Origin of the sequence: Acinetobacter puyangensis (assembly GCF_900096995.1) — a bacterium.
Taxonomy (GTDB): Bacteria; Pseudomonadota; Gammaproteobacteria; order Pseudomonadales; family Moraxellaceae; genus Acinetobacter; species Acinetobacter puyangensis.
Window position 1 is genome coordinate 1 of sequence record NZ_OANT01000005.1, and the last position, 115,343, is coordinate 115,343.

Annotated in this window: 103 protein-coding genes, 1 tRNA gene, 1 other RNA gene and 1 pseudogene (1 of these 106 running past the window's edge); 40 read left to right on the forward strand and 66 right to left on the reverse strand. The window is 40.3% G+C overall.

Annotated elements, in window-relative coordinates; translation table 11 throughout:
* Positions 1-1,237 precede the first annotated feature (1,237 nt).
* The 7 genes from CRO21_RS10315 to CRO21_RS10345 all read right to left on the reverse strand — a co-directional run bounded on the left by CRO21_RS10315 (position 1,238) and on the right by CRO21_RS10345 (position 7,240).
* The gene (locus CRO21_RS10315) at positions 1,238-2,866 is read right to left on the reverse strand and encodes a hypothetical protein (RefSeq protein ID WP_097079238.1); all 1,629 of its coding nucleotides are present in this window, start codon (positions 2,864-2,866) and stop codon (positions 1,238-1,240) included.
* A gap of 52 nt (positions 2,867-2,918) precedes the next feature.
* Positions 2,919-3,959, reverse strand: coding sequence for a PDDEXK nuclease domain-containing protein (locus CRO21_RS10320; RefSeq protein WP_097079239.1), 1,041 nt, complete (start codon positions 3,957-3,959; stop codon positions 2,919-2,921).
* Positions 3,960-4,072: 113 nt separating this feature from the next.
* Positions 4,073-5,464, reverse strand: a complete 1,392-nt coding sequence (radA, locus tag CRO21_RS10325; RefSeq protein WP_097079240.1) for a DNA repair protein RadA — start codon at positions 5,462-5,464, stop codon at positions 4,073-4,075.
* Positions 5,465-5,694: 230 nt separating this feature from the next.
* The gene (locus CRO21_RS10330; RefSeq protein WP_228150414.1) at positions 5,695-6,042 is read right to left on the reverse strand and encodes an immunity protein Imm33 domain-containing protein; all 348 of its coding nucleotides are present in this window, start codon (positions 6,040-6,042) and stop codon (positions 5,695-5,697) included.
* Positions 6,039-6,440, reverse strand: a complete 402-nt coding sequence (locus CRO21_RS10335; RefSeq protein WP_097079241.1) for a hypothetical protein — start codon at positions 6,438-6,440, stop codon at positions 6,039-6,041. Before CRO21_RS10335 ends, CRO21_RS10330 begins: the two co-directional genes overlap by 4 nt.
* A gap of 31 nt (positions 6,441-6,471) precedes the next feature.
* Positions 6,472-6,744: an RHS repeat domain-containing protein gene (locus CRO21_RS10340; RefSeq protein ID WP_322853235.1), complete on the reverse strand. Its 273-nt coding sequence runs from the start codon at positions 6,742-6,744 to the stop codon at positions 6,472-6,474.
* A gap of 4 nt (positions 6,745-6,748) precedes the next feature.
* Positions 6,749-7,240 carry an immunity 26/phosphotriesterase HocA family protein gene (locus tag CRO21_RS10345; RefSeq protein WP_097079242.1) on the reverse strand — a complete coding sequence of 164 codons (492 nt, stop codon included), beginning with the start codon at positions 7,238-7,240 and terminating at the stop codon, positions 6,749-6,751.
* Positions 7,241-7,304: 64 nt separating this feature from the next.
* On the opposite strand from CRO21_RS10345, the gene CRO21_RS17700 reads away from it, so the two are divergent.
* The 4 genes from CRO21_RS17700 (at position 7,305) to CRO21_RS10360 (ending at position 12,266) form a co-directional block, all read left to right on the forward strand.
* Positions 7,305-8,315: a hypothetical protein gene (locus CRO21_RS17700; protein WP_228150415.1), complete on the forward strand. Its 1,011-nt coding sequence runs from the start codon at positions 7,305-7,307 to the stop codon at positions 8,313-8,315.
* Between the two features lie 479 nt (positions 8,316-8,794).
* Positions 8,795-11,395 carry an RHS repeat-associated core domain-containing protein gene (locus CRO21_RS17705; protein ID WP_265734862.1) on the forward strand — a complete coding sequence of 867 codons (2,601 nt, stop codon included), beginning with the start codon at positions 8,795-8,797 and terminating at the stop codon, positions 11,393-11,395.
* Positions 11,396-11,586: 191 nt separating this feature from the next.
* Positions 11,587-11,895, forward strand: coding sequence for a hypothetical protein (locus CRO21_RS10355; protein ID WP_141398130.1), 309 nt, complete (start codon positions 11,587-11,589; stop codon positions 11,893-11,895).
* 158 nt (positions 11,896-12,053) lie between these two features.
* Entirely contained in the window at positions 12,054-12,266 is a 213-nt protein-coding gene (locus CRO21_RS10360; RefSeq protein ID WP_097079244.1) for a hypothetical protein, read from the forward strand.
* A 23-nt stretch (positions 12,267-12,289) separates the two neighbouring features.
* Here CRO21_RS10360 and CRO21_RS10365 read toward each other — a convergent pair.
* The 3 genes from CRO21_RS10365 to CRO21_RS10380 form a co-directional block, all read right to left on the reverse strand.
* Positions 12,290-13,395, reverse strand: a protein-coding gene (locus tag CRO21_RS10365; protein WP_097079245.1) for an IS3 family transposase whose coding sequence is annotated in 2 segments (ribosomal slippage) — positions 12,290-13,143 and positions 13,143-13,395 — 1,107 coding nt in all. Because the reading frame shifts where the segments join, the coding sequence is not laid out codon by codon here.
* Positions 13,396-13,961: 566 nt separating this feature from the next.
* Positions 13,962-14,051, reverse strand: a tRNA-Ser gene (locus tag CRO21_RS10375).
* Between the two features lie 148 nt (positions 14,052-14,199).
* Positions 14,200-16,230 carry an NADPH-dependent 2,4-dienoyl-CoA reductase gene (locus CRO21_RS10380; protein ID WP_097079246.1) on the reverse strand — a complete coding sequence of 677 codons (2,031 nt, stop codon included), beginning with the start codon at positions 16,228-16,230 and terminating at the stop codon, positions 14,200-14,202.
* Positions 16,231-16,780: 550 nt separating this feature from the next.
* Between CRO21_RS10380 and CRO21_RS10385 the strand changes: the two genes are divergently transcribed.
* The 3 genes from CRO21_RS10385 (at position 16,781) to gcvH (ending at position 20,334) form a co-directional block, all read left to right on the forward strand.
* Positions 16,781-18,604, forward strand: a complete 1,824-nt coding sequence (locus CRO21_RS10385; RefSeq protein ID WP_097079247.1) for an ABC transporter ATP-binding protein — start codon at positions 16,781-16,783, stop codon at positions 18,602-18,604.
* Between the two features lie 256 nt (positions 18,605-18,860).
* Positions 18,861-19,877, forward strand: coding sequence for a helix-turn-helix transcriptional regulator (locus CRO21_RS10390; protein ID WP_378234931.1), 1,017 nt, complete (start codon positions 18,861-18,863; stop codon positions 19,875-19,877).
* 82 nt (positions 19,878-19,959) lie between these two features.
* Positions 19,960-20,334: a glycine cleavage system protein GcvH gene (gcvH, locus tag CRO21_RS10395; protein WP_097079249.1), complete on the forward strand. Its 375-nt coding sequence runs from the start codon at positions 19,960-19,962 to the stop codon at positions 20,332-20,334.
* A gap of 76 nt (positions 20,335-20,410) precedes the next feature.
* Here the strand turns inward: gcvH and CRO21_RS10400 are convergent, their stop codons facing one another.
* The 9 genes from CRO21_RS10400 to CRO21_RS10440 all read right to left on the reverse strand — a co-directional run bounded on the left by CRO21_RS10400 (position 20,411) and on the right by CRO21_RS10440 (position 33,812).
* Positions 20,411-21,208: a copper resistance protein B gene (locus CRO21_RS10400; RefSeq protein WP_097079250.1), complete on the reverse strand. Its 798-nt coding sequence runs from the start codon at positions 21,206-21,208 to the stop codon at positions 20,411-20,413.
* A complete protein-coding gene (locus CRO21_RS10405; protein ID WP_097079251.1) occupies positions 21,195-23,093 on the reverse strand; it encodes a copper resistance system multicopper oxidase in 1,899 nt (632 codons plus the stop codon). Before CRO21_RS10405 ends, CRO21_RS10400 begins: the two co-directional genes overlap by 14 nt.
* A gap of 41 nt (positions 23,094-23,134) precedes the next feature.
* Positions 23,135-23,596, reverse strand: a complete 462-nt coding sequence (locus tag CRO21_RS10410) for a hypothetical protein (protein WP_141398131.1) — start codon at positions 23,594-23,596, stop codon at positions 23,135-23,137.
* Positions 23,597-23,701: 105 nt separating this feature from the next.
* Complete coding sequence (locus CRO21_RS10415; RefSeq protein WP_097079253.1) at positions 23,702-24,949, reverse strand: NADH:flavin oxidoreductase/NADH oxidase family protein; 1,248 nt, start codon at positions 24,947-24,949, stop codon at positions 23,702-23,704.
* Positions 24,950-25,105: 156 nt separating this feature from the next.
* Positions 25,106-26,734, reverse strand: a complete 1,629-nt coding sequence (locus CRO21_RS10420) for an ABC transporter ATP-binding protein (RefSeq protein WP_097079254.1) — start codon at positions 26,732-26,734, stop codon at positions 25,106-25,108.
* Entirely contained in the window at positions 26,709-27,722 is a 1,014-nt protein-coding gene (locus CRO21_RS10425; RefSeq protein WP_097079255.1) for an ABC transporter permease, read from the reverse strand. Before CRO21_RS10425 ends, CRO21_RS10420 begins: the two co-directional genes overlap by 26 nt.
* A complete protein-coding gene (locus CRO21_RS10430) occupies positions 27,722-28,789 on the reverse strand; it encodes a microcin C ABC transporter permease YejB (protein WP_097079256.1) in 1,068 nt (355 codons plus the stop codon). The genes CRO21_RS10425 and CRO21_RS10430 overlap by 1 nt, the downstream gene beginning before the upstream one ends.
* Positions 28,790-28,830: 41 nt before the next feature.
* Positions 28,831-30,675: an extracellular solute-binding protein gene (locus tag CRO21_RS10435; RefSeq protein WP_097079257.1), complete on the reverse strand. Its 1,845-nt coding sequence runs from the start codon at positions 30,673-30,675 to the stop codon at positions 28,831-28,833.
* Between the two features lie 17 nt (positions 30,676-30,692).
* On the reverse strand, positions 30,693-33,812 hold the full coding sequence (locus CRO21_RS10440) for a LysM peptidoglycan-binding domain-containing protein (protein ID WP_097079258.1): 3,120 nt from the start codon (positions 33,810-33,812) through the stop codon (positions 30,693-30,695).
* Positions 33,813-34,071: 259 nt separating this feature from the next.
* Between CRO21_RS10440 and dnaQ the strand changes: the two genes are divergently transcribed.
* From dnaQ to nudC, 3 genes are all read left to right on the forward strand, one after another.
* Positions 34,072-35,511, forward strand: a complete 1,440-nt coding sequence (gene dnaQ / locus CRO21_RS10445) for a DNA polymerase III subunit epsilon (protein WP_097079259.1) — start codon at positions 34,072-34,074, stop codon at positions 35,509-35,511.
* A gap of 178 nt (positions 35,512-35,689) precedes the next feature.
* The gene (locus CRO21_RS10450) at positions 35,690-37,345 is read left to right on the forward strand and encodes a chemotaxis protein (RefSeq protein WP_097079260.1); all 1,656 of its coding nucleotides are present in this window, start codon (positions 35,690-35,692) and stop codon (positions 37,343-37,345) included.
* A 3-nt stretch (positions 37,346-37,348) separates the two neighbouring features.
* Positions 37,349-38,116 carry an NAD(+) diphosphatase gene (nudC, locus tag CRO21_RS10455; RefSeq protein ID WP_097079261.1) on the forward strand — a complete coding sequence of 256 codons (768 nt, stop codon included), beginning with the start codon at positions 37,349-37,351 and terminating at the stop codon, positions 38,114-38,116.
* A gap of 1 nt (position 38,117) precedes the next feature.
* On the opposite strand, the gene CRO21_RS10460 is transcribed toward nudC, so the two are convergent.
* Genes CRO21_RS10460 through CRO21_RS10475 form a run of 4 tightly spaced genes read right to left on the reverse strand, consistent with a single transcriptional unit; the run spans position 38,118 to position 41,151 of the window.
* Positions 38,118-38,957 (reverse strand): alpha/beta hydrolase, encoded by an 840-nt coding sequence (locus tag CRO21_RS10460; protein ID WP_097079262.1) that lies wholly within the window; start codon positions 38,955-38,957, stop codon positions 38,118-38,120.
* Between the two features lie 6 nt (positions 38,958-38,963).
* The gene (locus tag CRO21_RS10465; protein ID WP_097079263.1) at positions 38,964-39,737 is read right to left on the reverse strand and encodes a BON domain-containing protein; all 774 of its coding nucleotides are present in this window, start codon (positions 39,735-39,737) and stop codon (positions 38,964-38,966) included.
* Positions 39,738-39,777: 40 nt separating this feature from the next.
* A complete protein-coding gene (locus tag CRO21_RS10470) occupies positions 39,778-40,194 on the reverse strand; it encodes a YraN family protein (RefSeq protein WP_097079264.1) in 417 nt (138 codons plus the stop codon).
* A 3-nt stretch (positions 40,195-40,197) separates the two neighbouring features.
* Positions 40,198-41,151 (reverse strand): penicillin-binding protein activator, encoded by a 954-nt coding sequence (locus CRO21_RS10475; protein ID WP_097079265.1) that lies wholly within the window; start codon positions 41,149-41,151, stop codon positions 40,198-40,200.
* A gap of 13 nt (positions 41,152-41,164) precedes the next feature.
* Between CRO21_RS10475 and rsmI the strand changes: the two genes are divergently transcribed.
* Positions 41,165-42,007, forward strand: coding sequence for a 16S rRNA (cytidine(1402)-2'-O)-methyltransferase (gene rsmI / locus CRO21_RS10480; RefSeq protein WP_097079266.1), 843 nt, complete (start codon positions 41,165-41,167; stop codon positions 42,005-42,007).
* Positions 42,008-42,195: 188 nt separating this feature from the next.
* Complete coding sequence (locus tag CRO21_RS10485; RefSeq protein ID WP_097079267.1) at positions 42,196-42,741, forward strand: YceI family protein; 546 nt, start codon at positions 42,196-42,198, stop codon at positions 42,739-42,741.
* Positions 42,742-42,831: 90 nt separating this feature from the next.
* Here the strand turns inward: CRO21_RS10485 and CRO21_RS10490 are convergent, their stop codons facing one another.
* From CRO21_RS10490 to CRO21_RS10520, 7 genes are all read right to left on the reverse strand, one after another.
* The gene (locus tag CRO21_RS10490) at positions 42,832-43,083 is read right to left on the reverse strand and encodes a hypothetical protein (RefSeq protein WP_097079268.1); all 252 of its coding nucleotides are present in this window, start codon (positions 43,081-43,083) and stop codon (positions 42,832-42,834) included.
* A 157-nt stretch (positions 43,084-43,240) separates the two neighbouring features.
* Positions 43,241-44,488, reverse strand: a complete 1,248-nt coding sequence (locus tag CRO21_RS10495; RefSeq protein WP_097079269.1) for an FAD-dependent monooxygenase — start codon at positions 44,486-44,488, stop codon at positions 43,241-43,243.
* Positions 44,485-45,693: a 2-octaprenyl-6-methoxyphenyl hydroxylase gene (gene ubiH, locus CRO21_RS10500; protein WP_097079270.1), complete on the reverse strand. Its 1,209-nt coding sequence runs from the start codon at positions 45,691-45,693 to the stop codon at positions 44,485-44,487. The genes CRO21_RS10495 and ubiH overlap by 4 nt, the downstream gene beginning before the upstream one ends.
* Before the next feature lie 14 nt (positions 45,694-45,707).
* Positions 45,708-46,427 (reverse strand): zeta toxin family protein, encoded by a 720-nt coding sequence (locus tag CRO21_RS10505; RefSeq protein ID WP_097079271.1) that lies wholly within the window; start codon positions 46,425-46,427, stop codon positions 45,708-45,710.
* 21 nt (positions 46,428-46,448) lie between these two features.
* On the reverse strand, positions 46,449-46,673 hold the full coding sequence (locus CRO21_RS10510) for a hypothetical protein (RefSeq protein WP_097079272.1): 225 nt from the start codon (positions 46,671-46,673) through the stop codon (positions 46,449-46,451).
* A 111-nt stretch (positions 46,674-46,784) separates the two neighbouring features.
* A complete protein-coding gene (gene pepP, locus CRO21_RS10515; protein ID WP_097079273.1) occupies positions 46,785-48,101 on the reverse strand; it encodes a Xaa-Pro aminopeptidase in 1,317 nt (438 codons plus the stop codon).
* 28 nt (positions 48,102-48,129) lie between these two features.
* The gene (locus CRO21_RS10520; protein ID WP_097079274.1) at positions 48,130-48,741 is read right to left on the reverse strand and encodes a UPF0149 family protein; all 612 of its coding nucleotides are present in this window, start codon (positions 48,739-48,741) and stop codon (positions 48,130-48,132) included.
* A gap of 65 nt (positions 48,742-48,806) precedes the next feature.
* On the opposite strand from CRO21_RS10520, the gene CRO21_RS10525 reads away from it, so the two are divergent.
* From CRO21_RS10525 to CRO21_RS10540, 4 genes are all read left to right on the forward strand, one after another.
* On the forward strand, positions 48,807-49,364 hold the full coding sequence (locus CRO21_RS10525) for a hypothetical protein (RefSeq protein ID WP_097079275.1): 558 nt from the start codon (positions 48,807-48,809) through the stop codon (positions 49,362-49,364).
* Positions 49,357-49,653 carry a cell division protein ZapA gene (locus CRO21_RS10530; protein WP_171294032.1) on the forward strand — a complete coding sequence of 99 codons (297 nt, stop codon included), beginning with the start codon at positions 49,357-49,359 and terminating at the stop codon, positions 49,651-49,653. The genes CRO21_RS10525 and CRO21_RS10530 overlap by 8 nt, the downstream gene beginning before the upstream one ends.
* 109 nt (positions 49,654-49,762) lie before the next feature.
* Positions 49,763-49,943, forward strand: a non-coding RNA gene (gene ssrS, locus CRO21_RS10535) — 6S RNA.
* Between the two features lie 59 nt (positions 49,944-50,002).
* A complete protein-coding gene (locus tag CRO21_RS10540) occupies positions 50,003-50,233 on the forward strand; it encodes a type II toxin-antitoxin system ParD family antitoxin (protein ID WP_171294033.1) in 231 nt (76 codons plus the stop codon).
* Between the two features lie 311 nt (positions 50,234-50,544).
* Here CRO21_RS10540 and CRO21_RS10545 read toward each other — a convergent pair whose 3' ends face one another.
* Entirely contained in the window at positions 50,545-52,968 is a 2,424-nt protein-coding gene (locus CRO21_RS10545) for a TonB-dependent siderophore receptor (RefSeq protein WP_171294034.1), read from the reverse strand.
* A gap of 252 nt (positions 52,969-53,220) precedes the next feature.
* Between CRO21_RS10545 and CRO21_RS10550 the strand changes: the two genes are divergently transcribed.
* Both CRO21_RS10550 and CRO21_RS17900 read left to right on the forward strand, forming a co-directional pair.
* The gene (locus CRO21_RS10550; protein ID WP_097079278.1) at positions 53,221-53,442 is read left to right on the forward strand and encodes a DUF2281 domain-containing protein; all 222 of its coding nucleotides are present in this window, start codon (positions 53,221-53,223) and stop codon (positions 53,440-53,442) included.
* A gap of 98 nt (positions 53,443-53,540) precedes the next feature.
* Positions 53,541-53,822 carry a type II toxin-antitoxin system VapC family toxin gene (locus CRO21_RS17900; RefSeq protein ID WP_378234935.1) on the forward strand — a complete coding sequence of 94 codons (282 nt, stop codon included), beginning with the start codon at positions 53,541-53,543 and terminating at the stop codon, positions 53,820-53,822.
* 192 nt (positions 53,823-54,014) lie between these two features.
* Here CRO21_RS17900 and CRO21_RS10560 read toward each other — a convergent pair whose 3' ends face one another.
* Positions 54,015-55,007, reverse strand: coding sequence for a FecR family protein (locus CRO21_RS10560; protein WP_097079280.1), 993 nt, complete (start codon positions 55,005-55,007; stop codon positions 54,015-54,017).
* Positions 55,000-55,518 (reverse strand): sigma-70 family RNA polymerase sigma factor, encoded by a 519-nt coding sequence (locus CRO21_RS10565; RefSeq protein WP_097079281.1) that lies wholly within the window; start codon positions 55,516-55,518, stop codon positions 55,000-55,002. The genes CRO21_RS10560 and CRO21_RS10565 overlap by 8 nt, the downstream gene beginning before the upstream one ends.
* 267 nt (positions 55,519-55,785) lie before the next feature.
* On the opposite strand from CRO21_RS10565, the gene CRO21_RS10570 reads away from it, so the two are divergent.
* The gene (locus tag CRO21_RS10570; RefSeq protein ID WP_097079282.1) at positions 55,786-56,481 is read left to right on the forward strand and encodes an SIR2 family NAD-dependent protein deacylase; all 696 of its coding nucleotides are present in this window, start codon (positions 55,786-55,788) and stop codon (positions 56,479-56,481) included.
* A 283-nt stretch (positions 56,482-56,764) separates the two neighbouring features.
* Here the strand turns inward: CRO21_RS10570 and CRO21_RS10575 are convergent, their stop codons facing one another.
* From CRO21_RS10575 to CRO21_RS10585, 3 genes are all read right to left on the reverse strand, one after another.
* Complete coding sequence (locus CRO21_RS10575) at positions 56,765-57,190, reverse strand: GNAT family N-acetyltransferase (RefSeq protein WP_097079283.1); 426 nt, start codon at positions 57,188-57,190, stop codon at positions 56,765-56,767.
* Positions 57,191-57,233: 43 nt separating this feature from the next.
* Entirely contained in the window at positions 57,234-57,692 is a 459-nt protein-coding gene (gene aceI, locus CRO21_RS10580) for a chlorhexidine efflux PACE transporter AceI (RefSeq protein WP_097079284.1), read from the reverse strand.
* A gap of 181 nt (positions 57,693-57,873) precedes the next feature.
* Entirely contained in the window at positions 57,874-58,074 is a 201-nt protein-coding gene (locus CRO21_RS10585) for a heavy-metal-associated domain-containing protein (protein WP_097079285.1), read from the reverse strand.
* 241 nt (positions 58,075-58,315) lie between these two features.
* Here CRO21_RS10585 and CRO21_RS10590 point away from each other — a divergent pair, with 241 nt between their 5' ends.
* The 3 genes from CRO21_RS10590 to CRO21_RS10600 all read left to right on the forward strand — a co-directional run bounded on the left by CRO21_RS10590 (position 58,316) and on the right by CRO21_RS10600 (position 62,568).
* The gene (locus tag CRO21_RS10590) at positions 58,316-60,793 is read left to right on the forward strand and encodes a heavy metal translocating P-type ATPase (RefSeq protein WP_097079286.1); all 2,478 of its coding nucleotides are present in this window, start codon (positions 58,316-58,318) and stop codon (positions 60,791-60,793) included.
* Positions 60,794-60,831: 38 nt separating this feature from the next.
* A complete protein-coding gene (gene cueR, locus CRO21_RS10595; protein ID WP_097079287.1) occupies positions 60,832-61,233 on the forward strand; it encodes a Cu(I)-responsive transcriptional regulator in 402 nt (133 codons plus the stop codon).
* A gap of 138 nt (positions 61,234-61,371) precedes the next feature.
* On the forward strand, positions 61,372-62,568 hold the full coding sequence (locus CRO21_RS10600; protein ID WP_097079288.1) for an MFS transporter: 1,197 nt from the start codon (positions 61,372-61,374) through the stop codon (positions 62,566-62,568).
* Positions 62,569-63,697: 1,129 nt separating this feature from the next.
* Here the strand turns inward: CRO21_RS10600 and CRO21_RS10605 are convergent.
* Positions 63,698-64,510 (reverse strand): hypothetical protein, encoded by an 813-nt coding sequence (locus tag CRO21_RS10605; protein WP_097079519.1) that lies wholly within the window; start codon positions 64,508-64,510, stop codon positions 63,698-63,700.
* A gap of 307 nt (positions 64,511-64,817) precedes the next feature.
* Between CRO21_RS10605 and CRO21_RS10610 the strand changes: the two genes are divergently transcribed.
* From CRO21_RS10610 to CRO21_RS10620, 3 genes are all read left to right on the forward strand, one after another.
* Positions 64,818-66,263 carry a cytochrome ubiquinol oxidase subunit I gene (locus CRO21_RS10610; protein ID WP_097079289.1) on the forward strand — a complete coding sequence of 482 codons (1,446 nt, stop codon included), beginning with the start codon at positions 64,818-64,820 and terminating at the stop codon, positions 66,261-66,263.
* Entirely contained in the window at positions 66,256-67,260 is a 1,005-nt protein-coding gene (gene cydB / locus CRO21_RS10615; protein WP_097079290.1) for a cytochrome d ubiquinol oxidase subunit II, read from the forward strand. The genes CRO21_RS10610 and cydB overlap by 8 nt, the downstream gene beginning before the upstream one ends.
* Positions 67,261-67,522: 262 nt before the next feature.
* A complete protein-coding gene (locus CRO21_RS10620; protein WP_097079291.1) occupies positions 67,523-68,935 on the forward strand; it encodes an aminotransferase-like domain-containing protein in 1,413 nt (470 codons plus the stop codon).
* A 125-nt stretch (positions 68,936-69,060) separates the two neighbouring features.
* On the opposite strand, the gene CRO21_RS10625 is transcribed toward CRO21_RS10620, so the two are convergent.
* From CRO21_RS10625 to CRO21_RS10730, 22 genes are all read right to left on the reverse strand, one after another.
* Complete coding sequence (locus CRO21_RS10625) at positions 69,061-69,477, reverse strand: 2-amino-4-hydroxy-6-hydroxymethyldihydropteridine diphosphokinase (RefSeq protein WP_228150417.1); 417 nt, start codon at positions 69,475-69,477, stop codon at positions 69,061-69,063.
* On the reverse strand, positions 69,446-69,829 hold the full coding sequence (gene folB, locus CRO21_RS10630) for a dihydroneopterin aldolase (protein WP_097079292.1): 384 nt from the start codon (positions 69,827-69,829) through the stop codon (positions 69,446-69,448). Before folB ends, CRO21_RS10625 begins: the two co-directional genes overlap by 32 nt.
* Before the next feature lie 3 nt (positions 69,830-69,832).
* Complete coding sequence (locus CRO21_RS10635; RefSeq protein WP_097079293.1) at positions 69,833-71,131, reverse strand: ABC1 kinase family protein; 1,299 nt, start codon at positions 71,129-71,131, stop codon at positions 69,833-69,835.
* Between the two features lie 72 nt (positions 71,132-71,203).
* On the reverse strand, positions 71,204-71,980 hold the full coding sequence (locus CRO21_RS10640; protein ID WP_378234932.1) for a HesA/MoeB/ThiF family protein: 777 nt from the start codon (positions 71,978-71,980) through the stop codon (positions 71,204-71,206).
* 62 nt (positions 71,981-72,042) lie between these two features.
* Positions 72,043-73,038, reverse strand: a complete 996-nt coding sequence (gspK, locus tag CRO21_RS10645; RefSeq protein WP_171294035.1) for a type II secretion system minor pseudopilin GspK — start codon at positions 73,036-73,038, stop codon at positions 72,043-72,045.
* Positions 73,022-73,774: a type II secretion system protein GspJ gene (locus CRO21_RS10650; RefSeq protein WP_097079296.1), complete on the reverse strand. Its 753-nt coding sequence runs from the start codon at positions 73,772-73,774 to the stop codon at positions 73,022-73,024. The genes gspK and CRO21_RS10650 overlap by 17 nt, the downstream gene beginning before the upstream one ends.
* A complete protein-coding gene (gene gspI / locus CRO21_RS10655; protein ID WP_097079297.1) occupies positions 73,771-74,196 on the reverse strand; it encodes a type II secretion system minor pseudopilin GspI in 426 nt (141 codons plus the stop codon). Before gspI ends, CRO21_RS10650 begins: the two co-directional genes overlap by 4 nt.
* Entirely contained in the window at positions 74,193-74,786 is a 594-nt protein-coding gene (locus CRO21_RS10660; RefSeq protein ID WP_097079298.1) for a pilus assembly FimT family protein, read from the reverse strand. Before CRO21_RS10660 ends, gspI begins: the two co-directional genes overlap by 4 nt.
* A gap of 7 nt (positions 74,787-74,793) precedes the next feature.
* Positions 74,794-75,435 (reverse strand): TetR/AcrR family transcriptional regulator, encoded by a 642-nt coding sequence (locus CRO21_RS10665; RefSeq protein WP_097079299.1) that lies wholly within the window; start codon positions 75,433-75,435, stop codon positions 74,794-74,796.
* Positions 75,436-75,464: 29 nt separating this feature from the next.
* Complete coding sequence (locus tag CRO21_RS10670; RefSeq protein ID WP_097079300.1) at positions 75,465-76,244, reverse strand: TatD family hydrolase; 780 nt, start codon at positions 76,242-76,244, stop codon at positions 75,465-75,467.
* Between the two features lie 66 nt (positions 76,245-76,310).
* Positions 76,311-76,655 (reverse strand): PilZ domain-containing protein, encoded by a 345-nt coding sequence (locus CRO21_RS10675; protein ID WP_097079301.1) that lies wholly within the window; start codon positions 76,653-76,655, stop codon positions 76,311-76,313.
* 18 nt (positions 76,656-76,673) lie between these two features.
* On the reverse strand, positions 76,674-77,714 hold the full coding sequence (locus tag CRO21_RS10680) for a DNA polymerase III subunit delta' (protein WP_097079302.1): 1,041 nt from the start codon (positions 77,712-77,714) through the stop codon (positions 76,674-76,676).
* A 60-nt stretch (positions 77,715-77,774) separates the two neighbouring features.
* Positions 77,775-78,551: a 3-deoxy-manno-octulosonate cytidylyltransferase gene (kdsB, locus tag CRO21_RS10685; RefSeq protein WP_097079303.1), complete on the reverse strand. Its 777-nt coding sequence runs from the start codon at positions 78,549-78,551 to the stop codon at positions 77,775-77,777.
* Between the two features lie 17 nt (positions 78,552-78,568).
* On the reverse strand, positions 78,569-79,567 hold the full coding sequence (lpxK, locus tag CRO21_RS10690) for a tetraacyldisaccharide 4'-kinase (protein WP_097079304.1): 999 nt from the start codon (positions 79,565-79,567) through the stop codon (positions 78,569-78,571).
* A gap of 8 nt (positions 79,568-79,575) precedes the next feature.
* Positions 79,576-81,309, reverse strand: a complete 1,734-nt coding sequence (gene msbA / locus CRO21_RS10695; protein WP_097079305.1) for a lipid A export permease/ATP-binding protein MsbA — start codon at positions 81,307-81,309, stop codon at positions 79,576-79,578.
* Positions 81,309-81,734 carry an ExbD/TolR family protein gene (locus tag CRO21_RS10700; RefSeq protein WP_097079306.1) on the reverse strand — a complete coding sequence of 142 codons (426 nt, stop codon included), beginning with the start codon at positions 81,732-81,734 and terminating at the stop codon, positions 81,309-81,311. The genes msbA and CRO21_RS10700 overlap by 1 nt, the downstream gene beginning before the upstream one ends.
* A complete protein-coding gene (locus CRO21_RS10705; RefSeq protein WP_097079307.1) occupies positions 81,724-82,377 on the reverse strand; it encodes a MotA/TolQ/ExbB proton channel family protein in 654 nt (217 codons plus the stop codon). Before CRO21_RS10705 ends, CRO21_RS10700 begins: the two co-directional genes overlap by 11 nt.
* 33 nt (positions 82,378-82,410) lie before the next feature.
* Positions 82,411-83,307, reverse strand: a complete 897-nt coding sequence (locus CRO21_RS10710; RefSeq protein WP_097079308.1) for a ParB/RepB/Spo0J family partition protein — start codon at positions 83,305-83,307, stop codon at positions 82,411-82,413.
* Complete coding sequence (locus tag CRO21_RS10715; protein ID WP_097079309.1) at positions 83,304-84,080, reverse strand: ParA family protein; 777 nt, start codon at positions 84,078-84,080, stop codon at positions 83,304-83,306. The genes CRO21_RS10710 and CRO21_RS10715 overlap by 4 nt, the downstream gene beginning before the upstream one ends.
* A 36-nt stretch (positions 84,081-84,116) precedes the next feature.
* Positions 84,117-84,746: a 16S rRNA (guanine(527)-N(7))-methyltransferase RsmG gene (rsmG, locus tag CRO21_RS10720; protein ID WP_097079310.1), complete on the reverse strand. Its 630-nt coding sequence runs from the start codon at positions 84,744-84,746 to the stop codon at positions 84,117-84,119.
* Positions 84,747-84,834: 88 nt separating this feature from the next.
* A complete protein-coding gene (murU, locus tag CRO21_RS10725; protein ID WP_097079311.1) occupies positions 84,835-85,521 on the reverse strand; it encodes an N-acetylmuramate alpha-1-phosphate uridylyltransferase MurU in 687 nt (228 codons plus the stop codon).
* Entirely contained in the window at positions 85,518-86,537 is a 1,020-nt protein-coding gene (locus tag CRO21_RS10730) for an aminoglycoside phosphotransferase family protein (protein ID WP_097079312.1), read from the reverse strand. The genes murU and CRO21_RS10730 overlap by 4 nt, the downstream gene beginning before the upstream one ends.
* A gap of 122 nt (positions 86,538-86,659) precedes the next feature.
* Between CRO21_RS10730 and CRO21_RS10735 the strand changes: the two genes are divergently transcribed.
* The 3 genes from CRO21_RS10735 to dnaE all read left to right on the forward strand — a co-directional run bounded on the left by CRO21_RS10735 (position 86,660) and on the right by dnaE (position 94,437).
* Positions 86,660-89,137, forward strand: coding sequence for an LPS-assembly protein LptD (locus tag CRO21_RS10735; RefSeq protein ID WP_097079313.1), 2,478 nt, complete (start codon positions 86,660-86,662; stop codon positions 89,135-89,137).
* Positions 89,138-90,454, forward strand: a complete 1,317-nt coding sequence (locus tag CRO21_RS10740; protein WP_097079314.1) for a peptidylprolyl isomerase — start codon at positions 89,138-89,140, stop codon at positions 90,452-90,454. It abuts the gene before it with no gap.
* 392 nt (positions 90,455-90,846) lie between these two features.
* On the forward strand, positions 90,847-94,437 hold the full coding sequence (gene dnaE / locus CRO21_RS10745; RefSeq protein ID WP_097079315.1) for a DNA polymerase III subunit alpha: 3,591 nt from the start codon (positions 90,847-90,849) through the stop codon (positions 94,435-94,437).
* A 72-nt stretch (positions 94,438-94,509) separates the two neighbouring features.
* Here the strand turns inward: dnaE and CRO21_RS10750 are convergent, their stop codons facing one another.
* On the reverse strand, positions 94,510-94,950 hold the full coding sequence (locus CRO21_RS10750) for an RcnB family protein (RefSeq protein WP_097079316.1): 441 nt from the start codon (positions 94,948-94,950) through the stop codon (positions 94,510-94,512).
* Between the two features lie 259 nt (positions 94,951-95,209).
* Here CRO21_RS10750 and CRO21_RS10755 point away from each other — a divergent pair, with 259 nt between their 5' ends.
* From CRO21_RS10755 to CRO21_RS10770, 4 genes are all read left to right on the forward strand, one after another.
* Entirely contained in the window at positions 95,210-96,046 is an 837-nt protein-coding gene (locus CRO21_RS10755) for an RNA methyltransferase (RefSeq protein ID WP_097079317.1), read from the forward strand.
* Positions 96,039-96,833, forward strand: a complete 795-nt coding sequence (gene cysE, locus CRO21_RS10760; protein WP_265734863.1) for a serine O-acetyltransferase — start codon at positions 96,039-96,041, stop codon at positions 96,831-96,833. Before CRO21_RS10755 ends, cysE begins: the two co-directional genes overlap by 8 nt.
* Before the next feature lie 81 nt (positions 96,834-96,914).
* Positions 96,915-97,835 carry an ABUW_2363 family tetratricopeptide repeat lipoprotein gene (locus CRO21_RS10765; protein ID WP_097079319.1) on the forward strand — a complete coding sequence of 307 codons (921 nt, stop codon included), beginning with the start codon at positions 96,915-96,917 and terminating at the stop codon, positions 97,833-97,835.
* Between the two features lie 176 nt (positions 97,836-98,011).
* Positions 98,012-100,039, forward strand: coding sequence for an esterase/lipase family protein (locus CRO21_RS10770; RefSeq protein ID WP_097079320.1), 2,028 nt, complete (start codon positions 98,012-98,014; stop codon positions 100,037-100,039).
* A 76-nt stretch (positions 100,040-100,115) separates the two neighbouring features.
* On the opposite strand, the gene CRO21_RS10775 is transcribed toward CRO21_RS10770, so the two are convergent.
* Positions 100,116-100,691: an FxsA family protein gene (locus CRO21_RS10775; RefSeq protein WP_097079321.1), complete on the reverse strand. Its 576-nt coding sequence runs from the start codon at positions 100,689-100,691 to the stop codon at positions 100,116-100,118.
* 131 nt (positions 100,692-100,822) lie between these two features.
* Here CRO21_RS10775 and ruvC point away from each other — a divergent pair, with 131 nt between their 5' ends.
* Positions 100,823-101,365 carry a crossover junction endodeoxyribonuclease RuvC gene (gene ruvC, locus CRO21_RS10780; protein WP_087620552.1) on the forward strand — a complete coding sequence of 181 codons (543 nt, stop codon included), beginning with the start codon at positions 100,823-100,825 and terminating at the stop codon, positions 101,363-101,365.
* Between the two features lie 119 nt (positions 101,366-101,484).
* Here the strand turns inward: ruvC and CRO21_RS10785 are convergent, their stop codons facing one another.
* Complete coding sequence (locus CRO21_RS10785) at positions 101,485-102,567, reverse strand: 3-deoxy-7-phosphoheptulonate synthase (protein ID WP_097079322.1); 1,083 nt, start codon at positions 102,565-102,567, stop codon at positions 101,485-101,487.
* A 628-nt stretch (positions 102,568-103,195) separates the two neighbouring features.
* Here CRO21_RS10785 and CRO21_RS10790 point away from each other — a divergent pair.
* Positions 103,196-104,766 (forward strand): annotated as a pseudogene (locus tag CRO21_RS10790) (ATP-binding cassette domain-containing protein).
* Between the two features lie 8 nt (positions 104,767-104,774).
* Here the strand turns inward: CRO21_RS10790 and CRO21_RS10795 are convergent.
* Complete coding sequence (locus CRO21_RS10795; protein ID WP_097079323.1) at positions 104,775-105,257, reverse strand: AAA family ATPase; 483 nt, start codon at positions 105,255-105,257, stop codon at positions 104,775-104,777.
* Positions 105,258-105,801: 544 nt separating this feature from the next.
* On the opposite strand from CRO21_RS10795, the gene CRO21_RS10800 reads away from it, so the two are divergent.
* Together CRO21_RS10800 and CRO21_RS10805 are read left to right on the forward strand one after the other, a co-directional pair.
* Positions 105,802-106,236 (forward strand): MarR family winged helix-turn-helix transcriptional regulator, encoded by a 435-nt coding sequence (locus tag CRO21_RS10800; protein WP_097079324.1) that lies wholly within the window; start codon positions 105,802-105,804, stop codon positions 106,234-106,236.
* Entirely contained in the window at positions 106,229-107,422 is a 1,194-nt protein-coding gene (locus tag CRO21_RS10805; RefSeq protein WP_097079325.1) for an MFS transporter, read from the forward strand. Before CRO21_RS10800 ends, CRO21_RS10805 begins: the two co-directional genes overlap by 8 nt.
* Positions 107,423-107,568: 146 nt before the next feature.
* Here CRO21_RS10805 and gdhA read toward each other — a convergent pair whose 3' ends face one another.
* A complete protein-coding gene (gdhA, locus tag CRO21_RS10810) occupies positions 107,569-108,951 on the reverse strand; it encodes an NADP-specific glutamate dehydrogenase (RefSeq protein ID WP_228150419.1) in 1,383 nt (460 codons plus the stop codon).
* Between the two features lie 365 nt (positions 108,952-109,316).
* Between gdhA and CRO21_RS10815 the strand changes: the two genes are divergently transcribed.
* From CRO21_RS10815 to CRO21_RS10825, 3 genes are all read left to right on the forward strand, one after another.
* The gene (locus CRO21_RS10815; protein WP_097079327.1) at positions 109,317-110,102 is read left to right on the forward strand and encodes an RnfABCDGE type electron transport complex subunit B; all 786 of its coding nucleotides are present in this window, start codon (positions 109,317-109,319) and stop codon (positions 110,100-110,102) included.
* A gap of 33 nt (positions 110,103-110,135) precedes the next feature.
* Complete coding sequence (nth, locus tag CRO21_RS10820) at positions 110,136-110,813, forward strand: endonuclease III (RefSeq protein ID WP_097079521.1); 678 nt, start codon at positions 110,136-110,138, stop codon at positions 110,811-110,813.
* Between the two features lie 137 nt (positions 110,814-110,950).
* A complete protein-coding gene (locus CRO21_RS10825) occupies positions 110,951-111,967 on the forward strand; it encodes a glycosyl transferase family protein (protein ID WP_097079328.1) in 1,017 nt (338 codons plus the stop codon).
* Here CRO21_RS10825 and CRO21_RS10830 read toward each other — a convergent pair.
* Together CRO21_RS10830 and CRO21_RS10835 are read right to left on the reverse strand one after the other, a co-directional pair.
* A complete protein-coding gene (locus CRO21_RS10830; RefSeq protein ID WP_097079329.1) occupies positions 111,960-112,232 on the reverse strand; it encodes a YeaC family protein in 273 nt (90 codons plus the stop codon). The genes CRO21_RS10825 and CRO21_RS10830 overlap by 8 nt on opposite strands.
* An 8-nt stretch (positions 112,233-112,240) precedes the next feature.
* Complete coding sequence (locus CRO21_RS10835; protein ID WP_097079330.1) at positions 112,241-113,152, reverse strand: NAD(+) kinase; 912 nt, start codon at positions 113,150-113,152, stop codon at positions 112,241-112,243.
* A gap of 250 nt (positions 113,153-113,402) precedes the next feature.
* Between CRO21_RS10835 and mrcB the strand changes: the two genes are divergently transcribed.
* A protein-coding gene (gene mrcB / locus CRO21_RS10840) for a penicillin-binding protein 1B (protein WP_097079331.1) crosses the window boundary here: on the forward strand, positions 113,403-115,343 show its 5' portion. The gene runs 504 nt beyond the window's last position; 1,941 of the gene's 2,445 nt are visible here — the first part of the coding sequence; the start codon lies at positions 113,403-113,405; its stop codon lies off the right edge, out of view.

Here is a 115,343-nt window from a genome sequence, read left to right on the forward strand (position 1 = left end):
TTACGGCTGGATACCTATCATTATTGGGTTGTCTTACCGTGCTCATGATAACAATGCAATATTTCTGTGATTCCTGCTTGTATATGTTCCATAGTTCTAAACTTTATCCGAAATAGTTCACTTATCCAATTCTAAAAAGAGTATGTTTTTATACTTTTTAGGTATATTAAATCATTTCATTAATTGCACCGAAAGATAGTAAAGATGCTCTCATTTTGTATTTAACCAACCATCCAACTAAACAAAACTTATTATTTTTCATATAATTAATATAGATACACAGCCCATTAGATCTTTTGATTTTTTAAGTGCGTTTTAACAGTCTAAATTTATATAAATATTATCAGTCCTATCATAAAAAGAATATTTAATTAGGTATGTTATCATTAAGCCAAATCACAGTAGCAGACAGATAAATAGTACTAAGAAAGTTTAAAGCCAATTTCTCGTATCGAATAACAATGGTCCAGTATTGCTTGAGTTTGACAAAAAAATTTTTAATTAAATTACCTAATTTGTATAGATGAGAGTCATATTCTCATTGCGGTAAGACATTCTTTTTTGCGGATATCGAAACTTTGCCATATAACAAACTCAATCACATCAATCACCTGATCTTTATTATTTATTACACACCGAATTTTGTGTTAATAAAAGATCGACAAAATAGCCATTTATAAAGTGTATTGATTCGTAATCCTTTCAGGTTCAACAAGTAATGGTATATCAATACTTTGTTAGAAACTGACATTGATGTCTGGAATCTTGATATACACTTTTTGACCAGTTATTTTGCAAGCTGTTTAAAGTTCAACCTAACAATCATAAACCTCTAATATAATTTTTGTTTCTAAGAAAACATATAGCCGAGCTTATATTAAATTCGATAATACACAAATTAGAATCTCTTGCTTATTATTTTTCTGCTTACTATTAGCTTACGTTCCCTATATTCCAAATACAAGAAAGCCCCAACATTATTGGGGCTAAATACTTGTTTTATTTGGCGGAAGCGGTTTTAGTCACATTAAAAATGTAATACACTGAAAAAAAATAATAAATAAAACATACGTTCAGTTTTTTACTACTATTTTTACTTCTTAAAAAATCCACCAAATCGTTTGCTCAATCCTTGTTCATTCTAAACTAAATTACTATGAATAACCTGATAATGCTGCACTCTGCGACAAATTTGAAGCACAGCTGAAAATTTGTCCGAGAGCAGCATATGTTAGGTTTATATTTCAACTCTAGCCTCCAACTCGCCAAAGTCCGCCCCTTTAATATCTTCATTAATGCACGCTATATTTGAACCATAATAAAGGTTGGGAAGTGGCCATCGAATCTGTTTTCCAATGGCATCAATGCAGCAACGAATAATTAATTGAGGAAGAAGATCCCGAAGGACGTCTCCATACATATCCACCATCGGCAAGTAGTCATACATACTTCGACATCGATCAAAGGTAAATGCATCCAAATGCATTTGTCTTACCTTAGCCTTATAAGTCCATCTCCGCTGATTATTTATATTAGAGTGGTAAGGTGCACCTAGTTGGTTCAAACTTAACTCCAGCCATAAGTGCGCCATGGGAATGTCACAGAACAAGCCACCACGAGCATCTGGAATCGCCAAATTAACTCGCCTAATTTCCTTTTTAATATTATCTGACAGTAACCCATCATAGCCTGAGAGAGTTTCTGCTAATGACTCCCTAAATTTAGCAGCATCAAGAACTGACGCTCCATCTTTGGGCTTAGAAAACTCATTAAACCAGTACTGCCCTAAAGCTCCTCCCATCGATTGCAGTGAGTCTATGAAGTTCCAGAACGGGAAGCTGTCTGGATTAAAAATGCGATCCCCACTGATTATATTGTCATCATTTGACTCTGAATCAGGTATAAACTCAGACAATAAGGATGAAACATCGCCCATTCGGTCAAACGCTTCTTTGTGGGTTGCTTGATCGGAGCTAAACAATTGCTTTCGCAGCGAGGAATTTCTTAAAAATCTTAGAGTGGGACTAATAAAATTTGAGTAGTAAAGTGGGTAACTTGTAGCGAATGCAGAGTAAACTCCACGCATGTTTTTGGAAACCATTTGTGATAATTGTTTTGGCTCATATCCATGCGCCGATGCTGGTTCGCTGAACCAAGAAACAAGCTTATTATCCTCTTGGTGTGGTAACTCTCCGTAAACAGAGCATTCAACCATTGGTTGAAAATAATAGTAGGCCGACAAAAAGTCACAATTATCTTGTGTAGCGTCAGGCTCGCATGAGTTTACTACCAATACGCTTAAATCTGAAAGTGCTTGCTCATCAAAAGTAGCATGGAGAACTGACAGTGTTCTGAGGTTCTTTGCAACCAGTGATCCTGTGAAATCAAGATAAATGATGTCAAACGTGAGATGATTTGTTTTAAAGAAATCCCCTAAAGAACCAGGAAATATCTTTAAATAAGGAAAATTTTCTCGTGCTTTCTCCAAAGCCTTGCTATAAGTATCTTTGTCTGCCTCAAAAGCCCAAACGTTTTCAATTCGAACTCCGAGAGAAAGGAGGATACGGAGATCATTTTCGGGCTCGGGTCCAGAAAAATACGCTACTCGGAGATCCTTGGGAGATTTCTGACCATAGCAAGATTCAGAATACTCTGCCCAATTGTCAAAATATTCTGCAATACGATGGCGTTCTTTTGATACATCAAGAACATGAGACAGCACATCATCCCATGCATAGTTCCAAAGTGTCTCTAAATATTCAGAATTGAGTACTCGAGAGGACTTTCTATCTACAGTCACTGCTGATATTGCGTGGTGCCACAATTCCTCGCGCGACTTCTCTTTACTATCTTGTGTATAAGACATCTTTTTAGGTTAACTCCATATGCTAGGTTTATTCGGTGAGCCTAACTATCCATTAAGCATCACTGTCACCTTGCTCATCATCAATCAACTCAAATTTTTTTAGTTCATTGGATACTAAAGTTTGTAACTTATCTTTAGGTAATAAGAGTTGATACTCAGCCACTCCAATAGGCTTACCTACATCCTGCAACGCAATTTCCACATCTAAATGATCTTTATCAGCACAAAGAATTATGCCAATAGACTGATTTTCATTTTCATCTTTTTCTAACCTATCAAGCAATGATAGATATAGGTTCATTTTACCAACGTATTCCGCCTTAAAACTTCCTATCTTTAATTCAATCGCAACGAGACTCCTCAAACCACGATGAAAAAACAGCATATCTACAAAATATTCTTTACCGTTATATTCCAGTCGGTACTGATTACCAATAAAGGTAAATCCCTTACCAAGTTCTAGTATGAAATATTTTATTTTTTCAATCAAACGTCTTTCTAGTTCCAGCTCTTTAATGGGTTCAGTAATTCCTAAAAATCCAAGATTATATTGGTCTTGGAATATCTCATTGGCATAGTCTGCATGAGTTGCAGGAAGTGTGGTTTTAAAATTGTTCGATTTTAATTGGGTCTGTGTTTGACTGTACATGTCCATTTTGATGGCATTCAACAATAAATCTCTTGACCAATTTTTTTCAACAGTTTGTTGCATATACCAATGGCGAATTTCTTTATCTTTGATTTTTTCCATCAATAAAATATTATGTCCCCACGGCAATTTCGCCACAGGCTGTGGCAAAATTTCATCTTCTTGATATTCTTTATAAAAAGCTAACATCCTACTCAGATTTCGTTCTGAAAAACCTTTTAGGCTCGTAAATTCATGTCGTAAATCTGCCGCTAGTCGTGGGATGACCTTTGCCGACCAACCTTCCTGTTGCTGGCGTTCAGCTATCATTTTTCCTGTTTGCCAATAAAGCAATATCATTTCAGCATTTACAGAAAGTACTGTTCGTAACCGTGTTTGTTGTATCGTATTTCTTATCTCATCTAACAATGACTGATATGTTTCAATTGCGATTTCATTACTCATAAAAGTACCTAAGCATCTATCTTTGTGAATTTGGCATAACAGCTTATTTCATTGCATTATCCATGATGACACAAAAGCATAGCACACGTTGAGCCAAAGGATTTTACTACCGCTTAATTTACAACCAAAGCATCATTTTCAAAAACAGCCTGCAAAACTTGATACAAATATTCCACTGCAATCACATTGATAGAATCAATAGATTGTTTTGGTTGATTGACTTTAGGTACAACTACAGTTTTAAATCCGTTTTTTTGTGCTTCTTTTATACGTTCCTGTGCATTGGGTACAGAATGAATCTCACCAGACAAGCCGACTTCACCAAACACAGCCATATCATGAGGCAAGGGTTGATTTTTCAGGCTTGATACACAAGCCAATAGAACTGCCAAATCTGACGCTGTTTCTGTAATCCTCAAACCTCCGACAATATTGACATAGACGTCATGTTTAAGAATATCTACTTTAGCTTGCTCTTTCATAATGGTTAGTAATAACGACAGGCGATTATGCTCTAGACCTAAAATAAGCTGTCTAGGTACATTTTGTGTTTTGCTCACCAAAGCCTGCACTTCAACTAAAAAGGGGCGTACACCATTTCTGCTAACCATGACAACAGATCCAGCAACTGCCTCACCATAGCGATCCAGAAAAATCATTGCTGGTTTTATGACTTCTTTTAACCCCTGATCTGTCATATCAAAAACACTTAATTCATTGAATACGCCAAAACGATTTTTGACTGCTCTTATCATTCGATACTGTGAATCACTTTGACCTTCAAAATACAATACACAATCCACCATATGCTCTAATACTTTTGGTCCAGCTAATGCACCTTCTTTAGTAACATGACAAACTACAATTAAAGAAATATCTGAATGCTTTGCTAATTTAGTCAGAATGGAGGCAGACTCCTTAATTTGAGTTACACTTCCAGAAGCAGAGTCAACAGATTCTGTATAAAGTGTTTGAATAGAATCTAGAATCACAACGGCAGATTTGTATTCCATAAGCGTTTCACAAATACGCTCTACATTCGTTTCTGCCATAACATCTAGCCTGTCCAATGGCAGCCCCAATCGTTTGGCTCGCATGGCAACTTGGGATAGTGACTCCTCGCCAGTGATATATAAAACCGATTGATTTTCTGCAATATGAGTCGCTGTTTGTAAAAGCAATGTTGATTTGCCAATGCCAGGATCGCCACCAATTAAAACTACTGATCCAGTGACCAAACCACCACCCAATACACGATCAAATTCTCCTATACCTGTTGAACACCGAATTTCCTGACTAAGCTGAACGGCATTTAATTTCGTAATATGATGTTGTTTTCCTGCATAGCCAGAATGACTTAAACCTGCCGTCGCCCGATGCTGAGTCTTTCTTTCAACTACTGTTTTGCTGTAAGAATTATAGGCTCCGCATTGAACACATAGTCCTATCCACTTATTCTCCTCCTTACCACATTCACAGCATACATAGACTATAGCTTTAGCCATTGTAAAAACTCTATTTTTTAAATTACCTAAATCACCTTATCAAGTTGAATTTTCAATCTCAAGTAAGGCCATGAAATAGAGGGTATTAACTGTAAATAGAGGGTAAAAAATTAAATTGACTTAATCACTTAAGAAGATAGATAGGTAAAAATAGCATTGAATTAGTTTACGATTCATTTCGATGATCAATTAAAAAATCAGACTTACACAAAATAATTTACAGACTCAAATTAATCATTTAATACCATTTCATCAAACCATACGTGCTCTTTATTTGAACCCAATAAAAATCGATAACCATAAGGTAATGCCATATAAATAGCTAAATCTGGTCTTTTTTCTATAATATGTGAAAAATGTATATTTTTAAGAGAATCAATATTTCCATTAAAACTATCATCTGTTAACCACCAACCACTCATATGTTCTGGTGATTTATACCTCACGCCTTTTACTGGCTTCGCACCTTCTAATACTCCATCAGAGACAACAACTAATTGTTCTAAAGTGATAGGAGAAAATTCTTCTTCATAATGTTTACAACATTCTTTCTGAACTTTCAAAATATCTTTCATCATTTTTTAAACTCCAATAATCTTCTTTGTTCTTGTGTAACTTGTCCAGCTTGTTTTCCACTGCAATTTTTACAATGAGGATATAAATTTTGACTACTGCCTTTTAAATTTAACCCATTAGCTGGTTGATGATCTGGAATGAAATTACCACTTTTAGTACCAGGCTCTTTAGTACCACATGTATGGCACCCCTTATCCCTTCCAATGGTGTTAATTTTTTCTCTCTCTTCTTTCGTAAAGTTTCTTTGCGCCCCTCTAGCTGGGATAGATTTATCAGCAAATCTCCCATGAGTAAGTGTATCTGTCTTTCTAGCCAGTTTTTTAGCTTCTGCCTCCATACCTTGTTTCACACCTTGACTTAAGGCTGTCTGCTTAAATCCAATCGCAACGACATCTGCCACTTTAGCTCCTTTCGCTTGAGGAGGCTCACCATCAGCTACAGAATCTAAGGTTAAAAACCAAACCCAATACATACAATATAGGAATATTCCCATCCGGATCGACATATTTATAGGGATTGTTATTGGCATAGGCATAGCGGTTAAAACCATGTAGATTATCCTCCTGATAATCTACAGGATCCACTCCCAGAAACCGACCTATCACAGGATCATAGTAACGTGCCTGCATATATGACAAGCCACTCTCATCATCAAACGGCTTACCATGAAAGCAGAAAACTATCTTTATTGATTTACAATAGATATACTCAGGAAACTATTGGTTTAGGTTTTAATTGCTCTACCCAGACATTAGGCACACCGTTGAAATGATCTCTTAAACGATCTTCTACGTGTTCTGGATCCCATACTGCTGCACGCTCTAATCCTTTTACATCATCATAAGTTGCTGGAATTTCTATACTTTCATTACCTTCTGAATAATATATAGAAATAGAATAATCAAACTGATCCTGTTTAAAGAAATAGACTCTTTTGTTCAATTCTTCACTTAATTCAATATTTCCAATAAAATGCCATTTCTCAGATTTAAATGCGTATTTCATTAACCAAACTTTAAATAAAATCTTATGCGATGTTATAAATTTTACATCTTGTTTTAAATCATTTACTTGCAAATCATAAAATCCTACTAAAGGTGAATCTAAAACGATGCAATAACAATATTTAGAATCACCTAAATCAATTCCAAATATATCACCAACCTTTACTCGTCTACGTTTGCGCTTATTATCTACCATTATTTCCTACCTTTTCATAAACTCTTGAATACGCTGTTGTTCATAATAGTCTTTTTTAGGGTTTTTGTCAGAAACTCCATTAATCGCATTTCCTGAGGTACCCCCTGTAGACAGCGATAATTCTTTAACGCCTATTACGACAGATACGGAATATAAAATTACCGATGTAGATAATACCACTGTAAAAATCGATATTAATGGTACTGAGATTACATTTAAATCCTTATCCGGTTCACGTGGTCTGATGCAGGAATTTCAGGCAACTCAGGTCAAATATCCCGGCGGTAAAATCATCAGTATGACGTATACACCGATTAGTCAAAATGGTGCGGTTGCAGGATATCGTGTTACTGGTATTTCAGATAATTTAGGCAATAAATTAACCATTAATCGACTGAATATGAATGGTAGTGATACCTCTACCCTCGGAAAACAATTACAGGGCGCAATATCAAGTGTCGAAACCAATGCGAATAATTTAAATAAACAAACTGCAACCTACACTTATGAGATCCAGAATGTCACATTACAAGGTTCAAGTAAGCCCTATGCAAAGCTGGTTAAAGCTGTAAGTACTGGAAATGGTACTGAGGACTATTTATATACTGATTATGTTCATAAGGGACTATTCAATAATAGCAGTAATTCTGTCTATGGTGTTACTCTGCCCTTATTATCTACCCTGAAAAAAGGTGGTGAGACCATACTAAACTGGCAAACCACCTCGGATCAAATCAAAACCTATAAAAATTTAGATTATGATTATGCATCCTTGATCTATAAAGAAAGTGTATCCGGCGGTACACTCACACTTAATGGACCTGCGGAAAAAGCCAAATCATTTACAGAAACTTTTGTGATCAATCATAGTGGTGAAAATATTCTTTACGACTCTTCTAGCACATTTTCCTGCTTAAAACAAAATGGGTTACCCTTAAAGAAAATTGTTTTTGCAAAAAAAATCCGTAGACTCACCAGTTTTACCGATAAAAATGGCTATTTAACCAACTTGGCTTATGATGTAAATAACCGCTTAATCACCAGAACACAGGCAGCTAGTACCTCCATAGAATAGAGAAGAAAGCAACACTTAACTATTCTTCTGCTTATAATATACCCAATACAATACAAATTGGTAATCTTACCCAGACCAATACCATTAACGCACTTGGGCAAGTAACCAAAACAGTTCTCACCTCGACTCAAACAGGCAGCATCAGTAAAACTACTGATTTTACCTATCAAAGCAATGGTCTGCTTAGTTCAATTGATGGGCCACGTTCTGGCACCATTGATAAAGTTAACTATACTTATGATAGCTACGGCAATTTAGCGACCGAAGCACAACTTGTAAACAATACAACGCGTACAACCCAATATGTAGGATACAATAGTTTTGGACAACCTGAGCGTATTGTCTATCCAAATAGCTTAGTCAACAAGTTTGTTTACAATGCAGATGGCACAGTTCAAAGCAAAGTTAGCGGTACAGGTGGTACCACAGGCACCATCTCCGGAAAAACGTATAGCTATACCTACGATGCTGTTAAACGTTTGATTTCTGAAATAAATCCTGATGGAGAAAAAACCTCCTATCGTTATTTTCCTGCTTTTCGATATTTTGTAGATATTACAATGCCCGATGGCAGTATTCTGGTTAAAACATTTTACCCGGACGGTACACCTGCCATGGAAAGATTAAAAGACAGTAGCGAAAATATTTTTTCTCAAACCTATAATACATTGGATAGCAATGGACGTATTTTACGTAAACAGAGTGGTACCGACAATGACTGGTATTGGACAGATCACAGTTACGATCTAAATGGCAACCTACTGCAAACCACCTCTCGTTTAGGGATTACCGAAAAATGGACATATGATGCACTCAATCGTGCGATTTCTCATACCGATGGATTGGGTAATATTGACACTAAAACTTATGATCTACAAGATAATACCCTGATTGCCAAGGATGCATTGAATGCAGGGACCAATCCTTATAGCTATCGCAATGGAAAAACTTTGACTCAAGAAGTAAACAGCGATTACGGCACAAAAGCATACAACTACAATGAAGCCGATTTGCTAACGCAATCCCTGTATGGTATACGTAAATGTGAAAATACCAGCATTGATGCACTTACTCGTATTGGAAAGATTGCCTGTACACATGCCTCAACTACAACTGGCGCCACAGAAGCCCATGATTTCATCTATACATATGACTCAAGCCGTTTTGGTCGTTTAGATACTGTTACAGCAAATACGGTTTATGGTGCAACCACCAATTATACTTATGATAACTATGACAGGATTATCAAAAAATCCCAAAACAACAAAGCCATTAGCACATGGAGCGGCACCAAACCAACGCTGGACGTATCCTATACTTATACCACTGGGGATAAACTCAGTAGTCTTACCCTCCCCTCAGGTCGAAAGTTAACTTATAGTTATAGTGGTACAAAACCAAACCAGTTGACCGATCTTAAACTGGATAATGTCGCTCTATTGCGCAGTATTGCCTATAATACAGCAGGTCAGATGACCGGCTGGAACTGGGGTACAGGAAATGCCAGTTATACTTGGACTTATGATGCCAGCAAAAATGGTAGTCTGAAAAAAATCAGTAATAAAAATAATAGTGCCGTTGAAAATTATAGTATTGACTATAGCTATGACCGTGATGGACGAATTACAAAACTCACCCGTAATAATGGTCTGGTGGATAACTTTACATATAGTAATGCCGATCGTCTACTCACCGAAACTCGGCTCAATGGCAGTACCAATGTCTATGGCATTAACTATACCTATGATAAAAATGGCAACCGCCTAAGTCTGGCAGCAACAGGTACACACCAACAACCCAACGCCAATGTGACCTATACCTATACAGGAAATAAACTGACTAAAGTTAATACTACTAATGTTAGTCATACAGCGAACTTTGAACTGATCTATGGTGGTTTTACACCAGCTTATGATTATGCCGGTAACCGTCGCTGGAGTGGTAAACAAAACGGGGCTTCCACCGGTTATGAATATTACATGGCATATAACCATAAGAACGAGCGAACTGTACGAGGCTATTCAAATACCAATTCCAACTGGAAAGATAATGCAGTCCAGTTTGTGTATGATGAAAACAGCCATTTGATTGGTGAATATAATGCAAGTGGTACGCCAATTGTTGAATATATCTGGCTGGGTGATCAACCAATTGCAGCAATCTATGGCAGTGGAACAACAGCAAAAACTTACTGGATTGTCACCGACGCTCAAAATACCCCAAGACGATTAATCGATAGCACTGATGGTAATACAACTGTATGGGCTTTTGACTCGACTGCCTTTGGTATAGGTATACCAAGTGTACAGACTGTGAAATTTAACCTGCGCTTTCCCGGTCAATATTACGATGAACTCACCAAACAACACTATAACCTGAACCGCTATTACAATCCTGAACTTGGGCGTTATATGGAGCCTGATCGTATTGGACTGGAAGGTGGACTTAATCCTTATATCTATGCTAATGGTAATCCTCTAAGTAATGTTGATCCAAGTGGGTTGGAATATTTAGCAAGCGGCTGGTATAATGTATCTAATCCTAGTATTTTTAGTAAAGATCAGACTTGGAAAGGTATTCAAAATCAATTTGAAGGTGGAACAGGAGTTTATTATGCTGATCTTCAGAAATTTGGTTTTGAACAGTTTATTGATATTGATCAGCAAATACAGAGTAGTATTCTTAACTCTAATGGTTATATGAATAAAGTAATTAGTAGTATTGGAGATAATCAATTTTTTAATTTCGACTGGTCAAAAAAAGCATTTGGTTCAGATTACATTCATAGCTTTATAAAAGGAAAAGCATGGCCGTTTGGAAGAATAGCTGGTGATGTTTCAGGTACCATTATTAAGAATAAAGATGGTACATACCTAGCTTCTGGAGTTATTAATTTTAGATCTGACACTTATAGCTGGAAGCCTGATTATGGTAGATTCTTAGAAGATACAGGAATAAGAGTATTTGGTGCAGTTTTGGGTTCTGAGCCCTCAAGTTATTATAAAAAAAATAATAATGGTGAGATGCCTATAGAATATCCAAGAAATTTTTGGTTTATTACCCCTGGTAAATGGAAATAGAATTTATGCCACTATAAAATATAATTTATTTTATGGTGGCTCAAATTAATTGGATGATTTAAAATGAGAAAATATTCTTTATTATTAGCTTTAATTATTTTTTCAATATTAATTGTATTTGATTTTTATGGTAAAATTAATTTATTATTTAAGTATGGATCTTTTTTAAAGCAGTATATCTTGGTGAAAATATGCGTAAAAGAGGTTTTATAATGGAGGGTTGTACATATGTTGACTCAACCAAAAATATAACCAATTATTTAGACCCCATTAATTACAATAAAATAAAAAAACATGCAGATTGTATTAATGATAGTAAATTAATATCTGTTAATAATTATTATGAAAAATATAATGTAGCGGTATTTCAATGTAGAAATAACAACCTGATTATAGAATATAGTTGGACAGATTTCGAAAATTCTTGTTCGATTATGGAAGTAAAAGAGGATTTAAAAATATCCCCTGGTTATACTGTAAAGCATTTAAACTCTCCTTAGAAAGGTAATTAAGTTGCTACTATACTAATAATATATCTATTCGAGACAACGTTACTGCTAACTTTGAACCCATCTATGATGGCTTTAGTCCAACTTATGATTATTCGGGTAATCAATGCTGGGGTGATAAACATAACGGTACGGGTGTAGGTTACTATATGGCATATAACCATAAGAACGAGCGGACTGTACGAGGCTATTCAAATACCAATTCCAACTGGAAAAATAATGCAATCCAGTTTGTGTATGATGAAAACAGCCATTTGATTGGTGAATATAATGCAAGTGGTACGCCAATTGTTGAATATATCTGGCTGGGTGATCAACCAATTGCAGCAATCTATGGCAGTGGAACGGTAATCCTCCCATAAATAACCGAAGTTAAAAGTAGAGGTTAAGCAGCCATTAGAGGTGGCCTTCCTTTATTGGCTTGATGTGGTCTTTCATGATTGTAATGCCTGAGTAGCACTGCTACGCAAGAGTTTGTTGCATAATATTGCACGTCTTCAAGTGTATCAAATAGATGTTTGCTGAGCCAACTATAACGTATAGTCCGATTATAACGTTCAATATACGCATTCTGCTGTGGTTTACCTGGTTGAATATATTCAATACGAATACCGTATTCAGTTGCCCAACGTACGAATTCATGACTGATAAACTCAGGTCCTGAGCAGCATTGCTGCGCAAGGCATCGGATCAATAACGGTTTTTCTCGATATTCCAGTAACTGATTGAGTGTTCGAATAACTCGTATTGTCGGTAATGAAAATCCTACTTCAATAGCTAAACCTTCTCGACGGTAATCATCAATCACATTTAATAATCGGAATTTGCGACCATCGGAAAGCTGATCGTGCATAAAATCCAGTGACCAGACCTGATTTTCTCGGATGGGTTCTTTCAATGGTTCAGGCGCATGTCGTTTTAGTCTTCTTCTCGGTTTAATACGCAGATTCAGTGCCAACTCACAGTAAATGCGATAAACCCGCTTGTGATTCCAGCAGTGACTCTCAACATGCCGTAAATATGAGAAGCATAGACCAAAGCCCCAATCGGAATTTTCCTCAGTGAGTTCAATGAGCTGTTCTGCAATTAAGGCATTATCATCACTAAGTTTGGTCTGATAGCGGAAGCAGGTTTCACTTATACTAAATGCAGTACAAGCCAAACGGATACTAACCGCATGCTGGGCAACTGCTTGTTGAGCCATCTGACGTCGACAAGATGGCTTCACCACTTTTTTGACATTGCTTCCTGAATAATCTCTGCCTTTAATCGCTCTTCAGCATACATTTTTTTTAGTCTGGTATTTTCTGTTTCCAACTCTTTCAGCCGTGCCATCAAAGATGTATCCATACCGCCATATTTAGCACGCCATTTATAGAAGGTCGCATTACTCATACCGTGTTCACCACAAAGGGCAGCAACAGGTGTGCCAGACTCCGCTTGCTTCAAGATGGACATGATCTGGCTGTCAGTAAATTTAGATGTTTTCATGCAGAATCTCCTGCTTGTATCTTAAGAGAAAATTCTACTTCTAGCTCCTATTATTTTTAGGGGGGATTACCTTATGATGTTTTAAAAGTAATTATTCTGAAATTCCACTGTGTATTAATGAAATTTCAAATCTTCTAAATGATGAAAAATTAGATTGGAAAGACTTTATTAATGAATCAAATATCTATTTCTCATCAAGAAGCGATTTTATTGAATTTATAGTTTGGTTAAGAAATGAATTAATTAAACTATAATCTAAATCAATTAATATGACCAAGCACACTAGTCTTGAACTTGGTCGCTATATGGAGCCCGATCCGAGCGAGTTTTAAAGCATTGCGTTAAAAACGAACTGCAAAACGTAGCGAAGTGGGACTGGAAGGTGGACTTAATCCTTATATCTATGCTAATGGTAATCCTCTTGCAACTTTAAGCAACTGTCCAAAGGCTACCAATTTCATCCAATTACAATTAATGTAATCAGAATTTTAATGTGGTTTGCAATGTGGGATAAAATCATAGATAAAAAATAAACCCTTGTTTTTACAAGGGCTTATTTAAATATTTGGCGGAAGCGGTGAGATTCGAACTCACGGAGGACTCGCGCCCTCGTCGGTTTTCAAGACCGGTGCATTAAACCGCTCTGCCACGCTTCCAGTGGCGCAAGAATACAAAGCTTTTGATCTTTATACAAGAAAAATTTTATTGCTTTATACTCAATTGCATATGGATTAAACAAATTTGGTCGCATTCATTATCATAATCTATGTAACCATGCCAATTCATAGATGAATAAGGTTGAAATCAAAGCTTTGCAGCCAGTTCCGCACCTTCTCGAATGGCTCTTTTTGCATCTAGTTCACCTGCTAGTTTTGCCCCACCGATGATATGGTATTTTGCCAGTGTATGTTCTGTTTCTTGCGGCAGAAGCTCTTTGACCGATTCCTGTCCGGCACATACCACGATCGTATCTACACGTAAGAGTTGTTCAATACCATCAACCTCAACCCACAAACCTTCCTGTGTAATGGCTTTATATTGCACACCACGCATCATGCGGACATGATGTTTCTTCAGTTGAGCACGATGTACCCAACCTGAAGTTTTACCCAAACCAATTCCCAGTGGTGTAGTTTTTCGCTGTAATAAGAAAATCTGCCGATAAGGTAAATCGACTTCCGCAAGTGCCAGACCACCTTCTGAAATATAATTGACATGAGGATCGATGCCCCATTCACGTTGCCAATCCGCCAAAGGTTGTGGTTGTGGCTGAGAAGGCGGCTTTAATAAAAACTCACTGACATCAAAGCCAATACCGCCTGCCCCAATCACTGCAACCCGATGCCCCACCTCTGCCCCTCGCAGTACTTCGGCGTAGGATAAAACCTGTGGTAAATCTGCACCTTCTATTTTCAACGGTCGTGGTACTACGCCTGTTGCAATCACGACATCATCAAAACCTTCACGCTCTAATTGTTCCCGATTAATACGGGTATTTAAACGGACTTCCACTGCATTTTTCTCAAGCTGAACCTTGAAATATCGAATGGTCTCGTGGAATTCCTCTTTACCCGGTACAACTTTGGCCAAATTAAATTGTCCGCCCACTTCATGACTTGCTTCAAACAAAGTCACCTGATGACCACGACCGGCTGCAATGGTTGCCGCAGACATCCCAGCGACACCGCCACCGACCACAGCAATACGTTTAGGTTTTTTAGTTTTTACATAGACCAGTTCGGTTTCATGACAAGCACGAGGATTAACCAGACAACTGGCACGCTGATTTTTAAAGGTATGATCCAGACATGCCTGATTACAGGCAATACAGGTATTAATTTCATTGACTCGCCCGGTTGCGGTTTTATTCACCCAATACGGATCGGCAAGAAAAGGCCGTGCCATCTGAACCATATCGGCTTTACCCGATGCGATGATCTCTTCGGCAGTATCCGGCATATTAATTCGGTTTGAGGCAATAACAGGCACATTGACATGCTGTTTCACATAAGCTGTCACATCGACAAAAGCTGCACGTGGTACAGAAGTCACAATTGTCGGAACGCGGGCTTCATGCCAGCCAATACCGGTATTGAGCAAGGTAATGCCGGCTTTTTCCAATGCCTGCGCGACAATCAACACTTCATCCATGGTATTGCCATCATGGACCAGATCCAACATGGACAAGCGAAAACAGATAATAAATTTTTCACCGACTTTGGCACGAATAGCTTTGACAATCTCAATTGCCAGACGCATACGCCCCTGAATATCACCACCCCAGCGATCCTGACGTTGATTGACATGGCGACTTAGAAACTGATTAAGCAAATAACCTTCTGAGCCCATAATTTCCACTCCATCATAGCCTGCTTTTTGGGCTAGATAAGCAGCTTTTGCATAATCGTCAATGGTCACTAAAATCTGTTTATCAGACAGTGCTCTGGGTTTAAATGGAGAAATCGGAGATTTAATTGGGCTAGCAGATACTGCAAAAGGTTGATAGCCATAACGACCGGAATGCAAAATCTGCATCAGAATTTTTGCACCATGCTTATGCACAGCATGGGTCACCAAACGATGATTTAACACATCCCCCCAACTATTCATGGTACCGCCCATTGGCAGCAGCCAGCCCTGACGGTTGGGGGAAATCCCACCGGTAATAATCAATCCAACACCGCCTTTGGCGCGTTCTGCAAAATAAGCAGCAAGTTTGGGATAATGATAAAAGCGATCTTCCAAACCACTGTGCATGGATCCCATCACCACACGGTTACGAATTGTGGTAAACCCTAAATGTAATGGTTTTAAAACATTGCTATAGCTGGTCATAGGATTTTTCCTTTATCTGGCTGCAAAGCACTTATGCAATTTGTTGCATAATAATTTAGAGAGATTTTTGCCAATTGTAAATGACTATATAAGCGCATATTTTGTGTATAATAAGTCAAGCTTAGCGAAACATTATTTGTACCCTGATATTAGGGTCTGTCAACATTTGATAAATAGGTTGCGTTGTAGGCTAAAATTTCTTCAACCGAGGCATGAAACGCAGGCAATGGTTATTCCCTTGTCAAGTTTCATAACGAAGTTTGGGGGAATTTTAGCCACAACCCTACGGGACAAGGAGATTTTTTGACGCTACTGCGTTATGAATAGTTCATTTAGAATCACTAAATCTCACTATTCATGCCTTGTATTGCCTAAAAAATGTCCATTGTCGCAACCATAGATTAAATGGCGACAGACCCTAGGTAAATTGAATTTTGTTCATGAAATAGCATAAACGACTCATTCGTATAATTTTCTAGTTTTACTCCTATTCAATTTGTATTTTTAAAATTTTGGTCAAAAAACTGACCAATGATGTCATAGGTTTGTTATGTTCAATTGGTTTGAGAAACTTGTCGACCCATACCCCAGTAAAAATTTAAACCAGCCTCTACCCAAAACATTTTTTGCGTTTGTCTGGCAAGCCACCGAAGGGATTCGTCCTTATCTACTGATTTTATTGTTATGTACTGCCGGTGCAGCAACATTTGAAGTCATGCTGTTTAGCTATATTGGTAAACTGGTAGACTGGATTAGCCAAAGTCAGCCGAGTACCTTTTTACAGCAACATCAACAAAATTTAATCATACTGGTGAGTATTTTACTGATCAGTATTTTCTTCTCCAGCCTGCAATCATTGATCAAACATCAGGTGATTTACAGTAATTTTCCGATGCGTTTACGCTGGAGATACCATAATCTGCTGCTTGGGCAAAGTTTGGATTTTTTCCATAACGATTTTGCTGGGCGCTTGTCGGCCAAAGTGATGCAGACTGCGCTAGCAGTACGTGAGTTCTGGATGATTCTGGCAGACATGCTGGCCTATGTACTGATTTATTTTATTACCATTAATGTGGTATTAGGTGCAATTTCACCACTGTTGATGTTGCCACTGATGATCTGGTTAGTGCTGTTTATTCTGATTGCCTCTTACTTTATTCCACGTCTGGGTAAGGTATCCAAAGCCCAAGCCGATGCACGTTCAATCATGACAGGTCGCATTACCGATGCTTATACCAATATACAGACCGTCAAACTGTTTGCACATGCCGGTCGTGAAAGTCGTTATGCCAAGGAATCCATGCAGGAGTTTATGGTCACAGTCTATAAACAAATGCGTTTGGGCGTGATGTATCAAATTTCCATCAATCTGTTAAGTGGTTATTTATATTTAAGTATGATCGGCACAGCGTTATGGTTGTGGATAGATGGCCAGATTGCAATCGGTGTGATCGCAGCAACAACAGCAATGGTATTGAAACTCGATAGCGTATCTGAATTTTTGATGTGGCACATTACCGCATTATTTGAAAATATCGGGACCATTCAGGATGGCATGCACACCATGGGTAAACCGATTGCCATTCAGGATAAACAAGATGCCAAGGAATTACAGGTTACTCAGGGCAGCATCCGGTTTCAGGATGTCTGCTTTGCCTATAACGATAAAAAAGTCATTAATCACTTTAATCTGGAGATTAAAGCCGGTGAAAAAATTGGCGTGGTCGGACGTTCCGGTGCGGGTAAATCAACACTGATTCAGTTACTTCTGTATTTTTATCAGATTCAACAAGGCAAGATTCTGATTGATGGGCAAAATATTGAAGATGTGACTCAGGATAGTCTGCGTAAAAATATTGCACTGGTGACGCAAGACACATCGCTATTACATCGTACTGTTGCAGAAAATATCCAGTATGGTCGTCCAACAGCTACAGACGAAGAAGTCGAACATGCGATTTTCAAAGCACAAGCCAGCGAATTTATTCCTCAATTGATTGATTTAAAAGGCAATCAAGGCTTGGCTGCCTATGTTGGTGAACGGGGTGTTAAACTCTCAGGTGGGCAACGTCAGCGTATTGCCATTGCCCGGGTATTCCTCAAGGATGCGCCTATTTTGGTGCTTGATGAGGCAACCAGTGCGCTAGATTCCGAAGTGGAAGCGGCCATTCAGCAAAGTCTGGAACAATTGATGCAACATAAAACTGTAATCGCCATCGCACATCGTCTCTCCACCATTGCCAAAATGGATCGCTTGATTGTCCTAGATCAAGGACAAATCATTGAACAGGGATCACATGAACAGTTGATTGCTCAAAATGGTTTATATGCCCAGTTATGGGCACGACAAAGCGGTGGTTTTCTGGAAAGTTAATTTCATCTGCTTGTACTAAGCAAAGCAGCTGATGTATCGGGACTTAGGCGGATTTCTTTTAAGAATATTCTCTAAGTCCTGCTTTTTTTATATTCAAATAAACCCGTCGATTGGTAAAATTCGATAAAATACTGTCAATGATTGATTGTTTTGTTTGACAATATGGTTGTCATTCATATTTTGCTCATGGCATTATGAATCCACGACAAGATGTTATCGTGATTGGTTCTGCAATTACATTGTATAGGATATTAAAATGGCGACATTGCACCCAGACCAAGGTATTCCAGGTGTATATGGCTTACTTTTGCTTGATGTGGTTTCTCGTTGGGGCTACAACGATGTTTCATTATTTGAACCTTCTGGCTTAACCAGTGAGCAACTGGCGCATCCTGATAGGCGTATTCCGGTGGATGTTGCCAATGCACTGGTAGAACGTGCACTACAACTGACCAGTGAATACAGTCTGGCTTATCATCTGGGTACACAGATGCGCATTTCTATTCACGGTTTTATCGGTTATGCCATCATGACCGCCACCAATACTACAGATGCACTGGCGCTAGCTTCCCGTTTTATTCAGTTACGCATGCCATTTTTACAGCTTTATTTTTCGACTTTTGGTGACAAAGCCACCATCGAACTAAAATGTAATATCGACCTGCAACCCTTACGCAATGAAATTATTATCGCCTTAACCATTGGTATCCATACCATGGCAAAAGCCTTAACAGGTGTGGAAATCAGCTCGGAAATTGATTTCGACTTTGATATGCCCAAAGGATTTGAACGCTATCTTGAACGTCTAAATTCCAAAGTACGTTTTAATCAGCCGCATTTAATTGCAAGTTTTGATAAAAAATATTTAGGTCTGGAGATGGTACATGCCGATCCAATTTCCAGTCAGATTGCCATTAATCAGTGTGAAGCCGAACTGTCAGCACTGGGTGAGCGTCGTCGTATTTCCATGCGGGTACGTGACATTCTCAGCCATCACGAGCAAGTCCATCTGGGAATTGAAGCAGTGGCAGAACAGCTTTGTATGTCAGACCGCACCTTAAAACGCCAGCTTGCCTCAGAAGGCACTTCCTTCTCAACCATTGTCGATGAAGTACGTTATCGCCGCGCGACCTCCCTGCTTTCACGTACCGATTATAGTCTGGAACAAATTGCCGACGAACTCGGTTATTCTGATGTAGCGAATTTCAGTCGTGCCTTTAAACGCTGGAGTGGTCGCAGCCCAAGCAATTGGCGTAAAGATCCATATTTATAGCAGATAAAATCATTTGCTTTTTTGGGATAACATTGTATAAAGCGTCATAAGATATCGCTAATAACCGCATTAAGGAAAATTTATGCAACATCCAGATAATTTACGTTATGCAAAAACACATGAATGGGTTCGTATCGAAGGCGATCTTATCGTGACCGGAATTAGTGATCATGCACAGGATGCGTTGGGTGATCTGGTATATGTTGAAGCGCCTGATGTTGGACAAGAACTGACTGCCGGTGAACAAGCCGGTGTCGTCGAATCGGTAAAAACCGCATCCGATATTCATGCCCCTGTATCGGGTGTGGTCGTTGAGATCAATACTGTACTTGAAGATGATCCGGAAAAAGTAAATGAAGACCCATATGGCGAAGGCTGGATTTATAAAATTAAACCGCACAATATTGCCGATATAGACAATTTATTATCCAACAAGGATTATGAAACCGGTTTATAACTGGATTTAAACGATATATCAATACCTTCCCGCAATGAGAAGGTATTGCATCATCTCGATATTAAAATATTCTGAATTAAAACTTAAACAGAATTCCTACGCCGTAAAGTCCCGTATCTTTATCACTTGGCTGTTCCGATTTCAATCCCTTGTCATAACGATATGAAAACTCGATATAGGGCATCACCTGCTTAGAAAGCTCATAGCGTGTTTGTAGTCCGACATTCAACTCTGTTAAGCCTGAACGTCTGGCATAGGGACTATTATCTTGAATGCTTACTGTGGCATCAATAAAAGGTTGTGTAATCAGTTTCTGGGTGAGCAGGATATCTCTTGAACTTTCCAGAATCAGACTAATCCGATCATTGGATGCAATTTCAACATAGGCATCCGTTTCAAAGAAATATGGTGCCAAACCATGCACACCAATAATTGCGGCATTTGTCGAACGATCTAGGTTTCGATCTTTGACATGTTTAATTCCGGTTTGAATATCCCAGAACTCAGATAACAAGCGACTATATAAAAGCGATACATCATAATCCGCTGATGCTGATTCTGCCCGATTAACATGAGATTTAAGATACAGCTTGTTCTCATCTGTCCCGATCCAATATTTTAGTGCAGATTTCAATTGACCTTGTCTATCATCATCGACAAGCCATTTATTATCCAACTCGATCAATTGATAGATTTCATTGCCATGTTGATGCATATTTTGTCCATCATTTGCAATTACATTGGAATGCTTATGCAATTGAATAGAACTCATATCTGTCTCAGATGCATAAATGAGTGAAGAAGATAAAATAGTCAACAAACCAATACTGATCAAATTGAGTCTAGCAGTCATGGCAAATTTAATGATGTGCATGATGATCTCCTTGATTCATATCAGAATGTGCAGCAGGCTCGATCTCTGTTGCTGCGACATTTGCAACAATCAGTTTATTCATCATTCCGGCAGTCATGTGATAGAGCAAATGACAATGAATCGCCCATTCACCCAACTCATCAGCTGTCAATAAAGCTGTCACGGTCTGATTTGGAGGAACAATCAAGGTATGTTTATTGGGTAAATCCTGTGCTGCCTGTCCATTTTCCAGTTGCACGAACATGCCATGTAAATGCATCGGATGTGCCATCATACTGTCATTAATAAATTTCAGACGAATACGTTCACCATATTTCACCTGAATCGGTTTGGCCTGATTAAATTTGTCGCCATTCATGGTCCAGATATAACGTTCCATAGAACCACTCAGATGAATCACGATTTCACGTTCTGGTGCTCGGGTATCAGTTTGCGGATGTAAGGCTTTTAAATCTGCATATTGCAAAGCCTTATGCCCCTGTGGTGTGGATGCATTTGCCCAGCCTTCAACTGTCAGTTGCTGTTGAACTGTTCCCATTTCTGCTTCAACAGCATGCGTATGGTTTGGCGTTTGTTGTATATTCTGATTAAGATCATGCGTATGGGGTGAAGAAGGTTCAGACATACTCGACATATGGTCATGCATCATGCCCATATTACTCATGTCATGCCTATGCTCGCTATTCTGAGGCATTTGTGCATGCATATGATTCATATTTTCCGAGCTTTCTACTGTCTGCTGATCTCCTGTTTGCTTTTCTACATCAGTAAAGTGCTGTGAATGATCCTCAGCATCATGCTGCATGTTCGGCATTGGCATATCTTGCATCGACAACAATGCGCGGGGACGATGCTGTGGCATCGCCAAGGTTTTGGCTGTACTATTGTTTTGCAGCAAATTTGCCAGTGCAAAACCGCTGCGATCAATGGATTCCGCCTGAATTTGATATTGGAGGTCCTGCGGTGCAACAATCACATCATAGGTTTCTGCTGTGCCAATACGGAACTCATCGACTGTTACAGGTTGTACTGCCTGCCCATCTGCACTGACCACCGTCATTTTTAAACCCGGAATCCGCACATCAAAAAATGACATTGCTGAAGCATTGATAAAGCGCAAACGGATTTTTTCACCAGCATTAAATTTGCTAGTCCAGTTCTGTGTAGGGGTTTTACCATTGACCAAAAAGGTATAGCCTGTGACATCAGATAAATCGGTTTTTAACATCCGCATCTGACTCCACATCTTGCGATCCTGCCATGTATTTGCCAAACCCTTTTGTTTGACCTGACGCAGCACATCAAATAGTGTTTCTCTTTGATTTTGATAATATTCTGCTGATTTTTTTAGATTATTCATGATGCTCTCACCACTTGATAAGTGAAAGTCAGACAACATGACGATCTGATCCTGTTCACTATGTTCATCATGGCTCAGGGGTATTTTGCCTTTAGGATAGACAATAAAAGCGCCATATAGCCCATCCTGCTCCTGTCCCTTACTGTGTGCATGATACCAATAGGTACCATTTTGCCGAATCTTAAAGCGATAAGTAAATTCGCCTTGTGGCTTAATTCCTTGGAACTGATTAAATCCCGGTACACCATCCATCAATCCCGGCAATAACAAACCATGCCAGTGAATTGAACTGTCCTGATTTTTAAGCTGATTATGCACCACAATCACTGCATCATCACCTTCTTCAAAGAATAAAGTGGGTGCCGGAAATTGCCCGTTGACGGTAATTTTATTTGTTGCTTGTCCTGTGATATGAATACTTTGTTCTGCAATCGTAAGATGATATTCCCGAACCGCAGACCATGACCACTGTGCCATGCAGAGGCAATATATCGCCAGCAACATGGATAAAAATTTAATTTGCATCACTTTTTACCTTAATCTGTTAATTTTTAAAATTGATTTGATTAAGATAAGATTTTTGGTGGGCGTAACAGTGGGATATTGGGCTGTTGAATATATTGCGAACGATAATGAGAGTTGAATATGCTATCCGGATTGATTTTAAGACTTAGATCCAATGCATGATGTAATGGATAAAAATAAAATGCATTCATCTGACAATGCCACTGCGCACAATCCTGACAAGCTACCTGATGGTGGTTGCTCTGTTGCTGGATTGCCTGTTCATTTGACACCTGATCTGCTTGTCCATGACAATCGGGCATGGCCCTATGATTATGCTGCTGATCTACTTGTTTACTGGCTGAATCATGGCAATGCACTTGCGCATGATGCATATGCCTTTGCTGCGTAAGCGGCTGATGCACAGCCTGCATACTGATGATATTGACTTGTGCATAGACCTGACTCATCAGCATAGCCAGCGCCATAAAAAACAACATATAAGACTGATGACACTTGTTCATCCGGAAAGTCATATCAGTATAAAATGCAAAAACATTACCCCAAGCATAACAGCCATTCTCCTGAAAATAAACCTGGAATGACTGAAAGATGGGCTATTTTACAGTTTATGCCGATGCCTTACGTGAGTTTAATTGTCCAGAAATCACTGTACCAATGTTGCGCCGGGCATAATGAAACAGTACTTTTAATGGTGATAACTGCGGATTTGGTTGTCGCCCACGGGCAATGGTCTTAAACTGTGCCGCATACCAGATAATTTCCATAATGGCCATTTTGTCGATTAATGCAATGCCGGTTTTAATCGGTTTGACTGCATATTTAACATCCTGACCATTGAGTAATTGATTTGCCAACTGTGGTTCAACTGCAAATGGACGAGCAATCCCTATGAAATCACATGCCCCGCTTGCCAATGCATCGTTCATGCCTTTGACGGTACGGAAACCACCAGTGACCATCAATGGACAACTCACCTGTCCACGGATTAATTCGGCAAATTCCAGAAAATAAGCTTCACGGGCGATGCTGCTCTGTTTGCGTTTTTCTGCCTTTGCCCCTGCCATTGCAGGTGCTTCGTAGGTTCCACCGGAAATTTCAATAAAATCAATTCCTGCTGCCGAAATGGCTTTGGTCACTTCAATCGCATCATGTTCACTAAAGCCTCCGCGTTGAAAATCTGCGGAATTGAGTTTTACTGCGATAATAAAATCATCACCTGTTTGTTTGCGCACTTCATGATAAATTTCCAGTAAGAAACGCATACGATTTTCAATACCACCGCCCCATTGATCTTGACGAACATTGGTCAATGGCGACAAGAACTGACTGATTAAATAGCCATGTGCACCATGCAATTGTATGCCTTCAAATCCGGCAAGTTTTGCCAGACGGGCTGATTCACCAAAGCGGCGGATAATGTCCAGAATTTCTGTTTCGGTTAATGCTCTGGGTGTGGCAAAGGTGGTGGATAAGGTTGAAGAAAATGCAACCGCAGAAGGCGCAACTGTTTCCCGATTCAAGCCTCGTGGACATTGACGACCAGGATGCGAAAGCTGTAACAACTGGATCATGCCATATCGTTTACCGACATCCGCCCATTGTTTTAACAGCGCCATATCCCGCTCATTTTCAAGCACGACCACACCGGGCTCATTTTTTGCTCTGGCATCAACCATGACATTGCCTGCGATGGCACAACCTAGGCCACCTTTTGCCCAGACTTCATATAATCCAATATGATCGGCATTGGGTTGACCCAAATCATTGGCCAAAGCCTCACTCATTGATGCCTTGATAATACGATTTTTAAAAGTATTAGCACGAATCTTCAGTTGATCTTGTAGTTTTACCATGTCGATTCCCTATAAATATTTGCTGTTAGTGCTTCCTAGAGCACTGGCGCTGATGGCTGTGTGTTCGGTGATGATGCTTCTCTATCCATCAAATTTACAATTTAGAGCAATTACTCTACAGAATATATAGTCATGATGCAACAAGTATTTGACAATTCACATTGTCAAAAGACTCGCTTCAATCAGTTTTTGTGTATAAGTATCTTGTGGTTGTGAAAATAATTGTGCCGTGTGCTGAAATTCCACCATTTTGCCATGATGAAGTACCAAAATGCGCTGGCATAATGCCCTCACCACCGCTAGGTCATGACTAATAAATAGATAACTAAACTGAAATTCTTGCTGTAATGTGCGCAGTAATTTTACCATTGCACGTTGTGTGGTTCGATCCAGTGCCGATGTAGCCTCATCCAGGATAATCAGTTTCGGACGTAAAATTAAGGCTCGCGCCAATGCTACCCGCTGCCGCTGCCCACCTGACAATTCATGGGGATAACGACCGGAAAAATGTGCAGGCAAATCGACCCGCTGCAACACTTCCTCTACTTTCACTGAGATTTCAGATTTCGCAACACCTTGAATTTCTAAGCCTTCCCCAACAATCTGCTCGACATTCATTCTGGGATTGAGGCTGCTAAACGGATCCTGAAAGACAATCTGGAATTGATGCCGATAAGGTCGCAAATATTTTTCTGACAATTGGTTAAGCCGCAGATTTTCAAGCTGAATTTTCCCGTCACTGTCGATCAAGCGGGCAATTGCCAGCGCCAAAGAGGTTTTTCCGGAACCACTTTCTCCCACAATCCCAATCGACTCACCCTGTTTTAAATCCAGTGTGATGGGTTCAACCGCCACCACATAATCCTTGATACGATTGAATAGACCTGTTTTAATCGGATAACGCACCTGTAGATCGGTTAATTGCAACACGGTATGCTGCGAATCCACCTGTAATGCCTCACCAAAATCATGATCCAATAAATTTTTAGTATAAGTATCTTGAGGATTGTTGAAAATAGCCTGAGTCAATCCCTGTTCTTTAACAAAACCTTTTTGCATCACGATCACCTGATCAGAAAAGCGTCCAACCAGTTTTAAATCATGGCTAATCAGGATCATGGCCATGTTACGTTGTTGCTGCAAGGATTTTAGCAGTTGCAACACCTGTTCCTGCAAGGTGACATCAAGCGCAGTGGTCGGTTCATCGGCAATCAGAATCTCCGGATCAAGTGCCAGTGCCATGGCAATCATGACTCGTTGCCGTTGACCACCAGACAGCTCATGCGGATAGCGCTTTAATTTTTGTTCTGGATCGGGAATACCCACATCAGACAATAATGCAATGACACGCTGCCTGACTTGTTGCGTGGATAAACCCTGTAAAAGCAGGGATTCACCAATCAATTTTTCCACCCGATGTAAAGGATTAAGTGCCGTCATCGGTTCCTGAAAAATCATGGCAATTTTCTGTCCACGAATATGCTGCCATTTTTGTTGATTAAATTGAGATAAATCTTGATGATCAAGTTTGATCTGTCCGGATACGGTCAGATTGGCAGGTAATAATCCCAAGATGGCAAGACTAGTGATGGATTTGCCCGAACCACTTTCCCCGACGATGGCAAGCGTTTGACCACGATGTAGCTCAAAACTCAAATCGTGCACCAGCGTATGCTGCTCATTCTGAATTTTTAACTGTTCAACATGTAATAACGCAGTTTCGGCTGAGATGTTGTCCTGCATTTGATTATTCTGAGCCTTAGCGTTGTCTTGGATCGAATGCATCTCGTGTGGCCTCACCGATATAGATTAATAATGATAAAACAATCGCCAGGGTAAAAAATCCCGACAATGCCAGCCATGGTGCATTTAAATTGGTTTTGCCCTGTTCCAGCAATTCGCCCAGTGAAGCAATATCTGGTGGCAAGCCATAGCCAAGAAAATCCAGTGCCGTTAAAGCTGTAATATTGGCAGTAAGTAAGAACGGCAATTGCGACAAGGTCGAACTCAGCGCATTGGGTAAAATATGACGAAAAATAATTTTTCGGTCGGATACGCCAAGTGCTCTTGCAGCGCGAATATAATCAAAATTTCTAGCGCGTAAAAACTCGGCACGCACCAGTCCCACCAAAGCTGTCCAGCCAAAAAACAGCATGATCACAAAAAGCCAATATACACTGGGCGTAAACATACTCACCAGAATAATCACCATAAACAGCTGTGGCAAACCACCCCATACTTCTAAAATACGCTGTCCGCCAAGATCAATCCAGCCGCCATAATAGCCTTGAATTGCACCAATCGATATGCCGATTAGCGCAGAAGCAGCGGTGAGGAAAATACCAAAAAGCAGCGAAATACGTAGTCCGTAAATCACCCGTGCCAATACATCACGCCCCTGATCATCCGTCCCAAGCCAGTTTTGTGCAGTAGGCTTGGAGGGTACCGGTACGCTTAATTGTAAATTGGGTGTGTCATAAGAAAACGGAATAATCGGATTGAGCATCCAGCCATCTGCTTGGATCAATTGTTGTACCACAGGATCCTTATAATCTGCCTCGGTTTCGAACACACCGCCAAACGTTGTTTCCGGATAAGTTTTTAACACCGGAACGTAGAGCTGATTTTTATAGGACACCACAATCGGTTTATCATTGGCAATCAATTCTGCACACATGGAAATGACAAAAATAATGGCAAAGATCGCTAGGCAGAACATACCCAGTTTATTTTGCTTAAAACGATGAAGCCGTTGCTGCATGACTGGTGACATTATTTTGCTCCCCGTGTTTCAAAATCAATGCGGGGATCAATGATCTGATACATCACATCACTGATCAGTCTTAATACCAAACCTAACAGGGTAAAAATAAATAGCGTCCCGAAAATCACCGGATAATCCCGCTGAGTAATGGCCTCAAAGCCCAACAAACCAATGCCGTCCAGATTAAAAATAATTTCCACGAATAAATTACCGACAAAGAAAATCCCGATCAATGCTTCGGGTAATCCGGCAATCACAATCAACATGGCATTACGAAAAACATGCCCATACAACACCCGATTTTCACTTAAACCTTTGGCACGTGCAGCAAGTACATATTGCTTGGATAACTCGTCCATAAATGAGTATTTGGTTAAATAAGTCAGTCCGGCAAAACCACCCAGCACCATGGTCAAAAGAGGTAAAGCCATATGCCAGAAATAATCTTTAACTTTTGCCAAAGGACTCAGTTGGGAAAAGTTTTCCGACACCAGACCTTGTAGTGGGAACCACTGAAAATAAGAGCCGCCGGCAAAAAAAACGATCAATAATACCCCAAATACAAATGTCGGTACGGCATAACCAATCGCCAATAATAAAGAGGTGCTTTTATCAAACAACAAGCCATGTGCTTTGGCCTTTTTGATACCAAGTGGAATCGACACCAGATAAATCAGCAAAGTACTCCACAATCCTAGCGAAATTGTGACAGGAAATTTTTCATAAATCAGTTGGGTTACGGGTTTATCTTTAAAAAAGCTGGTGCCAAAATCAAAACTTAAATAGCCTTTTAACATTTGCCAGAAACGTTCATGTGCAGGTTTGTCAAAACCGTATTGTTTTTTTATTTCCTCAACCATTTCCGGACTTAGACCACGGGCACCCTGATAATTACTTTCCACGGCAACAGTTTCGCCTCCCTTATTGCCGTTAATGCCCTGTAAAGATTCTGCTTGTTGAATGGCCTGTTCCACCGGACCACCCGGTGCAATTTGCACAATCACAAAATTAATCAATAAAATAATAAACAGGGTCGGAATAATCAGTAGCAAGCGTTTTAAAATATAGGTTCCCATGTGCTACTCCTTAACAAAATTCCCGGAAGAAAATCATGCCATTATTGTCGTTTTAGATATTGGTTAACTTTTTGTGCCTTGGCCGGATTCACCCACCAGTAGTTTAAACCGACACCCAATTTGGGCTGAACTGCCGGATAATCGTACATGTCCCAGAATGCATACCAGTCCTCCCCTTTGCCATAAGTCAAAATCTGATAATAGCCGGCACGCAGCAAGCGATCGAGTACCTTGGTGTTGGTCACCAGTTCTTCACGATGCTGGGAACGAATGATCCGGTTGATGATGGCATCGATCACCGGATCTTTGACCCCGGCATAATTATAATTACCCTGCTCATCAGCCGATTGGCTACTCCAGAAACGTGCCTGTTCATTTCCCGGGGTTAGCGATTGCGGCATCACATCGGTGGTAATGTCATAATCATAATTCTTTTTGCGCTCGATATATTGCGGTACATCCACTTTACGCACCGTGATGGTAATCCCAAGTTTTTTGAGATTACGTACAAAAGGCATCAGTGTCCGCTCCAGACCGTCCTGATGAATTAAAAATTCAAAACGAATAACCTTGCCTTGTTTATCCAGCAATTGTCCTTGCGGGTTATAGCGATAGCCTTTATTGAGCAACATTTGCCGTGCCACCATTAAATTATAACGATTAAATCCACTGGCATCAGATACCGGATACTTCCAGTCGATTAAAACGCCGCGTTTCACCACAGGTGCAAGTTGATTCAAATAGGGATTTAATACTTTTAATTCCGCCGCAGAGGGTTTGCCAGTTGCCGCAAGCTCACTATTGTCAAAAAAACTTTGCAGACGCTTATATTTTCCATAAAACAGCGCTTTATTTTGCCATTCAAAATCATAGGCATAACTTAGAGCTTGTCGAAAGAAAATATCATCCAGCGGCTTACGACGAGAATTTAAAATAAAACTTTGCGTCGGAATTGGATTATGATGCTGAAATTCTATTTTTTTAATCAATCCAGCATTTGCGGCATTAAAGGTATATTCGGTTGCCCAGCGACGTGACACATATTCAGTCTGAAAGGTATATTGCCCTGTCTTAAATCCTTCAAAAGCAATATCCAACGTGCGGTAATAGACATATTTAATCTGATTAAAATTATAAGCGCCTTTATTGACCATCACATCCTTGCCCCAATAATTTGGATTACGTTTGTAGGTGATAGAACGTCCAGCATCAATTTTGTCGACCAGATATGGGCCACTGCCCATCGGGGCTTGCATAGTGACTCGAGTAAAATCCTTATTTTTTAAATCTTTTTCAGAAAATATTGAAATATCAGATACAATCAGTGGCATTTCTTTATTGTCATCCGATTTAAAATCAAAGCGCACGTCATATTTTGATAAAGCTTTAATATCTTCAACTTCGGAAAAATAAATGCGTAGTCCCGGTGCACCCTCACTCAGTAATTTTTTAAAAGTATATACCACATCCTGAGCGGTCACAGGCGAACCGTCGCTAAATCTGGCTTTGGGATTTAAATGGAAAATCACATATTTGGGCTTATCAGGATCGTAAGTTGCACTGGTGGCAAGCATGGGATACATCACCCCGGGTTCATCCAGAGAAGACGACATCAGCTTGTCATACAGAAATTGCACCCCATCGGCAGGCGATCCCTTACCATTCATACTGTTGAAATTGTCAAATGTCCCTGTCGCAGGCAGAACAATACTACCACCGATGGGTGCTTTGGGATTGGCATAAGGCAAAACCGAAGCATTCGCATACAAAGGTTTTTCATCCAAACTAATGTAATTAAACGTTTGTACCGCAGCATAGGCTTGACTCATTATCATCATGCCTATGGTGACGGTTAACAGCTGTCCAAAGCGTATTTGCAATCCCATTATGTCCCCGAATGCTTTTATTTATTTGGTACGGTGATGGTTTGTCCTAATTGTAACTGACTATTCGGCTTAAGGTTATTCATGTCGGCCAATTCCTCTGTAGAAATGCCATAATTTCTGGCTAAACGAATCAGGCTGTCACCACTTTTCACCTTATAACTGGCTGTTAATTTCGGCACATTTAATTTCTGTCCGACACGTAAAGAGGCATTCGATTTCAGTTTATTTAAATCCGCAAGATCTCCAACTGACACACCATAACGATTGGCAATAGCAGTCAGACTTTCACCAGATTTTACACTATAACTTTCTGTTGCACCTTTAAACCCGCCAGTTGTATTGTTACTTGTATTGCTGACTTCAACTTGTGACGATTTACTCTCTCTACTGTTGTCTTGTGGTGTGGCAGGGTGTTTTTGACCTTGAAGTTTAAGCGTGGCACCACGGGCAACGCGTGTATTGCTGCTTAAACCATTAAGATCTGCCAACTCCTGTACAGTCAAATCAAACTTATTGGCAATACTGGTGAGTGTATCACCACTTTGTACCTTATAAGTAGATGGCTTTTCAGGTTCCTGTGCGGCCACTTTAAGTTTTTGACCGACAAAAATATTACTGTTTATGGTCAGATTATTAAGTGCCGCCAGTTCAGTCAGACTCATTTTATTTTTTTGTGCCACTGTACTTAAATAATCACCAGCAACCACGGTATAGGTCATGGTTCTAATATTGCTATTTACGCTGCTGTTACTATTGGTTCGTGGTTCCTGTCTGGCTGTATTGCGCTCTGTCTGAACAGTTTGTTTAGGGACATTAATTCTTTGACCAACCAATAAATTACTCGATGCGGTTAAATTAGGCGTTAACGCAGCAAGTTCGGCATTTGAAATATTGTAACGATCAGCAATCAGTTTTAAGTATTCGCCACGTTTTACCGTATAACTTTCGGTTTGGATCTCATCTACTTTGGTTTTATTCGCACTACTGGCTGGCGTATTTTTGCTGTCCGCAGCTTTAAAATTTTTCGGTTCGACCAGTGTTAAACTTTGTCCGCGGAGTAAATTACTGGTAACCGATAAATTATTCCACGCTGCCAGATCTTGAATACTGACATCAAACTGTTGTGAAACAGAAGTTAGGCTATCACCGGCTTTCACAACATATTTTTCAGTTCTATTTGCAGTTTTGGCTGTACTGATTTGCACCGGTTTAACATCATAGAGATATAATCTTGTCCCGACAAAAAGCGGACTTTCTGCATTAATCTGGTTCCATGTTGCAATATCGCGCCAGCTCACCCCATATTTGGCCGCAATGGTTGCCAAAGTATCACCAGATTGAACCGTATAGATATCTCGTTTGCCTTTGGGTGCAACCACTACCACTTCATCACGGGTTTCAAATGCTGGTTTCCCGGTATTTCGCGCAACCGCATCAGAATTGGTTTTACGCTCTGCATCTGCAACGGCTTTTGGATAAGCATAGGTAATTTTCACCTCCTCGCCTTTTTGTTCAGCGATAGACTGGCTACTTTGGATTGCTGTCAACCTGATCTTACCATCAAGTGGATCAACAATTTCTGTACCTTTTGGTGCAATTTTTTCAAGTTCCTGTACCACTTGTTGTCTTTCAACATCGCTTGGCGCTGGCTCTACAATCTTATCGACAATCTGGGTTTGTTTTGCACTAGACAAAGTAGCTGCTGATAGTGTGGTGTCATTGGCAATAATAGCTTTTTTCTCAGCATCGCTAATTGGGGGTTCAACTGCGATTTGTTTTACATTTGCCGCAGGCGTAATCGATACTGGCAAGCGTGGTGCACTTGGCACATCAGCATTTGCCGCAAATTGTGCCAGTGCCGAAGACCCTTTTGGAGTGGATTGTTTTAATACATTCGTGGCTTGAGTAATAACATTTGGACGAGTCGGCGCTGTTGTCGGTGCCGTAGTGGTCGTGCTAGATGGACTGCGGGTGGTCACTTGTGTGGTTACTGCACTACGTGTTGTCGTGCTTGCTGGTGGCAGTGTTGGCAACGGCGCACTACCGCCTGCCCATAAACCACCGGAACCAGAAACAGTTTTCATTTTTGCAATTTTATGATCGACTGTCGCATTCACATCATTGGGAATTAAAACCCGTCTAGGCGCCAATGGATCGGTATAATTGCCACGATGTGCAGGATTGAGTGCATATAATTCACCACGACTCACCCCCGTCAGTTGCGACAACTCATTTAAATCAATTGATCCCGGAATCTCCACTTCACGAAAATGGGGACGATTGGCAATTGGCGGTAAAGCCACGCCATACTGATGTGGTTTATTGATGATCTGTGCCACTGCAAGGAATCGTGGCACATAATTCATGGTTTCAGTAGGTAATTTTAACGACCAGTAATCTGTCGGTAACCCTGCTGCTTTATTACGGTTAATCGCCTGTTGAATCCGTCCGGGTCCGGCATTATAGGATGCCAGCGCCAACTCCCATGATCCAAATTGATTATAGAGACTGGTGAGATATTCATATGCCGCACGGGTGGATTCTACGACATCACGGCGGCCATCGTACAATTCACTTTGACGCAAGCCATAAATTTTCCCAGTACTTGGAATAAACTGCCATAAACCTGCCGCAGCCGCACTACTGGTTGCAGCCGGATCATAGGAACTTTCAATTACCGGTAACAACGCCAGCTCGGTTGGAATACCACGGCGTTCGGCTTCTTTTACTGTGTAATATAGATAACGGCTGGCACGGGCACTTAAACGGTCCAGATAAGGCTGTCGTGAAATAAACCAGCTACGTTGTGCATCGATACGCGGATTGTAAACATTCTGATTTAATTTAAAACCTACCGTCATGCGTTTCCAAACATCACCATGACGTAGAATTTGTAAGCGATCACTTTCAACAGCACGCATATCTGTTGCGTAAAGCAGATCTTCTAGGGCATCAAAACTGTCTGCATCAAGCAAATCGCCTTTGGAAACGGACTTGGTTTTGGAAACATGCCCATTTTGCGGTGTCGAAGTACAACCCGACAAAATCCCGATGGAAGCAATTGCAGCCGTTAAAAAAGAAAGTTTAAACGATTGATTTACTGCATTTTGCCATGCCAAAGCGGTTGGTTTAAGCATACGAAGTTCCAAAATAATTCTAAAGTCAAATAGGATAAAAACAGCATTGTAGATGACCCTGTCATCATTACAATGCAATTTTATGTATAGGTTTCGCCGCAAATGTTACAAGAAATTAAAAAAAATAAAACTGTAATGCGTAACTTTCAAGATTTATGTTTACAATATCCATTCAAATTTGAGAATACTTTAGCCTACAACGCAATCCTTTTATGGATGCTTAACAGCCCCTAGCCATTTTTAAGAAGATGATGTCGATATGGTAAATTTTGCGCAAGATTATACACTCTATGTTGATGGTGCCTGTCGAGGCAATCCCGGAATCGGTGGATGGGGTGTTTTAATCATTGATGCGCAAGCAAATAAACAGGAATTATTTGGTGGCGAAGCCGATACCACCAATAATCGCATGGAATTGACCGCGGCCATTGAAGGCATCAAAGCCAGTCCCAAGGATGCACACTTGGTGATCTATACCGATTCCTCTTATGTACAAAAAGGGATCACCGAATGGATCACAGGCTGGAAAGCAAAAAACTGGAAAAATGTTAAAAATCCGGATTTGTGGCAAAAACTTGATGCACTCTGTGAAAACCGTAACATTGACTGGCACTGGATTAAAGGACATGCTGGACATGAAGGTAATGAAGCCGCAGACCGTTTGGCAAATCTCGGTGCAGATAGTGCAACTAAAAAAAAACTGAGCAGTGACACAGGCAATAATATGAATAGCGAAAACACCAAGTCTGAAACAACACAGGACTGGCTTCTGGATGATCCATTTGGTCTTGATGAGACACCGGAAGAAGATTTGCTCGAATCTGAAATACTGTCCGAAACGGTGACTGATAACACTTTATCAACTGACGCTCAAGAGAAGCTTGAAGCCCCAATGATAGCAACTATACAGTCAAATCATTCGACTGTAATTGAGCCTGCACTTGCTGAGTTTATCAAGATTACTGATACCACTAATCCACAACACGGTGAACGCTTACTTATTCTTGATACCGAAACCACAGGTTTTTATTATCAGGATGGTGATCGAATTATCGAGGTTGGTGCGATTGAAATGATTAACCGGCGCTTAACTGGTAGTTCAATCCATATTTATATTAATCCACAGAAAAAAGTCGGAGAATCTGAAAATATTCACGGTTTAAGCGATGAGTTTCTGGCGGATAAACCAAAATTCAAACAAATCGCTACGGTGCTTTTCGACTACTTAAAAGGCGCTGAGATCGTTGCACATAATGCCACCTTTGATATGAACTTCCTGGATGCCGAATTCGACCGAGCCGGATTCGGAAAGTTGTCCAGTGTCTGTAGTGTGACCGATACCTTATTACTTGCCAAACGCAAGCATCCCGGCCAAAAAAATTCTCTTGATGCTTTAGTCCGTCGTTACGATATTCCGGCACGCGACCGTACCTTCCACGGCGCATTACTTGATGCGGAAATTCTCTCAGATGTCTATCTTGCCATGACTGGTGGTCAGGTCAGTCTGGATATTGATGAAAGTAATTATACGTCAGAAAGTTCCGAACAACAGGCGAAACGCCTATCTATTGAAATCGATATTCCATTGATCCTACCCCATCCAGAAGAACTGCAAGCACATGAGAACTGGATGCAAAAATTTGAAGAAAAAAATCAACAGCCTTGCCTGTTTGCACAAGCTATGAACAGTGAAAATTAAGGTGTAGATTAATCTCTAAACTCATCTCGAATAAACAATGACTCATAAGAGAAATTTGTAAAAAGCAGACTTTATCTTATTGAGATACAATGCTATTGTAACAACAGCGCTCGTCTATCCGTCATCGCAAGACTGGACGAGCAACAAAAATATATGAGCTAGAGAAAGGTGTAAGCCGATGTCATTCCAATCATCTTCACATTTTGATTCAACCACATTACTCATTGTTAAAACAGAAATAGACAACACCATAAAAAACGTTGAAGCCGGGGTAACAAGTTTAATCGAAGATGGTGCTTTACCTTTTGGCATTGATGATGCATTGGTCAATCTTGAGCAATGTTCACATGTGTTGAATTTAATTGACCAACGCTATATTGCACGACTGACCGAACTGGTGGCAAAAGTCATGCAAAAAGTCATTCAGGATTCGCAAAAATCACAGATTAAACAAACTGATGTTGAAGCCATGAGCGAAGCGACCAATATCATCAAACGCTATCTTGATTTTTTATGCATTCGGGAAACACGTGCACCTCAGTTTCTAATTCCGGTGATGAATAAACTGGAAATCGCATTAGATTTACCTTTAACCCGTGAAGGTATTTTCCTCAATACATTTCTAGAAACCCTGCAACCTAGTGTAAAATTCGATGCACCGGAAAATTTCCCTGCCAGCCAATATGTACTACGATTATATAAACTAAGTCTATTGCATATCCTACAGGATAAGGCAAGTGAGTTAGATTTCCGGGCGATGGCATTATGTGGCCACTATTTTGCGACTCAAGCGGTCGGCACACCATCTGCACAATACTGGCAATTTGTGTATCTGGCCCTTAAGCATCTTGATCACACCATTTTGACCGAACCGCGGCTACGTGTGCTGATCGCAATCGAGCGGCAAAGTACCACATTTGCCCAGTCTCCACGTTTCTTCTCTGCCACACAACACGATTTTGCCGATATTCTTGCCTTATGCTTAAGTCAGGATTCCGAAGTTTCGCAGGAAATTCGTGCACAGCTCGGTGTCTATGATGATGTTTTAAGTGATAGTCAACTTGAAGTATTAAGCCGCCAACTCTATGGACCAGATTTTGATACCATACAAACTGTTGTCGATTTACTTAGTCAAAAAATTACTGATGTGTCCAGCAAAATCGAAATGGGCTTGCATGTTGAAAGTGCCGAAGTCCGAGAAAACATTTATGATAATTTAAGCGAAGTGGCAAAAATTCTCGACGTCATCAATCTGAACGATGCAGCTCGACAATTACAACAACAAGCTGATCATATCCGTGATAATGCGGGTTTGACTGATCCGCAAAATGCAGATCGTTTGATGAATACCTTATTGTTTGCAACCAATTCCTTACAAATTTTAGAACGTAACTATACCCCTGTTCGCCTTAAGCTTAAATTTAATAATACCCAGATTACGCTGGCTAAAGTTGAAGAAGCACAAGACGCCTTATGTCATGAATCACGCTTAACACTGGCTAAAGTCTGTAATCAGGTCACGCAATACGCACAGGATCAAGACAATCATGGTTTGCAAACTTTAGCCGAGCAGTTACGTGAAGTCTCTGGGGCATTATTATTCCTTGAATCGAAACAAGGACATACTATTTTGCAAAAGGCAGCCAATCTCATTGAGCAAAACATTCTGCCAAACAACAAAATATTAACACTGGATCAATTAAGATTACTGGCCAATACCATTATTAGCGCAGACTTCTTTTTTGAACAAATGCAAAATAAACAGCCTTTGATTGAAAAAAGTTTGCAAGTAGGCGAACAAAGTATCATGACTTTAGAACAAGCGGTGGTATAACTCATGTCTGTATATCTGGCCTATTTGTTTAGCGAACAAAGTCTGGTGGTCAATCAAAATCTTGAATTGCCCCAGATTGAAGCCATTCAAAATGATCTTTTTGTCGAGCAGGTTAAAAATAAGGTCATTGTGCGGGATATAAACCCGAATACCCAGTTACCCGAAGGCTATCAACTGGTTCCGATTCGTGAGTTGATTATGCATTGGTCATCTCATCAATTTGAACAGGCATCCAAAGCCAAACAACTGCTCGAATGGCGCCGCAACCATAAGTTTTGTAGCCATTGTGGACACGAAACCGTCGAACATGATACGCAATTTGCAATGGTTTGCCCTACGTGTCATTACTACCAATATCCGCGGGTACAGCCCTGTATTATTACCATTATTACCCGTGGCAAAGAAATTCTTCTGGCCAAAGCCAATCGTAATCAAAATAATATGTATGGTTTGATTGCTGGTTTTGTAGAAGTGGGTGAAACACTGGAACAGGCAGTGCAACGTGAAGCCATGGAAGAAATCGGTCTTAAATTAAAAAATTTAAAATATTTATCAAGTCAACCTTGGCCATTCCCTTCCAATCTGATGATTGCCTTTCATGCCGAATATGACAGTGGCGAAATCGTATTACAGGAAGAAGAAATCGCCGATGCAAAATTTTTTGCATTTGACCAGCTTCCCAAGATTCCAATCCCGGGAAGTATCGCCTATAAAATGATTGATGATATGGTGCAGCACTTATCCCATATTGATCAATCCAAAACGGACTAATCTAAGGCTGATCAATAAACTCAAGCATCAGCCGTCGGGTTTTAAACAGCCTGTCGATACCTTGCGCCAGCGTAGCAATAATACTGACATGTGTCGTTGCCGGGATACGACAGACAGTGACTGCATTTTTGACATGCAGTAAAGCCTGTTGCATCTTCTCGGTATTGTAATCCCCGACCAGTTGATCATTACTCGCCAATAACAGCAAATGCCGAATCGAATTATGAAAAGTAAAAAAACTTGGCATAATCAACTCTGGCGCGACAGTCTGGTCAAACGCATATTTTGCAATTGGATCGCCACGATGTTCAAACGAATAAGGACCTGCGATCCCAATGATGGCCTGAATTGCATTTAAATTGTGAATGGAATACTGAAATTGCTCACCATGATACACTGCTGCCATCACATTTAAAGCACCGGCAGAATGACCCAATAAAATGATCTGATCGGCAGCATAGCCATATTGATTGGCTTGTTGTGACGCTGACAGCCAGTTAATGGCCTGAATCACATCTTCAACATAAGTCGGATAAAGATGTTCAGGCGCAAGCTGATAATTCATGCAGGCCACATAAAAACCATATTTCGCCAGATTCTGTGCCAAAAAAATATAGTCGGTCTTACTGCCATGTTGCCATGAGCCACCATGTACAAATAAAATTAAAGCTTTATTTGCACGTGGTTGGTTTGGAACATATAAATCCAGCTTTTGTCGATCCGATGCCGTGGCATAGCTTAGATCAGAGTGACACTCGGCATGCTTGCCCACGGTTAACTGATTTAAAACATAATTCGGAACATCATACCAGTGAAATTTTTCTAAAAATGGTATATGCATGGGCGATTATGGCTCAGCACTCACTGGTGCACTCTGGATATTGTCCTGTGCCGGTACTTCATTGACAGGCTGTTCCTGATTCGGATCAATCGCAACCGGTGTTGGATCAGCCAACGGTGTAGTGGTGACTGAGCCCAAGCCTACACCAGCGACATTGGAACTACTGGCAGCAGCCGGTGCAGCAGAAGCAGAAGCACTACTTTGATTCTGCTCAACGTTATCAATTAAAGTAACAATCTTACTGACGTTCCCCACATTTTGTAAAACATTATTTAAATCGGCAATTTCCGCATTATTCAAACGCCCCATGACATACAGTACCGCATCTTCGGTATGAATCAGGACTTTGCTTTCACGGATTAACGGTGCTCTTAACAATAAAGCCTTGGTATTTGCAGTCACACCAAGATCCTGCATGATAGTGGAATAACTCACCTGATTACCGACTGTAATAAAATTATGCACTGCTTTGACATCGGTCATGGATTTGACATTGTCTTCAGCCAATTGTTTTAAATGTTGATCAGGAACTTGTCCAGTCAGTAACACACTACTGTGAAAACTTTCGATATTGATACGTGACTGCTTAAAGCGAGCATCGAGTTTATACAGATTAATTTTTGCAGTCCGTTCAATCGACTTGTCAATCACGACTTGTCCCAGACTTCGTTCTCCAGACTCGGTACCCACAGCACTTGAGGTATTATTGGCAATAAAAGACGCACATCCTGTACTTAATGCGACAAATAACGATAGAGTTACAATTTTAAAAGTTTTCACAAGGACTCCAGCTAACGCACAATTTTAAAAAGCTCATGTGTTACATTGTATAAGCATTTTTGATCCACTGTAAATTTACCGTTTGTTGCTGCAATAAATCCATAAAATTTTTTGATAAATGCTCGACAATGCTATTTACTGAACAATAATCCAGTGCAACAACATCAAAACGACAATCAAAATGCTCATACTCGGGATATTTTTGTAGAAAATGCTGCGCAGCTAAAATTGTTTTTGCCTGTTTTTTCTCATCCACACTTTCCAGTGCTGTCGCAAAAGCACTGTATTTTCTGGCCCGAACCTCAGCAAAGACCAGACATTCTTGATCCAGCATAATCAGATCTACCTCACCATAACGGCAATGAAAATTACTGTATAAATGCTGTAGCCCCACATGCTGTAAATATGCCAAAACCCATTGTTCGGCATATCGTCCAATTTCAGTCTTTTTATACATTCATCACAAGGCTTTTACAGCGGTTTTTTGTGATTGAAAACACTGTGGCTCACGGGAAATAATATTATCCACAATTCGAATCTGTCCGGTACGTCCTTTAAATTCAACCACACTATTATTCTTACGATTTTGCAAAGCATCTGCAATTTGCCATGCATCTCCACCAAAAGCGATTAATCGCTGAAATGGCATTGTTACCGGCTTTTGTTTATACGCATCCAGTACGTCTGACCATTGCCCAGTATAAAGTGCAGGCGTATCACAATAAATCATACCTTCCGGAATTGGCTGCTTTTCCTCAATGGCGAAAGGTAAGGTATAAATGTTTTTACTCGGTAGTTTTTGCTGGGTTAACCATTTACCCGACCCTAACAGCAAAACACCCTGTTTTTTCTTGGAGAAAAATGGTAGTTTTTCTTTGACTTCCATTTTATTGCCCCAAAGCTGTGCCATGGCATCATAGAAACTCTGGGTTTGTTCAATGCTATTAGGATCACGCAAGACAATAATATTCTCGATACCGTCCCATTGCATACGCTTGGTTAATGCCAATGCATCTTCTTCTTTGGCCAGTGCAAACTGATAAACATTGGCTGATTTGCCTGTGACTTGATTTAAAGCCAGCGTTTTCACTTTGGGTTGAAGTTTGACCAATTCCTCGACATTTTGTTTATCCAGTGGTCCAATCACCAATTCTGTCGTTTTACCGACATTTTTTTGTAAAATACTGGATAATGACTGTCGCTGATGATCAACGAATTTAAACTTGTATTTATTACTCGCTTGATGATTGGCTTGTATCAAACCACGCTTAATACTGTCTGTTGCACTGGCCATTGCACCAGTTTCAGGTAGAATAACCAAAATTTCTGCCTGCACCATTGCAGAAACAGCAAATGTAGAAACAGTAAGTGTCAAGCTGACCAAAACATTTAAACCTGATTTTTTATATAACATGGAGTTTTTCCTTATGAGTGCTCAATTATTTGTCGTTGCAACCCCGATTGGGCACTTAGATGACATTAGCTATCGTGCGATAAACGTCCTGAAATCTGTAAAATTAATAGCAGCAGAAGATACCAGGCAATCGGCACCTCTGTTAAAGCATTATAATATCACAACACCTTTAACTGCCTGTCACGATCATAATGAAGATCATAAAATAAAATCAATTATCCAAAAGTTACAAAATGGTGAAGATGTTGCCCTGATTAGTGATGCTGGTACACCATTGATTAGTGATCCAGGTTTTCGTCTGGTGCGTGCAGCACAACAGGTCGGCATACGGGTTACGCCTGTACCCGGTGCGTGTGCGGCTATTGCAGCACTTTCCAGTGTCGGCTTACCCAGTGATCGTTTCCTGTTTATCGGCTTTCTGCCATCAAAAAGTACGCAACGTCAAACACAATTAGAACAACTTAAAAATCATACCGAAACCATTATCTTTTATGAAGCGCCGCATCGTATTGTAGACAGTCTGGAAGATATCAAGACGATTTTTGGTGAACAACGTATTATTGGTTTTGCCCGTGAAATCACTAAAACCTTTGAAACCATCGTACAAAAACCGGCTGTAGAACTACTAGAATGGGTTAAACAGGATCCTAATCAACAAAAAGGTGAAATCGTACTGGTGGTTGCAGGTAATCCACTGGAACAGGATCATCAACAAGATAAAATAGATGAGCTATTAAAGCGTTTACTTCAGGAGTTAAGTGTAAAATCGGCATCACAGCTGGCGGCGGATCTGACTGGTTTAAAGAAAAAAGTACTGTATCAACGTGCATTAGAGCTAGAAGCTGAAAAGAATTAAATACTGATTCATTTGTTTTCAACATTAAACTTGCTAAATATTGATGCATTTTTAAACATTTTATTGCTTTTCCCCCAATAAATGTTGCATAAATGCACTCAATTGCTCACAGCACCACGTAACTTTTTACATTTTGCTGGTCTATACTTGAGCTTAAATGGAACAAGATAAAGGTTAGGGAGTTACTTATGAAAATGCCCATCATCTATGGATTTGCTTTTTCTGCACTGAGTCTGTTCGCAGTGCAGACATATGCAGCACAATGGAATCTGGATGGCTCAAAATCAAATGTTGGCTTTACCACACAAGGTACTGGTGGAACTAAGGCTAATTTCAGTAAAGTTCAAGGCAATGCGACATTTGATCCTAAGAATATTAATAACACCAAAATTAATCTTGAGATTAATGCCTCAAGCTTGAGTGCAGGCATTAAAACACCTTTATACAAAGGCAGTAATGGTCTGAATGTCAGCAAATATCCTAAATTGACTTTTAAGAGTACCGGGATTACAGCCCTTTCAGGTAACCGTTACAAAATGGATGGGCTATTAACCATGCATGGTGTCACCAAACCCACCACCTGGACGCTCAATATCAATCCTGAAGGTGATACATTAGCAATGACCGCCAGCACACAGATTGATCGTACTCAATGGGGCATGACGCATTTTGAGCATTTAATTGATGAAACCATCACCTTAAATGCCAAAACCAAATTTGTGAAGGTGCAATAAGAAATCATTTCACCTAATTAAATGCCAATAAAAAAGCAGACTGGATCACCAATCTGCTTTTTACGCACTTTTTACTTGATAAAAACAGCTTTAATCTTTGGCTGATTCGTCTGTCGGCACTTGGGTAATCTTGCCACCCTGTGCTAGGAAACGAGCAAGCTCATCTTCCAATTGTTCACGAATATGTTGCTTGGCTGTTACAGTTAAACTTTCGGCCTCTACAAGATCCGCATCAGATAAATTTCCCGAATCTTCATCGCCACCTTTTTGGGCGGCTTTGGCCTCATCTTCGTCTACCGTTTGATCTTCACGATCTTCATCATAGTCATTTGCTTCAGACATGATCGTTCTCCTGCCCCATAAAAAATTTCCAGTTTATTTAGGCGAAATTTAACAATCAAAAAACATTTCGCCTAGTCCTATTTTTCAGTTTTTTGTATATTTTTTCATCATAAAGTTGCTTTTGTTCAATCTTTGAACATAAATGCAAATTTTTGCGCTAAACATACCGTGTCTGACGTAATGCAGACAAACCGCTGGCCTGTTCACTAAAAAATTCGATGAGCTTCGGCTGTCCCGATACAAGATGCATGCCTTCACTTCGCAGCCATTGTAATGGCTTTAATTGGGCTTTATTGATCCAGCCAAGTCCAGACATACTATGCATCATCATACTGTTATGCAAACGACGTTGATGTTCATATTTACGCAAGGTTTGAATATTTGCCCATACCTCACGCTGCATATCTTTAAGCAGGCAATCCACCAATACACCTGCATCAAGACAACCCAGATTGACACCTTGTCCTGCCAGTGGATGAATGACATGTGCCGCATCGCCAACCAAAGCCAGCCCCTCACTTACATACTGCTGTGCCTGACGCGCAATGAGCGGAAAAGACGCCCGTGAAACCACTTGCTGTAGCTCTCCCAACATATAATGACTAGCTTGAGTCACTTTTTGCTGAAATTCTGCGTCACTCAATTGACTGTATTCCTCAGCATAGTCGGATGGCAAAGTCCAGACAATGGATTGCCAATAACCTTCTTGTACTGGATTGAGACTGTGCATGGGTAAAAATGCCAGTGGCCCGGTGCTTAAGAAAATCTGCCTAGCAATATGCAAATGCGGTTTTTCTGTTCGGATTGCACAGCTGATTGCGGTTTCCTGGTAATTCAGTATATCCAGCTCAATCCCTGCCTGATTTCGTACAAAAGAATTCGCCCCATCGGCACCAATCAATAATTCTGTTTCAAGTTGCTCGCCTGTACTTAAAGTCACCTGCCATGTATGCGGTAATTTTTCCAGTCGGATTACTTTGACATCATTGCGGTAATTCTTAACTTCTTGTTGCAACTCGGTTTGAATGGCAAGATTCAAAATACTCGGTTCAACCATACTTCCCAGCCAGTCATGCTGCATAGGCATATGTGCTGTACCCTGCCCAAACAGGATTTCCCCCATGCCATCACGATTCCAGACTTGCATACCACTATAAGGCTGATGTCGTTTTAAATGCTGCCAGATACCTGCGTGTTGCATCAATTTCATGGATGCCAGATTGATGGCCAATACTCGTGGATTGGTCTGTGCCAGTACCTGTGCTTCATCCAATCTAGGAGAAGCATCCAGTACTGTTGCCTGAATCCCTGCTTTGGCCAGTAATAATGCCGTAAGACCACCGACCAAACCACCACCAACAATGATGACCTGACGAATTTTTGCCTGATCCTGCTGTTGTGTCATGCTTTTAACCCCATTGCAAAATTTGCCACCATCGGTTTAATCCCCGGTACCAGATCAAAGGCCAAAAGCCCGGTATTCCGTGCCAGTTTGAGAATCGGATTATTATTGCTGAATCCACGCACGATACGATCACAGAAGAAAATGACTTTTTTCTGATCGGCCAAACGGGCCTGTTCATAGTTCTTTAATACGTTTTCATCGCCAAGATCCAGATGCTGTGCAAATTGATGCTGTAAATATCGCACCAGTACGTGTGCATCGCGTAAACACAAATTAAAGCCCTGACCTGCGACTGGATGAATGGTATGGGCTGCATTTCCCATCAAGACCACACGACCTGAAACCTGTTGATGTGCCAGCACCTGTGACAATGGATAACAAAACCGCTTACCGGTTTTTTCAAATTTACCAGCACGGTCACCGTAAGTTTGCTGTAAAGCGTCAAGGAAATGCTGATCGTTTTGCTCACCCAGCCATTCCTGTTCAGTTCCTTTTTTTACCGGCCACACTACGGAGCGTCGATATTCTCCCGGTAAAGGCAGTAAAGCCAGCGGTCCGAGTGGGCTGAATCGTTCAAAACCAATCTGTTGATGCGATTTTGAGGTCTGAACAGTGGTCACAATCGCCACCTGATCATAATCATGTACTTCAACACCAATTCCCAAGGCCTGACGGCAAAAAGAATCTCGACCATCGGCTGCAATGACGAGCTTGCTTACAAGATTTAATGTTTTTTCGGCCTGTGTTGCAGTTAAATAGACTTGCTCTGCATCCTGACGGAGCGCACTAACACTCACGCCATCAATCAATTGAATCAAGGCATTTTGTTGAGCTTCACCTAATAGCACCCGACCTAACCAGGCATTTTCAATCACCTGACCAAAACTTTCGACCTTTTCTTCAGTATTGACCAGTTTGGCTTTACCAAAGCTTCCCTGTTCGGAAATATGTACCTGTAAAATCGGCGTGGCATGTTGTTGTAATTTGTCCCACAATCCCAGTTCCTGATAAATCTGTACACTACGACGTGATAAAGCACTGTTACGTGCATCAAAACTAGAATGATATGGAATGTCCTGATCAAGAGCATCGTGAGGATACGTAATTGCTTCAAGCAATGTCACCTGAATATCACATTTTGCCAACATCAGCGCCAGACTTAATCCTACCATTCCCCCGCCAACAATAATGACTGGATTATCCATATACATTTCCTTTATTAAAATCGTTGTAGCACATAATGTTGAAACCATTGCGGTACAGCATCCGCCTGTAATACCAATTCTTGTCCGGCATTAACCTCGCATAAAAACGCATGCTGTCCGCCATCACTGGAATTATCAAAAATAAATGCCCGATCAGCAGCAAAAATGGCATCAATTAATAATTCCAGACTATTGTAATAACGTTTAATGATTTTATCTCTTGCAACAGCATGACCACCAGTTTGTACCCGATATTGCACCCGAGAAACATTAATTTCAGGATCAATCGTCGCAATATAATACAAATAGGTTCTATACCCCTGCTGCTGTGCCAGTTGTAAAAATTCTACCTTACTTTGATGTGACATTACCGTTTCAAAGGTAAAAGACTTTTTTAGCCTTAACAACTCAATCCTTAAAGAATCTACAAGCGTCGAGGCAAAATAGGAATTTATGCTTATTTTACTGCAATCCAGTAACGTTCCATGAATTAACAAACACTCTGGGTCAATTGTAATCCGTGGATGATGGCTTAAAAAATCCAAAAAGGCATCTGCGTCAATATGTAAGTCATAAACAGAAAAATCAAATTGAGGGGTCTCTCGTAATTGTTTTTCAATATCATCGGCATTGAGATAAAAGCCCAGTATTTTTATAGGTATAATTTCTTTCATGGTACTCTTGCCGGAACCATTAGGACCTGCAAACATTCGTAATCGTGGGACTTTCGCCATCTCACAGCACCAATCAGAAGCTTAGGCTGTACGTATAATCTTGCTACCACGAACCACTGATATAGCAGAATGTACAGGCTTTATCACTTTTTCAATGCCATCTTTGGACAGCAGTACCAAATGATCATTCTTCACCACCAGCACATCATGCGTTGCCAATGCTTTTTGCTGGGCATCATGCAAAGCGTCAACTGCTTTCTCTGCAACCTGACGTTCCTGTTGATCAAATTTATGCGTCATCGACATGGCACACCTCTTTTTCCCATTGCATTGAATATAACAATAAGCCGAATCACTGACAAGCGCAATGCCCTGACGATCCGGCTGATACTGGTAAAATTTGATGTTTGCTTGGGTTTAATGACGCATCAAATGCTCAATATCATCAATGGATTTAACCACATCTTTGGTTAATACGCGTGGTCCCTGCTCTGTCACGACCACATCATCTTCGATACGGATACCGATACCACGCCATTTAGCATCAACCGTATCATCATCAGGCTGAATATATAGACCCGGTTCCACGGTCACCACCATACCTGCCTGATAAAGCCGCCACTGCCCATCAATTTTATAGTTACCGACGTCATGCACATCCATGCCGAGCCAGTGCCCTGTACCATGCATATAAAATTGATTATAGGCTTCTGCTTCAATAAGCTCGTTTACTTCGCCTGAAAGCAATCCCAGATCAACCAGACCTTCAGTCAAAATTCGGGTCACAATTTCATGTGGATGGCGATAATGATTACCCACCTGAGTTGCTTCAATTGCAGCCAATTGTGCTTTAAGCACCACTTCATACAAAGCCCGCTGTTCAGCTGAGAATTGACCATTCACCGGAAAGGTACGGGTAATATCGGCAGCATAACACTTATATTCACAGGCTGCGTCAATCAACACCAGATCACCGTCACGAAGCAGTTTATTATTTTCAACATAATGCAAAATACAGCCATTTGCACCACCGCCGACAATACTGTTATAGGAAGGCACACAGCCCTGTTGACCAAAAATATAGTTGAGTTCGGCTTCCAGCGCATATTCCATCATCCCTGGACGCACCGCCTGCATTGCCCGCGTATGGGCTTTGGCACTGATATTGGCAGCGATTTGCATCAACTCTATTTCTTCGGCAGATTTAATCAGGCGCATTTCATCCAAAATCGCATCGAGTTGAATAATCTGCTGTGGCGCACCACCACCTTGACGCTGCTTTTTATTGGCCTGATTACACCATTCACCGACACGTACATCAAACTTTTTGGTCTGACCGAAACGAATAAATAATTTTTCTTTATTTAGTAAAAATGGCACAATCTCATCATCAAGATCTTCGATGCTAAATGCCTGATCGGCATCATATTCTGCCAATACACCTTCAATTCCGGCACGATAACCAGTCCAGATTTCCATAGCACGATTTCGTTCACGACAAAATAAAGTATAGCTATAGTCGCCATTATTATCTGTTTCCAGCACAGCCACCGCTTCCGGTTCATCAAATCCGGTCAGGTAATAAAAACTGCTATCCGCTCGATATTTATAATCTGCATCACGATTACGATACATTTCATCTCGTGTCGCAATGATAGCAATTGCATTGCTTCCCATTGCCTGTACAAGACGCTCACGACGTGAACGAAAAACGGATTGATCGAGTTTAGACATGACTTAACCTTAATATTAAAATATCAATTTAGCTTGGACGGTGCGGAGTAAACATTTCTACAACATTATTGCCTTTATCGGCAAATAAGGTATTTTTAAGCAATGAAGTTTCGGCGACAGGTAATTTTTTGCGGCCAGTTGACAGACTCAATGGAATTAAGCGTACAAACTCATAAAGTTCGTTAAAGCTTTCTTCGCCTTCTTCGTCATCATCACCCTCGGTAAATTCAACAGCAGCGACATCCTGTAAATGTTCGATCCATTCTGCTTCATCACTACGAATATGTCCCGATGCCAGACCAAAACCGAGCACTACCCCAGCGCACCAGTCTGCCAATGCCGCAACACGTTCTGCAAGCACATGCTGATCATCCGGCAACATGGGTAAATAATCGAGTTCAGCATCATTTAATGCTGCGGCAATATCCTCGGCTTCTTCGGTCAGCAGTGCCAGCACCTCGTCATCAAGTGGCGGAATTTGCAAGGTATTGAGAATTGAAATCCACTCTTGTTGTGTGGGCGGGTTGGTTACACAGACAATACCCGTCAAAATTCCATGTAACTCACTGGGGCTTGATAATTCCTCAATCCCACCAAAAACTTCTTGCCACGTTTTCCAACCACTAATATCGTCTTGCATTCGTATTTCCAATCTCTATACTGCATAATATATTATCGAGTAAATAGGTTTAATGCGATACTACTATGTTAGAAGAATTACAGCATTTACAGCAGCAGATTAAAACGCTTATTGATTATTCGGCAAACTTGCAGCAAAGTTTATCGAATAAAGAACAGCAACATGCTAAATCTACTCAACAGATACAGTCTGAACTTTTACAGTCGCAAGGTCTAGCCAAAGATTTGGAAAATCGCCTAAATAGCAGCCAGTCCGAACTAAAACAATACAAAGACGGCATGCAACAATTACAGGGTGAACACCAGAATCTGCATGATAAGTATGTTCGTCTGGAAAATAGCTGTGCCGAACTGCGTAAACGTTTTGAAGCGTTAATTGAACAACGCAACAAGTTAAAAACCGACTATGAAACGGTAATTCATCAAAATGAAACATTACAACAACAAATCAAGGAACTCACGTTTAACCGTGACCAATTGTTGAAAAAAAATGAGCAGGCCAAACATAAGGTTGAAGCAATTATCCAACGTCTGGCGATCCTAGGTACATCACAAGATACCTATGCACAGGAAATTCAGCAATTAGCCCACCCAAATGCAGATGAGAGCAAATTCTATGAGTAATATTGCAGCCGTTGAATTATGGTTACTCGATAGCACCTATAAACTGGGTTGTCCGGTGGACAAGCAAGATGAGCTTAAAGGTGCCGGTGAATTACTGGAACAAAAATTCCGTGAAATGCGAGCTGCCAATCCACGCATGGACAATCAGAAAATTGCGGTCATGGTTGCCCTGCAACTGATGCAGGATGTGGTGGAATTGAACAAATCCTTACAAAGCTATAGCCAGTGCGAACATGTCCTTGGCGATATTATTGATGATCTGGATCAACAACTTAAAAATATTGGCTAATATTCTCTTTTAAACACAGGATTGAAAGAATCCGTGAGAAATTTTGTTATATTTAGATCAATCGCTCGCTTAGCTTTTTACAAATCCAAAGATAGCCGTTATAATAAGTCCATCTCTGGGATGTTCGCCAACAGGTCTATTCCCCTGAGCCGATATCATCACTTACGGATATGGTCTGCATAGTTTTGGTGTATGTCTACCCTGTGTAGAAAACCGAAAAATTATGCGTCGTGTCCACCTTGAACTTTAGGGTTCAAGGGTAATGATCTGTAGCGGCATTCTGGAGTGTTTAATTTAATAATAAAAATATCAACCAACTAATTAATGCCTAAAAATCAAGAGGTGTATGATGACGTCTATAACCCTTAACTTGCCTGATGAACTGGTAGAAAAAGTAAAACAAGCCGGTTTGCTTGAGTCTTATCATGTGGAAAATATGTTTAAACAAGCTTTACTAGCACACGAAGATCAAAAGCTTATGGCTATTCGTCAAGCATTGATAGATGGCGAGCAAAGTGGTGAAGCCAAAGCCTTTGATGTGAATGCATTTAAACATAAAATGATTGCTAAACATGGCTGAATATCTGCTTAGTCCCTTGGCTGAACAAGATATGGAAGACATTTTTGACTACACTGTAGAACAATGGGGTTTTGACCAAGCCATGATTTATTTTGATCATAGCATTTCAAAAATTGGCAGATACATCATATCTAATTGGTCATGCCGGACTTGATCCGGCATCCAGTACGGTATATGCAAGCAAAACGGTTATGGACGCTCTGGATTCCTGAGATGCGACTAAAGCATCGCAAGGCAGGAATGACTGTACGTTAAACTTGACAACCCTGCTGCCCTAAAGGGCAAAGGGTAATAAATATTGTTTTGAAAGATTAAAATTGCGTCTTTACAGAAAAAGCCACTGTTCTTGGGTCGCCTAAATAGTTACTACTTGTCCAGTAATCTTTGCCTGTCAAGTTAGAAATTGTCAGATTAAATATGGTTGAGTGTTGTACAATCTGAGTATTGTATCTTACACCTACATCAAATAAGGTATAAGCAGGAATCTTATCGGTATTTGAAGTATTACCATACTTTTCACCAGTATAATACGCTCCACTACTAAGGGTTAAACCTTCAATTGCTGGAATCTGATATTCAGCATAGATTTTTGCCATTTTAGCCGCTGCATTGGTTGGTTTTTTACCTTCAATTGCTGAATCATTGAATTTTTCCACACTTAAATCCATCCACGTACCTCCGCCTATAAGGGTTAGATGATCTGTGGCTTTACCAGTAAAAGTAAATTCTAGCCCCTGATGGATTTGTTCGCCATCCTGAACATATTTTGGTATTGGCGTTGCATTATCAGAATACTGGTTGGATTTTTCTATCCTAAATAAAGCAGTTGTAAATAATAATCTATCATTGAAACTATATTTCGCCCCAACTTCATACTGTTTACTGACAAGTGGGTCAAGTATCTCTCCAGCATTTGAGTAAGTATCTCCTACTATCGTACCTTGCTCTAAGCTTTCAATATAGGTTACATAAGTGGTTAAATCTGTAAAAGGTTTGTACATTAAAGATAAAGTGGGTGTTAATGCAGATTTATTATAAGGTTTATTTTTTATTCCACCACTATAAGCTGTTTGAATTACTGTGGCATAATTTGCTCCAATTAAAGCATTCCATTGCTCATTAAATACAATATCATCACCTATTAAAATATTTTTATATTGTGTTTTTGAAGCAGGTATGATTTTACTACTAGATATAATATTATCTGAAATAGATAAATTTTTTATATCATTTAAAGTTAATCCTGTTAGATAAGTCCATTTAGTCCAATTTTGTGGTTGTTTCACTTGAGAATAATTTTCTGAATAACCTATAGTTAAAAGATGATTTACTCCTAAAGTTTCTAATTTACTATCTAAATATACACTTCCTGCATAATTTTCCATTTCTTGTGCTTGAGAAGAATATTTACTGGAATAAACATCAAATAATCCATCAGTTCTTGTATATATTAGTGGTCCTCCTATATATTTTCTATCTGCTTGTTCATAAAGAAAAGAATTTCTAAGAGTAAATATATCATTGATATCCCATTTTAAACTTGATACTACCCTATCATTTTTTTCATCAGTAGATGCCCAATTTGGAAAAAAACTTTTACTTACATCAAGTTTAGGACGAATTGTATTTGAACTTACTGTAATAGGAAGTTTTTGCTTTGTTCTTTCTAATTCTCTATGTACATAATTAAGATCCATATAAAAGTTTTCTGTGGGTTTATAATCCAGTGTAAAGCTGATAAACTTTTGTTCTTTTCCAATATCTGCAACAGAATCACCATTTTGATATAGTGCATTCACTCGATAACCAAAAATATTATTTTTATCGAATTGCCCACTTAAATCAATATGTCCATAATATTGATCACCACCATAGTTTCCTATTTTTATACTTTTTTTATTTTCAAGTGTTGATTTTTTGGTGACATAATTTACTGCCCCACCAACTCGTCCTCCACCATATAAAAATCCGGTTGCACCACTAATGGTTTCAATTCTTTCTAAATCCTCCATCGTGGTAAAGCTATACCATCCAGCTAATGGGAGACCATTAATCACAGCATTATTTGAAGAAAATCCACGAATCACATTATAGTAATTTCCACTCCACTGATCTCCCCCATCTTGAGTGATCGGATTCATTTTAAAAATTTGTGCCATATCATTGGCTTGTACATTTTCGATGAGTTCTTGCGGAATTACCGTCATCGAATACGGTGTATCCTGTAAAATACGTTCTCCCCAAATTCCCACGCCAGTAATATTTTTCACTAAGTAACCATCTTCGGCACTGCCATTTTTTTCTGCCGTCACAGTAATCACAGGAAGTTGAGCAACATTTGAATCATTTGTGGCGACCCGACGGCTAGCACTTGCAACCACATTAATCGGCTTGAGTTGCCCCATATCACGAACTTGCTGTTTTTCTTGTTGTTCTAATTTTTTTAAACTATATACCGTCCCATCAGCATTTTTAACCAGTTGTAGACCACTTCCAGCCAAGGCCAGATGAAATGCTGTATCAACAGCATAGTTACCATGAATCGCAGGTGCAGTTTTATCTTTTAAAACTTGCGGATCAGCGCTCATACTTACATTATTCTGGCGGGCGATTTGTGCCAAGGTTTGCGCCAATGGTGCAGATGCAATCTGATAAGTTGATGTTTGTGCAAAAGCAACGTGCTGCATACTTGCCACAATAGCAAGTGTTAATACGTGATAACGAATAAGTAACATCTTCTAAAACCCCCAACAAAGTGGAAAAATAATTGATTCACCTTATATGTCACTTAAGAAATGCAAATCCCCTCAACAGAATCGATTTTTTTTTGATATTTTGTTTTATATGTTTATTTTTCATTCACATCCAATTTTTCCTGATAAAATTATTTTACAATTTGGGTAACAACTGATTCATTTAAAATTTGATCATCACACATAATATTCTGTTATGATTTTATGATAAACAGAGGAGTTTTAGGTTAAAATATGAGCATAGCACAAGCAATATTTCTGCAAGTTCAAAATTTACCCGAAGACCAAGCTAAAGAGGTTTTGGACTTCGCAAATTTTTTAGCGCAAAAATCAACATCCGCAGAAACTAACCACAAGGGTAAAAGAAAATCTAATTTATTGAAAAATAAAGTGAAAATTATTGATGAGGACTGGCATAAACCAAACTATACTATTGAGGAAGATTTTTATCAATGAATTGTTATTTATTAGATACCCAAATTCTAATTTGGTGGATAAGTAATGCTGAAAAACTCCCTTTATCTATTTACCAATAGATCGAAGATCAAAATAATATAATTTTTGTAAGTGCTGCAACGATATGGGAAATAGGAATTAAGCAATCCATAGGTAAATTATATGTCAGCGATCATTTACTGCAAGATATTGTACAACATGGATTTGAATTACTAAATATATCAGCACAACATGCAGACTATGCAGCAAAATTACCTTTATACCATCGGGATCCTTTTGATCGTATGCTCATTGCTCAAGCCAGTATTGAGCAGATTCCGATATTATCTACAGATAACTTGTTTAAACTATATTTACCATTTCCATTCATTCAAGTATAAAATGTACAAAACATATTCCACATTTGGCATAATTTCTCTAATTTAAATTGGAACCCTTTTAGATAAAATAATTTGGGGCTGAACTACATAAAATTTTAGAGTCAAAGTGTAAAATATCTCATATCCATCAGAAAGCTTATTAAAATTTTTACATACAAGGCAACATCCTTTGAATTGATCAACATTGAATACTTAACTTTTTGCATTGATATAGACTAAATCCAGTTTTTTATAGACTTTAATCGGTTGCGTACTTTGCAAAATTTGTAAAATCTTATCGGTATCGTTGAGATAAAACACACCATATACTCTAATGGTTTTGGCCTGTTCACTCAGATAAATAGGGCCGTTGTGATAAGGTTTGATCAGGGTAATAAATTCGGACAATGGCATGTCCTCAACCTGTAAAACACCATCTTTCCAGCTTGCCAGTTGATTTGCTGCAATATTCACATCATGAATTTGATCTTGGTCCACCCGGACAACCTGTCCCTGCTCTACCACTTTGGATTGATGGATATTACTTGCTTTAACCGTATGTTGCAGTACTGCAAGATCACTATAATTTTTATGCTTTTGCACCATGAATTCTGTACCGAGTGCCTCCATCTGTGCTTGCTCGGTATGTATCACAAATGGACGCGTTGGATCGGCTTTGACATCAGCAATTAATGTACCGTCCAATAGATAAATATTTCGCCCTTGCGCGTTATAATCTACCTTGATTGCAGAATATGCTGCCAAAGTAATTTTACTGCCATCTTTAAGCGCAATTTCTTTTTGCTCTGCGGTTTGCGTATAGTAATCTGCTTGTATAAATGATAGAGGTCGGGTTTGTTGTAACCATAATACAGTGCCTAGCACAGCAATAATGACAAACGATGTTCCACCTTTAAGCATACGTTTGGTATGGCGTTTTTTGGCTTGTAAGACTGTTTTTGTGATTGCCTGAACGGGTAAGTTTGCTTCCAGACTTTGTTGTTGTAACTGTTGAAAAGGCCGGTCAATGTCATGCTGTAAGTTTTGCCATGCCTGCTGATGTAAGGGATTTTCATACAACCACTGCTGAAAATCCTGTTGATTCTGCTCTGTTGTTAAACCAGATTCCAAAAGCACCATCCAGTCGATTGCCTGTAACATGACCGTATCGAGTTGTTCAGGATTATTTTTCAGTTCATCAGTCATTCAGGATATTTTTACGTTGCAATAAACAATGAATTGTAGCCTGTTTGATATAACGTTCAACTGTTGCCAAGGAGAGATTCATGATTTGGGCAATTTCAGGATGCGTTAAAAGTTCCAGTTTCTTTAGTAAAAATGCGTGTTGTACCTTGGGTTTTAACCCGTCTAACAGTAAATCAATACGATTTAGGGCATCTTGTATCATACAGAGTTGTTCGGCAGGAATGGATTCTTCTACACCATAATCCTGCAAGCTTTGCAAATAGGTTTGTTCCAGATCTTGCTTACGCCAGAAATTAAATAATTTTCGTTTGGCAATGGTTAGTAAAAATGCACGTTGTTCCCGAATTTGAGGTATTGCCTGAGGTTTTTCTAATAGCGATAAAAAAGTGTCTTGCACAATATCAGACGCCATATCAGGACGATGCGTCAATTGTTTTTTTAAATAATTATTCAGCCAGACATGATGATCCCCATAAAGTCGATTCATATTCTCTTGTGTAGCTGAAGACATAGCAGAACTCAATCAATAAGACTTAGCAATAAATGATAGTGATTATTATTTATTTCAATAAATTTGGCAATACTTTTTATGAATCTGCTATTGAGTTCATTCGACAAGCAAATACCTGCTCTTTAAAGAGAATAAAAATTTTGTATTGCTTAACTTTAGCCTGCAAAAATAGTCATAAATTTATTGTAACATCTTAGAAATTTTGATTTTATCTTAAGTACATTCTATTAAACTCAAACTAATATTCTCTTGATTCAATAGGTGGCTATGAAAAAGCTGGTGGTGTTTTCAGGTGCAGGCATGAGTGCGGAAAGTGGTATTCAGACCTTTCGTGATCACGATGGCCTTTGGGAAAATTATGATGTCCGTGATGTCGCCACACCCGAAGCTTGGGCAAAAAATCCAGAATTGGTACAACGGTTTTATAATCAGCGTCGTAAACAAATTCTTGAAGCACAGCCCAATCTTGCCCATCAATTGATCGCCAAGCTTGAACAACAATTCTCAGTAACTGTGATTACCCAAAATATTGATGATCTACATGAGCGTGCCGGGAGTCGCAATGTCGTGCATTTACACGGTAATATCAGACTGGCCAAAAGCTCGGCACCAGACGCACAATATACAACAACCTTTTATCCAATCGAAGGCTGGGCACTTGACCTGGAACGGGATCGATGTCCACAAGGTTACCCCTTACGACCACATGTAGTATGGTTTGGCGAGGCTGTACCGGAATATGAACGTGCCATCGGCCTTGTACGTCAAGCCGATATTTTTATTGTGATTGGTTCAAGTCTTAATGTTTATCCAGTTGCAGCACTGGTTGATGAAATTCAGAGTGATTGTCTGGCTTTTTTAATTGATCCAAAAGCAGATCAAAGCCGAGTTCCCAAACAATATCAACGGATTCTCATGACGGCAAGTGCAGGTATGCAATACTTAACGACGCAACTCATTTAATTAGGGTCTGTTGACATTTCGTTTATGATTGCGACAGTGGTTGTTTTTTAGGCAATACGAGGCATGAATAGTGAAATTTAGTTATTCTAAATGAACTATTCATAACGCAGTAGTGTCAAAAAACAACCCTGTCCCAAAGGGTTGTGGCTAAAATTCCCCCATACGTCGTTACAAAGCTTGACAAGGGAATAGCCATTGCCTTCGGTTTGTCTTGCGGAGTACACTCCTCATCTGAAGAAATTTTAGCCTACAACGCAATCTATTTATCAAATGTCAACAGACCCTATAGTTTTTTCATAAAATATTTAGGTGATTCGATATAACCTTGTTGATTATAAAATTGATGGGCAAGCTGTCTACGTTCATGGCAATGTAACTCTATACGATCACATCCCCTTAGCTTTGCAATTTCCACACATTTTTGCTCTAGCATGTGTCCAATACCCTGTTTTTGGCATTGTTCAGACACAACAAGATAGTCAATCCGCGCAAAATCACCAGCGAGTGCGATCTGCAAAATAATAGAAATCGAAATAAAGCCAACAACCTGTTGGCAATCATCTACTGCGACAAAACAATAATTATTGGGACTTGCAAGAATGAGATTTAACTTACCATGGATAAAATGATCAGTTGCAGGATAGCCAAGCTCCGCCAGTAATTTCACAATCTCTGGACAATCCTCTAGCCTTCCTGCTCTGATTTGCATTTTTACTGCTCCCAATTCTTCGAATTATTGGCAATATATAAAATCATTTGCACTTTGACATCTTGCTTAACGAAGCGCTTTTTTTCATATAACGTTCTGCAATAATGTCATAACACCATTGATAAATAAATGTATACACCATAATACTCATCGCCAGACCAATATCTAGTAATAAGGCATTTATCAAACTTAAATTCATCATCCAAGCAATGATCGGCACAGTAAATATCAGTAATCCACCTTCAAATCCAATTGCATGTAGGATACGAATCGCCACTGTACGCTGGGTCCAGCCCTGAAACTTTTCAATTTTTTCAAAGTAGTGATTAAATAACATATTCCAGAACACAGAGATCACACTCATGATCACCCACAATACCGTGGTATGTAGTAGATTTGCTTTTAACAGTAAACTCAGTAATGGTGTGCCAATGATTAATAAAATCAACTCATAACACACCGCATGAATCACACGCTGTTTTAATTGTTGCTTGGCTTGCATGATAAACTCACAAAAATTGTATTAATTGATGTTAGCCATCATATATCTTGTTATTTGAATAATAAAATTAGATTCTTTCAGAAAAACTGAAAGATCAAAACACATACCAAATAAATATAAAGGAGAGTTGCCAAATACGACTCTCCTTTCATTGTCTTTTAGATTACGGGTTAAGATATCATCAGGCTTTTAAGGTTGCCGGATAACCCTCTTCCTGTAAAATTGCAATCACCTGATCTACACTTAGCGCATTACTCTCAACATCGACCTGTTTATTGGCCAAATCCACATTTACTTTGGCAGCGGCATCTACACCATGCAAGGCATTATTGATCGCACGCACACAATGACCACAAGACATATTTTCAACTGTAAATTTCATTTTTTCACCTACTGTTTATTTTCTTACAAAAAAACTGAATCTGGATAGCTCAACTAAATCATTGTCATCGCCTTTGGCTTTAACCAGTTTGAACCGCTATACAAAAATTCAATAATCACCAATATAAAGTTTTCTATCATGGTAAGGTCAAGCATAAAATAATCCTTGACCTTACCATAGGGTTAAAGTTCATAGTCGTGTAATATTGTTAAAAACTGCACACAGATGAGAGGCATAACCAATGCAAAATACATCAGAACAAAAATTTGATCTGGACATTAGCGGGATGAGTTGTGCCTCGTGTGTCGGGCGAGTTGAACGTGCCTTAAAAAAAGTTGAAGGCGTAGAAAATGCCAACGTCAATCTGGCAACCGAGCGGGCAAATGTTAATGCCAATCATCAGGTAAAAGCCGAAGATTTAATTCAAGCAGTCACGCAGGCCGGTTATTCGGCAAACTTACATCATGCTGCTACAGCGCAACATATTCAGCTTGCAGTTGAGGGAATGACCTGTGCCTCATGTGTCGGGCGAGTTGAACGTGCCTTAAAAAAAGTTGAAGGTGTAGAAAATGCCAGTGTCAATCTGGCAACCGAACGTGCGGATGTCGATTTTAATGCGCCAGCAGTAGCACAAGATCTGATCACAGCCATTGAAAAAGCAGGCTATGGCGCACAAATTCTAAAACAGCAACAAAATCGGGATCTGGATCAGAAACGTCAAGAAGAAGCCCAGAGTCTATACAAAGATTTAATCATTGCAGTAGTTCTTGCCGCACCTGTCTTTGTATTAGAGATGGGCGGTCATCTTATTCCAGCCTTTCATCACTGGATCATGGCAAACATCGGCATGCATAATAGCTGGCTGCTTCAGTTTGTTCTGGCCACACTGGTACTGATTTTTCCGGGTCGCAGATTCTATAAAATTGGGATTCCGGCATTGTTTCGTGCAGCACCGGATATGAATTCTCTGGTTGCAGTCGGTACACTTGCAGCGTATAGCTATTCCGTGATCGCAACCTTCCTGCCACAGCTTTTACCAGAACAAAGTATCGTAGTTTATTATGAATCGGCTGTGGTGATTATCGCGCTGATTCTCTTCGGACGCTATCTGGAAGCCAAGGCAAAAGGTCGTACCACTCAGGCAATACAACATCTAATTGCCTTACAACCGAAAATTGCCCATCGTAAAAATGGTGATCATTTTGAAGATGTAGAGATAACGTCATTACAAAGCAATGATATTATCATGATAAAACCAGGAGAAAAAATCCCAACAGACGGAACTGTCATTGATGGATCAAGTTATGTCGATGAATCAATGATGACCGGAGAACCGATTGCGGTTGCCAAAACCATGCATGATCAAGTCATTGGCGGTACAGTAAATCAACAAGGTAGTCTGACTGTCAAAACCACTGCTGTAGGTGAACAGACTGTTCTGGCGCAAATTATTAACATGGTTGAGCAGGCGCAGGGATCAAAACTCCCCATTCAAACTCTGGTTGATCGGATTACCCTATGGTTTGTTCCGGCGGTGATGCTCTTGGCATTGATCACCTTTTTTGTCTGGCTATTCTTTGCACCACAGACAGGTTTAAGTCTGGCATTGGTCAATGCAGTCGCTGTGTTAATTATTGCTTGTCCCTGTGCCATGGGCCTTGCTACGCCAACTTCAATTATGGTGGGTACAGGACGTGCTGCCGAAATGGGCGTGTTATTCCGTCAAGGGGAAGCTTTACAACGACTCAAAGACTGCAAAGTTGTGGCCTTTGACAAAACCGGAACCTTAACGTTAGGCCAACCACAGCTTACCGATTTTATGTGTGTCGAAGGACAAGATGAAACTAATCTACTGCGTTACGCTGCCTCACTGGAATCACAGTCCGAACATCCAATTGCAGATGCCGTAGTTCATGCAGCCAAAGAAAAAAATCTAAGCTTATTTCCTATTCAACAGTTTCAGGCCATTGTCGGTAGTGGTATTGAGGCACAGATTGAGCAACACAAGGTTTATCTGGGTGCAGTACGCTTTATGCAATCTCTAAATCTATCAGTTAGCCATTTCTCTGTACAAGCCGAACAACTGGCCAATCAGGGTAAATCACCATTTTATCTAGCAATAGATAATCAAGTGCTTGCAATTCTTGCCATTGCCGATCCGCTTAAACCTGACAGCCCGTCTGCGATTCAGGCTTTGCACACCCTTGGTTTAAAAGTAGCCATGATCAGTGGTGACAATAAGACCACCGCAGAAAATATTGCCGCACAGCTTGGCATAGATACTGTGATTGCAGAGGTTTTACCGGAAGAAAAAGTACAGGCATTAACACAATTAAAACAGCAATATGGTGTAACGGCCTTTGTCGGTGATGGTATTAATGATGCACCAGCACTTGCTTCGGCTGATATTGGGATTGCCATTGGTACAGGGACTGATGTTGCTATAGAAACAGCCGATGTGGTGTTAATGTCTGGTAGTATTCAAGGCGTGGTTAATGCGTTTGCATTGTCTCAGGCGACTATTCGTAATATCAAACAAAACCTGTTCTGGGCCTTTGCCTATAATGTGGCCTTGATCCCGATTGCCGCAGGTATTTTGTATCCCGTGAATGGCACACTGCTCTCGCCTATGTTTGCAGCGGCAGCCATGGCATTATCATCTACATTTGTATTGACTAATGCCTTAAGGTTAAAACGGATTCGTATTTCACAACATTGAAATACGATTTAGAAACGATTAAGAGTATTTTATACATTATGAATATCAGCAAAGCTGCCAAGGCCACAGGCATTTCCGCCAAGATGATTCGCTATTATGAAGAGATTGCCTTGCTGCCCAAGGCAGTTCGTAGCGCCGCCGGTTACCGGGAATATTTTCCCGCTGATATTGAACGGCTAAAATTTATTTATCAAGCCCGTCAACTGGGCTTTTCCCTTGATGAAATCAAAATTTTAATCCAGCTCTGGCAAAATGAGCATCGCCACAGTGCCGATGTCAAGGCACTAGCGCAGCAACATGTCCAGCAATTACGGGGGAAAATTTCACAAATGCAGCATATGGTCGATTATTTACAAGATCTGATTGCTTCCTGTGCTGGCGATGAAAATGCCCATTGCAGCATACTGGAAAAGATCCGGCATCCAGATCATCACGTATAAGATTTTTGAGATTTAACTCAAACTACACTGTTCTCTGAAGTCAAAATCTAAATGTTCGCTAATTCAACAATGATTTTTTGGTCGCGGTAAAAATTATGCTAATTTAGCGCCTTGTTTTTTACCTGATCTATTTGTGATATGTCTATACCTCCCGTCCCTGCCACTGGCAAAAATTATCATCTCAAATGGGTTATTTTTGCCCTCGCCATTGGCAGTTTCTGCATTGGTACCACTGAATTTCTGGCGATGGGACTGATTCAGGAAATTGCACAGGGGCTTAATGTATCAATCAGTTCAGCCGGGCATTTTATCAGTGCTTATGCCATTGGCGTTACCATCGGTGCGCCCATTATTGCTATTTTGGCAGCAAAAGTACCCCGTAAAAAAATGCTCCTTGGCTTAATGCTATTCTATGCGCTGGCAAATCTAGCGACTACATGGGTCAACTCTCCAGAAACCATGCTGCTCTCCAGATTTATTGCCGGTCTACCCCATGGTGCTTATTTTGGTTTGGCAGCCTTGGTGGTTGCCGATCTTGCCGGTCCGAAAAAACGCTCCAGTGCCATTGCACAAATGATGATGGGACTGACCATCGCCAATGTGATCGGCGTACCTCTGGCAACATGGCTCGGTCAAAAATTTGGCTGGCAAACAGGGTTTCAACTTTGCTCAGTGATTGCGGTACTCACGCTGGTCGCTATTGCTGTTTTTGTTCCTGTCACCAAAACACCACAGCATGCCAGTATTCGTAATGAATTATCAGGCTTAAAAAATATCAATATGTGGCTAACCCTTTCGGTTGGTGCAATTGGTTTTGGCGGAATGTTTTCGGTCTATAGTTATGCTTCTCCCATCCTCACCAACTATACCCATGCCGATATTAAACATGTACCGCTGGTACTGGCTATTTTCGGTATTGGCATGGTGCTGGGCGGATTAATTTCAGGCTGGCTTGCCGATAAAAACCTGAATAAAACCATTGTTGGTGTATTGATCGGTTCTGCCTGTGCATTTGTGATCGCATATTTTTGCATGGATCATCTTTATAGTGCATTTATCGCATTTTTCTTAATTGGTTTTACTGTGATCGGTTTAGGTGGTCCAATCCAGACACGTTTAATTGATGTGGCGGGAGAAGCACCAAATCTGGCTGCTTCACTGAACCATTCCGCTTTTAATATTGCCAATGCATTAGGCGCATTTGTTGCGGGTTGGGCAATTGATCATCAGTTGGGTTGGCTGTCACCAATCTGGATTGGTTTTATCTTAAGTCTTATCGGTTTATTGATCTTCTGGATTGCCTATCAATATGATTTAAAAACTCGTCAGATTTAGCAAACAGTGTCTATCATAACGTCAGTTCGGGATAAAAGTATTTGTTTTGTATAAATAAAATTAATTTCAATGAAAGAATCACGACGGGGTCTTACAAAAATAGGCATATTTTAGGATTAACTGAGGCATGTATGCCGCAAGGTCTTGCACTGCGATTGAAATATATTTCAATCTTGTTCAAGTTCGACCTGAGAGGCATTGCCTCGCAAGGCTTTCGGGAGGAGTGGTATAACCACGCAAGGGCAAAACCATCTTGCGCATGAGGAATATATTCCGTAAAGCTGCTCACTGCGAACTCGGTCAAATACCGCTAAAAAACAAATTAATTGAAAAACATTATTTTGCAGATCCTTGCGCCATATATGGCTCATGACCTCGAACAAGCAGCGGACGCTGCTACGAAACCAATTTCTTCTACTCACCTTATCCCGAATTCACGTTAACCCAGAATAGACATTAAAATAAGGAATTTAAAATTCATCTATAAATTAAGAAACCTATACCAACACCTATAATTGAATATACAATCATAACAAAAAATACGAACCAAGTTTTATTTTTACGCTTTAAAAACTCTTTCATCACTAATTTAACCTAATTTAACTTTGATATCAGTATTATTGCAGAATATGAAATATTACTTGCTATAACAGCCTAATATAAACCTTTAACGCTCGTAAGCTGGATTATAGTTTCTCATGATTATAAAATCAAAAGAACCTGTAAATTTCTTTCATGATTGTGATCCTGTGTAGCTGACGTGACACCACTCAAAAAGTTTTGCTTTATAAGAAATATTACCTATAGAGTTTAGTTAACAATAATATTATGATAAATTTATATTATTTTTTAAATATACAGATTTACTTTAATATTCTATAACAGAATAGTGTGTTTTTTACACTACATGATCATCATATATTTTTTTCATACTATCCACAATTATAAAAACCTCTAAGCAATTGAAACTTATTTTATTTATACAAAATTTATAGCCAAAAAGATTTGTAGGTTGTTGAGATTTGATCTCTAAATTTGGCAACACATTCATTCAATAAATTTCGATCAAAATCAGAATATAAAAACATGAGGATTACCTTTTTTAATTACTTTATATTTCAATAGATAATTAGCTGATCTTTTGTCTACTCTTATTATACTGAATCTGTGTCTGTATATATTCAGCATATACAGACAGTTTTTCGTAAATATGCTCGGCATAAAACATATCTTCAATAAAACTCTTAGCTTGAATACTATTTAACGTTTCTACTTGTGTCAATAATTTAGCATTTTTATTTGAAAAAAGAGCACATAACTTAATATATTCTTCATCCTTATTTTTAAATAATAATTTACGCATATTAATGAGTTGGCTATCTATAATTTTTTGCTGATCCTGAGTTGAAACTACAAAAATATCAACCTTTAGAAATTCAGATAAAGATTTTAATTTTTCTTGATCAATTTGATCACCAGTAATTAAAAATATTGTAGAAATATCATTGCGACATAGTGCTTTGACTAGATTTATATAAAAGAATTCCTCACCATCTACTCTCGGATCAGATAAATCGAGATACATATTTAAAGCATTTAGTGCGGTATCAATACTAAGTTTAAGATTAATATCTGTTTGATAATACTTATTAAGAATGTTTAACACTGCCTCTGTTGCAGGTGTAGTATATATCGTTTTTCTATTAATATTTGCAAAAACAAAAGGAATAAACATATATGCCAAATCACTGCTTTGTGAATAAATATGTGACTGTACGACGTAAGTTAATTTTGGTTCAGCTAAGCTTCTAAGAACTTTTGCTCTTAGCAAGGTGGCTTCAAGATTTAAATATTCATGATATAATTTTTTTTGTACCTTTTCAGACCATTTTCGTCCCTTTAATAAATACGGTATAACCTCCAATTGCTGCGTATAAAACATTTTAATTTGCACCATTCATCATAGATAATTAGTAGATATTCTCCACTTAAAAGAGATAGCTTTGCAAGTTACAGAAATAGAATTAAAAACTATAACAGAAAATTTAATCAATATAAGACATAATTTTTTGTGATTTGGTTTATTATTTTCAAATATCATGGATTTGGTTTTAAAGTAAAAGATATATATTCTATCTGTTATAGTTTTTAATGCTAAAGCTATATATTCAAATTATATCCTAGATATAAGAAGATTCCTGTAAGTTTAATTCTGCTCATTAAGTAAACAATCTTACAGGAGTTAACTGATGGATCTCGGTCTAACAGCATTAGAACTTGCGAGGATTCAATTTGCCTTTACAGTATCCTTTCATATTATTTTTCCTGCTACTTCAATTGGCTTAGCCTGTTTTTTAGCAATGCTTGAATGGCGGTGGCTGAGGACGGATAACCCAATTTATCAGGATTTATTCAAATTCTGGATCAAAATCTTTACTGTTGCATTTGGTATGGGGGTTGTATCTGGAGTCGTCATGAGCTACCAATTTGGTACAAACTGGAGTGAATTCTCCCGTATCGCCGGTAGTGTCACAGGCCCACTGCTCACCTATGAAGTATTGAGTGCATTTTTCCTTGAAGCAGGATTTCTCGGTATTATGCTTTTTGGCTGGGGCCGTGTCAGCCCCAAAGCACATTTCTTTGCTACACTCATGGTTGCCGTAGGAACATGTATTTCTATGTTCTGGATTCTGTCGTCTAATAGCTGGATGCAAACTCCTCAGGGCTTTGCCTTTGAAAATGGAATTATTGTACCTACAGACTGGTGGACAATCGTATTTAACCCGTCATTTCCTTATCGTTTTGCCCACATGGCAACTGCTGCTTTTCTCGTTTCTGCACTATTGGTTGTGAGTACAGCAGCATGGCATTTGATTAAAGGTCGCAGGGATGAACTAATTAAAAAGTCTTTTTCCCTGGGGCTTTGGATGGTTCTGGCGACTTCAATTGCACAAGTTTTTATCGGTGATAATCATGGTTTAAATACCCTGGAACATCAACCTGCCAAATTGGCGGCCATTGAAGGACATTGGCAAACCAATCACGATCATGGCATGCCATTATTATTGTTTGCAATTCCAGATATGGAAAATGAATACAATAAATATGAAGTTGCTATTCCTAATCTAGGCAGCATTATTTTGAAACATAGTTTAGATGGCACAGTCACAGGATTAAAAGACTTTGCACCAGAAGATCGCCCAAATGCCACGATTGTATTTTGGAGTTTTAGAGTCATGGTTGGTTTAGGGATATTAATGGTAACACTTTCCCTCATCGGCTTATGGTTAAGAAAACGTAATCAACTCTATGAAATATCGTGGTTTCATAAATTTTCATTCATCATGGGACCAAGCGGATATATTGCTTTATTGGCAGGTTGGGTAACAACCGAAGTTGGACGACAACCCTGGGTTATCTATGGCGTTATGCGTACCAAAGATGGATTATCACATACCGTTTCCGCGGATCAGGTTGGTTTAACACTGATTATTTTTGTGGTGGTATATACCATCGTATTTGGTAGCGGTATTTATTACATGGCAAAATTACTGCTGAAAGGTCCTGAATTTATCTATGCACATAAACCGGAAATTGCCGGTCATGGTCATTTTAAAACCCCTATGCGTCCATTAAGTGCTGTTGATGAAAGTATAGATAGTAAAAATGCTACACAGGAGAAAAATCATGATTGATCTCTCTTTAGTCTGGGTTGCTATTATTGGGCTTGGGGTATTAATTTACGTCATCCTCGATGGCTTTGATCTCGGGATCGGTATCCTTTTTCCTTTTGTCAAAAGTAGTGATGAACGGGATGTGATGATGAATACCGTTGCTCCGGTATGGGATGGTAATGAAACATGGATGGTACTCGGTGGTGCCAGCTTATATGCTGCATTTCCACTGGTCTATTCGACAGTACTTTCAGCACTATATTTACCCATTACCTTAATGGTGGTTGCACTTATTTTTAGAGGGGTCGCTTTCGAGTTCAGGTTTAAGGCAAACCGTACCAAATATTTATGGGATCAAGCCTTTATTTGGGGTTCTATCCTATCCAGCTTGCTTCAAGGTATCTTGCTCGGTGCTTTCATTCAAGGAATCGAAACCACCAATGGTATATTCTCTGGACATTCAATGGATTGGCTCACACCTTTTTCTATCTTTACAGGATTTGGTGTACTGGTGATGTATGCAGCTTTAGGTTGTGGTTGGTTAATCTTAAAGACTGAAAAAAATCTGCAACACTGTATGTTCCAGTTAATGCCAAAACTTATTTGGGTACTGTTAATTGTATTTGCTGGTATCAGTCTATATACACCAATGACTCATCCAGAAATTGCTACACGCTGGTTTTCTATGCCGAATTTACTGTATTTCAGTCCCGTACCGATCTTGGTAATTGCCTTTGTCATATTGATTTTAAGGGCGTGTAAAAAGCAAAATGATTTCAAACCTTTTATTTACACACTAGCATTGGTGTTCCTTGCATTTACTGGATTTGTGATTAGTTTATATCCCCACATTATTCCACCGTCTGTCACCATTTGGGAAGCCGCAGCACCTCGTTCCAGTCAAATGTTTGCCCTGATTGGAGCACTAATTTTAATCCCAATTATCATTGCTTATACCATTTTGTCATATTGGGTCTTTAGAGACAAAGTACGTCTTGGTGATGAGGGTTATCATTAAAGGAGTAATAACGATGAAAAAATTCAAACTTGAACTGACATCAACGCAATGGTTTATTATGTTATGGTTTGTAGGATTTTTCGGCTTGGCAGTCATTGCTGGCCTGTTTAAGTTATTACTCTTATTTGCTTATTAGTCGGGAACTTTGCTAGGTTAAGTAATCAATATAGAATTTTCCAAATTTTATCCTAAAGAAAAGTTAGGGGTAAAACTTCTATCTTTTCTTTTCAATTTTGACTCTTGCATTATTTTGTAGGTGAGTATGTATAAATCTGAACAACTTGCATATAACATCAAACAACTCATTGAAAATGGCAGTTTAAAAGCAAATGAAAAACTTCCGTCGTTACGTGACCAAGTAGATCGCTCTGGATTGAGCTTAATGACGGTTCTCAATGCTTATCAGGAACTAGAATCTCAAGGACTCATTTATTCTATCGAGAAGTCGGGTTATTTTGTTGCAGGAATATTTTCCCCATTAATCCCCTCCAATCCTAATCCTACGGTTGCACTTAATGCAAAAGTTAAAATTAATTCCCTGGTGTTTAAATACCTAAAATCCATTCAGCCTAGTGAAGTCGTACCACTGGGGTCAGCTTTTCCAAATCATCAGCTACTTAATCCTCCTAAATTAATTCAAATTATGGGACAGTTAACACGGAATAGACAAAACTTTGAGCAAAATAATAACCTTCCGCCCGGAAATTTTGAGTTACGCAAATTAATCGCACAACGTTATTGTATGCAAGGAATTCCGACCCAGCCTGATGATATTGTGATCACTTCCGGCTGTCTCGATGCCCTTAATCTGTCATTACAGGCATTAACCAAAGCAGGTGATTATATTCTTTTACAGGAAACTATTTTTTACGGTGCATGGCAAATTGCTGAACGCTTGGGACTGAAAGTTGTCACAATTCCTGAGCACCCACAAGAAGGTTTTGATATAGAAGCCTTTGAACAAGCAATTCAAACTTATCCGATTAAAGTCTGTTGGTTTATGCTCAACTGTCATAATCCAATTGGTTTTACCGTCAATGAAAAAATCAAATTCCAGATTGCCAAACTTCTACATGAATACCAAATTTATTTAATTGAAGATGATGTATACGAAGAACTTTTCTATCGTGGGACAAAACCACCTTCAATGAAATACTTTGATCAACACAATCTAGTACTACATTGCTCATCATTTTCTAAAACACTTGGATCAACTTTTCGAATTGGTTGGGTTTATGCAGGAAAGTTCTCTGAACATATACAACACCTACAACTCATGAGTACCATTTCCGCCAATACATTGATGCAAAATGCCTTAGTTGAATTTATTTCAAATCACCATTATGAAAAACATTTACGTGTACTTCGACGAAATCTTGAAAAAAATAAAAGAATTTTCTTCGAATATTTTAAGAAAAATCTTCCCGCTGGCTGTGAAATTCATAATTATGCAGGTGGTTATTTTTTATGGTTAACTTTACCTTCTCACATAAGTAGCATGACGCTATATAAACATTTAATTCAACAGAATATTGGTGTGGCTCCTAGCCAATTATTTAATGTTCAACATGCTCAAAAAAATCATTTACGAATTAATTGCTCATTCGCATGGACAAAAGAAATTGAAATGGCTGTAAAGCAATTAATTAAATATATGAGCAAGTTGCAAAATTAAAAAATCAGATTAAATAAAAAAAATTCGTTATTTACTACAGATAATTGAGTCTTCCATTATTTAGCGAAATATATATTCTATCTTTATTATTGTCGTTAAATAATCACCCTATAGAAACACTTGTATTATTCAATCACTTTATATTGATGGGCAATTTCAGGCAGGTCTTTACTATGCCATAAAGTTGCCAGAGGAATGATGACATCTACCGCCAATGGCATTTTTTTCGGATTGAATTGCATGGCGCTTAAATCCTGTCCAAATGCAATCAGATCAATATCCAGAGAAATATGATGTGATGGACGTTTACGTCCTGTTTGTGCTTCCAAGATTTTTAATAATTCAAGCAACTCATTCAATTCAATCTGTGAATCCACCAGACATGCTGCATTCCAATAATCCGCACCGACCCCGTCCCGACAGGGAATTTCATAGATTGGCGAAATCTGGCATGTTCCTAGTTGTTTTAAGGCAGTCAGGGCAAATTGTGTGTTTTGAACTTTGTCTAAATTACTGGCGATTGCGATCGCATAAATAGTCACGGTGACGCTCGATTTGAATACCGACAGATTGTGCAGCAGGGATAATAGCAGGCTTACGAATAATAATGTTAATTTTATCAATGCTTGGATAATGATTAAACAGACAGCGCAGTACCAGATCTGCCGCATGTTCAATCAATTCGGGTTGTGCCTGCACGATGCTTTGACTTGCCAACTCGCAAATTTCGGCATAATTCAGGGTATCGTCAAGTTCATCACTGTGCATGGCCGTAGCAAGATCGGTCCAGATTTTTAAATCTAGAAGTAAGGGTTGCTGAATTTGTCGTTCCCAGTTGAAACAGCCAATAACTGTTTCAACTTTTAGACCTTCGATCAGGATTAAATCGTGCATTGCTTAATGAATCAGTTTGGAATGAGGCTCAATATCATGCAACATTTTCAGTCGATTATCTGCATAAATATCGGTATAAGGTGCCAAAACCCGCATGAAACGATCAAAATATAACATTTGTTTAAACAGCAAGGCAAAATCACGCGGAAAGCGAATGCCATGACGTTCGCCAACGGTGACAATATCCAGCATGATGTCATTCAAATCTGCCGGATTGGTACTTAACAATTGCTGAGGATCTGCCAGTAATACGCCGCTAAATAAGCGTTCCAGATCCTGCGCCAGCACATTGGTATCAATATCACGATCCGTCATGCCCATTTGTAACATATTGCTGGCCATATCCTGATAATGCGTGTTTTGTAGCGCATCCATAAAACGGATACAGGCTGCCCACACCTCAGGATTTAACTGCCCAACGATACCAAAATCAATAAAACCAATACGTCCATCTTCAAGCAGCATTAAATTACCGGCATGTAGATCGGCATGGAAACTTTTACACATCATCAGACTGCCAAACCAAGTATTCATTGCCGAAATCAATACCTGACTAGGATCTTTGCTATATTGTTTAACCACATCAATATCTGTCAACGGCACACCGTACAAGCGTTGCATGGTCAGCACACGACGAGTAGAAAACTGATGATAAACTTTCGGTGCTGTAGCAGACACATTTTGCGTTAGCTGTAAATAATTAACAAAATCTTCCAGATTCTGCGCTTCTTCAATAAAATCTACTTCCCGCACCATACGTGTTCGGATTTCATCGACGATATCCGAGAGCGAAGCAAATTTTACTTTCGGCATGACGCGTTCCAGCATCTTGGTGGCAAAATACACAACCCCCAAATCGGTATATAAAATAGTTTCGACATTCGGTTTCTGAACTTTAATCACCACATCTTCACCGGTTTTTAGCACCGCTGCATGCACCTGTGCAATTGATGCAGACGCCAATGGTTTCTGGTCAATCGACTGAAAAATATCGGAAAGATTCTGACCGGGAAATTCCTGTTGCAACACCTGTTCAATATAGGCAAACGGTAAAGTCGGCGTTTGATCCAGACATTTTTGAAATTCCTCAACATATTCCCGCGGAAATAAAGACGGCGTACTGGCAATAAATTGTCCGAGCTTGATATAGGTGGAACCTAATTCTTCAAATGTTTCACGCATTAATTTGGCATTACTGGGTTTGTCGGTTGCATATTTAATCCCTGCTTTTGCTGTAACGACAGCCGTTTCGCCAATGCGTGCCACAGATCGTAATCCTGCAAATAATTGTTTTTTACGCATAATGATATTTAAACTCTGTTAGCCTATAGCCGATTGTAGCAAACTTTTTGCCAATTTTTTGCGAATATAGCGTTATGCTTTTGCAGCACAGCAGGCACAGTCTTTATCTGCCTGAATATTTAAAATCCGCTGTTTCATGCTCGCACCATCCCACAACAACAGTTTATTCAGTAATGGCGCTTGTGCCAATCCCAAATATAACAAAGCATGATGTGCCTGCAAACTTGCCATCACCACAGGTGTGGTTGCCAAAACACCGGAGTTTGCACAACGTCTTTCATCTGCGGCATCCTGTTCCGGGAAAATACATTGATAACATGGCTGTCCATGCACAAAAAGCAACTGCCCCTGCAAGCCAATTGCGGCTGCACTCAATAAAGGTATATTCTGTGCAACACACATCTGATTGACTAGATAGCGAGTTGCAAAATTATCACAGCCATCGAGGACCAGATCAAAATTCAACAGGTGCTGATTGACAAAGTCTTGATCAAATTTTGCTGTGATTGCCTCAATTTCAATATGCGGATTAATTTTTTTTAAGCGTCGCACCAGCGTCTGTACTTTGTATTGACCAACATCTTCTGGTTCAAAAGCGATCTGACGTTGTAAATTACTGGTTTCAATCACGTCAAAATCAATAATACAAAGATGACCCACACCTGCCCGAGCCAGAAGCTCTGCACAGCTACAACCAATTCCACCGGCACCAATGATCAAAACACGACTATTTTTTAGTCGCTCTTGTGCATCAAGATCCCAGCCTTCAAGTAAAATCTGTCTGCTATATAAATGCAGTTCCTGATCAGTTAAAGCAATCGTATGTTCCACTATATTTGACATTGACATGCATCCAGTTCCATTGTCCTATAATATCATCTATCGTTTTTTAACTCACTTGGGCATGGTTTTTACTGCTGACGCGGTAAGACCAGCCAGCTGCGTTGATAACTTTGCACTGTAGAATCATGGCGATACAACCAGCTACGCAGTGACCGCTGCCGTTCAGACAGATTCACAGTAATATTGGCCGTAAAGAAAGAAGATTTCACATCAAATAAATCAGCAAACTGATTTCTCTGACCCTCTTCCACCGCAGAAAATGGTGCGACTTGCCAAATACTGGAAAAATTTTCAAAAGGCTGCATATTTTCCCGCATCTGCTGCAAGGTACTGGCCACGGCCAACGGATTTAATTGCTCATTTAAACAACTCAATACAAATGCACTAGCAGTATTGATATTAATCTTGGTTTCATGTTGTGGCAGTGCGGTGATATATGGTTTTAACTTTTGATAAGGCTCGCCGGCAAAACCCCGTACCAATTGCAATTGCTCAATACTGCTGAACATTTGATTGGGCGCCAGATAGTCCTGTTGTACGCCTTGATAGTAACTATTTTCTGCACCCATTGCACCGATGGTTTCATCATCCGCATCCTGCCAGTCAATCACTGCCTCGACCAAATTTGCATCCAGACTCAACCGCTGCAACATGGCTTGGAAAAACGCACGCGCTGTTGGATTCACAGTACCATCTTTGCTTAATAAAGCATTTAAATTGAATTTACTGTTTTCATCCGTCAAATCACCGCTGACAAAACCATCTTCTACCGGAAAAACAGGAAAAGGCTTGGCCCAGTTTTCATTGAGATTATCAGTTTTGTTGTCCTTGGCATCCTGTACCAGTAATTCGGAGAAAAAATATTCTGCCGACTGCGCATACAATAAAGCCTGATCTTGCCTAAGCAACATACGAGTTTCATCCAGATTGGCCTGTTGATGTTTGAGTATACTGGCTGCCAGAATCGTTGCCAAAACCACCATGATCAAAATGGTCAGTAAGGCAACACCTTTTTGTTGTGAGGAGATTTGCTGTGATGGTATACGATCAGGAGGTCTTATCATTTTCACCATCCTGCGTATTTTGCGTCTGCTCTAGATCAGGCAATGCGGTGACCAGACTAAAGACCCAGCGATATTCCCGTGCCTGATAGCTAAATTTAACCTCAATCCCTTTGGGTAATTGCGACAATATATAATTTTGTGCGTCTGAATCAGTCACACTCTGAATCGGCCATTGTGACTGTACAGCAGGATCAAGTGCTTGAAATTGTAGGTTTTCAATTGGTGCCAGCACCACATCACCCGGAGTTTCCTGACCTTGCTTTTGATAAATATAAGGTTTCTTATATCGAACCAATGCCTGTCTGCCCGCATCAAAACCATATTCTATCGATTCAAATGCATCCAGTCCCTGCTGTAGCGGATCGATCACGCCCGCCTTATTAAACTTGAGTTGTTGACTACCCAGAGCTAATGCAGGCTGTAGCTGACCATTTTGTTGCCCTGCAATCGGTACAGCCTGGCTCAGATCACGCAACATTTGTGCATAGGCAAACTGGAGTTGGGTAAGCGACTGTGCATGTTCGGCATTACGATCTCGATTTTTAATCAGTTGATCAAATACAATCCAGCCTGTTGCACTCAATACTGCAAAAATTGCAATAGCAACCAGTACTTCAATCAAGGTAAAACCTGAATGAGGATTAATAAAGTACCGCTTTGCCCTGAGACGCGTTGCTTCGCAAGAAGACCGCGAGCTATGCTCGAGGTGTGATACAGGCACATTATCCAACCTCATTGCGTTGTCCCTGCCTGTTGTGCCTGACGATAATTAAACACCGATAAACTGGTAATACCCTGCGCATTGTCTACATTCTGAAGATCAGGATCAATATATGCCACCTGAATCTCTATTTTTTGAATATCGGGACTGATGGTTGAGGTCGCCGTTTGCGTCACTTTCCAGCGTTCGCCCTGTTCACTGCGTTCTTCACTGGCGATACCCGTCAACCATTCACCTCTGATATTGATTTCTTCGGCGACATTCATAGCGACAAAATGTGCTTCAGTGCGCAGTTGGTTTTGCTGGATTGACTGGGTGTTATTCATGGCAATTTTCATCAATGCCAGTGCAGTGACTGCGAATATTGCCAAAGCCACCAGAACTTCGAGCAAGGTAAATGCAGCCTGAATACGTCTTCCTGCGTAATGCTGTGTCATGATGCACCACTTTGATCAACAACCAAACCCAGATGATTTAATTCGATTGCCTCGCCCACTGGCTGCTGCTGGAAATACAACTGAATGCGAACTGGCAGAACTTCTCCATTTCCTAGCCAAATCAGTTGTGGTATTTGTCCTTGGCGGGTATTCAACACCTCAAGGTTATAGCCATGATCCATCGGCTGAATCTGTAATGATGTCTGATCCGGTAAAGTCTTAGTCTGAAAATCTGTGGCTGCCTGCCAGCGATATGTTGTTGTAACACCAGTCGTTGTGCCAAGAGGCTGGGTGCTTTGATCGGTCTGATTTTCGGTATATTCGACCACCTGATATGCTGCGGGTGCCACATCGGTTGCAGCTAAAAAAACCAGTCCGAGTACCCGTCCCTGATCAATTGATTCCAGTCTGATTCTTTGCAGATCCAGTGCCAGCAATTCCCGGCTTTGCATGACCTTACGATGGTCGATTCCTTCGGTACTCATCACGATCAAACTGGCAAGAATGGCCATAATCACAATCACCAGCATCACTTCAATCAAGGTAAAGCCGCCTTGTGACTGAGGTTTTTGAAAATGGTGACGACGCATTCTGCTGTTACTCTTGTATATTCAGCACGGCTTCCCGTGTTGGTTTGGGTAATGCAAGTGCCTGTTCAATATAGGAAATTCTTAAGGTATCCCGAGAACCCAAATAGCGCTGATAAAAGGAGGAATTTAAAATTGCTGCGGCCCCCTGTGTCATCGACCAGATCGAAGCCAGATAATCACGTACAGGCATCGGACTTTGGATAAATTTGAGATAATGTTCGGTCAAACGAATAATAATATGTAAGCGTTTTTTACGGATACGATAAAGCTCATTAAAAAGTGTCTGTAAACCATGGCCTGTCATCGACAAACGTTCTTCGATCTGGTGATAAATCACGGTACGTTCGGGATGATGCAAATGGTGCAGCATAAAAAAGGCCAGATGTTCCGGAAATTCTTTTTCGCTATCTTTGATCATATCCAGTAACATTTGTTCATTACGAATAATCAGCAATAAATAGAGTTCGTCTTTACTCTGGAAATGTTTGTATAAAGTGCCTTTGGCAAGATCAAGTTCGGCAGCCAGTGCATCGAGCGTCATGCCGTTCTCGCCATATTCAAGCAGCAATTGTTCCGCAGTTGAGAAAATTAGCTGTTCACGGGCTTTGAACTGTGCTTGTCGATCTAATTGTGTTTCCAGATTCTTCATGTGTAAATATCCAGTTTCACGATGCTCATTTAGATTTTACTTGATCGTGTAATACACTCAAAATTTGCTGTGGTGATGGCAGCAATATCCTCAATCGTTGTATCAAAAATCGTGGCCAGTGTCTGTGCGACGAAAGGCACATATTTCGGTTCATTGGCTTTGCCACGATAAGGTACAGGTGCAAGATACGGACTATCTGTTTCAATTAAAAGACGGTCGAGAGGAACCTGCTTTGCCACATCTCTTAAATCCTGTGCATTTTTAAAAGAAATAATCCCGGAAAAAGAGATATAAAAGCCTAAATCCAGTGCAGCGCTGGCAGTATCCCAATCCTCGGTGAAACAGTGCAAAATACCATGCGTGGCATGTTCTGCCTTGAGGATATCAATGGTATCGTGTTTGGCATTACGGGTATGAACAACCAAAGGTTTATGCAGCTGTTGTGAAGCATGAATATGCCGGACAAAACAGGCTTTTTGCTGTTCGATAAATTCACAGCTATGGAAATAATCCAGTCCGGTTTCGCCAATCGCCCAAACTTTGTCCGATTGCGCCAGCTCAACCAGCTCTTCTACTGTGGCGCGTTGCATCATCTCAGGATTTTCACACGGATGCACACCCACGCTATACCCGATTTCCGGATATTGGGCTGCGATTTTAGAGAGTGCAACATGGTCATCCAATTCCACAGAAATACTCATCATTCGACTCACGCCGGCAGCTTTTGCCGCCTGAATTGCACCATCGAGTCCCCCCTCATAAGGTGATAAATCAAGCAGGGTTAAATGGCAATGCGAATCTACAAACACAGTTTATCCTCGGTTTAAATATAGGAATGACATTCAGCCGTCATTTTTGACAATATGCGTGGAAAATTACATGGTGAAGGTCGGTTTTTCGGAATTTAGACTGCCTGCCAATAGGCGTTCCGCTTCATTACGAAAAGCAAAACCTTTTTCTCCCGAAAGCTGAATCGCAAAACCCTGCGGCCTTAAGTTATTCTGTTTAGGCGAAATCCAGATCACTTTACCTGTAACCGGAAATTTTTGTGATTGTTCCGGCAGGTTAGCAATCACTAGCAACTCCTGACCAAGCGTCACCCCTTGTTGCGAAGGCACAAATAGACCGCCCCCGGAAACAAATGGCATATAACATGCCTGTAAGCTCTCTTTATCTGGCATATGGGCCTGAATAATTGCACCGCCGCGTGCTGGTATCATTGTTTTTCTCCCGAATCGTTATGTAAAATCAACATTCATTAACTGAACGGTTAATTCATCAAAAATAAGCTGGGTTTGCACATTCTGCAATAACATGCCATTTATTTTATTGATTTGCGCATATATAGCAAACAATTGTTGCAGGGAATAGAATTTTTCCAGTTTACCCAGTTGCAGATCGGTTTGTTTCACCGATTGTTGCAGCTTTAATGCAATACAATCCTGAATCAAATAACGCAACATGACCAATAGTTCTCGAAAATCCAACTGTTTCGACCATTGGGTGGAAAATAGCATGGGATAAGCTTTTTTATTGACCAAATCAATCCATGCATCAACAAAACTTTGCCGCTGCCGGAACCATTCGGTCTGTAAAATTTGCTCGGCTTTTAATGGCATCTCGGCGGCAAGTGACAAGGCAATTGCGGTAGTTTGAGTTTGGGCAATCAGAGCTGTTTGGTTTTGCGCATTATCATCAGCACCAACAATAGTTTGTTTAGCTAAATAAGCCTGTGCCTGATCAGATAAAATACGATCCAGCGCATATTGCTGTACCCGACTGCGAATGGTGGCAGGCAATTTCAGCATGGCATCACTGACCAAAATAATCACAACCCGTTCGCCCGGCTCTTCCAGTGTTTTGAGCAAGGCATTTGACGCAGCAATATTCAGATATTCGGCATGTTCGATTAAAACCACACGCCATCCTTCAACCCGTTGCTGGACAAAATCACCCATCTCACGAATCTGGTCAATTTTAATCGCAGCGTAACTCTGTTTTTTTTCATCAAAATCTGGCGCAATCCGTTTTAATTGTGGATGTGTCCCCGCAGCAATCCAACGACAACTTGCACAATGTCCACAGGCGGACATGCCTTGTTTGTCGGTACATAATAGCCACTGGGAGAATTGCTCGGCAAACTGCTGTTTACCACAGCCCTCTTTCCCATAAAACAAAAGTCCATGCCCGATATTGGGAAATCGCTCAACCAGACGCTGCCATACCACAGTATGCCATGGCAGTAACGCTTGAATTTTGTCAGATTGGGCAGTTGTCATAGAAAATTACACGATCCATCGATCAATAAAAAAATTAATAAAATTTAAATAGATCAAACACTATTCAAAGATTTGACGTGGCATTGCATTTAAACGATCCAGATCCTGTTGGGTGTCCACACCGGGCGGAAGATTCGCTTGTGCAACATCAATTGCAATACGATGACCATTTTCAAGTACACGCAATTGTTCCAGGCTTTCCAGTTGTTCCAATATCCCCATCGGCCAACCCACAAAATCCTGTAAAAGTTGTACCCGATACCCATACAACCCCAAATGGCGATATGCATGTTGATGTAAAGTCTTAGCTGCATTGCATTCTATATTTTTGGCTGCGTCACGATCATAGGGAATCGTGGCACGGCTAAAATATAATGCTTCATTGTGTTTGGACATCACCACTTTGACAATACTATCACGTTCAAACTCGTCCAGATGTAAAATTGGTTCACACAGGGTTGCCATGGCACAATGTGGATAGCGAATCAATAAATCAGCAACTTGCTGTACCAGTGATGCAGGCAATAAAGGCTCGTCACCCTGAACATTGACCACAATATCCGCTGCATCCCAGCCCTTGATTTTTGCCACTTCACTTAAACGATCGGTTCCCGATGGATGCGCTGAAGACGTCAACACCACATCAATATTTTCAGCCACACAACAATCCACAATACGCTGGTCATCGGTTGCCACACATAGATCATCAAAACCTGCAACTTTAGCTGCCTGATCAACAACACGTAAAATCATGGCACGACCATGAATCTGTAATAATGGCTTGGCTGGCAGTCGGGAACTGGAATAGCGGGCAGGAATAACAATATGTTTTTTCATGACTTTACACTTAAATTTTATGAATCATCAGAAACTGCGATATCAAGCTGACGCAACTGGGTATTTAACTGGCGATAACACGCATCAGACAGTATCGCTTCTACAGGAACCACCCAGATACGTTGCAATTGCTCAAGTTGATCTGCCCAAAGCTGTTGTAGCTTTACCGCATCCTTAGCTGTGGTAATGATCGGCTGTGCAGGAAACGTTTTAAAATCATCAAGACAATATCGATGGTGATCGGCAAAAACATGTGCAGTATATCGCACATTGATCTGAGCCAGCGTTTGAAAAAAACGTTCTGGAAAACCAATACCGACCACAGCCCGATAATGAACTTCTGTATCGAAGACCTGACTATGATCTCCCAGACAATAGGGCTGTCCGACTGCAAGATGCATATTCAAAGCAGAATGTGCAAATGCATTATGCTCAATCACAGTCACATCATTCAGTCTAGACAAAGGTTCCCGCAGAAAACCTTCGGGTAATAATCGTTCGTTGCCAAAGCCACGTGCGCTGTCTACCACTACCCACTCAATATCACGCTGCAAGGCAAAATGCTGCAAACCATCATCACTTAAAATCAAATCAAGATCGTGATGCTGAAGTAACAATTCAATCGCCTGCTGCCGATTTGCACCAACTGCCATCGGAACATGCGTTGACTGGACAATCAATTTCGGTTCATCACCCACCTGCGAGGCCAGCGATTGGTCATTGACCAATATTGGAAATGGCCCATCACCACCATAACCTCGACTGATTACACCCACCCGGATGTGCTGCTGTTGTAGATATTTGACCAGATTAATGATTAATGGGGTTTTTCCGCTGCCACCCACCGTAATATTACCGATAATCATCACCGGTACAGGGGCTCGGTAAGCATGCTTGAGCTGAGAAGATTTTTGTAATAGAAAAATGCTGCGATATAGCCAAGATAAAGGTCTAAACACAATCAGCCAGGACGATTGTTTTTGCCATGCCTGCTGAATTTTATCTGCAAGAGCCATGTATTATCCTACTCGGAATCCAGACTAAACTGGCGCTGGTGTAGTTTGGCATAGGCCCCCTGCTTAAGCAGAAGCGATTGATGGTTGCCTTCTTCAATAATCTGACCATGATCCATCACCACAATACGATCTGCCTTTTCAATGGTAGACAGACGATGCGCAATCACGATGGTGGTTCTACCCTGCATGGCTCGGTCTAGTGCCTGCTGAATATAATGTTCTGACTGATTGTCTAGCGCACTGGTGGCTTCATCGAGAATCAAAATTGGGGCATTTTTCAACATGGCACGGGCAATCGAAATGCGCTGTCGCTGACCGCCGGAAAGATTCAAGCCATTGGCGCCCAACATAGTGTCATAACCATGCGGTAATTCCATGATAAAATCATGTGCATAAGCAGCTTTAGCCGCAGCAACAATCTCTGCTTCACTGGCATTTGCTAATTCACCATAGGCGATATTGTCACGGATACTGCGGTCAAATAAAATTACCTGCTGATTCACAATCGCAATATTATGTCTTAAATGCAGTAATTCAATATCTTCAATTTTATCGCCATCGACCAAAAGCTCACCAGAACTATGTTGCTGATAACGCAATATAGAGTTCACCAAAGTTGATTTACCCGCACCGGAACGTCCGACCAATGCTACCGTTTCACCCGGCTGGATATCAAGATTTATATGTGACAGCGCTTGTGTACCATCAGGATAGGATAAACTGATATTTTTAAACTGAATATGTCCGTGAATAGTCGGTTTCAATGTACCCAGATTATCTTCATCAGGAGTATCCAATATATCAAATACCGATTGTGCCGCAGCCAGTCCACGCTGAATCTTTTCGTTCACTTCAGTCAATGCCTTAACCGGTTTACTCAACAAGCCAGCTGCGGTAATAAATGCGACAAACTCACCGGCTGTGGTCCCCCCCAGAATTTGTGGCCGAAGTGCAATCCAAACCACGACACTCATCGCTACAGCCATAATCAATTGCACAATGGGCGAGTTTAAACTGACCACCACCACCAGTTTTAAACCTTTTTTCAGATTTTCTAATGAATATTTACGAAAACGCTGACGTTCGTACTCCTGTCCACCATAACCTTTCACTACAGAATAGCCATTTACAGTTTCCTGAACCACGTGACTGACATCACCCATGGTATTTTGTAATTGCACAGAAAGTTTACGCATCCGTTTAGACGCTTTGCTAATCACCAGCCCAATCAAAGGTGCGATAATCAAAATGGTTAAGGATAAACGCCAGTTAATATAAAACAAGTAACTCAATAAACCGATGACCGTTAAGCCATCACGGACCAGTGTTTTTAAGGATTCGGTAGACGCTGCGGTGACCTGTTCAACGTTATAAATCACTTTGGCGGAAATATGTCCACTAGAATTATCAAGATAATATTGCGTCGGCAATTTCACCAATTTTTCAAAAATTTGCTGCCGAATGGTAAAAATCAGATTACGTGAAATGACTGCGGAGAAATAACTTCCTAGAAATGCACCAATTCCGCGGAAAAAAAACAATGAAATAATTAAAATTGGGAAAAGATTTTTGGCCGACTGATCGGTATCGTTAATCGCATCAATAATATATTTAATCAGTTGAGCAATAGAAACCTCTGTCGCTGCATTAATTGCATAGCCAAGTAATACCAGCAAACCAATGCGCCAGTAACCTTTTAAATAAGACAGTAAACGAAAATATACCTGCAAATCACGCTTCACTAATTGTAGCCTCGAGCCGGAACTTTAGTACTAATATTAATATTCATAAATCCTAATTTACCTGCAACATCCATCACCCGTACCACATCCTGATGCGTTGCTTTGGCATCTGCTGCAATGATCAATGGCATATCACGGCGATTTACTGTGGCCTGTTTAATCGCAGTGGTCAGCTGTACTTCATCATTGCCTGCCAATGCTTGCCCATTCACCAGATACTTACCCGACGACTGTACCACAACCTCGGCTTTATCGTCATATGATTTTGGTGGTACGCCCTGCGCATCAGGCAACGTCAGATTGACTCGACTATGTTGATTAAAACTGGTTGAAACCAATAAAAATACTAATAAAAACAGTAAACAATCAATCATCGGCGTAAGGTTAACTTCTATTTCATGCACACGAGGCCGATTAAACTTCATATTGCAATTGTTCCTCTCCAGCATCAGAAGCCAGCGTTTTGGCTTTACCGTAGAACAATATGGCATGATACAGGGTTGCCTGTTGTTCCATTTCAACTACCAACTCGACCACAACGCGCTGAAAATACCGATATGCGACCAATGCCGGGATTGCCACAATCATACCTGCCGCAGTGGTGATTAATGCTTTAGACACACCATTGGCTAACATAGCCGGATCAGTTACACCACCAGAATTGACTGCCAGAAATGCTTCGATAATGCCAAGCACCGTACCCAGTAAGCCAAGCAATGGTGCGATTGCGCCGATTGTTCCCAAAAAATTAATATTTTTTTCCAGTTGGGAGATTTGTACGCTCGCTTCGGTCTGCATTTGAATTTTTACAAATTCGGCATTTTTAAAACGAAACATATAGCCTTTTTGTAAAATCTTACCCAAAGGACTTTTAAATAAGGTTTGTTGATCCTGTACACTTAAATTATCGCTACTGGAACGTAATAAAACCTCGTTGACCAGATTTTTGGGGACAATCCGTGAACGCTTTAAACGCACAAAGCGTTCAATCGTAATGGCCAAAGCAGCAATCGAGCATGCAAGCAAGGGCAACATCAGCCATCCGCCAGCTTTTATAAATTCCCACATAGACCCCTCTTTTTAAAAAAGCGTTTTATAAAGCTATTGTTCTGGCAGACAAATATTTAAAATTCCGTCAAGCTCTTCCAACGAATGATATTTAATCACAATTTTGCCTTTACCTTTAGTATTGTGATCGATTTGTACTTGCGCACCAAATCTTTCTGCCAGTCGATCTGTCAACTGATGAATATCTGCATTCGCCTGTTTTTTATCCTGTTTCTCGGTCTTGGGTTCCAACCATTCACGTACCAGTTGCTCGGTCTGACGTACCGATAAATTCTTTTTGACAACCAATTCTGCAACTTGAGCCTGCTCAAGTTTTTTCAGTGGCAATAATGCTCTGGCATGCCCCATGTCAATTTTTTGCTGATTTAATAATTCTTTTACTGAACTTTCCAGACTTAGCAACCGCAGTAAATTACTCACTGTTGCCCGCGCTTTACCGACTGTTTCGGCAATTTCCTGATGACTTAAACCAAATTCTTCATGAAAGCGTTGCAATGCCAGGGCCTGTTCCATCGGATTTAAATCTTGACGCTGAATATTTTCAATCAGCGACAAGGCTATGGCAACCTGATCGGAAATATTTCTTACAATTGCCGGAATATGACTCAAGCCTGCCAATTGTGCTGCACGCCAACGACGCTCGCCGGCAATAATTTCATAACTGTCCTGATCGGCAAGTTTACGAATAACAATCGGCTGCATCACCCCATGCTGTTTAATGGATTCAGCAAGTTCTTTTAGCTCGTCTTCATCAATATATCGACGTGGTTGATAGACACCTCTTTGTAACAGTGCCACATCAACACTTTCCAGTTGACCATCTGCAAGCACAGCCGATGGTTCTGCAAGAGTTTGTTTTTCACGCTGAATTGAGCCAAGCAAAGCATCCAAACCACGCCCTTTTGCCAGACCACGCTTTTTCGTTGTCATGCTTTTGCTCCCTGTTTCACTTTTTTCACCAGTTCTGCGGCAAAATTTAAATAGGCTACAGCACCCTTGGAACTTTTTTCAAAATAAATCACTGGTAAACCGTGAGCAGGCGCTTCTGCCAGTCGCACGTTACGTGGAATCACTGTGCTAAAAAGTTTTTCACCAAAATATTTTTCCAGCTCTGCCGAAACATCTTTTGTCAGGGCATTTCGACCATCAAACATGGTGCGGACTACCCCTAAGATTTCCAGATCAGGGTTTAGCGTCTGATTAATTCGCTCAATGGTCTGACATAAATCCGCCAAACCTTCCAAGGCATAATATTCACATTGCATTGGAATCAACACACTATTAGCAGCACATAAAGCATTCACCGTAATCAGACTTAAACTTGGTGCACAATCAATAATGATGAAATCATAGGACTTTTCTATTTGTTTTAAGGCATCACGTAAAATAAATTCTCGCTCTGTCTGCTCGGCAATCGACAGCTCTACCCCAGCCAATTCACGATTAGAACCTAGAATTTTATACAACGCTTCACTTTTGGTAATCGCCGCTTCAATCGGTGCATCGCCCAGCAAAACATCAGCCACAGTATAGGTTAATTCATTTTTTTGGACGCCGGACCCCATGGTTGCATTGCCTTGTGAATCAAGATCGACCAAAAGCACTCGTTTTTTTAAAATGGCTAATGAGGCTGCCAAATTTACAGCAGTTGTGGTTTTGGCCACACCACCTTTCTGATTTGCAATTGCTATAATTTTAGCCATGACAGCACCACTTCATTTTCATTAATTTTCTCATCGTTATGACGCACTTAACAAAATCAAATGCCGTTGTTCATCTAAATGCGGAACTTTTAACTGAATCACCTGTTGTTGATAATCAGACAACTGAGCCAGCTCCTCGGTTGGCACCACACCTTTCATTGCAGCAATCACAGAATGTTCATGCATATAAGGTTTTGACAGGCTAACAAAATCCAGCAAGGATGCAAATGCCCGACTGGTAATCACATCAAAATGTCCCAGTTTGTCAATATGTTCCTGATCCTCAACCCGTGTCTGTACCGCTTGCACGTTTGTCAGCTTCATATCGGCAATAAACTGTTTTAAAAAACGAATCTTTTTACCATTGGAATCAAGTAATACGCACGCCCGTTCTGGTTGGCACAAAGCAATAATCAGTCCGGGCATACCACCGCCAGTACCAACATCAATCAAACGGCCTTCCGGCAAATAAGGCAAAATACTCAAACTATCGAGCAAATGTTTCACAAGCATTTCTTTTGGATCACGAATTGCGGTCAGGTTAAATGCCTTATTCCAGAGCACTAATGCATCCTGATATTTAAGCAAATGATCAAGTACATCTGATGATAGCTCTAGGTTTAAAGCCTTTACACCTTTTTGCAGGCTTTGATAAAAAGGATGCATAAAATTATCTGGTCAGTTGAATTGTGGCAGTATTATAACGTGGAACATTACCCAAAACACAAATGGTATTTTTGTTAAATGCCGTGTTTTAAATCAATTGCATACGAATCTTTTGATCAAGTTGCTGTAAGCGTTCCGGTGTTCCCACATCCACCCAGCAACTTGTCATTTTTTCACCACTGACCAAACCCTGTGCCATGGCAGCCTTGAGCGAAGGTAATAAAGGTCGTTTTCCTCGCGGTAAATCTGCAAACAGTTTAGGTGAAAGTACACTAATCCCGGCAAAAGTTAAAGCCTCACCCTGCTGTGCTTGCTCAAAAGTATAAATCCGCTCATGCTTCAGGGTAAAATCCCCATTCGGATGTTGCGGCGGATTTTGCACCAATACCAAATGTGCCAGATCATTGCCCAGATTTAGTTTTGATAAGTTATCAAATGCATAACGAGTCCAGACATCGCCATTCACCACCATAAACGGCTCATCACCCAAATGAGGTAAGGCCTGAATAATACCGCCTGCGGTTTCTAGTCCTTCATCTTCAAGTGACCAGTGAATGTTGACACCATATTGCCGGCCATCACCCAGCGCTGCAACCAATTTCTGCTTGAGCCAAGCCGCATTAATGACAATATCGGTAATCCCAATCTTCTTTAAGGCTTCGATATGCCAGACAATTAACGGTTTATCGGCCACTTTAAGTAAAGGTTTTGGTGTTTCAAGGGTTAAAGGACGCATACGACTACCAAAACCAGCTGCAAGAATCATGGCTTTCATGCAACGTCCTCAAGCTCGGCATATTCACCATATTTTGCAGTAAATACGGGCATTACTTCAATTTCAATGAAGTGCTGAAAATCCTGTAATGCCGGACAATGGGCCAGTTCCTGACGCAGATACCACATCACACGTGGCAAATCTTTAAGATAACCAGATTTACCATCGCGCACATAAAGACGCACAAAAATACCTAAAATTTTCAAATGGCGTTGAATCGACATAATCTCGACATCAAGCTTAAATTGTGCCAAATCCCGATTTTTGTGGGATTGCTCTGACAACATGGCATAAAACTCGGCAATCCACTGTTGTACTTGTCTTGATGGCCACTGTACATAGGCATCACGTATAATTGAAATCAAATCATAGGTATCCGGACCCACCACCGCATCCTGAAAATCGATGACACCAAGATCATCTTCACCCTTGAGCAACATCAAATTACGACTGTGATAATCACGATGTACCAACACCTGTGGCTGATGCTCCAGATTCTCAATAATCCATTGATAGCTGCGATGCAATAGGTCTGCATGGGTTTCGGTAACGTCAATATTTAAATCAGGCAACAACCATTGATCAAATAGACGCATTTCCTGTACCAGTTTTTCGACACTGTATTTTGGAAAAGTCAGTGGATCAACCGGAATCGCCTGCAACTGAATAATCTGTTTGAATGCTTGCAAATAATAGGCATCAACGGTCTGTGAATTTAAAACATTGGCAAGCACTTCATCGCCAAAATCTTCCAGCAATAACAAGCCACGGCTTAAATCCTGTGCAACAATATGGGGTACGCGAGCACCATGATGTTCCAGATAGGCTGCAATTTGAACAAAAGGCAAACAATCTTCTTTTTCTGGCGGCGCATCCATCAACATATAAGTTTGATCCGGAAGATAGATTCTGGCATAGCGCCGAAAACTCGCATCACCTGCTAAATATTTGATTTCAAAGGCTTGTTTCTCAATTATTTGTTCTAGCCATTGTTGGACAATCTGTTCTCTTTGCATTCACTCACTACCTATACTTGCAAAAACACCGCATTATTTGCAGCTATAAGTGTAGTCGTTTCGGATTTTTTTCTCTATGATGCAATGAAAATATTTGCGAAATTATTTGTGTTGACATTGTTATGATACAACAGCTAAAGAAAAACTCTCTCCTGCAAGCAATTCTTGGGCTCATCAGTCTAGGGACTGCGACACTTGCAATTGCCGAAAACAATGCACAGGGAAATGATGTTCAGGCCGAACGACAGGATTCCGCCAGTAACGCCTATGCAAATAATTATGCCAAAGGAGAACAGTTTTACCAGCAGTATTATTTAACCCCGCAGCAACTCGCAGCATCAACACAGCAAGGCAATATCAAACCGTCCACCCTCTGTTCAGGTACATGGGTTACACCCATAAGTCAGGACAGCAAAGCAACCAGTGATCCAGCACAAACGACCTCTATCATCGGTGCCGATCAGGGTTATTATGATCCGACAGGGACATCATTTCTGGAAGGGAATGTCACGATTGATCAGGATGGGCGCAGTATTCGGGCAGACAAAGTCGAACTGGATAATACCCAAACCTATGCTAAGGCAGAAGGTAATGTACAATTGGTACAGGGTGGACTTTTTTCTAAAAGTGAAGCGATTACCTATAATTTAAAAGAGCAAACAGGCGACTTAAAAGATAGCTTCTACATTAGTGAACAGCAACAGGCGCATGGTTATGCTGCCCAAATCAAAAGAACGGGTGCAAATACCGTCGAACTGGAAAATGCCAGCTTTTCCACCTGTGAACCAAGTGCCAGCCCCGCTTGGCGAATTCAGGCCAAAACTATTGAACTCAATCAGGAAACAGGGCGCGGTATCACCAAAGATGCACGATTGTATATCAAAGATGTGCCGGTTCTGCCAATTCCGTATTTTAATTTTCCAATTGATGACCGCAGAACCACAGGTTTTTTAACCCCTTCTTTTGGTTATACCAATGATGGTGGTGTGCAACTGAGTGTACCCTATTACCTTAATCTGGCACCGAATTATGACTTGACGGCAACACCACGTTATCTTGGTGGACGTGGCGTGATGATTGAAGGTGATTTTCGTTATTTAACCGGATCGTTTGGTGCCGGTAATCTTTGGGGCGGTTATTTACCCAGCGATCAGCGCTACAATGATGAAGACCGAAAAGAGCTACATCTGCAACATCTCTGGCAAATTGATCCACAATGGCGGACCACGCTGGATTTAAACTACGTTTCCGACAAAGACTATTTTACCGATTTGGGCAATTCTCCAAACAGTCAGGATCAAGTTTATCAGGAAAGAACCTGGGCACTGTATTATGCCAATGGTATTCCTGGTATTACCGCACAGTTAAAAGTTCAGGATTTCCAAACCCTAGATGAAAGTATTGCGGATGTAGAGCGACCTTATGCACGCTTACCACAGTTTATTTTTCAATATCAGGGTGGCGACTTTACCGGATTAAGCTATTCCTTCTTGAATGATACAGCTTATTTTAAAAAGTCGCTGGATAACCCGACCGCCGAGATTGCCGAAAAAAACCCGAGTGGAACCAGAATTTATAATGAAGCATCAGTTAATTATAATTTCCGTACGCCGGGTATATTTGTGACACCAACTTTCACCGCCCGCAGTATTAATACTTTCTTCGATCAGGACACCACCAGCACTGTGACCAATTCGGTCAATAGTGACTCTATCGAAAAATCTGTGGCCGTACCGCAATTCACCCTTGATGCCGGCATGATTTTTGAAAAAGATGGCAATGTTTTACAGACTTTGAGTCCGCGTATTTTCTATGCCTACTCACCTTATAGAAATCAGAGCAATTTTCCAAATTTTGACAGTGCATCTGCGTCTTTAAGCTATGATCAATTGTTTAGCCCCTATCGTTTTTATGGCCATGACCGTCTGGAAGATAACAATTTTGCCTCGCTTGGTTTGACCTATCGTTTATATGATCAGATTGGTCTGGAGCGTTTGCGTGCCAGTATTGGTCAAAGCTATTATTTTGCCGATCGTAGAGTTCAGCTTAATGAAACCGATCAGGTTGCAACCTCAAGTCGTACCGGTCCCGTGGTGACAGTATCGAGTCAATTGAGTAATACCATTAATGTAGTCGGCAATGCCGCATGGTTATCCAATGGTAAAAGTGCCTTAAATAATGTGTCATTAAATTATGCCGATGAAAAAGGTCGATTATACAATCTAGGTTATTATCATCGCCGTGAAATTAATGACCAAGGTCAACAACCTTATCAACAAGTTGCAACCTCTTTTATACAACCAATTAACAACAATTGGCGTATTTTAGGCCATGTACAATACGACCTGAATAATGATCTGACCCGTGAAGTTCTGGTTGGGCTGAATTACGAATCCTGCTGCTGGGGCATATCGGTCTATGGTCGCTCATATTATAATGATTTAGATGATCCGACTGCTTCCGATATATCACCCAAACGGGCAGTTATGGCAGAATTCTCACTTAAAGGTTTAGGTGGTCTGTCGGGTAAACTTACATCTTTACTTGAAAATCGTGTGATCGGTTTTGATCATGTTAACCAAAATTGGACTCAACGTTAAATGAATGGCCATATTATGTTAAGAATGTTTCGCAATACAACACTGGCAATTGCATTATTTGCTTCATCACAGCTTTATGCAGCGCAAGTTGTTGATCAAGTCGTTGCTGTTGTTGATAGCAGTGTCATTTTAAAAAGCGATTTGGATCAAGCTGTGAATGTTGTGAGACAACAATTACAACAACAAGGACAAACTGTCCCACCAGAACAAGTTCTACGTAAAAATGTGCTTGATCAGTTGATCTTGCGTCAAGTACAGGTTGAACAAGTCAAGCGTTTTGGCATCCAGCCAGATCCGGAAGCATTAAATAGTGCAGTATCTGCCATCGCAAAACAGGAAGGTTATTCTTCACTTGAAGCATTCCAGCAACATGTGGATAGCACTGGTGCCGGACGATATGCTCTGCTACGTGAACAAGTTGCAGAAGACCTAAATGTGACCCGATTACGCCAGCAACAAGTCATGTCACGCATCAAAATCTCTGATCGGGATGTCGATAACTTTTTGAAATCGCCACAAGGTCAGGCTGTTTTAGGCAGTCAGGTACGTACTCTGCATATACGTATTGCCCCAAAATCGGCAAATACCACCACGGAAGAAGTAACTGAGGTTGCGACACAAGTCAAACAAGCCTTAAATGGCAGTGATGATGTGGCAACGATTGCCAAACAATTTAGCAATGACAAGGTTGATGTACAAGGTATTGATATGGGCTTTAGAGCTTTGGCCGATATTCCTGCCGATCTTGCTGCCCGTGTCAGTGGACTTGAAATTGGTCAAACCACAGAACTAATTCCAGCCAATGATGGCCTACATCTGCTCAAAGTCCTTGAACGTAAAGCTGATGATAAAAAAGCGCTTGTAGATCAATACTCTACTCGTCATATTCTGATTCAGCCATCGGAAGTCATCAGTCCGGAAGATGCCAAACAACGTATCGATCAAATCTATCAACGCCTACAACAAGGTGCCGATTTTTCTGAACTGGCGGCGACCTATTCAGCCGATCCGGGATCTGCACGTAACGGCGGTAGTCTGGGCTGGGTAACACCGGGTGTGATGGTACCAGAATTTGAAACAGTGATGAAAAGCACGGCTGTTGGACAAATCAGCCAACCCTTCCAAACCCAATATGGCTGGCATATTCTAAAAGTTGAGGATACCCGTCAGGTTGATATGACCAATGAATACCAGCGTCGTATGGCAAGACAAATTTTGGGTGAGCGTCAGTTTGATGCAGAAATCGATGGTTGGTTGCGTGAAATTCGTGCCAATGCCTATGTCGATATTAAAGACCCTGCATTAAAAGACGACTAAAATCGTGACATCTAAATAATCCATCATACAATAAGCTTTAACAGAACCAGATCTTCGGATTTGGTTTTTTTATTGATGTGTATATGACAAAAGATTCCCTATAACCAATGAAAAATAGATTCTGTAAATCAATAGGTATTTTCTAGGATTAATGAAATTATAAAAAAATCAAAATTTTACTCTATTTTTAAAAATTTCTATTTTATCAAAAGTGAAATATCTATAGCGAACTGAGTGGTTTTAAAATCATTATCAGGATTGGCTAAAATGCCTTCAGATACGAATTTACAAGGCAAAAAACCGCTTAAATTCTTAAGAAGCAAGCACAGTCGTGCTAAACTTCCTACACAAATTTTTAACCGTTAACCCCAGATTGAGTGTAAACAGATACGATGAATCAATTTGTCCATTTAGGTATTCATAGCGAATATTCCATTACCGACTCCATTATTCGGATACCTGATTTGGTCAAAGCTGCATCCGCAGAAAAGATGCCTGCACTGGCATTAACGGATCTTTCCAACCTGCATGCCGCAGTGAAATTCTATAAAGCCTGCCTGAATAAAGGCATTAAGCCAATTTTTGGTAGCGATCTCAGAATTCTTGATGAACAGCACCGTATTACCCTGTTGGCAATGAATAATCATGGCTGGCGTAATCTGACTGAGCTAGTCTCAAAAGGTTTTACCGAAGGTTTAAAACTTGATATTCCGATTGTTGATAAATCGTGGATTTTCAGCCAATCTGACGATCTGATTGCATTGCTTGGTATCAATAGTGATGTCGGTCAGGCGCTATGTTCGTCCAATCCGCAAAGAGCACAGCCTCTGCTTGAAGAATGGATTGAACATTTTGGTGATCGTGTCTATTTTGCCATCACCCGTACCGGCCGCCCAAACGAAGAATTATTTATCCAACACGCTTGTAAACTTGCTCAAAGTTATAAGATTGGGATTGTGGCGCATAATGATCTGCGTTTTATCAAACAAGAAGATTTTGATGCCCATGAAGCCCGTGTTTGTATTGCAGAAGGCTATGTACTCGGTGATGAGCGCCGACCACGTACCTATAGTGATCAGCAATACTTTAAAACCGCCGCAGAAATGCAGCAACTGTTTACTGATCTACCGCATGCTCTTAGCAATAGCCTGTATATCGCTCAGCGTTGTACCGTCAGTTTGACTTTAGGCGAAAATTTTCTACCCGATTATCCGATTCCACCTGAATTTACCACAGACACCTTCTTTGCCCATATCTCCAGGGAAGGTCTGGAAGAACGTTTAAATTATCTTTATCCAGTCGAAAAACGTGATGATAATTGGTCGGAACAACGTAAAAAATACGATGAGCGCCTGCAATACGAAATTGATATTATTCTTAAGATGGGATTCCCTGGCTACTTCTTGATCGTGATGGACTTTATCCAGTGGGCAAAAAGTAACGGTGTACCTGTCGGCCCTGGCCGTGGTTCGGGCGCTGGTTCTCTGGTGGCTTATAGCTTAAAAATTACCGATCTGGATCCTCTGCGTTACGACTTGCTGTTTGAACGATTCCTGAATCCAGAACGGGTATCCATGCCCGACTTCGACGTGGATTTTTGTATTGCAGGACGTGACCGTGTCATCGATTACGTCTCTCAACACTATGGTCGGGAAGCCGTATCGCAAATTGCCACATTCGGTACCATGGCAGCAAAAGGTGCAATTCGTGATGTGGCCCGTGTACTGGGTAAATCCTACGGTCTAGCGGATAAAATTTCCAAACTGGTACCCACCAAGCCCTTGGGTGTTGATCTTGCCACAGCACTGGAAATGGAACCTCAACTCAAGGATATGGTCACCAATCCTTCCAATCCCGAATATGATGATGCTGCTGAAATCTGGGAAATGGCGCTTAAACTTGAAGGCATCACCCGAAATACCGGTAAACATGCCGGTGGCGTAGTGATCTCACCTGGAAAAATTACCGATTATTCTGCGGTAAGCTGTGAAGCAGATGGCAGTGGTCGGGTCAGTCAGTTTGATAAGGACGATGTAGAAGCTGTCGGTCTGGTTAAATTCGACTTCTTGGGCTTACGTAATTTAACCGTCATCGAAGATGCAGTGCAAAATATCAATAAACGTTTGCCCGCAGATCAACATGTGGATATTTCCCATATTCCCTTGGAAGATCCCGACGCCTATCATATTTTTGCCAGTGCCAACACGACTGCGGTATTCCAGTTTGAATCCGTCGGCATGAAACGCATGCTGAAAGAGGCGCGTCCGAGTAAATTTGAAGAAATTATTGCCTTCGTATCGCTGTATCGCCCCGGCCCCATGGATCTGATCCCCGACTTTATCCATCGTATGCATGGTGGTGAATTTGAATATCTTCATCCATTACTCGAAGGCGTACTGGAACCGACCTATGGCATCATGGTGTATCAGGAACAAGTAATGCAGGCCGCACAGTATTGTGCCGGTTATACACTTGGTGGTGCGGACTTGCTACGCCGTGCCATGGGGAAAAAGAAAGTTGAAGAAATGGTGAAACATCGCCAAATCTTTATCGAAGGTGCTGCCAAGAAAAATATTGATGAGGCTACCGCCAATCATATTTTCGATTATATGGAAAAATTCGCAGGTTACGGTTTTAACAAATCGCACGCTGCGGCTTATGCGCTCGTCGCCTATCATACCGCATGGCTCAAAGCGCATTACCCTGCCGAATTCATGGCCGCGGTGATGACGTCGGAAATGCAAAATACCGACAATGTGGTCTTTCTAATTGACGATTGTCGTAACAATCAACTGGAGGTCTTACCACCTTCCATTAACCTCTCGGATTACCGCTTTAAAGCCATTAAGCCAGATACCATTGTTTATGGACTTGGCGCAATTAAAGGCGTGGGCGAACAAGCGATGCAGTCGGTGATAGACTCACGCAATCAGGAAGGTGAATTTAAGGATTTATTCGACTTTTGCCACCGTATCGATCTGAAAAAAATCAATAAACGTACGCTGGAAGCCCTGATTCGAGCAGGCGCAATGGATTGTCTTGACATAGAGCGCTCCACATTGATGGCACAATTGCCAGAAGCAGTTCAGGCGGCTGATCAAGCGCGCAATAACCGTGAAACCGGTATTATGGACTTATTTGGTGAAGTCGAAGAAGTTCAGCGTAAGCCAGTTAAACCAGTCAAGCCTTGGAGTGATGAAGTTCGACTCAAAGGTGAAAAAGATACGCTTGGACTCTATCTCACTGGACATCCAATTGATGTCTATCGAGATGAACTTAAATGTTTTATTCCGCATCCACTCAATGCGGTGACTGCAACCCGTCGTGGGGTAACTACCGTATTTACCGGATTGATACTTGACGTTGCTCATTTTCCCAATCGGACACTGATCACCCTTGATGATGGTACAGCCCGACTAGAAGTTTCAACCAACCGCGAACGCTATGAACGCTTTAAGGATATTCTTCAGGTCGACAAAGTGATTATCATCGAAGGTGAAGTCTCTGAACGTGAAGGTTTTGATCGACCAATGGGACGATTAAGCAAAGCCTTTACGCTAAATGAAATTCGGCAAAAACGGGCACAGGCCATTTATATCCAGTTTGAGCAGCAGGATTTACCGCGCAATCTTGCCAAAGAATTGAAACAGGCCATTGCCGATTTTATCAATGTAGATCAACAAATACATATTCCGGTTCGCTTAAAACTGAACTTCGAATTTGCAGAATTTGAATTACATCCCAATGACGAATGGTGCGTCTATCCATGTGATGAACTGATGTTTAGACTCAGAGAAAGCATTGGTAAGGAACACATCCGAGTCGATTACAAAGTTAAGTCCAAAGCTGTGCAAATCGTTGAATCAAATTATCGTTTACAGGATGTCAAACCACTCAAAAATCCTGATCCAGATATCGATCCCGAAGGCATGCTCAAGGATGATTCAGCTTATGATACTGATGATTATGCTCAGTACTCCTAACCCGATGAGCATAAGAAAATAATGCCTAACTTGGTTAGGCATCAGACAGTTTAATTTTTGAAAATAGCTTAATTAATATTGGTTGCCCATAAAAATTGCGGTGATAATGCTTGTTGCAATCGCAACCAAAACATAATCACCATTCACTTCAAGCCATCTATGACCTTTAGGCGGTTGCGGTAAATTACGGTTCTGCCAATCATTTACATAATGATTTTGCCCTCTATACTCTTGTGGTATAGGTTGCCCTCTTTGCCAATCTTCAGAAGGTCGAGGTCCATTATTTCTGCTTTGACCTTGCTGATGAGGACCGTTATATCCTTGGGGATTACCGCGTTGATCTCGATCATCTCTATACTGATTATTTGATGGACCTTGATCAAAACGTTGTTGATGCTGATCATTTCTGGGTTGTTGATCCGCAGCAAAATCTCTCGGCGCTGCAATAGAAAGCATACTTGTTGAAAGCATGGTAACAGCCAGTATCGCAGTGAAAGTTTTATTTTTAAACATAGTTAACTCCTTATTTATAGGCATATTCAAGCAATAAAACATAGGTGAAATATGAACAAATTAAATCGTTATGTAATATCCGCAATAAATTATGCGCTTAATTCAGACAAATTTTCATATACCCTCATCATTTACGCTGTATTCGCATAGTAAAATTTTAGCTAAAGATGATGTTTTATAAAAAATATTCTGTAATTCATTAAAATTATGTTCAGAAACTTATATAATCAAATCACTTATTGTCATAAATCAATATTGAATGTCCACCACGTCTAATCCTGTAAGTCTAAATCAAATCCGTATCGTCATGGTCAATACTACCTTGCCTGCCAATATTGGTGCGGCACTACGGGCAATGAAAACCATGGGACTCCAGCATCTTGTTCTGGTCAATCCAAAAACCTTCCCACATCCCGATATCGATGCACTGGCTGCCGGTGCAAGTGATCTGATCGCACAGATTGAAGTTGTCGATACACTTGAACAAGCCATTGCAGACTGCCATCTCGTATTTGGTACCAGTGCCAGAAGTCGCACCATTCCGTGGCCATTGCTGGATGTACGTCCGGCAGCACAGGAAATCTTCCATGCTTCACAAAAACAGCAAAACATTGCCATATTATTTGGACGTGAAGATCGTGGGCTGACCAATGAAGAACTGGCGCTGGCCAATTACCATTTAACCATTCCGGTTAATCCGGATTATGGTGTACTCAACGTCGCACAAGCAATTCAAGTGGTAAGTTATGAACTACGCATGGCAGCTTTATCTGAGCAACCACAAGTACAATCTGAAACTATGCCATTGGTACAAAATCAATCTATGCAGTGGGATGAACCACTGGTCACCCAACAACAAATGCAGCAATTTTATCCTCATCTTGAGCAAACATTGATTGATATTGACTTTCTTGATGAAAAAAATCCGAGATTACTGCCTTTACGCTTGCGTCGGCTGTTTGGACGCATACAATTAGATCGTATGGAATATCATTTATTGCGTGGTGTCTTGACCCGTGTGCAAGCACTGGCCAAAGGCACATGGCATCCCTCAAAAGCGAAAGATATACAGCATGGAGAGCAATCAGATGTTTAAACAGCTTAAAGAAGACATTCAAGCCGTATTTGATCGTGATCCAGCTGCAAGAAATACGGTTGAAGTCTTGACCACTTATCCTGGGATTCATGCGCTGATGGCACATCGGGTCGCCCATCAATTATGGCAAAAAGAGTTTAAAGGTACGGCGCGTACATTATCGGCATTCAGTCGCATGGTAACAGGTATCGAAATTCATCCCGGTGCAAAAATTGGTAAACGCTTTTTTATCGATCATGGCATGGGTGTCGTGATTGGCGAAACTGCCGAAATTGGTGATGATGTCACGCTATACCATGGGGTAACGCTTGGTGGCACGACATGGAATAAAGGCAAACGTCACCCCACGCTTGAAGATGGCGTGATCGTGGGTGCAGGTGCAAAAATCCTCGGGCCGTTTATTGTGGGTAAGAATGCTAAAGTCGGCTCCAATGCTGTCGTCACCAAAGCAGTGCCTGCCAATGCAACTGCGGTTGGGAATCCTGCCCGCTTTATCATCAAGGATCAAACTGAGCAACCTGATCATCAAGAAGAGCAAAATTCTGACTTCCAACCTTATGCAGCGTCACAGGAACAACCAGATACCATGCTAGAAGGTATCCGCATTCTGATTGATCGACTGCAAAAAAATGAATTACAGATAAAACAACTGTACACGCAGTTAAATAAACTTGATCCGGAGTTTAAAAAACCACGTCTATCACCACTATCAAAACAAGACAAACAGATTCTGGAAGAGGTAAAGCGTGAGTATGACGTAACAATTGATAATAAATTGCCGGATTAACGTAACTTGAGTTGAAAGAAAGAAAAAACTTTCCTAGACTTAGCCCTATTTCCTAAATAAACAAAAACCTGGATGACGATGATGAATTTAAAGCCTTTAATTGCACTTGGAATGGGATCTATGCTGATCACTGCTTGTTCAAATTTACCCACCAAGCAAGATAAAGTACAGCAACCTAAGCCAGTTGAGCCTATTGTATTTACTGAGCCTGCGATCACTGCACCATTTTATGCTTTAAATCCTATTGACTACAGCCAACCACCTGAATTCGAAGTCAATCTTTTGAATGCTGAGAATGCACCTGTTACTAAGTTTCAAATTAATAGTGATCCAAGCAACCCTGATTCTGAAAAAATTATTTTAGATAAAAATCGTTTTATCATCCCATTGACAGATAGCAAGGAAAAAGCCCTGAAGTTTGCTGTACTGGCACAGGACAATGAACTAGATGTTACAGAAATTGATGATTTTTTTAACCTCTTAGAAGGCAAGGCACGTCATTATCCTGTGCGTTTTAACAGTAATCGTGAACGTGATGGCTATACTGACCGTTTAAAAACAATTATCACCACGCTTGATCCGCTTGCATTAAAATCAAATGCCTCCTATGACGTTTTAATCCGTGCAGCAAAAGCAAGCAGCATGGCACGTAATTTGGACATGGGTGAAATTTATGGCCCCAAAGCACTCAGTTATGCCAAACGTCTTTTGGCCATGCAACCCAAAGATCCAACCATCAACTTCTGGCTAGGTTTTGGTCTATCCGAAGGTGGTGCATTTAAAGAAGCCATTCCATACTTAAAAGTTGCCATGGATGCTGGCGTACAAGAAGCCCATCTTTCTATGGCGAATAACTACATTTATATGGAACAAAAGAAAAATGCCATCACCACGCTGAAAAACTATAAGGTTAAATACCCTAGTGAAGCACAGGTAACGGATCAGCTTATTGCGGAAATGGATTCTGGCAAACGCTATAATGTATGGCAAATCAGCAAATAATTCTTTTCATCTGATGTGCTAAAAAATAGGTGTTGATTGATTTGTAATTCAAAAATTTTTAAATATCCCAAAAACCAGTCATAATTAATGACTGGTTTTTCATTTAAAAAAGTAGACAGATTCCATTAAAATCATTATTTTTTAATCTTCCAAGCTCACAAGAAAAATTTTCGATTATGCTTAAAATATTGTCACTTACACTTGGTATGAGTTTAAGTATTGGCGTTCTTTCCGGTTGTCAAGTGGTGAATGTCAAACAACAAAAGTTGGGCACTTCACTAAGTAATGAACGTGACAATATTCTCACCAGAAATAAATTAAGCGAAGCCAGTCTAAATGTACTGTCTATGACAGGACAACAAGCCAATAAATGTGTGATTCAACCCGAAACATGCATGAATGAATTGCGGCAAATACCAGAAATCCTTGATGAACAATTGTTATCTACTGGAAGTGAGGTTTATCTGGCAAATGCCATTGAACTCAAACAATCCAAAGACTGCAATCCCAAAAATATTGCGATCAAATTTAAAGACGAAAATGAAAAATTACAGACCCAACAAAAATTAGATCAATGTTTAAATCAACAACTTGAAGCCTTAAATCAATCCATTCGTTATAGTTATGCGTATTTATTTGCAACTAAACGCCCGCCTGCACAGCGATTATTTGATAATAGACAGGTACAAGTACGGGATTTTTATAATCAGGCCATTGCCAATCTGGTCAATACATTTAATGATTCCCGTGAGTCGAACCAGACGGATTATAATTCGCTGCTAAAAATGGGTGCAAGCACATACCATATTGATATTTCAAAGTATCCGAATCTGGATTCGAAAAATCTGGAAAAGTTGATTTCGACCTATAATTTAGGTTTTTCAGGTTTAAAATCCATTAGTCGCCGTGATGGTTTTGGCTCTGAGTTCACCCTGCAAATGGCAAAACCAGAGACTAAACAATTTGATCAGTACATGCTTAACCCATTTCTCAACAGTAAAAAAATTAGTGAACATCCAAATATTGTCGAAGCAAGATTTTTAGCGGCGACCCTTGTCATTGAACCTAGCCAAAGAGCTTCTATTGATGAAATTCTGAATAGTAAAACGTTTAATTTACGCTTGATTGATCCTAATTTTTACCAAAATATCGAAATTGCCCATCAAGATTTTCCATTGGCAGCCAACTTTTCTGCACCATATGGCTTATGGTTGGCCAATGATAATCTGGGTTCGGCAGCATACTGGACCTTGATTGATCGTGCACAAAACATGATCATGCCCCATTTGTTTATGCTTGAGCCATATAATCCCAACAAAAAAATCATTATTATGATTCATGGTCTGGCAAGTAGTCCGGAAGCATGGATTGCGATGACCAATGATATTATGGGCGATGGTGTCCTGCGTGAAAATTATCAGGTCTGGCAAATTTTTTACTCAACCAATATGCCGATCATAGAGAGTCGCTATCAAATCTATGCCTTGTTAAAACAGGCGTTTGATGATCTTGCGATCAAATATCCGAATAAACCTCCGCAACATGCTGTCCTGCTTGGTCATAGTATGGGTGGTGTCATCAGCCGCTTACTGGTAAGTGATGATGACTTTACGCCACAAGTCCTGAATTATCTGCAAAAAAAGAATGTACGCCAATATGAAAGGGTTAAGAATTTTGGTCCGGCTCAAGAGCGGTTAGCCATGCATGCACTCACTCCACCGATTGATCGTGCCATTTTTGTGTCATCACCATTTAAAGGCACAGACTTTGCCGATCGTTGGTTTACGCTTGCAGCTCGAAAAATCATCAAATTACCACAAAGTTTTTTAACGGCAACAGTTGAAACCATTAGTCACGGTTTGTCTGGGGATTTAACCTCAGATTATTTAAAACAATTTGGTAAAGACTTTTTGCAAAATGGTCCAAGTGATCTTAGTAAAAAATCAGCATTTATGAAAATTACCGCAAATACCAAAATTTCACCGAAAGTCAAATATCACGTAATTATGGGTAATGATACCAATTCTAATGATATCAAGACCATCACTGACGGTATTGTGCCGTATTACAGTGCCCATCTGGATGGCGCCCAATCGGAAAAAATTATTCATGGTGGGCATTCCATTCAGTATAGTCCGGAAGCCGTATTAGAATTACGTCGTATTTTAAGGTTACATTTAAAAGAATTAAATATATCGCCCTAATTAAGATTCTATAGTCAGTCTTCAATCCATAAAAAAGCCCTGCATCGAAAGATACAAGGCTTTTTTATGATAAAAATTATTCTTTGTCTTTGGTTTCAATGCGTTTTTGCTCAGGTTCAACTTCTCTTGCTTCACCATCAATAATATTGGCGTCATTGCTGGCGCCACGTCCACCCATTTGTCCGCGTTGCATGTCTTCCATTTGACGCATGATATCTGCAAAAGGATTACCTTGACCTGCTGCACCGTTCATGCCGCCCATCCCCCCCATCATTTTTTCCATCATGGCTTGTTGGCGTTTTTGCATAGCATTCATCGCTGCTTTTTTAAAGACATTTTGTACCGCTGGGATCAGCATCAAGAGCGCCACTACATCGGTGAGTAACCCGGGAATCATCAAAAAAAATCCTGCAATTGCACGAGTCATATATTTACTCACCTGAGGATCGCCACCCATTTGACCAGTCATCTGCATTTGTTGCATTTGCGGCATAATGTGCGCTGTACTACCACGAACCATATTCAGACCAATAAAAAATGCAGCAATAAACCAGAAAAATACATACCAACCACTGCCGACCCAATCCCCGACCACGATCCATGTCACAATTTCAGCAACAATTGCAATTAAAATAAATAAAATCAGTCCCATAAATATTGATGCCTGTCTAAAGGTTGTATTCGGAGTTAGAACGTAAATAGAAGTTAAACTTTATAGCACAGCAAGTTTTTTACGTCTATTTATGTAACAATAAGGGTGAATCCAAAAATTTAAAGGGCAAGATGACATTAATTATCGGCATTGATCCGGGATCACGTTTGACCGGTTATGGCATTATCGAAAAAGAAGGATCAAAATTACGTTTTGTCGATGCCGGTACAATCCGTACCGAAAGTCAGGATATCCCCGATCGGCTTAAAAAGATTTTCGCAGGCGTGGATCGTATCGTTAAATTTCATCAACCGACCGAAGCCGCAGTTGAACAGGTATTTATGGCACAAAATCCGGATTCCGCTTTAAAACTCGGACAGGCACGTGGTGCAGCGATTGCGGCACTGGTCAATCTGGATCTGGCAGTTTCCGAATATACCGCCCGACAAATCAAGCAATCCGTGGTTGGTTATGGTGCAGCCGATAAAGAACAGGTCCAAATGATGGTGATGCGTTTACTCAATCTTTCTATTAAACCACAAGCAGATGCTGCTGATGCACTCGCCGCAGCGATTTGCCACGCACATGCCTCTGGCAGCTTAAATAAAATGGCGGTACTAAATGCTTTGGGTGGGATGGCAAGAGGTCGTGGTCGTGGCTTAAGACGACGTTAAGCTATTTATTAGGGTCAATACATCCACAACCTTATTGAAATATCGCTTGCCATTGCTTCGTAAAAGCCTCTTTGATGATATCAATCACCGAAAAGAGGCTTTTTAGGCCTACATTTAGATTAAACCAAAGCCGCCTGTGGCATGGCTTGTTGCTGTCTTTGCCTTAAAATTTTACTTGCCAATTGCTCAAGTGCGTATGCCGTTTTTTCCCAGCCCAGACAACCATCGGTAATTGAACAACCATATTGCATAGGTTCGGCATCAATACTCTGTTTGCCATGAACCAGATGGCTTTCGATCATTACACCTTTTACACCCGTTGAGGTCAGTTCTTCGGCAATGGTGGCTAAAACCTCTGGCTGTAAATCTGGATTTTTCTGACTATTACCGTGACTACAATCGACAATAATGGCAGGGTTCATACCGCGTTTGCCACAGCTTTGTACAACAGCATGAATGGAATGTCGATCATAATTGGTGCCGTGATTACTGCCACGTAAAATGATCTGCAAACTGTCATTACCACTGCTTGCCAGCATTGCCGGCTGTCCCGCACTGTTCATGCCAAAAAACTGATGCGGTAAAGCCGCAGATTGAATCGCATCCAATGCAATATTAACATTGCCATCCGTTCCATTTTTAAAACCAATTGCATAAGGTAAACGACTAGCAATTTCACGGTGAATTTGTGATTCACTGGTACGCGCCCCGATTGCACCCCAACTATATAAATCATCAAAATATGTCGCCAGCATTGGATTTAAAACTTCTGTCGCCAGCGCCAAATCTAATTCGGCCAGATCAATTAAAAGTTTTCGGCTTAGTATTAACCCTTGCTGCATATCACTTTTATTTTTTAAGCTCGGATCATAGACAAAACCTTTCCAGCCGACGGTACTGCGTGGTTTTTCCAAGTAGGCCCGCATCACAATTTTTAAGCTATGTTGGTGTTGATCTGCAAATTTTTTCAGGCGCTTGGCATATTCTAATACTGCGTCTGGATCATGAATTGAGCATGGACCGACAATCACCAGAAATCTGGCATCATCACCATTTAAAATATTTTTAATTTCTTGCCGATGTTGTTGAATATTTTGTTTTAATTGTTCAGAAATCGCCAAAGACTGCTTCATCTGGATTGGCGTTGCCAGAACAGTTTCAAAGGATATAGCGTGATTTATTTGTGCATTAAGTTTTGACATGATGGATGACTCGCTAAAATATTTAAGGATGTGGGTTGATGCTGTGTCAAAGTCCAATAATGATAAAATCGTGCGCTGCTAAAATATTGATATGTCATGTTGTGATTACTCCGATAAATTAAACATATAAAAAAACCTGACCGGGGTTGCCGATCAGGTATTAACTGGGTGGGCAACCTTTATTTTGCCCAAACGCATTCAGGCAATTAACTAAATTGCCAAAAATAATAAGATGCGTTATGGATTAAAGGTTGCTTTAACATTTGCTTTCAAAAAATATAAAACTTGCACTTACAGTACCTGCTACGATGCCGTTTGACAAGTTTTTTTTAAGATTTATGTATAAAAAATTGGCATGATATTTTGTGATGAGTATTCATCAATAGGAATAAAACCTTGACCAAAAAAGATGCAATCCTTATCATCACATGATCCTTTCGTTATTTTTGAGTCTACGCCAATGAAGTAAGTTTTGTTTCATCAATTCAGTTTTTCTATTTTTTTAAATGATTTGATGTGCAAAACAATCTGACCTTGGTTGTGATTTCAATTTTCTCTTTGTAAATTCAAATTTCAAAATTTTTCCATTATAAGATTTGGTTTTGTACATCCTGTATGAGGAAACACTATGTCCCGTCAGGCATGTATTATTCGTTCGCTCTCTGTTACTTTTGCTCAACATTGCCTTTTTCAGCAATTAAGTTTTCAGCTCCCTTTTGCCCAATGTGCTGCCTTAATTGGACGCAATGGTCAGGTAAATCCTTGCTCATGTCGATGCTAAATCGCTTCGATCCTGCATTGGCAACTGGGGAAATTGACTGGCAATGCCAATATGCTTATCTCGCACAATTCCATATACCCGCAACGACCATTGCCGAAGCGCTGAATGTGCAGGAGCTTTATCAGATATTTCAATGTATTGAACATCATCAGGCAAGTTTTGCCGATTTTGATCATGTTGAGCAGCTTTGGCATCTACCACAGCAGTGGCAGCAAATCCTGAGCGATGCCAATCTTCCAATAGACTTGTCTTTTCCGTGTCATCAATTGAGTGAAGGGCAAAAAACCAAACTGACATTGTGTCGATTATTTCTATTAAAAGATCATTATCTGTTATTGGATGAACCCAGCAATCATCTTGATGCAGCAAGTCGCCAATGGCTGATTCAGTCTTTGCAACAACACCCAGCAGGTTGTCTTGTGATTAGCCATGATCGAAACTTGCTTAGACAGATGCAGCATATTTATGCTTTACAGAACAGTGGCATTCAGCATTATCAGGGAAATTATGATCATTATCTAACGCAGCACCAACTACAGGTTGAAGCTTTGGCACGCAATGTAAACCAACAAAAACGTGAGTTAAGACAGCTTAAAATCCAACAACATGATAGCTTGATGAAAGTGCAAAAACGGCAACAGACTGGCAAGAAAATCCGTGAATCGGGTTCACAAGCGAAAATATTACTAGATTATCAAAAGGAACAGGCAACTCAAAGTCAGTCTGCCCTCAAACAACAGTAACAGCGGCAAATTCAGCAATCCCGACAACAATTGCAGGAAAAACAACTGCAACTGGAAAAGGTACAATCACAACGCTTTCAATTTTCTTTTCCGCAACACAAAACCGGCGAAATCCTACGGTTGAAAGATGTCATGCTGCCCTTTGCTTCACAGCAAAAAATTACGCTGGCATTATCTGCGGGAGAAAAAATACATGTGGTCGGGAACAATGGTGCTGGAAAATCCACCCTGTTAAAAACCATTGCAGGCTTGTTAAAGCCAAAATCGGGTGATATTTTTTGTAAAGCCAAACTGTTATATCTGGATCAGATTTTTTATTTTGGCGATCAACAATTAAATGTGCTTGCACAGCTAAAACCGTTTAATCCGCAATATAGTGATAGTGAATGGCGTAATTTACTTGGACAATTGGGAATTCGTGGTGATAAAGCACTTTATCCCTTGCATCAACTCAGTGGTGGTGAAAAATTAAAAGTCGCCTTATTGGGTTTAAGCCAACATGCAGAAGCGATTGATTTATTATTGCTTGATGAACCGGAAAATCATCTGGATATTGAATCAAGAGAATTACTGGCCGCAGCCATTTCTTCCTTCACAGGTGCAGTTATACTGGTATCACATGACCAAAGTTTTGTCGAAGAATGTGGCATAAATACCACCTTCACACTGAGTTAAGAACATTATTATCGCTGCACATTTAATTCCGGCGTAATAAACAAAATATCGGCAAAACCTTCCTCGAGTGTAGGCTGCTCATAGGCCTGATAAACATTTCTTAATGCCATCGTATTGACAATCTCATCCGTAGGCCTTTGTCGATTTCTCTCCAGACATTGTTGCAGTGATGTCATCAGGCATACTGCAACACATGGAAGATCAAATTGTTGAGCATATTGTAAAATTGGCATGCGTTCAGATTTTTTTACCAAAATGGCATCAAAAAAAATACAGTCAGTTTCCACCTGCATTTTATGTTTTACCCAGCTGGTTTTACCCGATCCTTGTGCACCCACCAACAGATAAATACAACGTATGGCTGATGCTGAACTCAGATAATGCTGCAAATCGGCATAGCATTTTTGCCATGCCAATCGATTACCGGCTTCAGAAAAAACACGTCCCTGAGCTGTTTGCAAATAATGATCGGGATTGATATGAACATTCATTCTGACCTCAATCGTACAAGATGATAAATCTAGCGGTTTTTTAGGGTCTGTCAACATTTGATAAATAGGTTGCGTTGTAGGCTAAAATTTCTTCAAACAAGGCATGAAACGCAGGCAATGGTTATTCCCTTGTCAAGTTTCATAACGAAGTTTGGGGGAATTTTAGCCACAACCCTACGGGACAAGGAGATTTTTTGACGCTACTGCGTTATCTTGCGAAACAGTGTTTCTCATCATTTAGAATCACTAAATCTCACTATTCATGCCTTGTATCGCCTAAAAAATATCCATTGTCGCAACCATAGATTAAATGGCGACAGACCCTAGACTAACGTAATGAATTTATAAATTATCTATTAAAATTCAAATACTTTCAAGATAAACCATTGTTCTATCAACTATGAAAAGAATTTATCAAAACCGATTTTATCAGCTTTAATCCATACATTATTTAAAAAATTAGCAGTGAACAAATAAAGCACTATTGCAAAATTCATAATCAGATATATAATTAACCTAGTTAACTATTTATCTGATTAAGTTTATGCCCACCTTAGCTCCCTTTCGGTCGGTACTTTTAAAAAGTAGCCGAATTTTTGTAGATAAAATCAATGTTTATCTGCAAACACAAGATTTGAATTATTCCTTATGGCAAGTGCTGGCTACGATTGACAATCTAGCCCCTTGTAGCCTGACAGATATTGCCAATGCACTAAATATTTCACAGCCTGCGATCAGTAAACGAATTGTCGATCTGGAAAACAAACAATTAATTGACTATCTTCCAGCAAATAATCGACGCGAGAAAATCGTTACGCTTAGCCCACAAGGTCTAAATCATTACCAGACCTGTAAGCAGCAAATTGATTTAATTGAAGCAAAATACCAGCAAGACATTGATCCACAGGCTCTACAACACGCCACCGAGGTTCTGGCGCAATTTTTAAATAATTTGCAAAAGGTTGATTCACATGAATGAAAATCGTTTATGGAGCAGAGATTTTATTCTCACCAGTCTGATTAATTTTATGATGGTGCTGGTATTTTATATGCTGGTGGTGGTGATTGCGGGTTATGCTGTGACTGCATTGCATGCCTCCAAAGCAGAGGCTGGGCTTATTTCCGGCTTGTTTATAGTTGGGACACTGATTGGTCGATTCATGATTGGCCAGTTTACCCATATTCTCGGTAGACAAAAAACCTTATGGCTGGGATTAACTGGTTTCAGCATCAGTGCAGGTCTATATTTTATTGCCTCTTCCAGCGATTTTTTATTGGCGGTGCGTTTTATCCACGGATTTAGTTTTGGTTTGGCAAGTTCTATCCTCGGGGCAATTATTGCACAAATTATTCCTGTTACCCGCCGGGGTGAAGGCATTGGTTATTACAGTCTAAGTAGTACTTTGGGTACCGCAGTGGGACCATTACTGGGTATTTATTTGACCTTGCATGCCTCGTATCAGTGGATTTTTAGTCTCAGTATGATCATTGCATTGATCTGTTTAGGGATCAGTTTTCTGATTAAAATTCCTGCTCTACCAGAGAAAAATCTTGATCTAAACGAAGCCATAAAAAAACCATCATTTTTACAAAATTTTATTGAAGTCAAAGCAGTACCAATTGCAATCGTGGTCTTTATTGCCTCGATTTGCTATTCCAGTGTGCTGTCTTTTATCAATTTTTATGCACAGGAATTACAACTGGAAAAATCAGCAGCATTATTTTTTCTGGTTTATTCCATCGCCATTCTGGCCTCGCGTCCATTTACCGGAAAATTGATGGATCAAAAAGGTGAAAATGTGGTGATGTATCCGGCACTCTTTATTCTGGCACTGGCATTATTGCTGTTGAGTGTAGTACAACAAGGCTCATTACTGTTAATTTGTGGCGCATTATTGGGATTAGGCTTTGGCAATATGCAGTCGATTGCACAAGCAATTGCTGTGAAAAGCACGTCACTGGAACGAATGGGACTGGCCACCTCAACATTCTTTATTGCGTTGGATGCGGGTTTGGGCTTTGGGCCTTTTATTCTGGGTTTTGTCCTCAATCATATTAGCTATGCACAAATGTATTTTTATAGTGCATGGATTGCTTTGGCCTGTATTGCCTTGTATTTTGTCTTACATGGTCGCCATGCTCGAGTAAAAGCTATACAAGTATAGATAAAGTCATTCAAAAAAATCCGATGTATAGCATGTGCTATACATCGGCTGGAAAGTTAAACAATTGATTAAGATAAGTTAAAAATTAAAGTTGAATAATATTAAGCTAACAATAATTTCGCCCGGATTACCAACTATACATTCATCTAGTAGATGCCCTGTGCCAGCATGGCATCGGCAACTTTGACAAAGCCTGCAATATTCGCACCATCCACATAATTAATTGTGCCATCTTGCTGTTTACCATAGTACACACAGTTGGCATGAATATTCTTCATGATGGCATGTAAACGTTCATCGACTTCCGCATGCGTCCATCCAACGCGCATGGCATTTTGCGACATTTCCAGACCAGAAGTTGCCACTCCTCCAGCATTAGACGCTTTGCCCGGTGCATATAGAACTTTTGCGGCAATAAACTTCTCTACCGCCTCAAGTGTGGACGGCATATTGGCGCCCTCTGCAACACAGATCACACCATTTTTAATCAGGATTGCTGCATCCTCACCATTTAATTCATTCTGGGTCGCACACGGCAAGGCAATATCCACAGGAATATGCCACGGTGTTTTTTCTTCAAAATATTCAAATCCATGCTTGGATGCAAACTCGGAAATACGTCCACGTTTTAGATTTTTTAGTTCCATCACTTCTGCAAGTAATTCTTCACTAAAACCATCTTTTAAATAAACTGTACCATTGGAATCAGATAAAGTAACAACTTTTGCACCTAAAAATAGGGCTTTTTCGGCGGCATACTGTGCCACATTACCAGAACCCGAAACCGCAACGGTTTTGCCACTGAAGCTTTCACCACGAGTCTTTAACATTTCTTCGGCAAAATAAACCGTACCAAACCCGGTAGCTTCAGGACGCATTAAACTGCCACCAAAGGACAAGCCCTTACCGGTAAATACACTGGAGGTATCATTACTGAGTTTCTTCATCATCCCAGCCATGTAACCTACTTCACGACCACCAACGCCAATATCCCCAGCCGGAATATCGGTATCTGAGCCAAGATGACGATAAAGCTCAAGCATCAAGGCCTGACAAAAACGCATAATTTCGCCATCGGACTTGCCTTTGGGATCAAAATCCGAACCACCTTTACCACCACCCATCGGCAGCGTGGTTAATGCATTTTTAAAGGTTTGTTCAAAACCCAAAAACTTTAAAATCGATAAATTCACCGATGGATGAAAACGCATACCGCCTTTAAACGGGCCAATTGCCGAATTAAACTGAATCCGAAAGGCACGATTGACTTGGGTTTGTCCTTGATCATCGACCCATGCCACACGAAATTGAATCACTCTCTCCGGCTCAACCAGACGTTCCAGAATACCTTGCGCTGCGTATTGCGGATTTTTTTCAATAAAAGGCCATAAGCTTATCATCACCTCTTCTACCGCTTGTAGAAACTCAGGTTGATGTTGATCACGAGATTTGACGTAGCTTAAAAAATCACCCAAATTATTATATTTCAACGCATGTCCCTCAATTGCAAGCGATTCTAAATAGTGCAATTTTTTGCACTAAAATTAATTTCGCACTTATTTAATACTTATTTTGATTATTTCACAATATTTTTTATTGATATATTTTTATATTATATAAAATACAGCACTTTATGACAATAATAGTGGATATTTTAAAAATAAATAGTTTGATTTATTTTGGTGCAAAATTAAAAAATTTATTCTATTTAGCATATATAATGATCACGTTTTAGCCCCCTCTTTTGATTTTCTATCCAAAGTTGCACCATGATTTAGCAAAAAATTACCGATCATTTCAATATATCCATTGCGCTTTCTACCTCGTGTCTACAATTTTTTGTTATACTCAACCTTATTTCCCGTTCTACCGATATATTTCCTTGCATCAGCCTATGTCTTCGCCACTGCAATCTCTCGTTGTGCAAATTGATCAACTTTTACCGCAAACCCAATGTGGATTATGTGGTCATGCTGCCGGCTGTTTGCCCTATGCACAATCCATTGCCGAGGGTGAAAGTGCCAATAAATGTGTTCCCGGTGGACAACCCGTCGCCGATGCTTTAGCCCACCTATTAAATCGGGAAAAGTTAATTGCCGAACCCAGTATCTGGGACATTGCAACAGATGGTCGACCGCAGCGCATTAAAGCAGTCATTCGTGAAGACGAATGTATTGGCTGTACCAAATGTATTGTTGCCTGTCCTGTCGATGCCATCATCGGTAGTGGTAAAATGATGCACAGTATTTTGACAGATTTATGTACAGGCTGTGAGTTATGTCTTGCACCCTGTCCAGTCGATTGTATCGATCTGGTTGAGGATATCTCACCACTGCCGAGCGAAGCGGAACGGATCGTACAACAAAATGATTTACGTGAACGCTATAAAGCACATTTATTACGTGAACAAACTCGGCGCAATCTGCGTACCCATGCCAGCCCCATTACGCAGGCAAGTGCATCAACAGAGCAGTTACAAGCCATTATCGGTGACAACATTGAGCTTGCGCCACACGTAAAATCTGTCCAAAAACAGGATGTGCAAACCACCATCGAACTGGCAAAAATTCGCACACAAATCAAAAAATTACAAAAACAGTTAACGCTACGCAATGATCAGAACAAAACTCAACAGCTAGATGATCTGGAACGACGTTTGGCCGAATTAATGGATGCTTAAATCATGACCAAAGCACTATCTTCCAGTAAAGCAATGACCAAAGCGCAAATTCAAATTTTTTTTGAACGATTACGCGAACAACGTCCGCATCCACAAACTGAACTGAATTATGGTAGTCCTTTTCAACTTCTGATTGCTGTGCTACTTTCCGCACAGGCAACAGATGTCAGTGTCAACAAGGCGACCACACAGCTTTTTATTGATGCACCAAATGCGCAGCATATGTATGATCTGGGCGTGGAAAAACTCAAAAATTATATTAAAACCATTGGCTTATATAATGCCAAAGCAGAAAATGTAATTAAAACCTGTAAAATTCTGCTGGAACGTTTTCATGGTGAAGTGCCCCAAACCCGAGAAGAACTGGAGTCACTGCCGGGTGTAGGTCGTAAAACTGCCAATGTGGTTTTAAATACTGCCTTTGGACAAGCCACCATGGCGGTGGATACCCATATTTTCCGGGTAGGTAATCGTACCGGACTGGCCAAAGGTAAAGATGTCCTTGAAGTCGAACAACGCTTATTAAAAGTGATTCCCAAAGAATTTATTCATGACGCACATCACTGGCTGATTTTACATGGGCGTTATTGCTGTACCGCACGTAAACCCAAATGTGGTGAATGTGTGGTATCCGATGTCTGTAACTGGAAAGAACGCTTCGCCTATGGGGCAGAAATTCCACAATTAAAACAACCACAATTAGAATCTTGATCACCGGTCATTCATATCTCAACTGTTTTTGGAGATTTCTGCACAATTTTATCAACTTGTTAATATTGTGATCTATGCTCAAATCTGCATTAAATGCTATGATCATCCTTTGCCTGTAAGATTTGAGTAAAGTACCAATGCCGACGTCCTCTTCACTGAAACGAAATATTTATGCCCTAGAAGAACATCCTTTTGCACAATATGTTCGTATTTTGGGTAAGGGCAAAACCGGTAGTCGCTCACTGAGTGATGAAGAAGCCTATCATGCTTTTTCAATGATTTTAGATGGTGAGGCACTGGATCTACAAATTGGTGCATTTTTAATGCTGCTGCGCGTCAAGGAAGAATCTGTCGATGAGTTAACAGGATTTGTAAAAGCCAGCAAGGATATGTTGAATCTACCCCCTTTACCTTTCGAGGTTGATCTGGACTGGTCGAGCTATGCAGGCAAACGCAAACATTATCCGTGGTTCTTATTATCTGCCCTAACGCTTGCACAACATGGTTATAAAGTGGTGATGCATGGTGTGGCAGGTCATACCAGCAATCGGCTTTATACCGAAGATGCACTAAAATATCTGGGCTATGCTATATGTGAGGATATACGGGATGTCAAAAATCATCTTAACAAGAAAAACTTTGCTTTTATTCCACTACAATTACTCTCGCCAAAACTGGCAGAAATGATTCAATTTCGTCAATTTCTGGGGCTGCGCTCCCCTGTCCATACACTTTGCCGCCTCATCAACCCCTATGACGCAAAAGCCACGTTACAGGCAATTTTTCATCCAGCCTATCGTGCGTCACATCAACAGGCAGCATTTCAACTTGGCTATCAAAATAGTGCGGTGATTAAAGGTGAAGGTGGTGAATTTGAACGTAATCCGGATGCAAAAACCTTAATTTGCGGCATTAAAAATGGCGAATGCTATGAACTGGAATTGCCAAAACTCAATCCGGATCGTTCGGTTGGCGAGGAAAGTTTTGATTTGGAGTTGTTTAAACAGGTCTGGTTGGGTCATGCCGAACATGACTATGCTACACTAGCGATTATCGAAACCTTGGCGATTGCCTTAATGACCATGCAACTTGCAGAGGATTATCCGCAAGCGCAACACAAAGCCTTAGAACTGTGGCAAAACCGGTTTAAATAAAACGAATCGGTTTGACTTCTTCATCATGCTCAGGCGTATGTGAATCACAATGTTCATCTTCTTCTTTGCTGCCGCGATCGATATAGCCGGTACGTTCTGTTTCCGGTAAGTTTTTATGCTCCCAAACCAGTACTGCCTGCATACAGATTTCACGTTGTTCCTTGCTTAGCGCAACGCCATTGCCCCATTTGCCAATTTCCACTGCTGTACGAAGTTTTTCAACAATTTCTGGGGTCAAGGTATTTAACATTTGTTCAATATTCATATGTGCTCCTAATTTTGCTCATCATCTGAAGATTCAAAATCCTGATTCCAACGTAATTTTGTACGGCATGCCGCATAAAAATCATAGCCCGGTGGATGTAATAATGTCAGTTTAAATGGATGCTTTTTGATATATAACCAGTCGCCAACCTGCAAGCTGACACTATTTTGTCCATCGGCACTGACCATCGGTAAAATCTGGTTATCCTGAATAAGTATTTTGATTTCACTTTGTCCACCGACCACAATCGGACGTGATGTTAAAGTATGCGGATGCATCGGCACCAGCACAATGGCATCCATATTCGGATGTACAATCGGGCCGCCTCCGGATAATGCATATGCGGTTGAGCCTGTTGGTGATGCCACAATCAGACCATCACTATGCTGCCGATAGACATATAAACCATCAATATTCAGCTCGAAATCAATCATATGAACTGATTTACCCGAATGCAGCACCACATCATTGAGGGCGATGTCACGATAAACTGTTTGACCTTGCGAGCGAATTTCGGTTTCCAATAAAAAGCGTTGATCAAAAACATAATCGCCATCTAATACTTGGCCCAATTTTACCAACACATCATTGGGTGAGATATCGGTCAAAAATCCCAAACGACCACGGTTAACCCCAACCACCGGCACATTATATTTTGCCAGTGCTCTTGCCGCATGCAGAAGTGAACCGTCACCTCCAACCACCACGACCAAATCTGTAACTTGTCCCAGTTGCGCACGCGTACTGGTTTGAACATTATTAAACTGGCCCAGTTCGGCAGTTTCATGATCAAATATTGGACGTAAGCCACGTTCAAGCAAAAACTGATAAATTGCCGTAAGCGTTTCAACAACAGAAGATTTTCCAGGACGACCTATTAAACCGATATTCCGAAATACTCTCGAGAAATGATGTTGCACCCAATTCACTCCCTTGGAATTAGTATTTAATCATATCACTTTGCGGGTTTTACACCAATTGGCTAAAAGCAAGATGAGCAATTTTTCACACAAAATGATATAAAAATCCAGATACTGGAAAAAATTATCAAGTATTTACACAGATGATTTATACTTTATTAGCAATTTACAACACAGTTAGCATTGCATATACAGAAATGCTATCGCATTATTTACACACTTTATTTTTGACTTTATGAAATTTATATCAATGCAGAAACAACGTGGTATCGGTCTAGTCAGCTCAATTATTGTCATTGTTTTTCTTGTCGTATTTATTGCGCTCGGAATCTATCTGGTGCGGCTCGACAATATTGTACGGGATCGTTTTGAAGGACAACGCTGGGATATTCCGGCCAAAGTCTATGCCCGTCCTTTAGAAATTTATGCGCAGTCTGATGTCACCCGCCAAGATATTTTAGACGAGTTAAAATTGTTAAATTATCAAAGCTCCAATAATTATCATAAACCGGGTACGTTTAATAGTAATAATAGTCAAGTATTTATCCATACCCGTGGCTTTGACTTTGGTGACAATAGTGATCCGGAACGTGTAATTGAAGTAAATTTTGTCCAGGATAAAATTAATTCGATTCGTACCACACAGCCTTCAAGTACTGGCATCCTACGCCTTGAACCGATGTTGATCGGCGGTATTTATCCGCAACATAATGAAGACCGGGTATTGGTTAAGCTAGATAAAGTGCCACAACCTTTAATTGATGCGCTGATCGCTACAGAGGATCGTAATTTTTACAAGCATTTTGGTATTTCGGTTCGTGGTACTGCGCGAGCATTGATGAGCAATGTCACGGGTGGCAAACGTCAAGGTGGTTCAACCCTGACACAGCAATTGGTCAAAAACTTTTATCTTAGTCCAGAAAAAACGTATAAACGTAAGGCCAATGAAGCATTAATGGCATTATTGCTCGAATTACATTACAACAAAAATGAAATTCTTGAAGCTTATTTAAATGAAGTTAATCTTGGTCAAAATGGTAACTATTCTGTCAACGGTTATGGTCTGGCATCGCAGTTTTATTTTGGTCAGCCTTTAGGTGAGTTGAATACTTCACAACTTGCCTTTTTGGTCGGTTTGGTCAATGGTCCGTCTTATTATAATCCATGGAAAAACCCCGAACGTGCCACGGAACGCCGTAATGTGGTATTGCATAATATGCTGGTGATGGGCAAGTTGACCCAGCAACAATTTGAAACAGAAAAGGCTCGACCATTGGGTGTTATGAACAAGCCCGGTGTAACTGCTGTTCGTTTCCCAGACTTTATGGATATTGTACGCCGCCAGTTAAAACAGGAATATCAGGAAAATGACTTAACCAATCAAGGCTTACGCATTTTCACGACACTTGATCCAGTGGCACAAACCCGTATTCAAAATAGTTTTGAAAGTACTGTGAATCAGTTGGTTAAAAGAAATCCAAAACGCCTCACCGGTTTACAGGGTGCAGTTGTGGTATCACATCCAGAAAATGGTGAAATTGTTGCAGCAATTGGGAGTACATCAAACTTTACCGGATTTAACCGGGTAGTCGATGCCAAACGTCAGGTCGGTTCATTGCTTAAACCCGTAATCTATATGCAGGCATTACAGTCCGGTCGCTACAATTGGGCCAGCCCGATTCAGGACACCAGCATCGTGATTAAAGGCGTGGGCGAAAAAGACTGGATTCCCAAAAATTACAGTGGTACAGAACACGGCTTAACCACCTTACAAACCGCCCTCGCTAACTCATATAACTTATCAGCCGTGCGTCTGGGCTGGGAAGCTGGGATACCGACATTTACCAATAATTTACGTCGCTTGGGTGTGCAATCTGAGATTCCCAATTACCCTTCCGTTTTATTGGGTGCAGTCAATTTATCTCCGTTAGAAGTTCTGGGTATCTATCAGAACTTTGCCACCGGTGGATTTAATTACCCCACTCGGACTATTCGTTCTGTTGTCGATGCCAATGGACAACTTTTACAACGCTATAGTTTGCAAGTACAGAATACCATTGATCCAGCCTCTGCGTATCTGATCAATTACGGCTTACAAAAAGTTATGAGTTCAGGTACGGGTCGTGCTGCTTATAATAGCTTCCCAAGCCATTTAGGTCTGGCCGGAAAATCGGGAACCACCAATGATGCG

Excerpts from the sequence above, each read along its gene's own strand:
- CRO21_RS10315 (WP_097079238.1), bottom strand. The coding sequence starts at position 2,866 with ATGTCTTATACACAAGATAGTAAAGAGAAGTCGCGCGAGGAATTGTGG.
- CRO21_RS10320 (WP_097079239.1), bottom strand. The coding sequence starts at position 3,959 with ATGAGTAATGAAATCGCAATTGAAACATATCAGTCATTGTTAGATGAG.
- radA (WP_097079240.1), bottom strand. The coding sequence starts at position 5,464 with ATGGCTAAAGCTATAGTCTATGTATGCTGTGAATGTGGTAAGGAGGAG.
- CRO21_RS10330 (WP_228150414.1), bottom strand. The coding sequence starts at position 6,042 with ATGATGAAAGATATTTTGAAAGTTCAGAAAGAATGTTGTAAACATTAT.
- CRO21_RS10345 (WP_097079242.1), bottom strand. The coding sequence starts at position 7,240 with ATGGTAGATAATAAGCGCAAACGTAGACGAGTAAAGGTTGGTGATATA.
- CRO21_RS10355 (WP_141398130.1), top strand. The coding sequence starts at position 11,587 with ATGCGTAAAAGAGGTTTTATAATGGAGGGTTGTACATATGTTGACTCA.
- CRO21_RS10360 (WP_097079244.1), top strand. The coding sequence starts at position 12,054 with ATGGCATATAACCATAAGAACGAGCGGACTGTACGAGGCTATTCAAAT.
- CRO21_RS10380 (WP_097079246.1), bottom strand. The coding sequence starts at position 16,230 with ATGACCAGCTATAGCAATGTTTTAAAACCATTACATTTAGGGTTTACC.
- CRO21_RS10385 (WP_097079247.1), top strand. The coding sequence starts at position 16,781 with ATGTTCAATTGGTTTGAGAAACTTGTCGACCCATACCCCAGTAAAAAT.
- CRO21_RS10390 (WP_378234931.1), top strand. The coding sequence starts at position 18,861 with ATGGCGACATTGCACCCAGACCAAGGTATTCCAGGTGTATATGGCTTA.
- gcvH (WP_097079249.1), top strand. The coding sequence starts at position 19,960 with ATGCAACATCCAGATAATTTACGTTATGCAAAAACACATGAATGGGTT.
- CRO21_RS10400 (WP_097079250.1), bottom strand. The coding sequence starts at position 21,208 with ATGCACATCATTAAATTTGCCATGACTGCTAGACTCAATTTGATCAGT.
- CRO21_RS10405 (WP_097079251.1), bottom strand. The coding sequence starts at position 23,093 with ATGCAAATTAAATTTTTATCCATGTTGCTGGCGATATATTGCCTCTGC.
- CRO21_RS10410 (WP_141398131.1), bottom strand. The coding sequence starts at position 23,596 with ATGAACAAGTGTCATCAGTCTTATATGTTGTTTTTTATGGCGCTGGCT.
- CRO21_RS10415 (WP_097079253.1), bottom strand. The coding sequence starts at position 24,949 with ATGGTAAAACTACAAGATCAACTGAAGATTCGTGCTAATACTTTTAAA.
- CRO21_RS10420 (WP_097079254.1), bottom strand. The coding sequence starts at position 26,734 with ATGCATTCGATCCAAGACAACGCTAAGGCTCAGAATAATCAAATGCAG.
- CRO21_RS10425 (WP_097079255.1), bottom strand. The coding sequence starts at position 27,722 with ATGTCACCAGTCATGCAGCAACGGCTTCATCGTTTTAAGCAAAATAAA.
- CRO21_RS10430 (WP_097079256.1), bottom strand. The coding sequence starts at position 28,789 with ATGGGAACCTATATTTTAAAACGCTTGCTACTGATTATTCCGACCCTG.
- CRO21_RS10435 (WP_097079257.1), bottom strand. The coding sequence starts at position 30,675 with ATGGGATTGCAAATACGCTTTGGACAGCTGTTAACCGTCACCATAGGC.
- CRO21_RS10440 (WP_097079258.1), bottom strand. The coding sequence starts at position 33,812 with ATGCTTAAACCAACCGCTTTGGCATGGCAAAATGCAGTAAATCAATCG.
- dnaQ (WP_097079259.1), top strand. The coding sequence starts at position 34,072 with ATGGTAAATTTTGCGCAAGATTATACACTCTATGTTGATGGTGCCTGT.
- CRO21_RS10450 (WP_097079260.1), top strand. The coding sequence starts at position 35,690 with ATGTCATTCCAATCATCTTCACATTTTGATTCAACCACATTACTCATT.
- nudC (WP_097079261.1), top strand. The coding sequence starts at position 37,349 with ATGTCTGTATATCTGGCCTATTTGTTTAGCGAACAAAGTCTGGTGGTC.
- CRO21_RS10460 (WP_097079262.1), bottom strand. The coding sequence starts at position 38,957 with ATGCATATACCATTTTTAGAAAAATTTCACTGGTATGATGTTCCGAAT.
- CRO21_RS10470 (WP_097079264.1), bottom strand. The coding sequence starts at position 40,194 with ATGTATAAAAAGACTGAAATTGGACGATATGCCGAACAATGGGTTTTG.
- CRO21_RS10475 (WP_097079265.1), bottom strand. The coding sequence starts at position 41,151 with ATGTTATATAAAAAATCAGGTTTAAATGTTTTGGTCAGCTTGACACTT.
- rsmI (WP_097079266.1), top strand. The coding sequence starts at position 41,165 with ATGAGTGCTCAATTATTTGTCGTTGCAACCCCGATTGGGCACTTAGAT.
- CRO21_RS10485 (WP_097079267.1), top strand. The coding sequence starts at position 42,196 with ATGAAAATGCCCATCATCTATGGATTTGCTTTTTCTGCACTGAGTCTG.
- CRO21_RS10490 (WP_097079268.1), bottom strand. The coding sequence starts at position 43,083 with ATGTCTGAAGCAAATGACTATGATGAAGATCGTGAAGATCAAACGGTA.
- CRO21_RS10495 (WP_097079269.1), bottom strand. The coding sequence starts at position 44,488 with ATGACACAACAGCAGGATCAGGCAAAAATTCGTCAGGTCATCATTGTT.
- ubiH (WP_097079270.1), bottom strand. The coding sequence starts at position 45,693 with ATGGATAATCCAGTCATTATTGTTGGCGGGGGAATGGTAGGATTAAGT.
- CRO21_RS10505 (WP_097079271.1), bottom strand. The coding sequence starts at position 46,427 with ATGGCGAAAGTCCCACGATTACGAATGTTTGCAGGTCCTAATGGTTCC.
- CRO21_RS10510 (WP_097079272.1), bottom strand. The coding sequence starts at position 46,673 with ATGTCGATGACGCATAAATTTGATCAACAGGAACGTCAGGTTGCAGAG.
- pepP (WP_097079273.1), bottom strand. The coding sequence starts at position 48,101 with ATGTCTAAACTCGATCAATCCGTTTTTCGTTCACGTCGTGAGCGTCTT.
- CRO21_RS10520 (WP_097079274.1), bottom strand. The coding sequence starts at position 48,741 with ATGCAAGACGATATTAGTGGTTGGAAAACGTGGCAAGAAGTTTTTGGT.
- CRO21_RS10525 (WP_097079275.1), top strand. The coding sequence starts at position 48,807 with ATGTTAGAAGAATTACAGCATTTACAGCAGCAGATTAAAACGCTTATT.
- CRO21_RS10530 (WP_171294032.1), top strand. The coding sequence starts at position 49,357 with ATGAGTAATATTGCAGCCGTTGAATTATGGTTACTCGATAGCACCTAT.
- CRO21_RS10540 (WP_171294033.1), top strand. The coding sequence starts at position 50,003 with ATGACGTCTATAACCCTTAACTTGCCTGATGAACTGGTAGAAAAAGTA.
- CRO21_RS10545 (WP_171294034.1), bottom strand. The coding sequence starts at position 52,968 with ATGTTACTTATTCGTTATCACGTATTAACACTTGCTATTGTGGCAAGT.
- CRO21_RS10550 (WP_097079278.1), top strand. The coding sequence starts at position 53,221 with ATGAGCATAGCACAAGCAATATTTCTGCAAGTTCAAAATTTACCCGAA.
- CRO21_RS10560 (WP_097079280.1), bottom strand. The coding sequence starts at position 55,007 with ATGACTGATGAACTGAAAAATAATCCTGAACAACTCGATACGGTCATG.
- CRO21_RS10565 (WP_097079281.1), bottom strand. The coding sequence starts at position 55,518 with ATGTCTTCAGCTACACAAGAGAATATGAATCGACTTTATGGGGATCAT.
- CRO21_RS10570 (WP_097079282.1), top strand. The coding sequence starts at position 55,786 with ATGAAAAAGCTGGTGGTGTTTTCAGGTGCAGGCATGAGTGCGGAAAGT.
- CRO21_RS10575 (WP_097079283.1), bottom strand. The coding sequence starts at position 57,190 with ATGCAAATCAGAGCAGGAAGGCTAGAGGATTGTCCAGAGATTGTGAAA.
- aceI (WP_097079284.1), bottom strand. The coding sequence starts at position 57,692 with ATGCAAGCCAAGCAACAATTAAAACAGCGTGTGATTCATGCGGTGTGT.
- CRO21_RS10585 (WP_097079285.1), bottom strand. The coding sequence starts at position 58,074 with ATGAAATTTACAGTTGAAAATATGTCTTGTGGTCATTGTGTGCGTGCG.
- CRO21_RS10590 (WP_097079286.1), top strand. The coding sequence starts at position 58,316 with ATGCAAAATACATCAGAACAAAAATTTGATCTGGACATTAGCGGGATG.
- cueR (WP_097079287.1), top strand. The coding sequence starts at position 60,832 with ATGAATATCAGCAAAGCTGCCAAGGCCACAGGCATTTCCGCCAAGATG.
- CRO21_RS10600 (WP_097079288.1), top strand. The coding sequence starts at position 61,372 with ATGTCTATACCTCCCGTCCCTGCCACTGGCAAAAATTATCATCTCAAA.
- CRO21_RS10605 (WP_097079519.1), bottom strand. The coding sequence starts at position 64,510 with ATGTTTTATACGCAGCAATTGGAGGTTATACCGTATTTATTAAAGGGA.
- CRO21_RS10610 (WP_097079289.1), top strand. The coding sequence starts at position 64,818 with ATGGATCTCGGTCTAACAGCATTAGAACTTGCGAGGATTCAATTTGCC.
- cydB (WP_097079290.1), top strand. The coding sequence starts at position 66,256 with ATGATTGATCTCTCTTTAGTCTGGGTTGCTATTATTGGGCTTGGGGTA.
- CRO21_RS10620 (WP_097079291.1), top strand. The coding sequence starts at position 67,523 with ATGTATAAATCTGAACAACTTGCATATAACATCAAACAACTCATTGAA.
- folB (WP_097079292.1), bottom strand. The coding sequence starts at position 69,829 with ATGCACGATTTAATCCTGATCGAAGGTCTAAAAGTTGAAACAGTTATT.
- CRO21_RS10635 (WP_097079293.1), bottom strand. The coding sequence starts at position 71,131 with ATGCGTAAAAAACAATTATTTGCAGGATTACGATCTGTGGCACGCATT.
- CRO21_RS10640 (WP_378234932.1), bottom strand. The coding sequence starts at position 71,980 with ATGTCAATGTCAAATATAGTGGAACATACGATTGCTTTAACTGATCAG.
- gspK (WP_171294035.1), bottom strand. The coding sequence starts at position 73,038 with ATGATAAGACCTCCTGATCGTATACCATCACAGCAAATCTCCTCACAA.
- CRO21_RS10650 (WP_097079296.1), bottom strand. The coding sequence starts at position 73,774 with ATGAGGTTGGATAATGTGCCTGTATCACACCTCGAGCATAGCTCGCGG.
- gspI (WP_097079297.1), bottom strand. The coding sequence starts at position 74,196 with ATGACACAGCATTACGCAGGAAGACGTATTCAGGCTGCATTTACCTTG.
- CRO21_RS10660 (WP_097079298.1), bottom strand. The coding sequence starts at position 74,786 with ATGCGTCGTCACCATTTTCAAAAACCTCAGTCACAAGGCGGCTTTACC.
- CRO21_RS10665 (WP_097079299.1), bottom strand. The coding sequence starts at position 75,435 with ATGAAGAATCTGGAAACACAATTAGATCGACAAGCACAGTTCAAAGCC.
- CRO21_RS10675 (WP_097079301.1), bottom strand. The coding sequence starts at position 76,655 with ATGATACCAGCACGCGGCGGTGCAATTATTCAGGCCCATATGCCAGAT.
- CRO21_RS10680 (WP_097079302.1), bottom strand. The coding sequence starts at position 77,714 with ATGACAACTGCCCAATCTGACAAAATTCAAGCGTTACTGCCATGGCAT.
- kdsB (WP_097079303.1), bottom strand. The coding sequence starts at position 78,551 with ATGAAAAAACATATTGTTATTCCTGCCCGCTATTCCAGTTCCCGACTG.
- lpxK (WP_097079304.1), bottom strand. The coding sequence starts at position 79,567 with ATGGCTCTTGCAGATAAAATTCAGCAGGCATGGCAAAAACAATCGTCC.
- CRO21_RS10700 (WP_097079306.1), bottom strand. The coding sequence starts at position 81,734 with ATGAAGTTTAATCGGCCTCGTGTGCATGAAATAGAAGTTAACCTTACG.
- CRO21_RS10705 (WP_097079307.1), bottom strand. The coding sequence starts at position 82,377 with ATGTGGGAATTTATAAAAGCTGGCGGATGGCTGATGTTGCCCTTGCTT.
- CRO21_RS10710 (WP_097079308.1), bottom strand. The coding sequence starts at position 83,307 with ATGACAACGAAAAAGCGTGGTCTGGCAAAAGGGCGTGGTTTGGATGCT.
- CRO21_RS10715 (WP_097079309.1), bottom strand. The coding sequence starts at position 84,080 with ATGGCTAAAATTATAGCAATTGCAAATCAGAAAGGTGGTGTGGCCAAA.
- rsmG (WP_097079310.1), bottom strand. The coding sequence starts at position 84,746 with ATGCATCCTTTTTATCAAAGCCTGCAAAAAGGTGTAAAGGCTTTAAAC.
- murU (WP_097079311.1), bottom strand. The coding sequence starts at position 85,521 with ATGAAAGCCATGATTCTTGCAGCTGGTTTTGGTAGTCGTATGCGTCCT.
- CRO21_RS10730 (WP_097079312.1), bottom strand. The coding sequence starts at position 86,537 with ATGCAAAGAGAACAGATTGTCCAACAATGGCTAGAACAAATAATTGAG.
- CRO21_RS10735 (WP_097079313.1), top strand. The coding sequence starts at position 86,660 with ATGATACAACAGCTAAAGAAAAACTCTCTCCTGCAAGCAATTCTTGGG.
- CRO21_RS10740 (WP_097079314.1), top strand. The coding sequence starts at position 89,138 with ATGAATGGCCATATTATGTTAAGAATGTTTCGCAATACAACACTGGCA.
- dnaE (WP_097079315.1), top strand. The coding sequence starts at position 90,847 with ATGAATCAATTTGTCCATTTAGGTATTCATAGCGAATATTCCATTACC.
- CRO21_RS10750 (WP_097079316.1), bottom strand. The coding sequence starts at position 94,950 with ATGTTTAAAAATAAAACTTTCACTGCGATACTGGCTGTTACCATGCTT.
- CRO21_RS10755 (WP_097079317.1), top strand. The coding sequence starts at position 95,210 with ATGTCCACCACGTCTAATCCTGTAAGTCTAAATCAAATCCGTATCGTC.
- cysE (WP_265734863.1), top strand. The coding sequence starts at position 96,039 with ATGTTTAAACAGCTTAAAGAAGACATTCAAGCCGTATTTGATCGTGAT.
- CRO21_RS10765 (WP_097079319.1), top strand. The coding sequence starts at position 96,915 with ATGAATTTAAAGCCTTTAATTGCACTTGGAATGGGATCTATGCTGATC.
- CRO21_RS10770 (WP_097079320.1), top strand. The coding sequence starts at position 98,012 with ATGCTTAAAATATTGTCACTTACACTTGGTATGAGTTTAAGTATTGGC.
- CRO21_RS10775 (WP_097079321.1), bottom strand. The coding sequence starts at position 100,691 with ATGGGACTGATTTTATTTATTTTAATTGCAATTGTTGCTGAAATTGTG.
- ruvC (WP_087620552.1), top strand. The coding sequence starts at position 100,823 with ATGACATTAATTATCGGCATTGATCCGGGATCACGTTTGACCGGTTAT.
- CRO21_RS10785 (WP_097079322.1), bottom strand. The coding sequence starts at position 102,567 with ATGTCAAAACTTAATGCACAAATAAATCACGCTATATCCTTTGAAACT.
- CRO21_RS10795 (WP_097079323.1), bottom strand. The coding sequence starts at position 105,257 with ATGAATGTTCATATCAATCCCGATCATTATTTGCAAACAGCTCAGGGA.
- CRO21_RS10800 (WP_097079324.1), top strand. The coding sequence starts at position 105,802 with ATGCCCACCTTAGCTCCCTTTCGGTCGGTACTTTTAAAAAGTAGCCGA.
- CRO21_RS10805 (WP_097079325.1), top strand. The coding sequence starts at position 106,229 with ATGAATGAAAATCGTTTATGGAGCAGAGATTTTATTCTCACCAGTCTG.
- CRO21_RS10815 (WP_097079327.1), top strand. The coding sequence starts at position 109,317 with ATGTCTTCGCCACTGCAATCTCTCGTTGTGCAAATTGATCAACTTTTA.
- nth (WP_097079521.1), top strand. The coding sequence starts at position 110,136 with ATGACCAAAGCGCAAATTCAAATTTTTTTTGAACGATTACGCGAACAA.
- CRO21_RS10825 (WP_097079328.1), top strand. The coding sequence starts at position 110,951 with ATGCCGACGTCCTCTTCACTGAAACGAAATATTTATGCCCTAGAAGAA.
- CRO21_RS10830 (WP_097079329.1), bottom strand. The coding sequence starts at position 112,232 with ATGAATATTGAACAAATGTTAAATACCTTGACCCCAGAAATTGTTGAA.